Genomic DNA, 83,600 nt, shown 5'->3' with positions numbered 1-83,600 from the left:
CCGCGCCGCCCGCCGTGACCAGCCCGGACTCGTAGGCCAGCACCACCGCCTGGGCCCGGTCGCGCAGGCCGGCCTTGGTGAGGATCCGCGAGACGTGGGTCTTCACCGTCTGTTCGGCCACCACCAGGTCGGCGGCGATCTCCTGATTCGACAGGCCGCGGGCGATCAGCCGGAGCACCTCGAGCTCGCGGGGCGTCAAGGCGGTGATCGCGCGGGGCGCCGGCCGATCGGCGGGACGCCGCGCCGCGAAGTCGGCGATCAGCCGCCGGGTCACCGAGGGGGCGAGCAGGGCGTCGCCGGCGGCGACCACTCGGACCCCCTGCACCAGGTCCGCGGCGGGGGCGTCCTTCAGCAGGAAGCCGCTGGCCCCGGCGCGCAACGCCTCGTAGACGTAGTCGTCGAGGTCGAACGTGGTCAGCATCAGGACCCGCGGCCGCTCCGGCCGCCCCGCGAGGATCCGCCGCACCGCCTCCAGCCCGTCCATGACCGGCATCCGCACGTCCATCAGCACCACATCCGGGTCGTGCTCGGCCACCGCCGCGACCGCCCGGGCGCCGTCGGCGGCGTCCCCGACCACCTCGATGTCCGGCTGCGCGGCCAGCAGCGCGCCGAAGCCGGCCCGCACCATGGCCTGGTCGTCGGCGATCAGGACCCGGATCCCCACGGTCAGCCCTCCAGCGGCAGGGTGGCGACGACGGCGAAGCCGCCGTCCGGGGTCGGGCCGGCCTCGAACTCGCCGTGGACCAGGGCCACGCGCTCGCGCATGCCGGCGATGCCGTGGCCGCCGCCCGGTACGGGATCGGGTGCCGGACGGTCGGGCTCGGGATCGGCTGCCGGTCCGGACGGGGCACCGGGCTCACCCGGCTCACCCGGCTCAGTCAGCTCGCCCAGCTCATTACCGGGCTCGTCCAGCTCATCCGGCTCAGCGGCTCCCGCCGACGCGGGCCCGTTCCGCACCTCGAGCCACACCGCACCCCCGATCCGCGCGACGCGCACCGTGACCTCGGCGCCCCGCGCGTGCCGCCTGGCGTTCGACAAGGACTCCTGCACCACCCGGTACGCCGTCACTCCCGCCAGCGGCGGGACGTCCACCAGGTCGCCCGTCGTCTCCAGACGGGCCCCGGCCTCGTCGACCAGCGCCGGCACGTCGGCCAACCGCGGCTGCGGGGCCGTCTCGGCCCGGGCCGAGTCCGCCCGCAGCAGGCCGAGGATCTTCCGCATGTCGGTCAGCGCCTCCCGCGAGGCGGCGCTGATCGAGCGGAACTCCGCCTCGATCTCCGGGCTCTGTCCCGGGAACCGGTAGGGCGCCGTCTCGGCCTGCACGGCGATCAGCGACATGTGGTGCGCCACCACATCGTGCAACTCGCGGCCGATGCGGGCCCGTTCCTCCAGCATGGTGCGGTGCGTCCGCTCGGTCTCGGTGCGCTCCTGCTGCACCACGAGCGCCCGCCGGGCGTCGTACCGGTCGCGCACCAGCTCCAGGCATCCGACCACGAGGACGCATTCGCCCACGACGACGGCCAGAGCCGTCAGCTCGCCGGGGGTGATCGCGGCGTGCACCAGCGTCGTCATGGCGTAGGCGGCGGCCATCTCGACGGTGCGGCGCCGACCCGCCTCAGATCCGGCGGCCGCCAGCGCCGCCAGAACGCAGACCTGGCCGGAGAACGACCAGGGGCCGCCGATGGTCGAGGGCACCAGAAACAAGGCCAGCAAGGAGATGGCGAGCACGCCCCCGTAGGCGGCGAGGGGGTTTCTGCGGTACCACAGGATAGGGACCGGCCGGGCGACGACGATCAGGATCTGCATACCGTCCAAGACTCTGGACGTGAGATCGGGCGCGTAGTCCAGCCGCATGTCGGTGAAGCCGAGCAGGGCCAGAGCCGCCACTGTCGTGATGACGATCCTGGCCTCGATACCGGTCCGGAACGCGAAATACCCGAGGCTCCCGTGTGGTGTCCGCTGAGCCCCCGTCACAGATGCCATTGTTCTGTCTCCCCGGTCAGAGGTGAAGATCCGATGGCGAAGACAGTAGGGTCCGACATCGTCATCACACGTCACACCGGGGAGCCAACCTCGGCGTAGTACCGGGGTAGGGGGTCGGCCGGGAGATCGGTCCGCCCGGCGTCATCCAGCTCTTAGCCCTTCGGGATCCAGCGTGCCCCCAGTTCCTCGTCGCTCGGTGGCGGACCCGGCATCTCCCCCGTCGCCGCCTCCGGCCGCAGCGCGTCGAAGTGCATCGCCAGGTAGCGGTGCCGCAGCTCCCTGGTCCGCCCCGGGCTCGCGCCGGTGACCGCCGTCACCTGCTCCAGCAGCATCGCGATGTCGTTGAACGCGTAGTCCGCCCGCACGACCCCGGCCGCGCGGGCCTGGTCGAGGATGCGGCGGGCCAGCTCCACGGCGTGCGTCGTCTGCTCGAACATCGCCGGCGTGGGGGTGAACGTGCCGGCCAGGTTCACCGTCAGCGCGTGCACGTCCGCGTCGATCACCGCGCGCACGAAGCCGGTGAACGTCTCCCACGGGCCGGCGCCGGAGGCCAGCGCCGTCTCGGCGCACTCGATGTACGTCGCCAGTCCGTTCGCGCACAGCGTCTGGAGCAGGACTTCCTTGCTCTCATAGCGCCGGTAGAGGGCACTGATCCCGACGCCGGCCTCCTTCGCGACGGCGGAGATCGGGGCGGACGGGTCGGCGACGAAGACCTCGCGCGCGGCGCGCAGGATCGCCTCGTCGTTGCGGTTGGCCTGGGCCTTGCGGCCGGACAGCGGGCCGGTACGGGGGGTGCTCGGCGGGTTCGGCATGGCACCAGCCTAGCAGTTGAACGGAATACTTTGTTCCGCTACAGTGGTTCCAGAACGGAACGAGGGATTCCGTTCCACAAAGGAGCTCCGCCATGACCACGCAGATCCGTCCTTACCGCGTCGAGATCGCCCAGGCCGCCATCGACGACCTGAACGAGCGCCTGGACCGGACCCGCTGGGCCGACACCATCGACGGCGCCGACGGCGAGTACGGCACCGCGGTGTCCCGGGTGCGGCGGCTGGCCGAGTACTGGCGCCACGGCTTCGACTGGCGGGCCTTCGAGGCGCGGTTGAACGCCCACCCGCAGTTCCTGACCGAGATCGACGGCCAGGACATCCACTTCCTGCACGTGACGTCCGAGACGCCGAACGGCACCGCGCTGCTGCTGACCCACGGCTGGCCGGGGTCGCAGGCCGAGTACCTCGACGTCGTCGAGCCGCTCACCGCCGCCGGCTTCGACCTGGTGATCCCCGCGATCCCCGGCTACGGCTTCGCCGGCCCGACGACCTCCCGCGGCTGGAACCTGCACCGGACGGCCCGCGCCTGGGTGGAGCTGATGGCGCGTCTGGGCTACGAGCGGTACGGGGCGGTGGGCAACGACGGCGGCTCGATGATCTCGCCGGAGGTCGGCCGCCTGGACCCGGAGCACGTCGTGGGCGTGCACGTCACCCAGCTGTTCTCGTTCCCGTCGGGCGACCCGGCGGAGATGGCGGACCTGACCGAGGACGAGCTCAAGGCCGTGCGGACCCTGCAGTGGTTCTGGGAGAACATGGGCGCGTTCAACCAGCTGCAGTCCCAGCAGCCGCAGACGCTGGCGCACGCCCTGACGGACTCGCCGGCCGGGCTGCTCGGCTGGAACATCCAGCTGCTGCCGGAGAACCTCGACGACGACTTCGTGCTCGCCAACGTCGCCACCTACTGGTTCACCGGGACCGCGGGCTCGGCGATCCGCTTCTACCGCGAGATGGCGCTGGACCAGGAGAAGGCGGACGGCCCGACTTCGGTGCCCACCGCGCTGGCCGGCTCGGCTCACGACTTCTACGGCATCCGCCGCTTCGCCGAGCGCGACCACGCGAACATCGTGCGGTGGAACGTGTACGAGACCCCCGGCCACTACACCGCGCACCAGGCCCCCGAGGTGCTAGTGGACGACGTCGTGGAGTTCTTCGGCAGCCTCGGCTGAGCCGGTTCCGGCGTCGGCCATCGAGACCGACCGGGTCTCTCGCGCGAAGTACAGGGCGATGACGGTCACCACGGCCGCCAGCCCCAGGTACAGCGAGAGCCACCCGGCGGTCTTGCCGCCGTTGTGCTCCAGGATCGCGACCGCGATCAGCGGCGCCGGGGCGCCGGCCGCGACCGAGGCCACCTGGTAGCCGATCGAGGCGCCGGAGTAGCGGACACCGGTCGGGAACAGCTCCGCGAAGAACGCCGCCTGCGGGCCGTACATCAGGCCGTGGAAGGCCAGCGCGACGGTGACGGCGAGCACCGCCAGCGGATACGACTTCTGATCCAGCAGCGCGAAGAAGATCGGCGTCCACACCCCGATCCCGATCGCCCCGGCCAGGTAGACCGGCCGCCGGCCGATCCGGTCCGACAGCGCCCCGGCCAGCGGGATCAGCACGGTCTCGATCGCCGCGCCGATCATGACGGCGTCCAGCCCGAAGGACTTCTTCAGGTGCAGGTGCTGGGTGATCCAGGTGATGGAGAACGTGGCGATGATGTAGAAGGAGATGTTCTCGGCCATGCGGGTGCCGAAGGCGACGAGGACCTCGCGCCAGGAGGTGCGGAAGACCTCCAGGACCGGGAGCTTCGGCGGCGCGCTCTCCTTCTTCTGCTGGGCCGCGCGGAACGCCTCGGTCTCGTTCAGCGTCCGCCGCACCCACACGCCGACCAGCAGCAGGATCGCCGACAGGCCGAAGGCGATCCGCCAGCCCCAGTCCAGGAACGACGTCTCGCTCATGTGGTCGGACAGCAGGATGATGACGCCGGTGCCCAGCACCAGCCCGAGCGGCGCGCCGGCCTGCGGCCACGAGGCCCAGAAGCCGCGCCGGGACTTGTCCCGCTCGGCCACGATCAGCACCGCGCCGCCCCACTCGCCGCCGAGGGCGAAGCCCTGGATCATGCGCAGCGTGGTGAGCAGGATCGGCGCCCACACATGGATGGACTTGTAGGAGGGGACGAACGCCATACCCGTGGTGGCGATGCCCATGATGACGAGGCTGATCAGCAGCGTCTTCTTGCGGCCGATCCGGTCGCCGACGTGGCCGAAGACGATGCCGCCTATGGGACGGGCGGCGAAGCCGAGGGCGTAGGTGAGGAAGGACAGCAGGGTCGCTGTCAGCGGGTCGCTCTTGACGAAGAAGACCTTGGGGAAGACCACGGCCGCCGCGGTGCCGTAGAGGAAGAAGTCGTACCACTCCAAGGTGGTTCCGACCATGGAAGCGCCGACCACCTTCCAGGTGGAGTCGTCGGCGCTTCTGGCTGAGGGTTTTGGAACAGTCTCGGAATGCGTCATGCGGGGAACGATGCAGCTCAAAGCCGCGCGGTGATATGGGTCACAGGGCCACAGTCCGCTGCGGCACCGTGTCGTCAGCCAACACCGGAAGCACCTTGCTGAGCATCAGCTCCAGGAACCGGTCGGGGTTCCGGAATGATGCGAAGTGGCTGCATCCCGCTATCAGGGCGAAGTCCTTCGCGGGAGCGGTGACGTCGTCGTAATACCGCTTCACCGGCAGCGGCGGGGTGAGCGCGTCGTGCTCGCCCTGGAAGAAGAAGACCGGGATGCGGAAGCCGGTGCCCTCAGCCCGCTCGTCGATGCCCACCGCCTGCGGGGCGATCTGCTCGGAGAAGGTCATGGCGGCCAGGTACTTCTGCCGGGCAGGCCTGGCGGGCTGGGATCGAGGCGTGGGCCCGCGCGTCCTGGGCGGTCTACCAGGCGCATCCCTGGCTGCTCGCGGCCACCGCGATGCGCCGTCAGGTGATGGGGCCGAACCAGCTGGGCTGGCTGGACGCGGCGCTGGCCGTCCTGGAACCGACCGGGCTTCCGGCGGCGCAGCGGCACCGGGTGTTCGTGCTCGTGGTCGGCCTGGTCCGGAGCGTCGCGCAGGAGGTGCTGGACTTCGACGCCGAACACGCCCGCCAGTGGGGCGAGCTGACCGGCGAGCTGCTGGCCCGGCACGTGGACCGATTCCCCGCGCTCACGGCCGCGATCGCCCAGGGCGCGTGGGCCGAGGCTCCCGAGGACCCCCTGGCTTTCGGCTTGGAGCGGTTGCTCGACGGGGTCCAGGTCCTCGTCGACCACGCATAGTGAGGCGCGAGCCCCGGTCCACCTGGCGGATGAACCGGGGCTCGCGTGTTCCGTCTTCTATCAGGCTTCGGCCGGAATCAGCGAACCGTCGGTCTGGTCCGCCTCGCCCGCCTCGCCGCCGGCCGGGGCCGGCGGGGTCTTGACGTCCCGCAGCACCGCGAAGGACACGATCGCCGCGGCGACCACACCGACGGCGCCGGCGACGTAGGCGACGGACGCCGCGTGGGTGAAGGCGTGCTTGGCCGCCTCGATGACCGGGCCGTCGCCGGTCCCGACGGCCTCGCCCAGCGAGTGCCGCGCCGTGCCGGTGACGCTCGCCGGCATCCCGGCGGTGAACCGGCTGGCCACCACGGTGCCCATGATCGCCACGCCCAGCGCCGCGCCGGTCTGCTGCACGGTGTCGTTCAGCGCCGAGCTGACGCCGGCGTGCTCCGGCGGGACCGCCCCCATGATCGCGGTGATCGCGGCCGGCATCGCCAGACCGGAGCCCGCGCCCAGCAGGAACAGGCCGGCGAAGAGCTTGGTCAGGCCGTCGTCCACGCCCAGGCTCGCCAGGATCCCGAAGGCCACCGCGCAGATCAGCAGGCCCGCCGCCATCAGCGGGCGGTTGCCGAACTTCATGCCCAGGCCGGCGCCCAGGGTGTTGAAGATCAGAGCCGCGATCGCCAGCGGGATGAAGCACAGCGAGGCCTTCAGGGCCGAGTAGCCCAGGACGAACTGCAGGTACTGGGTCATCACCAGGAGCAGGCCGCCGTTGCCGATCTGCACCAGGGTCAGCGAGAACGAGCCGCCGGAGAAGTTCCGGTGCTTGAACAGGTGCAGCGGCACCATCGGCTCGGCGATCCGGGTCTCCCAGATCCCGAAGGCGATCAGCGCGGCCACGGCCACCGCCAGGGCGCCCAGGGTGCCCGGGCGGGCGAAGCCCTTCGGGAACTCGATGATCACCCACACCGCCGAGGTCAGGCCGACGATCGAGAGCACCGCGCCCAGCGGGTCGGGCTTGCGCCACGGGCCCTTGGACTCCGGCATCAGGATCACCGCGGAGGCGACGGCCAGCGCCGCGATCGGGATGTTGATCAGGAAGACCGAGCCCCACCAGAAGTGGCTGATCAATACGCCGCCCAGCACCGGGCCACCGACCAGGCCGACCATCGCCACCACGGTCCACGCGGCCATCGCCTTGCGCCGCTCGGCCTCGTCGGTGAACACGGTGATCAGGATCGACAGCGTGCTCGGCATCAGCAGCGCGCCGCCGACGCCCATCGCGACCCGCGCCGCGATCAGCTCACCGGGGTCGCCGGCCAGGGTGGCGACCGCCGAGGCGACACCGAACACCGCCAACCCGATGATCAGCACTCTGCGCCGCCCGAACCGGTCGGACAGGCTGCCGGTGGTCAGCAGCAGGCCGGCGAACACCAGGATGTAGGAGTCCAGGACCCACTGGATGTTCTGGGCGCTGGCGTGCAGCGACTCGGTCAGCGACGGCACCGCGACCGTCAGCACCATGTTGTCCACGACGAGTACCAGGGTCGCCAGACACAACACGATCAGGATCAGCCAGCGCCGGGCGCCGGTCATGTTCTCCGCCATGTCCCCTCCTCCGGTGCGGACACTCTCTGGTGGCGCACGCTGTTCGCACTTGCGCACAGTGTGCGCTATCGACTCGGAACACCGTACGCTGATGCGAACGCTGTGCGCAACTGCGAACGGCGTGCGCATCTTCGGCTATCGTGGAGGCATGGAGTAGCAGCACATCCCTTCTACTGATGAGGAACGCCCATGAACATCGACACCGAAGCCTCGGGGCCGGACCCGCAGGCACCCGCCCTGGCCTCGGTATGGACCCGTCCGCAGCGTCAGCGGAAGGAGCAGCTCACCCGGGAGCGGATCGTCGCCGAAGCGATCCGTCTGCTGGACGAGGAAGGTCTGGAAGCCCTGAGCATGCGGACCCTCGGGCAACGGCTCGGCGCCGGCGCGACCTCCCTGTACCGGCACGTGGCCAGCAAGGACGAGCTGATCGAGCTGGTCGCCGACGCGGTTTACGGCGAGATCGAGGTCCCGGAGATCGTCGATCCCTCTACGTGGCGCCTAGCTCTGCACGCCGTCGCGCACAGCCTGCGCATGGCCGGGCTGCGGCACATGTGGATGGGGCAGGCCCTGGGCCAGGTCGGCATGACCTACGTCGGCCCGAACGTCGTCGGGGTGACGGCCCGCACCCTCGGGATCCTGACCATGGCCGGCTTCTCCGAGGACGAGGCGGCGAAGGCGTTGGGCACCGTGTCCTCCTACGTCCTCGGCGCCACGGCCGCCGAGAGCGGATGGCTGTCGGCGTTGCGTCGCAACGGCTACGAGGAGAAGGACTGGATGCGCATCATCGGCCCCACGGTGGTCGAGTCCGTGGCGGACTCCGGACTGACGGAGTTCTACCTGGAGCAGCTCAAACGCGATCCGCAGGAGGTCCGCATGGAGAACTTCTCCTACGGCCTCGACCTCATCATCGACAGCCTGCAGGCTCGTCTGGCCGCCAGGCTCGCCGACACCGGCGACCGGCCGACCGCGGAATCGAAGAAGTAGACTGCCACGCATGGCTGACGCGTTGCAGTTGCCCCACAACCGCAACAACGCAGTGACCCGCGGCGTGTGGCGCGGTGCGGACGGTCTGGTCCACAAGGTCCTGACCAGCCGCCGTACCGACGCCCCCGCCCAGTGGGCCTCGTCGACGGAGCCCTGGCACTGGAACTACTGGCGCCGCGAGGCCGACGTCTACGAGAGCCGCCTGCCCGAACGCCTCGGCCTCGGCGCGCCCGCCCTCCTCGCGTCCCGCACGCTGCCCGACGGCGACGTCGAGTTGGTCCTCGCCGATGTGGCCGGGACACATGGCGGCGACCTGTCGATCGCGGACATCGCCGCGGTGGCCTTCTCCCTCGGGCGGAGCCAGGGAGCTGATCCCCTGCCGTCGGAACCCTGGTTCAGCAGGGGCTTCCTTGCCGACTACAGCACCACCCGTCCCGCCGACTTCGCATTGCTGCAAGACGAGAAGGCATGGGCGCTGCCGCTGATCGCGAAACACTTTCCCCCTGACCTGCGTGCGGCGCTGGTCCGGATGCACCGCAACCGGGACCGGCTGCTCGATCTGATGCTCCGGCTGCCGCGCACGGTGTGCCACCTGGACGTCTGGCCGAACAACGTGATCCGCCGCGCCGACGGCGAGGTGGTGCTGCTGGACTGGGCCTTCCTCGGCGACGGCGCCGTCGGCGAGGACGCCGGCAATCTGGTCCCGGACAGCTTCTTCGACTGGCCGCTGCGTCCCGGCTTCGCCGAACACCTGCCGGAGGCGGTGACCGAGGCCTACCTGGCCGGCCTGGACGCCGCCGGATGGCGCGGCGACCGCCGCCTGGCGGTGCTCGGAATGCGGGCCGCGGCGGTGAAGTACGACTGGCTGATGCCCTGGTGCCTCAAGGCCGCGATGGCCGACGAGCACCGGGCTTACGGCAGCGGCGAGCGGGTGGATCCGGATGTGCGGTACCAGGCCCGCGCCGCCGGGCTGGCGATCTGTGCCCGGTGGGCGGACGAGGCGATGGAGCTGGCTGAGTCGCTGGGCTTATAGGGCTGGGTTGAGCTGAGTCGAGTCGGCAGGGCTTTGAGCCGAGCGCGGGCTGAGCCGGGCGAGCCGTCGGCCGGCGCCGCTCCCTCAGCCCTCGACGACCGCCGTCCACCGCGGGTCTCGCCCGAGGTACCGCAGCAGCTCCGCCTCGGCGTCGTCACCGTCCTGGCCCGGCAGCTCCGTGGCGTAGGCGCCGAACTGCCGCAGCGGCTCCACGATCTGGCGGGCGACGTCCAGGAGTTCCGTCGACAGGTCCGGTGTGAGCGGGGACGGCCGGCCGACCGCCATCGCGATGTCCCAGGCGTGCACCGCCGCGTCCAGGGCACACGCGCCGGCGCCGACGCGTGCGCTCAGCTTGTTCGGCGGCACCGGGACCGCGACCTCTTCGGTGTCCGGGGCGACCGCGGTCCAGGCGGTGGCCGAGCGGTTCAGCGACTCCTCCAGGAAGGCCTTCGGGTCCTGCGGGGGTGTGGCGGAAGGGGTGAAGGGGTTCGCGTCCGGGCCGGGTCCGCCGTCGAGGAAGGCGGCGAAGGCGAGCTGGTCGCCGGCCGCGTGGCGGAGGACCTGGGTGACGGTCCAGTCGGTGCACGGAGTCGGGCGGGTCAGGTCGTCCTCGGTGAGGGCGCCGATCACGGTGCGCAGGGCGCGGTGCGAGGCGTCGAGGACGGGGTAGCCGGTGGTGGTCATGGTGGGTCCCTTCGGTTCTGCGTCCCGGCTCGGTGCCGTGGTCACGTCTCCACTCTAACAGAACGGAATGATTCGTTCCACTATTTGTGTCAGACGGATTCTGCGGGGCGACCCTTTGCGGACGGCAGCGCGGCCCGCCGTATAGCAGGCTGTCTCCGGGTAGCGTTGCGGGGTGGACTTTGATCTCGACGCTTACCTCGCCCGCATCGGCTACGCCGGCGACCGGGCCCCGACGGCTGCCACTCTCAGGGCTCTGCAGCGCGCCCACATATACGCGATCCCGTTCGAGAACCTTGACGCGGTGGGTGGCACCGTCCCGTCTCTGGCTCTCAGCGATCTTATGGTGAAGCTGGTCTACTGCTCCACACGTGGCGGCTACTGCTACGAGCACAACACCCTGTTCTCCACCGCCCTGCGGACGCTCGGCTTCCGCGTCACCCTTCTGGCCGCGCGCGTGCGGGTGGGCGCCAAGCCGGGTGACGTACGTCCGCGTACCCACATGCTGATGCTCGTCGAGGCGCCGGGCGACCCGCACCGCTACCTCGCCGACGTCGGCTTCGGCAGCGGCGGCGCCCTCCTGGACCCGATGCCGCTGGCCCCGGCCGACGTCCGCGACCACCCGCGCCACCACCGGCTGGCGGTCGGCGGGTCCGAAGGCCCGCTGGAGTCCTGGACGCTGCAGGCCTTCCAGGACGGCGAGTGGCGGGACCAGTACGCGTTCACCGTCGAACCGTTCCTGGCGCCCGACTTCGAGGTCATCAACTGGCACATCGCCACGAACCCGAAGTCCCCGTTCAGCTCCCGCCGCCACGCCATCCGGACCCTTCCGGACCGGCTGCTCGCCCTCGACGCCCGCACCCTCACCGAGACGCACGCCGACGGCACCGTCGTGATCCGCGAGCTCGCCGGCGACGCCGAGGTCCGGCAGGTGCTCGCCGACCAGTTCGGCATCATCGAGCCCGGGGCGGACCGCCCGTGACCGAACCCCCGCTGGGGCTGCGCGAGTCCAAGAAGCGCCGGACCCGCCTGGCGATCTCCGAACACGCCGTCCGGTTGTTCATCGCCCGCGGCTTCGAGGCCACGACCGTCGCCGAGGTGGCCGCGGCGGCACGGGTCGCCAAGAAGACGGTGACCAACTACTTCCCGCGCAAGGAAGACCTGGCCCTGGACTTCCAGGAGGAGTTCATCGCCTCGCTCGCCGTCACCGCGCGTAGCCGGGCGTCCGGGACGCCGGTCTTGACCGCCCTCCGTGTCCGCCACCGCGAGGACGTCCGTGACCACGCCGCCACCGCGGGGTTCTCCAGCTCCGACTTCGCCCGCATGATCGCCGACAGTCCGACCCTGACCGCGCGCCTTCGCGAACTCCACGAGCTCCGGGAACGGGCACTGGCTGAAGCGCTCGCAGAATCAGGGCCCGCCGAACGAGGCGGCGGCGACCGCGGCGGCGATCGCGACGGGCTGGGTACCCGTGCCGTGGCAGCCCACTTGGCGACCGCTCACCGTGTGCTGTTCCAACGGGTTCAGGAACTCTCGCTCGCGGGCCTGCCGCCGCACGCGATCGCGGACACCGTCACCGAGGAAGCCCAGCAGGTCTTCGACCTGCTGGAACCCTCCTTCGGCGGCTACGGCTCCTGATCACACCCCGCGCTGCACCCGCATCAGATATTCCTTCCGATCCGTCGGGTTCGCGTCCCACCGGGCCCGCTCCGGCACCACCGCGCCGCTGACCGGCGCGAAGTGGTCGAACACCGACTCCAGCACACCCTCGCCGCCGGTCAGGCCCGGGATCCGCTGCCCGAGCCCGTGCACCCGCGCGGCAGGCACGATGCCTTCCAGGACCGCCGCCTCGCCGGTCACCGTCGTCGACGCCGGCACCGCCCGGAAGGTCGCCAGGACCGGCAACGCCGTTCCGAGCAGTGCGGCGGGCAGTTCCAGGCGGAAGCGGTGCATCGGTTCGCAGACCTCGGTCCCCGCCTTCGCCAGGGCCTCCATCAGGACCAGCGGGGTCAGGGCGCGGAAGTCGCCGGCGGTGCTGGACATGCTCTTGTCGAACGTGCCGTGGGCGTGGCTCTGCCGGGCCCAGTAGCCCGTGCGGGTGATCACGATCGCGGCGTCCGGGACCTCCCAGCCGTGCAGACCCGAGGCGAGCGTCGTGCGGACCGCCTCCTCGACGGCGGTCAGGAAGGCCGGAGGCAGCGAGCCGAGTTCGATCTCCAGGCCGATGGACACGCCCGCGCCGAGCGGGGCCGGTCCCACGCGGAGGCCGACGGTGGCCAGGAAGGGGTTGTCCCCGACCTTGATCACGTCCAGGGCTTCCCCGGTTCCGAGCACGCGCTCCACGCAGATCGGCGTGGTCTCGCGGAACCGCACCGCGACGCCGTAGTCCTCGGCGAGCGTGGTCTGGATGACCTCTTTCTGCACCTCGCCGTACAGCGACAGCGACGTCTCCGCGCGCGCCTTGTCGTAGCGCAGCCCGATCAGCGGGTCCTGCTCGGCCAGCTGCGTCAGGGCCGCGAACATCGAGCCGCGCGCCGCGGAGTCGCCGGGTTCGACGACGGTCTCCAGCGTCGGCGGCGCGAAGTGGACCGAGGCGTCGTCGGCGGTCGCGGATCCGCCCAGGCGGTCGCCGATCCGGACCTTCGCCAGGCCCCGGACGATCCCGATCTGCCCGGCCGCGACGGCGTCCGTCGCCACCGGCTCCCCCTCCGCCGCCGACAGCACCGAGATCCCGGTGATCCGTCCGCTCGGCAGCCGGTCGCGGGTCCGCAATGCGCCGCTGAACATCCGCACGTACGCGATCCGTTCCCCGGCCGCACCCCGTTCCACCTTGAAGACGCGTCCGGCGGGCTTCGCCGAAACATCCTCGGCGGACCGCGGAAGGAGATCCTCGAGGCCGGCCAGCAGCTCCGCGGTGCCCGCGCCGGTGATCGCCGACCCGAAGAACACGGGATGCACCGAACCCCGCCGGCTGTCGGCCGCCAACTGCGACCACAACCCCAGGCGCCGCAACTCCGGTACCTCGGAGACGAACCGCGCCTCCGACGTCCCGGGGCGGGTCACCGTCCCCATCGGGAAGGCCGCCGGTGTCAGCTTCGCCGAGAGCTCGCCGAGCACGCGCTCGGGATCCGCGCCGCGACGGTCGACCTTGTTCACGAACAGCACCGTCGGCAGGCCGAGGCGCCGCACCGCGCGCATCAGCACCCTGGTCTGCGCCTGCACACCCTCGACCGCCGACACCACGAGCACGACACCGTCCAGTACCCCGAGCGTGCGCTCGACTTCGGCGATGAAGTCCGGGTGTCCCGGCGTGTCGATGAGGTTCACCGCGGCGGTCTCGCCCAGCGGGAAGGCCGTCACCGCGGCCTTGATGGTGATCCCGCGCCGGCGTTCCAGCTCCAGGCTGTCGGTCCGCGTGGTCCCGCGGTCCACGCTGCCGATCTCGTCGATGATCCCGGCGGCGTGGAGAAGCCGCTCGGTCAGGGAGGTCTTACCGGCGTCGACGTGCGCCAGGATCCCCAAATTCAGGTACCGCACCGGAAACCGCGTCCTTCGCCTCGGCAGACATGACCAGGGGGGTGGGCATGAGAGCCAAGCGGCGCATTCGCAGTTCCTTCCGAGGGCGGACGGGGACCGCACCAGTGCAGCACCGCCGGGGTGGAGGCGGCAACCGATTAACGGTCAGACGACCGGGCGGTAGTGCGTCGTCACCCGCCCCGTGTCGTCGAGGACGTGGAAGGCCAGCGACGGCGGGTGGTCCAGGTGCACGGTCCGGTCGCCGCCCTCCCACGGCAGCACCACCGTCGATACCACACCCGGCGCGACCAGCAGCGGCAACCCCGCGAACCGCGTGGTGGCGGCGGTGTGCGCGTGACCGGCCAGCAGTGCCACGACGTTCGGCCGCCCGGCGAGCGTCGCGGCCAGCCGCTCCTCCCCGAACTGCCGGATCCCGTCGGTGAGCGGCACCCCCAGCTCGACCGGCGGATGGTGGAAGGCGACGAGGACCGGCACGCCGGCGGGCGTCGCGGCGAGCTCGGCCGCCAGCCACGCCAGCGTCGAGTCGGCCAGGAACCCGTCGTCCTGCCGGGGGATCGAGGAGTCGCAGTGCACGAGGACGAGGCGCTCGGTGCGCAGCACCTGGTCGATCGGTTCGGTCGAGGGCTCCACGCCGAGCAGCGAGCGTCGGAAGGCCGCCCGGTCGTCGTGGTTGCCGGGGCCGATCAGCACCGGATGCCGGATCGCGGTGAGCTCGCGCACCGTCTCGTATTCGGTGTCCAGACCGTGGTCGGCGATGTCGCCGGTGACCACGACCGCGTCGAGGTCCGCCGGGAGGGCGTCGAGGTAGGCGAAGATCCGGCGGGCGCGCTCGGTGGCGCGGGGTCCGGAGTCGATGTGGATGTCGCTGACGTGGGCGATGACGACGGGCATGGCATGAGCGTAGGAGTCGGACCGGTCCACGGATAAGCTCCACTTCCATGCCGAAAGCTTGGACCGGTTCCCGCATCGACCTCCACCTCGACGTGACCGGGACCGGTCCGGCCGGACGCCGTGCCGCTCTGGAGGACGCCCTGCGCGCGGCGATCCGTGAGGGCAGCCTGCGTCCCGGTGTCCCGCTGCCGTCGAGCCGCGGCTTGGCCGAGCAGCTCGGCCTGTCCCGGGGCACTGTCACCTCCGCCTACGGTCAGCTGATCGACGAGGGCTTCCTCACCTCGCGCCCGGGATCCGGCACGGCCGTCGCCGACGTCCGCGACCCGAAGCCTCCGGCCGCGTCACCCCGTCGGTACGCCCCCACGCGACCACGGCACGACCTGCGCCCCGGCAGCCCGGACCTCGCGGCCTTCCCGGTGCGGGGCTGGACCGCCGCCACCCGGCGGGTACTGGCCGCCGCCCGCCCGGAGTTGTTCGGCGCCGGCGATCCCCAGGGCCGCTATGAGCTGCGGGCCGCGCTCGCCGACTATCTGGGCCGCACTCGGGGCGTCCGCACGTCGGCCGACCGCATCATCGTCACCGCCGGCTACCACCAGAACGTGCGACTCGTGGCCCGGGTGCTCACGCTGCGCGGCTCGACGCGAGCCGCTTGGGAGGACCCGGGCCATCACATCTTCCGGCGCATCGCCGCTGACGCGGGCCTCGATGTGCGTCCGCTGGCCGTCGACGACAAGGGCGCACAGGTCGAGCGGCTCGCCGACGAGGCAGCCGTCTTCCTCACCCCGGCGCACCAGTACCCGACCGGTGTGCCACTCGACGCCGCCCGCCGCCGAGCCCTGGTGGCCTGGGCCCGCGCCCGGGACTCCCTGATCGTCGAAGACGACTACGACGGCGAGTTCCGCTACGACCGCCGGCCTGTCGGCGCGCTGCAAGCGGTGGCGACGTGCGAGGTCGTCTACAGCGGATCGGTCTCGAAGACCCTCGGCCCGGGCCTGCGCCTGGGCTGGCTCGTGCTGCCGTCGCGCCTGGTCGAGGCGTTCATGGAGGCGAAGCTGGAGACCGAGCCGTTCAGCGAGGGCCTCCACCAGGCCGTGCTCGCCGACTTCCTCGCGTCCCATGCGTACGACCGCCACATCCGGGCGGCTCGCCTGCGATACAGCCGACGCCGCGAGCACCTGACCGCGCTTCTGCGACAGTTCCCCGGCCTGGAGGCGCACGGTGTCCCGGCCGGTCTGCACGTCGCGGTGTCGCTGCCGGCCGACGGCCCGGGGGAGCGCGAGGTGTTCGACGCCGCCGCGGAACGCGGCCTCGCGATGCGCGGCACGGCCGAGCTGTATCAGGACGCCGACACGGCGCGGGCGGGCCTGCTGATCGGTTACGCCGCACCCTCCGAGCGCGCGTACCCGGCGGCGCTCGAGGCGCTCGCCGGGACGCTTCGCGAGGTCGGGCTCCTCACACCACCGTCGTCCGGGTCCTTTTCACGCACCACCACGTGACGGCCAGCGCCAGCACGAACAGCGCGAGGTTGACGCCGTTCTCGATGAGGTGGAACGTGCCCATCCGGTCGGCCGGCTGGAGCTTGGAGATCGTGCCGACGATGTGATGGTCCCGGAGGCAGGAGTCGATGTCGGTGAGCGTGTCCGAGCACCAGCCTCCCATCACCTGTTTCGCCGAGTGGACCAGGCCGCGCGTGTCGATGAAGGGCGCGCTGCCACCGTCGAGGTTCATGTCATTGGGGTACGAGGTGCTGTCACCCGTGCCCGAGAAGGGATGCATCGACGTCAGTGGTGTCATGAAGTGACCCCGCGCCTGCACCATCACCACCATGCGCGTGATCCACAGCGCGCCGACCACGGCTATCGCTGCCAGCACCCGCCGGGTCGCCGCACCGGCCGCGATGCCGACGGCCAGCCAGGCCAGAGCGAGCGTCAGCGGCAGCCAGCCGCCCGCCTGGAACTGCGTGCCGTCGAACAGGCTCTCCCTGGTGTAGGCGTGGTACTGGTACGCCAGGTGCTCGGACAGCCCGGCCAGGAGCGCGCCCATCGCGCCGACCAGCGCCACCATCACCGAGGTCTTGCCGAACAGCCACCGCTGCCGGCCCACGTCCTGCGACCAGGCCAGCGGCAGGGTGCGCTGCTCGAACTCGCGGGCCAGCAGCGGCACGCCCCAGAACACCGCCACCAGCACCGGCAGGAAGACCACGGAGTTCATCAGGTACGAGGCGTGCGAGGGCGCCGACTCGGTCTTCGCCCGCGTGCACCGTACTCCCGGCGACGCGCAGTGCGCGGCCATCGAGCCGAGCTTGGAAGCGGTCAGCACCATGAAGACGGCCAGGAGCGCCGTCAGCGCGGCGCTGGTCAGGATGGTCCAGCGGTGCTGCCGCCAGGTCACCCAGATCAGGCCCCTCACAGCTCCCCCTCCCCGCGCCCGGCCTTGAGATAGGCCAGCACCAGGTCCTCCAGCGTCACGGCCTGGGCCTGCCAGGGCGGCGCGACCGGCGACTCCGGCCCCAGCAGGGTGCGGACGACGAAGGTGGACTGCCGTTCGGTGTGCTGGCTCAGCACGGTCCGGCCCTCGACCGGCGGCCGGTCGGCGCGCGGGCCGACCAGCCGGACGTGCTGGGACAGCAGTTCCTCGACGTCGCCGTCCAGGGTGCGGTGGCCTTCGCGCAGCAGGAGCAGGTGATCCCCGACGCCCGCCAGTTCCGCCACGACGTGGGTGGACAGCACCACGGTCATGTCGCTGTCGGCGACCTCTCCCAACAGCTCGCCCGTGACCTCGCGGCGGGCGACCGGGTCCAGGTTGGCCAGCGGCTCGTCGAGCAGCAGGAGGGAGGGCCGGGCGCCCAGGGCGACGGCCATCGCCACCTGGGTCTGCTGGCCGCCCGAGAGCTTGCCGCACGGCCGGTCCAGCGGGATGCCGAACCGGCCCAGCCAGCTCAGGGCCCGCTGCTGGTCCCACACCGCGTTCATGTGGCGGCCGAAGTCCAGCATGTCGGCGACGCTGAAGGAGCGGTACAGCGGCTTGTCCTGGGACAGCAGGACGACGCGGCCCTCGACGTGGAGCTCGCCTTCGGTGGCCGGGAGGATCCCGGCGGCGATCGACATCAGGGTGGACTTGCCGGCCCCGTTCGCGCCGACGAGGGCGATGACCTTGTTGGCGGGCAGGGCGACCGTGAAGTCCTTCAGGGCCCAGAGCTTCTTGTAGCGCTTGCCCAGGTTCTTGGTCTCGAGGGCGACCTCGGTCATCGTGGTCCCGCTGACCGAGAGGTCGAAGTGCCCCGCGCCGCGGCGGCACGCTCGTCAGCCGACGACTCCCCCGGCGGCTCCGCGAGCACCGAGGTGACCAGGGCCCGCATGTCGTCGTCCTCCAGGCCGGCTTGCCGGGCGTCGCCGACCCAGGTGCGCAGGCGGCCGCGGAGTTCGTCCATCGCCGCCGCGTCGGCGCTGCCGCCGAGCGTGCCGGAGACATAGGTGCCGGCGCCCTGGCGGGCCTCGACGAGCCCGGAGAGCTCGAGCTCTCGGTAGGCCTTCAGGACTGTGGCGGCGTTGACGGCGCAGGTGGTGACGACCTCGCGGACCGTCGGCAGCTTGTCGCCGGGGTGCAGCAGGCCGAGGCGGAGGGCCTCGCGGACCTGCTGCACCAGCTGGGCGTAGGCCGGGACGCTGCCGGCCCGGTCGACGTGGAAATCGATCATGGAAGGGGGACTCCCGTCGGGGCGCTCGGACTGGGTCCCGCTAATTGTTACGGTTAACTAGAACACTAGTCAACCAAAACGACTGTCACTTGCGCCGGCGGCGGATCCAGCTCGACGCCAGGACGGCGACCAGCAGGCTCAGGAATATGACCGAGCCGGTCACCGCCGCGCCTGATCCGTAGTGTGGGAAGCCCGGGTTATCCGTGTTCGCGCCGAGAACCGTCACGGGTTCCACCGTGTCAGAGATCTGCGGAGAGCGGGGCGCCGCGCGGCGTGGACCATTACCATCGCCGTGTCGGGAGTTAAGGGGTGGGCAATGCGTGTGGTCGGATACGCCGGGGCGGCCGCCGTCCTGGTGCTGGCGGGTTGCTCCAGCGCGGGTTCGAAGCCGTCGGCCGCGGCGGTGGGGAGTACTCCGGCCTCAGTCGGCTCGTCATCGACTCAGACGTCTGCTTCGTCATCAGGGATGGCTTCGCCGACGCCCACGTCGGCGACGACATCGGCATCGACGCCACCGTCACCCCCACACACTTCGGGCAAGCCCTCCACGGTGACCTCGTCGCCGCCGGTGGTGGCCGCGAAAAGCGGCCAGGTGCGCGCGTTGCCGACCGGCGTGAAGTGGGACTACCAGATCGGCGGTGCCTACACCCCGCCGCCCGGAGTCGGCATCGTGTCGCGCGACCGGTCGGCAACTCCTGCCGCGGGGCTCTACAACATCTGCTACCTCAACGCCTTCCAAGCCCAGCCCGACGCCACCGACTGGTGGAAGGCCGACCACCCGGAACTGTTGCTGAAGACCGCCTCCGGGGCGCCGGTGATCGACCAGAACTGGAACGAGCAGCTGCTCGACGTCTCCACCGACGCCAAGCGCACCGCGATCGCGAAGATCGTCGGAGAGTGGATCGACGGCTGCGCGGCCAAGGGTTTCCAGGCTGTCGAGCCTGACAACCTCGACTCGTACAGCCGGTCCCAGGGGCTGCTGACCGCTGACCAGGACGTCGCCCTGGCCACCCAGCTCGCGACCCTCGCGCATGCGAAGGGGCTCGCGATCGCGCAGAAGAACACGGCTGAGTTCCTGCCGCGGGCCCGCCAGATCGGCTTCGACTTCGCGGTGTCCGAGCAGTGCGGCGACTACGACGAGTGCGGGAAGTACGCCGACGCCTACGCGGGCCGTGTCGTCGATGTGGAGTACGACGACAAGGGCTTCGCCGCCGCCTGCCACGCCTACGCGAGCCGGATCGCGATCGTGAAGCGCGACCTCGACGTCAGCGCGGCGGGCGGCTCGTCCTACGTCTACAAGACGTGCTGAACCGCTCTCACCACTGGCCGGGCTTGTAGTCTCCGGCCGGCGTGCGAGCGATGACGTTCAGCCGGTTGTAGGCGTTGATCAGCGCGATGGTCGAGATCAGCGCGGCCAGCTGCTCCTCGTTGTAGTGCTCGGCGGCGCGGGCCCACACCTCGTCGCCGACGCCGCCGGCGCCGTCGGCGATCCGCGTGCCCTCCTCGGTCAGCTCCAGGGCGGCGCGCTCGGCGTCGGTGAACTTCGTCGCCTCGCGCCAGGCCGCGACCAGGTTCAGGCGCTCCGGGTCGTCCCCGGCGTGGACCGCGTCCTTGTAGTGCATGTCGGTGCACATTCCGCAGCCGTTGATCTGGGACGCGCGCAGGAGGACCAGCTGGGTCGTCGCGTAGGGGAGGCCTGCGTCGCCCATCGCGCGACCGGCGGAGTTGATGTACTTCGTGAACTTCTGGCCGGCGGTGGTGCCGTAGTAGTTGAAGCGGGCTTCCATGTCGGGCTCCTCTTGGTCCGTGTTGCGGTTTCGCTACGTAGACCATCGGGGCGGCGGTGATGTGACAGGTCGCGACTGTGATCTCTTGTGACCTGCGTCACGCCGTCCGGCAGGGCGTCACAAGCCCGCTTCGACCCGGAACATCTCCAATTGCCGGACCAACTCCTCGGGGTGCGCCAGAGCGGGCAGGTGTCCGCCACCCATCTCGTCCGCGGTGATGCCGAGACGTTCTTTGGCGAGGCGGCGCTGGAACTCGGCCGGGAACATGCGGTCGTCACGGCACAGGAGGAAGCGCACGGGGACGTTCGGGTGCTCCGGCATGGGGGGCGACTTGAAAGGGCCGTCGGTCTGGGGGACCGGGCGGCGGAGGGCCTCCGCGGTGATGTCCGCGGGAACGTCGTGGAAGAAGGTGATCTCGCTGTCCAGGTCTTCTCGGCCTGCGATGCCGACGAGTTCGTCGTTGTGGCGTTTGGCCTCGGAGTAGCCGGTCGCTTCCCACCATTCTCCTGGCGTCTCGCCGGCTTTAGGGGCCATGGCCGCGACGTAGACCAGGAGCTTGGTGGGGACACGGGTGGCGAGGAGGGCGCCGGTGAATCCGCCGAGGGATTGGGCGACGATGATCAGGTCGGTGGGAGTGGCGGCGTCGCCGGTGTGCTCGCGGATGGTCGCGATCGCCGTGTCGGTGTATTCGGGGATGCCGCAGGCTGGGTCGCCGACGGGGAGGTTCGGGGTGATGACGTCGTGGCCGGCGGCGCGAAGGAGCGGGATGACGCGGTGCCAGTACCAGGAGTCGGAGGACGCCCCGTGGATGAGAACGTAGGTAGCCATGCCCCGACGCTAACCCCGGATGCCGACAAGGGGAGGGAACTCATATCAGTGCGATGAGTTCAGGGTCCTCGCCCTTGACGTAGCCGACGCCGTCCGGACGGGCCGTCGCTGCGTCCAGGCCGCGGATCGCGCCGATGCCCATCGGGGGCATGTCGCCGTAGAGGCATTGGTAGGAACCGGCGCGGACCGAGAGCATCTCGTGCCAGATACCGACGGCGCCCTTCGAGCGGGCGTAGCGGGCCATGAACCTGTCCTGCGCGGGGCGGTGAGTGTGGTTCGTGTCGTGCGAGAAGGCGCGGATGTCGCCGGCGCGACGCCAGTACTGCACGACCGTCACCTGGCCGAACCACGGGCCCCAGAGGATGCGGTAGCCGAGAAGGCCGCTTTCGGGATCGGCGCGGAGTTCCTTGAGCATGCGGGGCATGGCGCGGAAGACGGCCATCCAGTGGCGGGGCGCGCGCCACTTGTTGACGCGCATGCCGATGAGGAGGACGGCGATGGGTTCGGCGTTCTCGGCCATGAAACGCCCGCGGAGGGGTTTGCGAGGGTTGGGGGCGTCGGGGCGGGGGCGGGTCCAGTGCAGTGGGGTCGGTGTCGGCTTCGGTATCGCCATGGTGGCACCTCCGTCGTTGCGCGGCTGGAGCAGGCGGGAAGAAAGGATAGTTGAACTATCCTTTATGGGCAGGGTAGAACCCGGCGCGACGGCTGTCGAGACTCGGGAACGGAGAAAGCGTGCACCTGGCCGAGCTGAGTCGGCGTACCGGCGTGTCGGTTCCCAGCATCAAGTTCTACTTGCGGGAAGGGCTGATCCCACCCGGCGTCCCGGTGTCAGCGCGCAAGTCCGAGTACGACGAGGAGCATGTCCGGCGGCTGCGATTGGTGCGGGCGATGCTGACCGTCGGGGGCATGTCGGTCGGCCAGGCGCGGGATGTGCTGGCGGTGGCCGACGATCCGGCGTTCACCCGGCATGAGCGGCTGGGGATCGCGCAGTACATGCTGCCGCCGAAGGTGACCGTGCCGGAACCGGACGATGAGGGCCGGGCGGCGTGGGACGCCGTGCGGGGGCAGATCTGCGAGGAGCTTCGGGCTCTGGGGTGGCGGTTCCAGGACGGGGCGCCGGCACTGGACGTGTTGACGAGGTCGGTGCTGACGCTGCAGGAGCTGGGCTACGAGACGCCGATCGAGCAGTTCCGGCGGTACGCCGCGGCGATCCGGCCGATCGCGGAGGCGGAGTACGCGACCATCACGCAGTACGAGGTGCTCGAGGAAGCGATCGAGGCGACGGTCGCTTATACGGTGCTGGTCGAGCCGATACTGCTGGCGCTGCGGCGATTGGCGCATGAGGACGTGTCGTCGCGGTTGCACTACGGCGACGAGGGTGAAGTGCGGCGCGCGTAGTTACACTGCACCGACTAGTTTCCTGTGAGCGAGGAGCGGGCCGGTGGCGAGGACTGACGGTGCCGGCGGCGGGCGGCCGGAGAAGCGGCAGGCGATCGTGCGAGCAGCCACCACCGTCTTCGGTCGCGAGGGTTACGCGCGCGCGAGCATGGACGCGATCGCCGCGGAGGCGGGCGTCTCGAAGCGTACGATCTACAACCACTTCGCGGACAAGGAGAGCCTGTTCCTGGCGGTTGCGCTGGAGAACTCCGCCGCGCTGACCGAGCACATCAGGGATCTGGCGGCCCAGCACTTGAGCGATGTCTCCGACCTGCGGGCTTCGCTGCTCGACTTCGCGGTCGCGCGCGCCGCGGCGGTGTTCTCGGCGGCGGATCACGGTGCGGTGGGGCGGGCGATCCGGGCTGAGGTGGCCAACCTTCCGCCGGACGTGCTGACCGCCTGGCTGGCCGCCGGGCCGCAGGCGTCGCAACAGGATCTGGCCGGGCACCTCGAGCGGCTGGCCGCGCGGGGGCTGCTGGCCTTCGACGATGTCGGTGTCGATGTCGCCGCCGAGCACTACACGCTGCTGACGTTCCACCCCGCCGCCGACCGGTCGTTCTGGGGTGCGCTGCCGATCTCCGAGGACGAGATCCGGCGGGTCGCAGCGCCCGGAGTGGATGCTTTCCTGCGCTGCTATGGCGGTCCTGAGCTGCGGTGATCCGGCCGCTGGAGCGGCCCCGCCCACGGTCGCGGTTGAATTACACTGCACGGTGTAGTTTACTTGAGGTGCGCCGCCGATCCGCCGGGGACCGGGGCCGAAGTCGAGGGAGTGCGCCGTGATCGCCACCACCGAGGCCGCCACTGTCAGGGAAGCCGTCGTCACGGTCGACGGCGCACGTATCCCCTACCGGATGGTGGGCCGGGGGCCGGTTCTGGTCCTGATCCACGGCACCGGCCCGGGCTCGGTCATGTGGGACGACACGATCGAGCGCTACGCCGAGCGGCACACCGTGCTGCTCCCCGACCTGTCGGGCAGCGTGCCGGCGGAGGACGACGGCGGCCCGCTCACCGTGGAGCGGCTCGCCGGTCAGGTGGCGGCCGTGATCGAGGACGCCGGCCGGGGTCTGGCCGACGTCCTCGGTTTCTCGATGGGGGCCACGGTCGGCCTGGGGCTCGCCGCGCTGCGGCCGGACCTGGTCCGGCGCCTGGTACCGGTCGCCGGCTGGCCGGACGTCGAGGACGAGTACCTCAGGAACCTGCTGATCGTGTGGGCGCGGCTGGCCGGCGACCCCGAGGCGTTCGGCCGCTTCGCGATGATCACCGCGTTCAGTCCGGGCTTCCTCGACCGCATCGGCCGCGAAGCCGTCGAGGCGTCGGCGGGGTTCATGCAGCCCCTGCCGGGCACCCTCCGCCACATCGCCTACGACGCCGGTCTCGATCTGAAGCCGCTTCTCCCCCGCATCACCGCTCCCACGCTGGTGATCGGCTGCACTGCCGACGCCACGGTCCCCGTGGCCAACGCCCGGCGCCTCCACGCCCTCATCCCGCACAGTTCCTATCGGGAGTTCGACTCCGGGCACGTCGTGCTGGCGGAGCGGGCCGAGGAGTTCTTGCAGACGGTGCTGGAGTTCTTCGAGGTCTGAGCGTCGGGTCGGCCACCGTGAGGCAGGTCGTGTTCACGCCGGTTCTCGTTCGCGTGCTCGAGCGCCCGGTACAGGCGCAGCGCGTCCACGTGGTCCTCGACCATGTGGGCATCACGTGCTGCGACGTCGCGTTGTTCGGCCAGGTCAGTCAGCTCGCGTGTCCACTGTTGCCATCAGGTCCCGCCAGAGTGCCGTTCCTCGCGGAACGCCCTCCTGCCGTCAGAGACCTGGTGCCGCTCCAGTTGTGAGCCGCGCCAGCTCTTCGCGCACTCCCGGCACCACTTCCTGCGCCCACACCTCCGAGGCGCGCTCGATCGGCACATCCCCGACCGGGAAGTACGTGAACCCGCCCGCGCCGTGCTCCACCACCGCGCCGGTCAGCTCCTCCACCCACTGGCGCACCGAGCCGCCCAGCCATCGGCCGTCCGCGTCGCGCGTCGCGGCCAGAGGGGTCGGGCTCATCCGGCCCGGGAGGTTGAAGACGGTCACCACGTCGTGGGGGTCCCGGCCGGCGGCCGCGGCGGCCTCGTCGATCACCGGGCGGGACTCCTTGTAGCGCTCGCTGAGCCAGTCGGCCGCATGCCCCGGGATCCAGCCGTCGGCCTGCCGGCCGGTCACGGCGAGGGACTTGCGCCCGACGGATCCGGTCCAGATCGGCGGCGCCGGTACGCGGGCCGGTTCCAGGTTCTCCACGTGGTAGAACTCGCCGTCGAAGGTGACCGGGGCGCCGCCGCCGGTCAGAGACCTGATCACGGTGAACGACTCCTCGAAGGCGCGCACGGCTTCCGCGCCGCCGAGCCGCTTCACGCCGAGGCGCGCGATGTCGTCCCAGGAACCGCCGGCGCCGAGGCCGAGCACGATCCGGCCGCCGGACAGCGCCGCCAGAGAGGTGACGGCGCGGGCCAGCATCGGCGCCGGCCGGGTCGGCAGGTTGCTGACGTTCACCATGCCGCTGATGCGAGTCGTCCGTCCGAGCGCGAAGCCGACCAGCGAATAGGCGTCGAGCAGCCGCCCCAGGTACGGGTGGTCGGAGACCGAGAAGTGGTCCAGTCCGGCCTGGTCGACTCGAGCCACCAGGTCCAGGGTCTGCGGGATGTCGCGGACGGCGTTGGACACGCCGAGCCCGAAGCGGGGCGCGGTGCCGGACATGGGGCCTCCTCTTAGTAGTTCGTAACACGAACGATAGTAGTTCGTGGTGCGTACTTCAACTCCGGAGGTCGAGAGGCAGGACGGCGGTGACGAGCCAGCCGCCGGTTTCGCGAGGACCGGCGCTGAAGCGGCCGTCGAGAGACGTCACGCGGTCCGCCAGACCCGGCAGGCCCAGACCGCCGCGGCGCGACCGCCGAGGGGAGACGCCGGAGATGGAGTTCGAGACGGTCACCGTGACTTCCGCGGCGTCGGCGGCGAGACAGACCTCGACGTCCGCCTCCGGGGCGTGGCGTCGGACGTTCGTCAACGCCTCCACGACCACCCGGTAGGCCGTCGTGGACGTCTCGCGCGCGATCCGTTCCGCGACCGCGGGATCCAGAGTGAGACGGATCCGGCCCGGGGAGGAGGCGTCGAACCGGGCGACGAGGTCGGGAAGGTCGTCGACCCCGGGCGCGGCGCCGCTGCGGAGGTCGGCGGGCGACGCGTCCTCGGCGTGCAGCATGTGCACCGTGCGGTCCATCGAGGCCAGCGCCTGGAGCCCGGCCTCCTCGATGCGGGCGAGCGCCGTCAGGGCGAGCGCGGGATCCCGGTCTCCGAGGAACCGTGCGGCCTGGGCCTGGGCGACCATCTCCGAGACGTCGTGCGCCACGAAGTCGTGCAGATCGCGGGCCAGATCCAGGCGCTGGCGGCGCCTTCCGTCGGCGACCGACCGCGTACGCCGCACGTCGAGCATCCGGAGATAGCAGGACCCGACGACGGCCGTGGCCGCGACCAGCGACCAGAACGCGCACGCCCCCACCGGCGTGCCGCCGAACCGTGACGCCGCGGCCCGCAACGGCCACACCGTGACGGCCAGATGCGCCGCGACCACGGCGGGCACGGCGCCGGCGACCGGGGCGAACCGCGTGGTCGGAACGATGAGCGCGATCACCGCGAGCGCCTCCACGGTGCCGAGCAGGCCCGCGAGACCGTCATCGGCCCCGGTCGGCGGGAAGCACGTGACGACCAGGGACACCGCGCCGACCAGGCCGGTGAGCCAAGGGAGCCAGGGACGCGAGCGGGGCCATGACCCCCAGGCGGCGAGTGCTGAAACGCCGGCGGCAGCGGCGGTGAGAACGGTGATCAGCACGTTCCGACAGTACGCGGAACGGCTGGCACCCTGCCCGTGCCGATCGGCACCCCCGGCACCGCGAACAGGCCGGAGTCCGGCCCGAACGGCATCTGTCCGGCGGCCACCGTGCCGGAAGACGCTGGGGCCATGGCAACAGCTCAAACGATCACCGCCGTCGTGGACTCACGGCCGGAAGCCCGTCACCCCGGATACGTCCCCGGCACACCGCGCTGGGCTCGGATCGCGGCGCACGCCGTCCCCCTCGCCGTGCTGCCTTCCAGCATCTGGCGCATTCTGATGACCGCAGGACTCGCCGGCGTCGGGCACACGTCGACGGGCAACGCCGAGGCGCACGCCGGCGACTGGATCTACGTCGTGTTCCTGTCGACGATCAGCGAAGGCTTCGCCCTGCTGACCCTGGGGCTCGTCAAACCTTGGGGAGAAGTCGTCCCTCGCCGGCTGCCACTGCTCGGTGGTCGGCGGATCCCCGTGAAGGCCGCCGTCATCCCGGCCTGTGTCGGCGCCGGCGTCCTGGCGCTCGTCGCCGTGTATTTCTTCGTCAACATGACGGTCCTGCACTGGCACTTCTCACCCGCCGTCGGCGACAAGGGGACGCCCCAGTCCCACCTCGAGGTCAGCGGATGGTCGCGAGTGCTGTTCACCGCCTGCTACCTTCCGGCGATCGCGTGGCCGGTGCTGGTCGTGGCCTGCACCGTGGCGTACTACCGGCGGCGTACTCGGCACCAGTGACGGTGTCCGGCAGAAAAGAATGGACGCGCCGCGCCGTTCGGGGGGTGCGGCGCGACGCGTCCCAGGAGGGTGGCGGTAAACCAAACGCGGGCTTCGCCGTACCTCATGAATACAGGCGTTGGCAGAGCCGATTCCGTTACACCTGTGATCACCGGCCACGACGCCGGCCCGTGCTGCTCGCCGACCAGGACCGCACCCGCTGGGACCACCGGCGCATCGCCGAGTGCGTCGGCCTGCTCGCCGACGACCACCTCGCGGAAGTCCGGCGCTACGTCGCAGAACCCTGAACGCGCTGCGCCACGAGCTCGCTCAGCCGCATCCACGCCGGCGAATAGTCGTTCACATACTGCGTGAACAGTGCCTGTTCCTCGGCCGACAACACCTTCTCCATCCGCAGGCCGTCCGCCTGATCCCCGGCTTCCCGCAGCTGCTCGGCGAACCGGGCCGCCATCGTGTCCGCGAGGGCGTCCAGCCGCGGGTCGTCGACGGCCCAGTCGTGGGCCCGGTCGTAGGTCACGTAGAACTCGCGGTACGCCGGTACGGCCAGGTCGGCGTTCTTCTGCGCCGCCCATCGCGGCGCCGCCTCCGGGTAGGACGCAGCGAGCATGATCCACGCGTCCCGCTCCATCCTCACGCCGCGCTCGCTCACCCCCGCCGCCCGCAGATTCGCTATGTACGCGGCGATCTCGGCGGGCAGGAACAGGTGCTCGCCCGAGGCCAGCTCGGTCACCCGGCGGCGCCGGGCCTTCAGTTCCCTGATCTGGTCCCGCAGGGACTGGTCGATCTCGTCGACCGCGGCCGCGAAGCGGTCGGCGTCGGCGGCGAGCAGCTCCTCGATCCGGGCCAGCGGCACCCCGGCCTCGGCCAGCGTCTTGATCCGGATCAGATCGATCACCGCCTGCGCGTCATAGCGGCGGTAGCCGGAGTGGTCGCGCTCGGGTTCCGGCAGCAGCCCGCGCTGGTGGTAGTGGCGCACGGCCCGGACGGTGACGCCCACGTAGTCGGCGAGCTGGCTGATGGTGAGCATCAAGGTCCTCCCGGGCCGGCGCCGCCGGAGCGCGATCATGGCGCGCATCAGTGTGCCCGAGGTTTGGCGAACGCCGCCACAGCCCATGCGTAGCCCGTCGCCCCGAGCACCAGGCACCAGCCCAGCGCGAGGGTCGCGTGGTGGCCGACCGGGCCGCCGGTCAGCAGCGCGCGGACGGACTCGATGGCCGGGGTGAAGGGCTGGTACTCGGCGAACTGGCGCACCCCCGCCGGCATCGAGGAGGCCGGGGCGAAGGCGGAGCCGACGAAAGGCAGGAACACGATCAGCATCGGGGAGTTGCTGGCCGCCTCCGGGGTCGCCGACACCAGGCCCATCGCCACCGCCAGCCATGTCAGCGCGATGCTCAGAGCCAGCAGCAGGCCGCCGGCGGCCAGCCACTGCCCGACCGAGGCGTGCGGCCGGAACCCGAGGAGGATCGCCACCGCGATCACCGAACCGGTGGAGACCACCGTTGTCAGGACGCTGTTGATGACGTGGGCGGCGAGGATCGCGACCCGTGAGATCGGCATGGTGCGGAACCGGTCGACGATGCCCTCGGTCATGTCCACGCAGACCGCGACCGCGGTGGCCATGCTGCCGGAGGCGACGGCCGTGATGATGATGCCGGGCGCTATATAGCCGATGTAGTCCGACGCGTGCGCGCCGGAAGCCGTCGCCAGGCCGCGGCCGAGCGTCTTGCCCAGCACGCCGACGAACAGCAGCAGCATGATGACCGGTCCGAAGACCGAGCCGATGGTCATGGACGGATAGCGGATCGTGTGCCGGAGGTTGCGGCGCAGCAGGGTGAACGTGTCGGTGACGGTGCGGTTCCTGGTGCTCATGATCGGTCTCCTCAGCGGCCGGTGGTCAGGGCCAGGAACACGTCGTCCAGGTCCGGGGTGTGAACGGAGATCTCTTCGGCCCGCGCGCCGACGGCGTCCAGGCGGTCCAGCACGTCTCGCAGGGAACCGACGCCGCCGTCGCCGGGCAGCTGGAGGGTGAGCGCGTCCTCGTCGGTCGTCACCCCGCGCTGAGAGGCGCCGAACGCGGCGGCCGCGGCGCTCAGCCCGGAGGGGTCGGCGAACCGCAGTGTGATGTGCCCGCCGGGGATCAGCCGCTTCAGCTCGGCGGCCGTGCCCTCGGCCACGATCCGGCCGCCGTCGAGCACCGCGATCCGGTCCGCCAGCTGGTCCGCTTCCTCCAGATACTGTGTGGTCAGCAGCACCGTGACCCCGTCGGCGACGAGCTCGCGCACGATCCGCCACAGCTCGCGCCGGCTGCGCGGGTCCAGTCCGGTGGTGGGTTCGTCCAGGAAGATCACCGAAGGCCCGCCGACCAGCGTCATGGCCAGGTCCAGACGGCGGCGCATCCCGCCGGAGTACGTGGACAGCGGTTCGTCGGCGACGTCGGCCAGCCCGAACCGGTCGAGCAGTTCCCCGGCGCGGGTCCGCCCCGCCCGCCGGCCCAGCCGGTACAGGTCCGCCATCAGGATCAGGTTCTCCCGGGCGGTGAGCAGGTTGTCGACCGCGGAGAACTGGCCGGTCACCCCGATCACCGCGCGCACCTCGTCCGGTGCGACGGCCACGTCGTGCCCGGCCACCGCGACGCGTCCGCCGTCGGAGGCGATGAGTGTGGACAGGATGCGCACGGTGGTGGTCTTGCCGGCGCCGTTCGGACCGAGCAGCGCGAACACGGTGCCGTTCTGGACGGCGAGGTCCACGCCGTCCAGAACGGCCTTGTCGCCGAAGGACTTGCGCAGGCCGGAGACGCTGATCGCGAGGTCAGGAGCTGTCGTCGTGGTCATGACCGCCATGCTGGGAGGTTGACCCAGCGTCAAGGTCAAGCCCGATCGCGGTCGCCGTGCTTCTCCGTTCCGCCGAAGCCGGGGGACGGCGTCGGGGATCAGTACACGTGCGGGATCAGCCGCGCGGTCCGCCGCTGGTAGTCGCGGTAGCCGTCGCCGAAGTTCGCGACCAGCATCCGCTCCTCGGAGCTGATCCGCCAGGAGTACGCGAGCAGCATCAGCGCCGCGACCACCACCAGCGCGATCCAGTTGCCGACGCCGAGGCAGTAGCCGGTCCACACCAGCAGGCTCCCGGCGTACCCCGGGTGCCGGATGAGGCGGTACGGGCCCTCCTGCACGATCCGCTGGCCGCCGGTGACCCGCAGGGTCCGGGTGTAGAACCGGCCGAGCACGGCCATGCCCCAGGCTCGCAGGACGAGTCCGGCGGCGACCATCGCGACCCCGATCCAGCGCACGCCGACCGGGACGGTGCCCACTCCGGCGTTCTGCAGGATGATCACCAACAGGACGGCGAGCAGGTAGCTGGCGATCAGCAGCGAGGTGCTGCGCCGGTCCTCCTCGCCGCCCTCCCAGGACGCGGTCTCCTCGTCCTTGCGCCGCAGGGCGACCTCATAGAGGACCCACACGACGACCCCGGCGATCGACAGCCAACTCGGCAGCGCCATGACTCGTGGGTGCCCGGCGGCCTGGCGGGGGAAACCGCCGGGCGGCCCTTCAGTCGAGCGCGGCGAAGGCCCCGGGCGCGTAGGAGCCGCCCGGTGTGTTCAGGATCAGCGCCATCCGGTTCGAGGCGTTCATCAGGGCGATCAGGCAGGTCAGCGCGGCGAGCTGCTCGTCGTCGAAGTGCTTGCGGGCCTGCTCCCAGGTGGCGTCGGACACCACCTCGCCGGGCACCGTGATCCGGGTGCCCTCCTCGGCCAGCGCCAGGGCGGCGCGCTCGGCCTCGGTGAAGACCGTGGTGTGCTTCCAAGCGGCGACCAGGTGCAGGCGTAGGTCGGTCTCACCGGCCGCCACGGCGTCCTTGGTGTGAATGTCGACGCAGAATCCGCAGCCGTTGATCTGGCTGATCCGCAGCGAGAGCAGGTCCTGCAGCGACTTCGGCAAGGACGACTCGGCGACGGCCGTCGAGGTGGCGTAGAAGCGCTTGCCGACCTTCGAGCCGATCGCGGTCTCCATCAGGTTGATACGGGTTTCCATCACTTCATCCTTATCGTCATGATCTGCGCGGTGTGCGCTGAGCGAACACAAGATGCCGACGGGGCGGCCGCTGTGACGACCGATGCCTGTGATGTGGATCACACGGCCGACCCGTCACAAATCGGCCGCGTCCGTAGTCTCGTGACCATGGACCAGACCGAGCCGACGGTCGCGGAGGACCGCGCCGAAACCGCCACCGACACCTTCGTCACGCATCGCAACCTGCTCTTCACGGTCGCCTACGAGATGCTCGGCTCGGCGGCCGACGCCGAGGACGTCCTGCAGGAGACGTGGCTGCGGTGGACCACGGTCGACCTCGACACCGTGCGGGACCGCCGGGCGTACCTGGTCCGCATCACCACCCGGCAGGCGCTGACCCACATGCGCACGCTGGGCCGCCGGAAGGAGGCGTACTTCGGCCCCTGGCTGCCGGAGCCGCTCCTCACGACGCCGGACGTGGCCGAGGACGTGGAACTCGCCGACAGCGTGTCGATGGCGATGCTGCTGGTGATGGAGACGCTGACGCCGACCGAGCGCGCGGTGTTCGTGCTGCGCGAGGTGTTCGACCTGGACTACGCGGAGATCGCCGAAGCCGTGGACAAGACCCAGACCGCGGTCCGCCAGATCGCGCACCGGGCCCGCAGCCACGTGGCGGCGCGCCGGCCGCGCGGCACGACGTCCGCGGCCCAGACCCGCGGCGCGCTCGAAGCGTTCCGGCGCGCGATCGACACCGGGGATCTGCAGGGACTGCTCGACCTCCTGGCGCCGGACGTGGTGATGCTGGGCGACGGCGGCGGGATCCGGCAGGCGTTCCCCGCTCCGGTGGTCGGGGCCGACGCGGTGCGCGACGTGCTGTCCCAGGGCCTGGGCCGGCTCACCGGCCGGACGGTCTTCGAGCCCGCGTGGATCAACGGCTCCCCGGCGCTGCTGGTGCACGCCGAGGACGGGGTCAGCGTGGTGGCCATGCACGTGGAGGACGGGCTCATCTCCGGCCTGTACGTGGTGCGCAACCCGGAGAAGCTGTCGCGGGTCGAGCAGGAGACGCCGATGAGCCGCTGACGGGGGCGGCGGGGCCGTCGAGCCCGCGATGTCCCAGAACCGCGGGCCGTCTCGTCTCGGGAACGACGGAACGGTGCGGGGAAGGACGAGGAGGGACGATCATGAGGGTTTTCGTCGCGGGCGGGACCGGGGTCCTGGGCCGGCGGCTGGTGCCGCAGCTGGTGGCCCGCGGCCACCAGGTCACGGCGACCACGACCAACGCCGCGAAGCTGGGCCTGTTGGAGCAGCTCGGCGCGGACGGCGTCGTGATGGACGGTCTGGACGCGGCCTCGGTCGGCGAGGCGGTGGCGCACGCGCGGCCGGACGTCATCGTGCACCAGATGACCGGGATCTCGATGGAGCACGCGGGCAAGCCGGACTTCAAGCACTTCGACAAGTGGGCCGTGCCCACCATCCGGCTGCGCACCGAGGGGACCGACCACTTGCTCGCCGCCGCCGAGGCGACCGGGGTGCCGCACTTCGTGGCCCAGGGCTACGCCAACTGGAACGGCATCCGCACCGGCGGCTGGGTCAAGACCGAGGAGGATCCGCTGGACCTGGTCGAGGGGACGGCGGCGTACACGTCGATGCTGGCGCTCAAGCACGTCGAGGACGTGGTGCTCGCGTTCGGCGGCGCCGTCATGCGCTACGGCGGCCTCTACGGCCCCGGCGCCGTCGACGACCAGGTCGAGCTGATCCGCCGGCGGCAGTTCCCGCTGGTCGGCCGGGCCACCGGGTACGCCTCCTGGGTCCACCTGGACGACGCCGCGTCCGCCACGGTGCTCGCGGTGGAGCAGAAGGCCCGGGGCGTGTTCAACATCGTCGACGACGAGCCCGCCCCGGCCAGCGAGTGGCTGCCCTACCTGGCCGAGTGCGCGGGGGCGAAGAAGCCGTACCGGGTGCCGAAGTGGCTGGCGCGGTGGCTGGCCGGGCAGGTCGCGGTGGTCATGATGACCGAGGCGCGAGGGTTCTCGAACGAGAAGGCCAAGCGGGAGCTGGGATGGCGGCTGAGCTACCCCTCGTGGCGGCAGGGGTTCGCCGAGGAACTCGGGTGAGAGCCGTTGGGAAGGATCGGTGAGCGGGCGTGACGCGGACTGAGGAGTTCGAGGAGCTGCGACCGCTGCTGTTCTCGATCGCCTACCGGATCCTGGGCAGCGTCGCCGAGGCCGAGGACGCCGTGCAGGAGTCGTGGCTGCGGTGGCAGGCCTCGGAGACGGAGGTGGCGTCGGCGAAGTCGTATCTGTCGGCGGTCGTCACGCGCGTCTCGATCGACGTGCTGCGCTCGGCCCGGGTGCGGCGCGAGGCCTATGTGGGGCCCTGGTTCCCGGAACCGCTCCTGACCGATCCTTACGAGGACCCTGAGCGGTCGGCGGAGCTGGCGGACTCGCTGTCGATGGCGGCGCTGCTGCTGTTGGAGCGGCTGACCCCGCTGGAGCGCGCGGTGTTCGTGCTGCGCGAGGTCTTCGGCTTCGACTTCCCGGCGGTCGCCGCCGCGGTCGGGCGTTCGGAGGCGGCGTGCCGGAAGCTCGCGACCCGGGCCCGGCACCACATGGACTCCGGACGCCCGCGCTTCGAGGCCGACCGCCGCGAGCGCGACGAACTCGCCGAGCGGTTCTTCGACGCGTTCCGCGAGGGCGACGTCGACGCGCTGACCGAGATGCTCGCCGCCGACGTCCAGCTGGTCGGCGACAGCGGCGGCAAGGCGCCGCAGTGGCGCGGCGGCGGCGTGTCCGGCGCCGACACCGTGGTCCGCCTGCTGGTCACCCTGGTCGCCCCCTTCGTCCGGATCGGCGGGGTGGTGGAACGCCACGAGGTGAACGGCCAGCCCGGCGCGATCTTCCGCGACCGGGACGGCCGGGTGGTGAACACGTGGACGCTGGACGTCGTCGACGGCCGGATCCAGACCATCCGCGCCGTGGTGAACCCCGACAAGCTCGGGCACGTGGGCCCGGTGGCCGACGCGTGGGAGACGGTGCGGGAGACGTACCGGGCACGCCGGGACCGGGGCGACGAGGGCTGAGGCCTACCCCGCCAGCGATTCGGCCACCAGCCGCCAGATCTCCGCGGCCACGTCCATGTTGCCGTTCGCCTGAGCCTGCTCGGCCAGGGCGCGCAGGCCCGCGATGCCCCGGTCGCGCTCGCCCGCCATGAGCAGCACCTGGTTGCGGAGCACGTCGAGGCGGATCCGGTCCTGGTACGACAGCAAGTCGTCGAAGCCCACGAGCTGGTCCAACAGCGCCTGCGCGTCGTCGCCGCGGTGTTCCTGCACCGCGACCTCGGCGCGCAGGCTGAGCAGCTGCTGCTCCATCGCCGTCGTGCCCGCGAACGGCATCGCCGACTGGGCCTCGTCGATGCGGCGCCGGGCGGACTCGGTGAGCGGCGGGTCCTCCCGGAGGTCACGCCGGGCCGCGCTGACCCGCAGGCCCATCCACACCGTCAGGTCGTCCCGGCCGTCGTAGCCGTGGATCGCCCGGTCCATCAACCGCCCCGCGCCGGCGAGGTCGCCCTGGCGGGCGCGGAGGGAGGCCACCGTCCACAACGCCTCGGCCCAGCGCGTGCCGGACTGCCCCTCGACCTCGCCGAGCAGTTCGTCGGCGTGGCGCGCGGCATCCGGCACGCGGCCCGACTCGGCCAGGGCCGACACCAGGGCGAGCAGCGCGCTCGTCAGCACGTGGGAGGGCGATTCGTTGCCGCGGGCCAGGTCGTAGGCGCGGGTCGCGGTCTCCACGGCCGCCCCGACCTCGCCGAGGTTGCGCAGGCAGCGGGACAGCTCGGCCAGCGCCCTGGCCTGGAGCTCGGGCAGGCCGGTGCCCTCGCCGAGCGCGACCAGCTCCTCCAGGCACGTGCGCTGCTCGGCGAACTCGCGCCGCCTCCGCCGCCACTCGGCGACCCGCCACAGCGCCTGCCACCGCAGCAGCGGATCCTCGCCGCCGGACGCCTTCAGCACCTCGGCCAGGGCCGCGCCGGCCTCGTCGCCGCCCGCCTCCTCCTGGGGGCGGGCCGACGGCTTTTCAGCCGAAGCTCTGGTGCTCGGGTTCGATGAGCATGGCGACCCGCTCGTCACTACGCGCGTACGGCCTGCCGATGTACTTCTGGGCGATCCGGTCCACGATCTCCCAGCCGGCGTCGCCGTCGATCCACTCCACCACCCGCCCGCGGATGACGACCGGCTGGAAGGGGTTGTCGATCGGGGTCAGGGAGATCGCCACGCGCGGGTCCCGAAGGATGTTGCGCGCCTTGCGGCTGGTCGGTCCTGTGATGATGACGATGCGGCCGTCGTGGGTGTCGATCCAGACCGGGATGCTGTGCGGAGACCCGTCGGGCAGGAGGGTGGCGAGGTGGGCCACCACGGTGGTGGCCAGAACGCTGTCGAGTTCGGTGGTCAGCATGGATCTGCTCCTAACGGGTGGTGGCGACTTCGTAGTGCAGGTGGGTCACGCCGGGCGCGGGGACGGCTTCGACCAGCCGCAGACGCACATGCTCGGGAAGCTCCTGGAAGAACCGCCGGCCACCGCCGAGCAGGATCGGCACCTGGTGCAGGACCAGCTCGTCGACCAGACCGGCCCGGAGCGCCGAGGTCACCACGCCGCCGCCCATCAGGGCGACGTCCTTGTCCCCGGCGGCCTCCCGGGCTGCGGCGACCGCGTCCTCGATGCCTGAGGTGACCAGGGTCTGCGCCGCGCCGATGTGCGGATCGGGCCGGTGGCTGACGACGAAGAGCGGCACGTTCGGGTGCGGGCTGCCGCCACCGAAGCGCTCGGAGTCCTCGTAAGTGTGGCGACCGGCGACGATCGCCCCGATGCGACCGGCGAGGGCGTCGAAGACGCGGGCGCTGGGCGCGCTCATCCGGAACCCGTCGAAGACGGCGCTGGGCGTGTCGCCGTCGAAGTACCAGTCGAAGAGCGTCGACCCGTCGCCGAGCCCTCGCCCGGCGCCGGGGTCGCGCCCGGTGATGAACCCGTCGACCGAGACGGCGAGCGCGCTGAGGACCTTGCCCATGACGATGTTCCCCTCTGGAGTTCCCTTAAGAGACTCTGACGGTTCCACCGTAGCAGCTTGAGTTCCTTCAGGGAACCCCGTTCGCTAGAATGGCGGCATGCAGCGCACGCAGTTCGGCGCGATGGCCTGTTCGATCGCGCGCACCCTCGACGTCATCGGCGAACCCTGGTCCCCCCTCGTCCTCCGCGACGTCTGGGCCGGCTTCACCCGCTTCGACCAGATCCAGGCCGACCTCGGCATCTCCCGCAAAGTCCTGACCGAACGCCTCGACCACCTCGTCGAAGAGGGCGTGCTGGAACGGCATCCCTATGACCGGCGCCCTCGTTACGAGTACCGCCTGACCCAGAAAGGGCTGGAACTGGTCGACCTTCTGATGGTCATGACCGCCTGGGGCGACAAGTGGCTCGCGGGTGAGGCCGGACCGCCGGTGCTGTACCGGCACCACGCCTGCGGTGAGATCAGCGGCGTCGATCTGCGGTGCGACCACTGTGGCGAGCCGATGCACGCAGGCGACGTCGACACGCTGCCCGGCCCGGGGGCCGAAGCGGCGTGAGAGCAGGGGCCTACCTCTGCGCGGACGGCTCCAGCAGACCCGACTTCGCAGCGATCACGCCGGCCTGGAACCGGCTCCGTGCCCCGAACCCCTCCATCAGATCCGCTATGTGGCCGCGGCACGCGCGGAGCGACAGCCCTATGCGCTTGGCGATCACGTCGTCCTCGAGGCCGTTCGCCAGCAGCATGAGGATCGCGGATTCGATCTCCGCGACCGCCGTGTGCGCGGCCGAAGGGCCGGTCTGAAACGGCGAGCCGAGGTTCCAGGACTGCTCGAACGCCGCGCACAAGTACGCCACGACCGACGGCTCGCGCACGATGACCGCTCCGCTCTCGTGCTCGGCGTGCGGCAGGAACGCCATCCGCCGGTCGACGACGATCATCAGCCCCGGGATCTCGGCCACCGTCCGGATCTGTGCGCCCTCGGCGAGAACCGCCTCGGCATAGGCCTGGGTCGGGAGGTGGAAGCGCGCGGTGTGCTGATAGAGGCTGCGCAGCACGACGCCCCGCCGCAACAGCGCCAGGTCCCGGGGCAGCGCGTCGGCCAGCGCCGCCGGCGGGCGGCCGCCACCGGGCCGGCAGGCCATGACCTCGGATTCGCAGGTCGCGGTCAGATCCGCGATCAAGGCCCGCACCGCGTGCATGTCGGCGATCGTGTCGATGCCGGCCACCCCGCCCTCCCGCAGCTGGTCGGAGTAGACCGGCGCCAGCGCCGCGAGCCTGGTCCGGAGCTGTGCCGTACGGCCGCGCTCGGCCATCAGCTCCAGCTCCGCCTCGCGGTGCGCGTTCTCGCGCGGACCCACCAGAGCCGCGATCGCGACGTCCGGGCTGGCCGCGACCACTCCCTCCGGGCCGGCGATCAGGATGTGCCGCGCGAGCAGAGCGTCGACAGCCTCCTGGCACTCGCGCTCCCCGCACCCGAACTGCTCCGCCATCGCCGCCACCCCACCGTCGACGAGGCGGCGTTCGGCGACGATCCACGCGTAGACCGACGCCAGGAGGTCCTCGTCATGCCCGGTTCCAACCCGTTCGGACACTGTTGCCTTCCTTCCAGTCCTCCGCGCCACTTGGTGAACCATCGCACGCCCGTAACGGCACAGTGACACAGACTCCTGATAAGCGCGTGAAGGGAAGCGCAGTCCGAACGCGTTGCCTACGCTGCGAAAGCGTCGATCGCGATCGACAGGTCGTCGCCGGTGAGGTCGCGTTGCAGCTCGCTGAGACGCCAGGCGATCTCGGGCAGCAGCTGCGTCTGGTTGCCGAACGCGACGCTGGCGTAGCCGTGCTCGGGGGCCAGGAGGACAGCCGTCCGGTATCCCGCCAGCCGTCCGTTGAGATACATCTGACCCGACGGCCCCAGTGCCCAGCCGAGACCGTAGGCCATCGGGTCGTCGAACCGGGTCCGCGGTCGGCGGATCTCGTCCAGGAGGGTTGGAGTGCCGAGGAGGCGTTCGGCGAAGGACAGGAAATCGGCTGCACACGACCAGAGCCCGCCGCTCGGCCTCCGTCCCCGCGGATAGGCCTCGCCGGGAAGCGGGAGTTCCCCGTCCCATCCGGTGATCGGGGCGCTCGGGGTTTCGAAGCCGGTTCCGGTGAGGCCGAAGGGCGTGAGCAAGACCTGCTGGAGTGCCTGCTCATAACTGGTTCCGACGACGGTCGCCAGGACGCAGCCGGCCAGGAAGTAGTTGCCGTTGTAGTACGACCAGCGCTCGCCGGGCGCACGCTCGTTGCCCGCCTGCACCGCCAACCGAGCGGTCTGCTCCAGCACCTCGGGTCCGTCACCGAGCGCGGCCACGGTCGCGGCGTCCACCGCTTCCCGGAGCCCGGCCACCTGCGCGAGCAACTGCTCGACGGTGATGCCGCGATCGGCGCGCCAGTCCGCGGCGAGGGCCGGGAGCAGCTCGATCGCCGGCGTCGTCAGGGGAATGGACCGCTCGGCCAACGCCAGGACGGTCGCCGCCGCGGTGAGCGGCTTTGTCAGGGAAGCGATGCGAAAGGACGAGGCGTCATCAGCCTTGAGGCCGCCCGCGGTCTCGAAGACGCGTCGCCCCCGACGGGAAACACCGATGACCGCGCCTGGGGCGTTCGTGTCCATTGCAGCCTCCGCTTCACATCCACTCGACGCTGAGCCAGTTGATCACGCTACAACGCCGTGCGGGTGCTGCGTGTGGCGCACAGCGTGCCGAAGCCCAGAAGCACGGCCATGAACCACGCGACATGCGCCAGTCCGTCGGCGGAGCTCTGGAAGCCAGGTCCTGCGACCGACAGATAGACGCCACCAAGGCCCGCGATGGACAGGACTCCCGCCAAGAGCGACCCGGTGTTCGCCAGCGCGGACACGGCTGACGCGCTCTCCGGTCCGGCCGACTCGGTGATGCGCGACAGCAACGGGCTGAACCCCGCGGCGTGCCCGGCGCCCGCGACCGCCAGCAACGCCGGTGCCGCGATTGTCGGCCACGGGCCGTGAGCCAGCGCTGTCAGAGCCACGAAGGCGCAGCCGAAGGAGACGGGACCGGCGACGGGTAGCGCCACCCGTGCCGGTGCAGGCATACGGGACCAGGTGAGTCCCACCGCCGCGAACCCGAAGGTGTAGGGCAGGAAGGTCAGGCCCGCACGCAGCGGGGAGAAGCCCAGTCCCGATTGCAGGTGCAGGGTGATGGTGAAGCCCACTGCGGAGTAACAACCCATCACGACCCAGCACGCGACCAGCCCGGGCCGGACCGCCGGACGGCTGAGCACGCGCAGATGGAGAAGGGGTGTGCCTCCGATCGCTGTGACCCTCCGTTCCCAGGACGCGAATCCAGCCAGCAACGCCGCGCCGATGCCCAGAGAACACCAGGTCCACGCCGGCCAGCCGTGTTCACGTCCCACGGCCAGCGGCACCACCACCGCAGTCATCGCACCGGCCAGCAGCACCGCGCCGACCGGATCCAGGCCGCCGCCGCGGCTGCCCGGGTGGACTGGAAGCACCCGGGCGGACACCGCCAGCACCCCTGCGCCGATCACGATGTTGACCCAGAAGATGGGACGCCACCCGGTCCCGAACAGATCGGCGCTGACGATCAGCCCGCCCGCCACCTGTCCCGCGGCCACGCCGAGTGCCAGCACCATCGAGTACCACCCGATCGCCCGCGCCAGCGCCCGTCCCCGGAACTCGAGCTGGATGACCGACAGTACCTGCGGCACGACCAACGCCGCCGAGACGCCCTGCGCCACCCGGAACCCGGCCAGAGCCCCCGCCGACGGAACCGACCCGCACGCCGCCGACGTCACCATGAACGCCGCGAGCCCGCGCCGGAACACGACGCCGTGTCCGTACCGATCGCCGAGGCGCGCGCCGATCACGAGAGTGACCGCGAACGCGAGGACGTATCCGGTGATGATCAGCTGCAACGCACCGCCGGAAGCGTGAAGTCCCGAACGGATGTCCGGCGCGGCGACCGTCACGATCGAGGTGTCCATCGACGCCATCGCCTGCCCCGCGAGCAGTACGGCCAGCAACCCGTGCCGGGCAGCGGGCGGAACGGTGGGGAGGTCCGTGTTCAGAACCTGCTCTTCGGTGTTCACCGCGTCAGGATCGGTCAGCGGGCCCCGATCGGTATTGACGATTCTTGCCACAAGAAAAGGCGCGTCCGCCGGACAGGGTGAGCCGGCGCTCACGACGAACGCGACCTTGGTGCCGTCGGCCGGGTAGACGACGTCGGACGCCTTCCCGGTGCCGTCGTACCCGCCGCCGGTGGGCGTCACAGCGTGCACATGGGAACCGTCCGGGTCCGACTCGTTCCAGCCGGCGGTGTCCCGCAGCATGCGTACTCGCCGGAGCGCAGACCACCGGGGGCCCGTACTGTCGAGGCGTGGTGATCCGCATCCTGCTGGCCGACGATCAGGCGAACATCCGCGCCGCCTTCCGCATGGTCCTCGACGCGCAGCCGGATATGCAGGTGGTCGGTGAGGCCGCGGACGGGGCGGCCGCGGTGGAACTCACCCGCCACCTCAGGCCGGACGTCGTGCTGGCCGACATCCGGATGCCGCGCGTCGACGGACTCGAGGTCACGCGGCTGCTGGCCGGTCCGGAGGCCGCCGAACCGGTGCGGGTGATCGTGGTGACGACGTTCGACCTCGACGAGTACGTGCACACGGCGCTGCGCCATGGCGCCTCCGGGTTCCTGCTCAAGCGCTCGGGGCCGACGCTGCTGATCGAAGCCGTCCGCGCGGCCGTGGCCGGCGACACGCTGATCAGCCCGCAGGTCACGGTGCGGCTGCTGCGGCGGTTCGGCGCCGCCGGGAACGGCGGATCAGAGGCACGGTGGGAGCCCGCGGTCGCGCTGACCGAGCGCGAGCTGGAGATCGTCCGGCTGCTGGCCGAGGGCGGCACGAACGCGGAGATCGGCGCGGAGCTGTTCATCTCGCCGGGCACGGTCAAGAACCACGTGGCGGCGATCCAGCAGAAGGTCGGTGCCCGGAACCGGGTCGGGATCGCGGCTTGGGCGTTCCGGACCGGGGTGTGCGCCGTGGACGAGCGGTCGTAAGCCGTCAGAGCCGCGCGGCCAGGTCGGCGACGACGGCGTCGAACTTGTCGAGCATCAGCGACAGGTGCCCCTCGGCCGGCAGCAGTCGCACGGAGGCGCCGGGGACCCGCTCGGCGAGCCAGCGGCCGTGGGCGTACGGCACCATCCGGTCCTCCGCACCCTGCCAGATCGAGACGGGTGTCTCGACGGCGGCCAGGTCGAAGCCCCAGGCGCCGACGAAGGCGAAGTCGTCGTCGCGCCACCCCGCGATGCCTTCCGACACCGCCTTGCGGAACGCACCCGCGGTGTACTCGGCGAACTCGTCGGTCAGGACCCTGCGATCCACCTCGGAGACCAGATCGCCCAGCGCGGCCGCGATCTGGTGGCCCTGGACGTCCGCCAGTCCCTCCACCTGCGCGGTCAGGAAGGCCTCCAAGGGTTCCACCCCGGCCGTCGCCGCCGTGAACTCCTCGACGTTCTCCGCGCCCATGCCGTCCAGCCAGTCGAGCCCCTCGGCGTCGTACGGGGCGACCCCGGCCACGGTCGCGGCGCCCAGACACCGCCCGGGCAGCAGCGCGGCACAGGCCAGGGCGTGCGGACCCCCACCGGACCAGCCGACGGTCAGGAACCGCTCGGCATCGAGCGCGGCCAGGAGAGCGGTGACGTCCTCGGTCACCGACGCGATGGTCCGTCCCGGCTGCGGCGAAGACCCCGCGTACCCGGGCCGGCTGTGCACCACCATCCGCAGCCCGTGCCGCGCGGCCGCCTCGACCATCGGCTCGAACAGGACCGCGGCGAACGGCGTCCCGTGGTGGAAGACGAGCGGCGTCCCCTCCTCGGGACCGGCCACCAGGTACTCCAGCGTCCGGCCGTCGGCGAGGCGGAGAGTCGTCATGGGGAGGAAGCTACCGCAGAACACCGGTGTGTTCGATGCGCCACTGACCTGGCCTCCTGACCTGCCCGAAAGCGTCGCGGAGGGTGACGGCCGCGCGTTCGCGCCATCCCTCGGCCCGTGGCCGCTTTACAGTTGAGTCCATGACCCGAGCCGCCGCCGACGTCTCCGACGTCAAGACCGCGAAGCCGGAGACCGCCACGGCGCTGGTCCGGCGCGCGCGGAAGATCTACCGCGAGCTCGGCGACGTCTACCCGCACGCCAAGTGCGAGCTGGACTTCGAGAACCCCTTCCAGCTGCTCACCGCGGTCATCTTGTCGGCGCAGTCGACCGACGTGGGCGTGAACAAGGTCACCCCGGCTCTGTTCGCCAAGTACCCCACCCCGGCCGACCTGGCCGCCGCGGATCCGGAGGAGCTGGAGGCGCTGATCAAGCCCACCGGCTTCTTCCACAACAAGGCCAAGTCGCTGCTGGGCATGTCGAAGGCCGTGGTCGCGGACTTCGGCGGGCAGGTGCCCGGCAGGCTCGACAAGCTGGTCACGCTGCCCGGGGTCGGGCGCAAGACCGCGAACGTCGTCCTCGGCGACGCGTTCGGCGTCCCCGGCATCACCGTCGACACGCACTTCGGCCGGCTCGTGAAGCGGTTCGGGTGGACCCACCTCGACGACCCGGTGAAGGTGGAGCACGCCATCGGCGAGCTCTTCCCGCGCAAGGACTGGACCCTGCTCTCGCACCGTGTGATCTACCACGGGCGGCGGGTGTGCCACGCCAAGCGGCCGGCCTGCGGCGCCTGCCCCGTCGCGAAGCTGTGCCCGAGCCGGGGCATCGGCGAACAGGACCCGGTCAAGGCGGCCGCGCTGCTCAAGTACAAGCCGGGGGAAGGCGGTCTGCCCCTGTGAACGTTGCGGATGGCATGGGACTTCAGATAACCGACGCCTTGCCCGCCTGGCTGCTGCCGCTGGCGCGGGCCGTGGAGACCGGGGAGGGGCTGGGGCCTGGGTTCCGGCGGCCCGAGGAGCTCGGCGGGGTCCCGCGGCGCAGCGCCGTCCTGATCTTGTTCGGCGAGCACCCGGTGGACGGGCCCGACGTGCTGTTCGTCGAGCGGGCCAAGACGCTGCGGAACCATCCCGGGCAGCCGGCGTTCCCCGGCGGGAAGGTCGATCCCGGGGAGGGGCCGGTGGCCACCGCCCTGCGGGAGGCCAACGAGGAGACCGACCTGGACCCGGCCGGCGTGCGGGTGTTCGGGATCCTGCCCGACCAGTACGTGTGGCCCTCGGACTTCCTCGTCACGCCGGTGCTGGGCTGGTGGCATACGCCGAGCCCGGTGCGGGTACGGGACACGCGTGAGGTCGCTTCCGTCGCGCGGATCGCGGTGAGCGACCTGGTCGACCCCGCCAACCGGCTGCGCATGAGCCACCCCTCCGGACGCTCCGGCCCCGCCTTCGAGGCGGGTTCGCTGCTCATCTGGGGGTTCACCGCCGCGCTGCTGGACGGGGTGCTGAGGGCCGGAGGCTGGGAACGGCCGTGGGACACCGAGCGGATCGTGCCGCTGCCGCAGGAGGTGCTGGCGCTGGCGGTGCGCGATGTCGCCGCGCCGGGGGGAGAAGATAGCTAGATGGACATCCTCGACATCCTGCTGCTGCTCGTCGTGGCGGCGTTCGCGGTCTCCGGGTATCGGCAGGGTTTCGTGGTCGGGGTGGTGTCCTTCGCCGGATTCCTCGGCGGGCTCTCGCTCGGGTTCGTGATCATCCCGGTGTTCCTGGACCGGATGTCGACGGGGCTGCTGCCCAGCGTGATCGCGCTGTGCGCGGTGCTGGCGCTGGCGGTGGTGGGGCAGGTCCTGGGGTCGATGCTGGGCTCCAAGCTGCGCGAGAGCATCACGTGGCAGCCGGCGCAGATGGTGGACGCGGTCAGCGGCGCGGTGGTGTCGGTGGTCGCGGTGCTGATGGTGGCCTGGTTCCTGGGGCTGGCGCTGTTCACGTCGTCGGTGCCGACCATCAGCGACCAGGTGCGCTCGTCCAGCATCCTCAAGGGCATGACCCGGGTGCTGCCGCAGGGCTCGTCGCAGTGGTTCAACTCCTTCTCCCGGATTCTGGACCGCAACGGCTTCCCCCAGGTGTTCGCCCCCTTCCAGGCGGAGAACCCGGCCGACGTCCCGGCGCCGGACCAGGCTCTGATGAACAGCCCGGTGATCAACCAGACCAAGGCGTCGATCGTCAAGATCCGCGGACAGGCGCCGTCGTGCGGGAAGGACATCGAGGGCTCGGGCTTCGTGTACGCCCACGGCAAGGTGATGACCAACGCCCACGTCGTCGGGGGAACGCGGTCGCTGGTGGTCCGGCAGTCGTCCGGCCGCCAGTACCCGGCCACGGTCGTGGTGTTCGACCCCAAGCGGGACATCGCCGTCCTGGACGTCCCCGGCCTGACCGCCGCCCCGCTGCCGTTCCTGGGCGACGGCAAGTCGGGCGACTCGGCCCTGGTGGTCGGCTACCCGCAGGACGGTCCGTTCCACGTCGACCCGGCCCGTATCCGCGAGCAGATCACCGCGACCGGCGCGGACATCTACTCCAGCGGCAACGTCCGGCGCGAGGTGTTCTCCCTGTACGCGCAGGTGCAGCAGGGCAACTCCGGCGGGCCGCTGCTCTCGACCGACGGCCGCGTACTCGGAGTGGTGTTCGCGAAGTCGCTGGAGGACAAGAACACGGGCTATGCGTTGACCGCGAAGGAGGTCGCCGGCGACGCACAGACCGGCGCTGCGACCGACGCACCGGTCAACACACAGGCCTGCGCCATCTGACGGCGGGACGGCGGTCGTCAGGGCTCTGCCGACCGGGGAGTTCGTCGCCCCTTCCTGGTACGTTCATGCCAGTACTCGCACAGGAATGCAGGGGGGCGGACCGGCCATGCTCGGGCACTCACACGCGACCAGCGGCGGACTCGCCTGGGCGGCGGCGGCGACCACTCTGCCGATGAGCGTGCTGGCCTATCCGGCCATGCACGGTTCCACCGCCCACATCCAGGCCAAGGACCTGATCTTCGGGACCTTCATCACCGCCGGCGCCGCCCTGCTGCCCGACATCGACCACCCGAACGGCACCATCGCCCACTCGATGGGCCCGATCACCCACACGCTCACGAAGGGCGTGTCCAAGATCAGCGGCGGCCACCGACACGCCACCCACTCCCTGGCCTTCGTCGCCGGCGTCGCCTATGGCACGTGGGCGGGCGAGAAGTATCTGGGACGCTACTTCACGCTCTCCCTGGTGTTCTTCATGCTGGTGCTGGCCGTACGGGCGCTGAACCTGTGCCCTCCCGGGGAGAAGCTGGACGCCTACGGCCCCTGCGTCCTGCTGGCCGGCGGCGGCACGGTGCTGATGGACCGGTGGATCGCCAGCGCCCCGTCCTGGCTGCCCTTCGCGATGGGACTCGGGGCGTTGACCCACCTGGCGGGCGACTGCCTGACCGATCACGGGTGCCGGTTGTTCTGGCCGTTCACGTTCCGGACCGGGATACCGATCATCCAGCGGACGGGGAACAGGGTGGAGACTTGGTTCTTGGCCCCGGCCATGGCCATCGGATGTGCGGTGCTGCTCTACGTCAAGACCTCTTCGAAGCCTTAGCGCCTCAGCTCTTCAGCCAGTCCACAAGCTCGTTGGTGAAACGCATCGGCGCCTCCTCATGCGGAAAGTGCCCGATCCCCTCCAACAACCGCCACCGGTAAGCCGCCGTCACATAGCGCCCCGATCCCCGCGCGACATGCGGCAGCAAGGCGCTGTCCAACTCGCCCTGCAGATGCAGCACCGGCACCCGCACCTCCGTCCGCATCCGCTGCGCGTAGCGCATGCCGTCCGGACGGACCAGTGACCGGATGAGCCACCGGTAGTACTCCAACGACGAGTGCGCCGCGCCCGGCACGAGCATCGCCTCGCGGTAGCGCTGAGCGACGTCCAGCTCCGGCCAGCCCGTGGCGCCCCACTCGGCGAGCAGTTGCTCGACCAGCATCGCCGCGTCGCGCGTGAGTGCCTTCTCCGGAGCCCAGGGGCGCTGTGCCGACCACATGAACCGGGCCGCCGCGATCTGCTTCGGGTCGGTCAGCAGGGCCTGGCGCAGGCGGCGGGGATGGGCCGATCCGGTGATGGCGAGCCGGTTCACCGCGGCCGGGCGGAAGACGGCGGCGGTCCAGCCCAGGAAGGCGCCCCAGCCGTGGCCGACCAAGGTGGCGTTGGACTGGCCGAGGGCGCGGATGACGCCGGTGACGTCCATGGTCAGGGTCAGCGGGTCGTAGCCGCGGGGGGTCTTGTCGCTGCCGCCGTAGCCGCGCAGGTCCATCGCGACCGCGCGGAAGCCGGCGTCGGCCACCGCCGGGAGCTGGTGGCGCCAGGACCACCAGAACTCCGGGAAGCCGTGCAGGAACAGGACCAGGGGGCCTTCGCCCATTTCGGCGACGTGGAAGCGGGCGCCGTTGGCCGTGATGTCCCGGTGGGTCCACGGGCCGGGAAGGCGGATCGGATCGGAATCCTGCATGGCATCAGCCTCCCATGCTGCCGCCTTGTGAGGAGCTTGCGTCCGGGCTCGGGGGGCGCGGGAGGGGCGTGCGCGGTGAATATTGGCTCGCATGTGCGGCGATGCGGTGTTAGCCATGGATTATGAGCTCCGATGCCCCTTCCTACCCGGTCCGCCCCTTCACCGACGAGGAGGCGCCCGCCTTCGCCGCGCAGCTGGACTTCGGGTTCCACGAGAACCCGCCGCAGGAGGCCCACGACCTGTGGCAGGGTCTGCTGCCGCGGGAGCGGTCGGTGGCCGCGTTCGACGGCGACGAGCTGGTGAGCACCGGCGGTGACTTCCCGTTCGAACTCACGGTGCCCGGCGGGGTCACGGTGCCGGCCGGCGGCGTGACGATGATCACGGTGAAGGCCACGCACCGGCGGCGCGGCATCCTGACGGCGATGATGCGGCACCAGATGCACGGGTGGCACGAGCGCGGGGACGCGCCGGTCGGCATCCTGCTCGCGTCCGAGCCCGCCATCTACGGACGGTTCGGCTACGCGCTGGGCGTCCAGCACCTGAGCCTCACCGTCCCGCGCGGCGACAACGGGCTGTCGGCGGTGGCCGGCAGTGACAAGTTCCGGATGCGGATGGTGGATCCGCTGGAGGGATACGAGCGCTGCCAGGAGGTCGTCGAGGCCAACCGGCTGGGCCGGCCCGGCATGATGCCGCGGGTCGGCGACGGGTGGCGCGACGCGGCGCTGGCCGACTGGGAGTTCGCGCGGGACGGCGCCGGGCCGCTGCGGTGCGTGCTGGCCGAGGACGCCGACGGGACGACCGTCGGCTTCGCGCGGTACCGGGTCAAGGAGGGCTACAACAACCCGGCGCGGCCGGAGTGCAAGGTGAGGGTCAAGGACGTCTACGGGCGCGACCTCGCTTCCTACGTCGCCATGTGGCGATTCCTGTGCGACCTCGATCTGACGAGCGAGGTCCAGGCCGAGGTGCCGGCCGACGACCCGCTGACGTTCCTGCTCGCCGACTTCCGGCAGGCGGTACCGCGCCTGCAGGACATGCTCTATGTGCGGATCGTGGACGTGGACAGGGCCCTGGCCGCGCGGCGTTACGCCACTGCGGTGGACGTGGTGTTCGAGCTCTCCGACCCGTTCTGCCCGTGGAACACCGGGCGGTGGCGGCTCCGCGGGGACGCCGACGGCGCGGAGTGCTCGCGGACGACGGATCCGGCGGACCTGGTCCTGGGGCCGCGCGAGCTCGGGGCCGCGTACCTCGGCGGGTTCTCGCTCGGGGCGCTGGGCCGGGCCGGGCGGATCGAGGAGCTGCGGGCGGGGGCGCTGGCGCAGGCGTCGCGGGCGTTCGTCAGCGATGTCGCGCCGTTCGTGCCCTTCGGATTCTGATCTGCGCTTTTGGATTCAAATCGCTGTCTCATACTGTGGGCGGCATGACTGAGGCACTGGAGAAGGATTACAACGGAGTACTCCTGCGGCGGCACCCGGCCGAGGGCAACGGCGTGGTCGCGGAGATCGTGCTGAACCGCGCCGAGGCGATGAACGCGATCTCGACCGGGATGGCCGCGGCGATCCGGGACGTGGCGCCGGAACTGGCCGACGACCCGGCGGTGCGCGCGGTGGTGGTCTCGTCGGCCGCGCCGTCGGCCGAGGGGAAGAACCACGCGTTCTGCGTCGGCGTGGACCTGAAGGAACGCAACCAGATGAGCGACGCCGAGCTGGTCGCCACCCGGCCGGCGTTCCGGCGCACCTGGTCCGCCTTCGGCTCGCTGCCGATGCCGGTGATCGCGGCGGTGTCCGGCTACGCGCTCGGCGGCGGCTGCGAACTGGCGCTGGGGTGCGACCTCATCGTCGCCGACGACGGTGCGGTGTTCGGCCTGCCGGAGGTGTCGGTGGGCGTCATCCCCGGCGGCGGTGGAACGCAGACGCTGGTGCGGCGGGTGGGCATGAACCGCGCCGCGGACCTGATCTTCACCGCGCGGCGGATCGACGCCGACGAGGCCGACCGGTTCGGGATGATCGACCGGCGGGTCGCCGGCGCGTCCACCGCGCGGGCGGCGGCGCTGGAGCTGGCGCAGCAGATCGCGAAGAACTCGCCGATCGGCGTGCGCAACGCGAAGCACGCGCTGAAGGTCGGCGCGGATCTGCCGCTGGCGGCCGGACTGGACGTCGAGGACGGGGCGTGGCGCGCGACGGCGTTCTCGGCGGACCGGGCCGAGGGGGTGCGGGCCTTCGTGGAGAAGCGGAAGCCGGTCTGGCCGTAACGGCGGGGTCACGGCCGCCGGGGCTGCGACAGCCTTCGACAGCCCGCGACAGCCCTCGACAGCCCTCGAGTTGTGCAGATCACGGGCCCGCGCCCCGTTCGGGGTTAGTCGCGGGCCCGTGTGCTTGCTAGCGTCTGCGGTGACGGCGGCGTGCCGTCCACAACGTGTGCAGCGAAGCCGGTGGGAATCCGGCGCTGTCCCGCAACTGTGAGCTCCCCCGGGAGCGAGCCAGGTCGCCTCACGCGGTGTGTCAACGTTCGGCCCTCGCGGTTCGGGGCGGTCCGGCTGTGCGCATCACGGTCACCAGGGCCGGCGTGCGTCGCGCGGGGCCGCGGATCAGCCGGAGGAGCTGACCTCGTGCATTCTCGTCTGCACAGTGTGGCGCGGCATGTCGCCGTGGGTGTCATAGCGGGTTCGGCGTTGCTGGCCGCCGGGTGTTCGTCGTCGAAGTCGGCGCCCGCGGCGTCGGGCACGGCCTCGACCTCGACCTCTTCCTCGGCCTCGCCGAGCGCGGCGGCGTTCCCGGCCACCGTCACCGCCAAGAACGGCGCGGTGAAGCTGGCCGCGCAGCCCAAGAAGATCGTGTCCCTGTCCCCGTCGGCGACCGAGGACTTGTTCGCGATCGGGGCGGACAGCCAGGTGGTCGCGGTCGACGACCAGTCGAACTACCCCGCGAGCGCGCCGAAGACCGCGCTGTCCGGCTTCAAGCCGGACGCCGAGGCGATCGCGAAGTACAACCCGGATCTGGTGGTGGTCGCCGCCGACACCTCGAACATCGTCGAGCAGCTGGGCAAGCTGAACGTGCCGGTGCTGTGGTTCGACGCGCCGAACAGCCTGGACGACGCCTACGGCCAGATCACCGCCCTCGGCGCCGCGACCGGCCACGCGGACAAGGCCGCCACCGAAGTCGCCGCCATGAAGCAGAAGATCACCAGCGCGATCGCGGCCACGAAGAAGCCCGCCACGCCGCTGAAGTACTACTACGAGGTCGGCACCCCCGGGAACTACAGCGCCACCTCGAAGACCTTCATCGGCTCGGTCTTCGCCCAGCTGGGCCTGGCCAACGTCGCCGACGCCGCCGACAAGACCGGCGGCGGCTACCCCCAGCTCAGCGACGAGTACCTGGTCACCGCGGCGCCCGACCTGGTCTTCCTGGCCGACACCAAGTGCTGCCAGCAGACCTCCGCGGCGGTCGCCGCCCGCCCCGGCTGGTCCGCCGTCCCGGCGGTGAAGAACGCCGCCAAGGGCACCATCGTCGGCCTCGACGACGACATCGCCTCCCGTTGGGGCCCGCGCCTGGCCGACCTGGTCCAGCAGGTCTCCGACGCGGTGAACAAGGCCCAGGGCTGAGACCCCGGCGATGAGGCGCGGAGGTTCGCCCGGCCCGGCGGTGCCGGGTCCGGGCGAAGGGACGACCGGAGGGACGCTCGCTACGACAGCCGCGGGGGTGGTGTCGGGCGAGATCTCCAGGGAGAGCGGGCCGGCAGCCGATCTGACGGGTGCGATCGACGACGGGGTGGTCCCTGCGCGCAAACTCGCCCGCCCGGCGATCGTGCTCATGGCCGCCACCGCGGCCCTTCTCCTCTCCGTCCTCGTCGCCAGTCTCGGCGGTGCCGCCGGCCTCCCGGTCGGTGGCACCGCCGCCGCGCTGCTCGACAAGCTCCCCTTCGTCCACCTCTCCACCGGCCTCACTCCGGTGCAGCAGGGCGTCCTCGACCAGATCCGGCTGCCCCGCGTCGTCCTCGCGACCTTGGTCGGCGCCCTGCTTGCGCAGGCCGGCGCGGCTTATCAGGGAGTGTTCCGCAACCCGTTGTCCGACTCCGGCACCATCGGTGCCTCCGCCGGCGCGGGGATGGCCGCGACCCTGGTCATCGTCTACGGCGGCGGGCCCGAGCAGACCTTCGGCGGGGTCGGGGCGGTGCCGGTGGCCGCCTTCGTGGGCGGGTTGGCCGGGGTGCTCACCAGCTACGTGCTCGGCACGCTCGTCGGGCGCGGTGGCACCGCCTCGTTGATCCTCGCGGGTGTGGCGGTGAGTTCGTTCGTCGGGTCGGTGCAGGCGTTCGTGATGCAGAGCAGCAGCGCCGACGTGAAGCAGGTGTACTCCTGGTTGTTCGGCAGCTTCACCGCGGCGGACTGGGGGCTGGTGCGGCTCGCGGTGCCGTACGCCGTCATCAGCATCCTCATCGTCACGCTGCACGCCCGCCACCTCGACGTCCTCGCGCTCGGCGACGACGAGGCCGCCACGCTCGGCCTGAACCCGGTGCGCGTGCGGTTGATCGTCCTGGCCGCGGCCTCGCTGGCGACGGCGACCGCGGTGGCGGTCAGCGGCATCATCGGGTTCGTCGGCCTGGTCGTGCCGCACGTCGTCCGCCGCGTGGCCGGGCCGGGACACCGGCTGCTGCTCCCGATGAGCCTGCTCGTCGGCGGGGCGTTCCTGGTGCTGGCCGATCTGCTGGCGCGGACCGCGCTGGCGCCGGCCGAGCTGCCGATCGGGGTCGTCACCTCGTTCGTCGGGGCGCCGTTCTTCATCCTGATCCTGCGGGCGACACGGGGGCGGGACCGGTGAGCGCGGTCAAGGCGGCCGGGGTGCGGGTGGCGTTGGACCGCAAGCCGATCCTGCACGGCGTCGACCTCGCGGTGGCGGCCGGTTCCTGGCACGCCGTCCTCGGGCCCAACGGCGCGGGCAAGTCCACGCTGTTGCGGGCGATCGCGGGGATCCTGCCGTATGCGGGGGAGATCCAGGTCGGCGGCCAGGACGTGGCCCGGCTCGCCGCGAAGCACCGCGCCCGGCTCCTCGCCTACGTCCCCCAGCAGCCGCAGTTGCCCGGCGACATGACCGTCGGAGAGTACGTGCGCCTTGGCCGGACCCCGCACCTGGGTTACCTCGGCGTCGAGAGCAGGGACGATCGCGCCGTCGCCGAGCGCGCACTCCATCGTCTGGACCTGGCCGGGTTCGCCGCCCGGCGGCTCGGCGCCATGTCCGGCGGCGAGCGCCAGCGCGTCGTCCTGGCCCGCGCCCTGGCCCAGCAAGCCGGCATCCTCCTGCTCGACGAGCCCACCACCGCCCTGGACCTCGGCCACCAACAGCAGGTCCTGGATCTCGTCGACGAACTGCGCGCCACCGAGGGCCTGACCGTCGTCAGCACCTTGCACGACCTCAGCCTGGCCGCGCAGTACGCCGACGAACTCACCCTGCTCGTCGGCGGCGAAGCCGTCGCGCGCGGCTCTGCTCGCGAAGTCCTCACCGAGCAGCGCGTCGCCGAGCACTACGGCGCGCGCGTCAGGGTCTTCGACGACGGAGAGGGCAGGCCGGTCGTCCATCTGACGCGGCCGCGACCGAGCCCCGGCGGCCCGAACTAGGGCGAATAAGAGACCTGCGGCACGTCGTAGCAGTTCGTGTCCATGTCGGGCACCCGCGTCACCCAGCCGCCGCGGCCGCCGTTCGCGGAGTCCTGCCACTGTGCGACGTTGAAGCACGCGTGCGTCGTCCCCGTCGGTGCCTTCACGGTGAACGCCGCGGGGGTGATCATCCCGCGCGCGTCATACGGCTGCCCCGAGTTCATGAACTTCTCGACGCACACCCGCGTCACGTTCGCGCCGCACGAGGCCACCGCGTCCGTCAGCCACTGCGCCGACGCCCATCCGTCGATCTCCCACTCCGACAGCCTCCCCTCGCGCTCCGGGAAGTACTTCGCCATCGCGTCGCGGAACGCCTTCACCGCGGGCACCGACGTGTCCTCGTAGTTCCGGTCGGAGGAGTCGGCGTACAACAGGTTCCGGCACTTCGGCGCGTCCTTGTAGGTCGCCGCGACTGTGGCGTCCCAGCTCTGCACCGTCGTCATCTTCGCCACGATCGGCACGCCGGCGGCGTCGATCGCCTTGCACAGCCGCGCGTTCCCGTCGGTGTCGATGGTGTCGAAGACGACGTCGACCCCCTTGTTCTTCATGTCCAGCGCCGCCGAGTCGAAGTCCGCCAGCGCGATGTCCAACTGCTCCGGGACGACCGTGAACCCCTCCGCTCGCAGCGCCTCGGCCTCGTAGGCGGCGTAGCGCGCGGAGTCGGCTTGGTTGTAGGAGACGAGTCCGGCGACATGAGCCTTAAGGGTCACTTTCGCATAGTGCTCCGGTTCGGTGGAGGAGTAGAGCTTGCCCTGCCATCCGATGGTCTTTCCGTCGCGCGGATAGTCGCTGCCGTAGATGGAGTAAAGATGTGGATAGCGATCGTAGGCGTTGCTGATCGGTTCGCCGCCGATATCCGGCACCCCCTTGGCCGATATATAAGCGGCGCCATCATATGCGAACGCTGAGTTACCGGAGAACGCGAATACCTTGTCCTCGTCTATCAACTTGTGCGCACACGAGACGTCGGTGCCGCCGACACCTTGGTCATCGCAGGACACGAAGGTGATCTGGCGGCCGTTCACCCCGCCCGCCGCGTCGAGCGCCTTGAAGAAGGCCTGTGCGCCGTACATCGGGCCGGAGAAGGTGTCCGGGCCGAGGAGGGAGTCGACCGAGTCGATCATCCCGATCTTGATCGAGGTCGCGGTGACGCCGACATCGCCGGCGGCCCCGGAGACCGGGGCCGGCGCGTCGGGAACCGGCGACGAGAACGCGGAATCCGGCAACCGGGTGCCGCACGCCGCACACGTGAGCAGGGCTGCTGCTGTCGCCCAGGTCCCCAGCCGCCGCACCGGCCCTCCTCTCGGACGCCGCCTCGTGCCCCCTACGGTGCGGGCGTGACCAGTCGCCCGCCGCCCTCGCCCGTCATCGGCGGCGCCGCCGGCCCGCCGCTCCCGCCGGGCACCACCATCACGGGCCCGCCCGAGTGTGTCGAGTGGGCCACCGCCGCGATGCCGGCCACCATGCCGAACGCGGCGACGCACAGCGCGCCGGCCGCGATGCCGGTCCGGACCCGCTGCCGGTGCCGGATGCCCTCGCCCAGCGCCTCGACGGCCGCCATCACCTCGTCGACCTCGGGCAGCCCGGGCTCGTCCGCGGCGAAGGCGGTGCCGATCAGGCTGCGCATGGCGTTCTCGCCCGCGGCGTCCACCGCGCTCATCCGTGTCCTCCCTCCGTCGGCTCCGCACCCATCGCTCAGACCGCCTGGTGTAGAGACGAGTCGAGCAGCCCTTTGAGTTTCGCCAAGGCGCGTGCCGTGTCCGACTTCACGGTGTTGGCCTTCATCCCGAGCGCCTCGGCCGTGGCCTCCACGCTCATATCGTCCCAGAACCGCAGCGCCACGACAGCCCGCTGCCGGGGGGAGAGCTGCTTGAGCGCCGCCATCAGGGCCAGCCGGGTCTCGATCTCCGGCTCCTCGGTGCCGGAGTCCGGCAGGTCGGCGGTGGCCACCTCGTGGTTGCGCCGCTTGCGGGACTCGTCGATGTAGGTGCGGACGAGCACCTGCCGCGCGTAGGAGTCGACGGCCTCCACGGCCCGGACCCGCGACCAGGCCACGAACAGTTTGGCCAGCGTCTGCTGGGTCAGGTCCTGCGCCTGGTGCCAGTCGCCGCACAGCAGGTACGCGGTTCGCCGGAGCGCGCCCTGGCGGGCGCTGACGAACTCGCGGAAATCCTCGTTCCCGGACCGCATCCGAAATCAGTGGCCTTCACCTGTCGGCGGCTGGACTGTGGGTGGTGCTGGTGGCTCCGCTCGTTCCGTGGCGCGTCGGACGGGTCCGGTACGCCCTCCCCGCCGGGGCCGGTCGGCCTCGGTCCACGGGTCAGTCGCGGTTCACGACCGCGTTCGTCAGCTGGCCCAGGACCTCCGTGGCGGCGTCGGCCGCCTTGCTGGTGTCCGGGCCGGCCTCCAAGTCGTAGTACCCCGTTTGCGGCTTGGCACCCCCGCGGGTGTACGTGAGCACGACGTAGCGGCCGCGGCGCTGGGCGACGACCGCGACCGAGGTGTTCGTCTTGGTGTCGGCGTAGACGAAGACACCCTGCGAGTCGTCCCAGGACGGGCCGATCTCGCCGATGCCGCCGCCGACGATCGCGGTGCGGTCCGAGGGGCCGCCGCAGCCGACGGTGTTCTGGTCGACCTTGCCCATGCCGGACACCGCGCTGTGCGCAGCGTCCGAGCTCTTATACGCGATGGCGGTGCTGACCACCCAGTGCGTCGGGTTCTGGTCGGTGGGGGCGGACGCGCTCGTGGACGGGGCGGCCGAGGTGCCCTTCTTGCCCGAGGAGGACTTCGCCGCCGAGGCCGGAGAGCTCGGCGCCGCGGGAGCCTGGTCGCCGGTCAACTGGTCGGCCTTGAAGGCCACGGTGACCGGCTGCAGCGCCTGTTCCTTGGTGTCGATGATGCCGGCGGTGCAGGCCTGGGCCTGCTTGATCAGCGCCTTGGCCGGGTCGTAGCCGGTCCAGGGCTGCCACCTCGGGTCGGTGGCGAACGCGGTGTCCAGCTCGGCGCCGGTCAGCTGCAGCGAGTTGAGGATCTGGACGTCGTTCTCGTTGGCGTTCGCGTCGGCCGGCGACTGGCCCGTCGTGGCGGGAGCGGCGCCCCCGCTGGACTTGGAGCTCGAACAGGCCGACGCCGTCAGCACGGCGAAGGTGAGCGCAGCGCCCACGGCTGCCGTCCGCCGCAGTGCCGAAGCGCCCGCCTGCGGGACGGTGGTGTGAGAAGTCCGCCGAGATATCCGCATTGTCCGCGGTCCTCCCCTGCCGAGTACTACCGATCGCTCAAGTCTTCGGCACTCTACACTGCGGACTTTTCGCTGGAAGCCGCGAACGGGGGCTAATACGCCGAGCCGCTACAACACTGTGACCTCAAGGTCTCCTTCGGCATAAGCGCGGCGCACTTCCTTCTTGTCGAACTTGCCCACGGAGGTCTTCGGCACTTCCTTGAGGTAGGTCCACCGTTCCGGAAGCTGCCATTTCGGGATCAGGCCGGACAGGTACTCGCGGAGTTCGGCCGGTGACACGCTGCAGCCCTCGTGCAGCACCACCGCCGCCAGCGGCCGTTCCTGCCAGCGCGGGTCCGGGACGGCGACCACGGTCGCCTCGGCCACCGCCGGATGCGCCATGAGGTGGTTCTCCAGCTCCACCGACGAGATCCACTCGCCGCCGGACTTGATGACGTCCTTCGCGCGGTCGCTCAACGTCAGGTAGCCGTCCGCGGTGATGGTGCCGACGTCGCCGGTCCGCAGCCAGCCGTCGTGGAACCGCTCAGGGTCCTCGTCCCGATAGTAGGAGCCGGTGATCCACGGCCCGCGGACCTCCAGCTCGCCGACCGCCACGCCGTCGTTGGGCACGATCTCGCCGTCTGGCCCGGCCAGCCGGGCCTGCACGCCGGCCGGGAACCGGCCCTGGGTGACGCGGTAGGCCCAGGCCTCCTCGCCCTCGGTGCCGGCCGGCGGATGCGAGACGCAGCCCAGCGGCGAGGTCTCGGTCATGCCCCAGGCGTGGATGATGCGCATGCCGTACCGCTCCTCGAACGCGCTCATCAGCGCCGGCGGCACCGCCGACCCGCCGACCACGGCGCGCTTGAGGGTGGAGATGTCGCCGCCGTGCGCGTCGAGGTGGTGCAGCACGTCGTTCCAGATGGTCGGCACCGCGCCGGCGAAATCCGCGCCGGACTGCTCGATCGCGCGCACCAGTGCGGCGGGCTGCAGGAAGCGGTCCGGCATGACCAGCGTGGCGCCGGTCAGCAGCGCCGCGTACGGGATGCCCCAGGCCATCGCGTGGAACATCGGGACGATGGTCAGCACCCGGTTGGACTCGTTGAGATAGAACGACTGCGGCATCGCCACCTGCATCGAGTGCAGGTAGATCGAGCGGTGGCTGTAGGCCACGCCCTTGGGATTGCCGGTGGTGCCGGAGGTGTAGCACATCGCGGCGGCGTCGGTCTCGTCGACGGCGGGCCAGTCGTAGCTCGTGGGCTTGCCCGCCAGCAGTTCCTCGTACCGGTGGATCGTCTTGCCCGCGCCCTCCAGCGGCGCCGGGTCGCCCTCGCCGACGACGACCACGTGCTCCACGGTCGCGAACCCGGGCAGCACCCGGGCCAGCAGCGGGATCAGGCTGCCGTCGACCAGCACCACCTTGTCCTCGGCGTGGTTGGCGATGTACGTGACCTGGTCCGGGAACAGCCGGATGTTCAGCGTGTGCAGCACCGCGCCCATCGACGGGACGGCGACGTACGCCTCGAGGTGCTCCTGGTTGTTCCACATGAAGGTGGCGACGCGGTCGTCGCCGCGGATCCCGAGGTCGTCGCGCAGGGCGTGCGCGAGCTGGGCGGCCCGCGCGCCGACCTCGGCGAAGGTGGCCGTGCGCAGCCCGTCGCCGGTGACGGTGTGGACCCGCGACGTCCCGTAGACGGTCGAGCCGAACGTCAGGAGCGTCGAGATGCTCAGCGGGGTCTCCTGCATGGTCGAGCGCATAGCGGACCTCCTGAGACGGCGGCGGCTCGTTACCGGCCGGTACTGAGGTCAGTCTGCATCGACGGTGGCGGATTTCGGAAGGGTTTCGGGTGCTGGCGGGCGAAGTGGCGCCGGGATGACCAGCCGCGCGTCCCGCAGCGCGCCGTCGGTGCGCAGTTTGGCCAGGGCCCGGGAGGCGGTGGACTTCACGGTCCCGATCGAGATGCCCATGACCTGGGCGGTCTCGGCCTCGGAGAGGTCCTCGTAGTAGCGCAGCACCACGACGGCGCGCTGGCGGCGGGGCAGCTGCGCCAGCGCGTTCCACACCGTGGAGCGGAGCTCGAACTCGCCGGGTCCGGTGTCCTCCCAGGCCTGTTCCGGGATCTGGTCGGTGGCGTACTCTTCGACCCGGCGTTTGCGCCACCAGGAGGTCTGAGTGTTGACCAGGACCCGCCGGACGTAGCCGTCGAGGGCTCCCTTGTCCTGAATGCGGTGCCAGGACAGGTATGTCTTGGCCAGTGCGGTCTGCAAGAGGTCTTCGGCGTCGGCGCGGTTCCCGGTCAGCAGATAGGCCACGCGGAGCAACGCTCCGGAACGTTCGGTGACGTAGCGCGAGAACTCCTCGTCTCGGTCCGCCGTCACGGCACAACGTTAAGCCGACGGGGCTCCGCGATGACAATCGAGGGGCGTGGCGTTCCGGGCGGTGAGTGGTTGTTGTGGGTCGTGTACAGAAATACCGCGTGGTTCTTGGTGGATGCCCTACCGCTGGGCTCCAGTATTGAGTACCGTTTGCGCAACGATCCCACCACTTCAGTGGACATTGATCACACCGAGCACTGCGGACACAGCGGCAACGGGGGCCGCCTCACTCCGAGCTTTTGAGCCGAGGCGGGCGACACATGGCGAGAACTTCGAGCAGGGTTCCGGACTCGCACTCCGGAGAACGGTCAGGCAGCCGATGAGCCTCGCGTACGGCGAGCAGCAGAGAACAGGCTCGGCCCTCAGCGGGTCCGGGTCCCAGTCGCAACGTGAGCTCGAGCGCCAGTACCACGTCGTGCTGCAGGATTCCCTGGGACATCCCGCACTGGGGTTCCGTGACGGCACCTGGTTCCGGCTGACCGTGTCCGGTCCGCAGCCGCTGCAGTTGCGCGGCGCGATCCGGACCTGTCCGCACGCCGCCGGGTCGATCGTGCAGATCGCGTGCTGGTGGATGCGGGAGAACCCGCTGCAGCCGCGGTCCCTGGACCTGGCCACGGAGCTGGCGCTGACGGTCGGCGAGCTGGTCCGGGTGTGCCCGGCCGACGGGCTCGGGTCGACGTCGATGGACCTGCTGCCGATGGCGATGGCGGCGGTGGCGCAGAGCGGGCCGCCGGTGGCCTCGGCGCCGGCCCTGCCGGTGGCCGGCCCCACCCCGACCAGCGGTTCGTACGCCTCGGACCCGCTGGGCTCCTCGGGCGGTTTCGGCTCGTCGGCCGGCTTCGGGTCGCAGTCGGCGCTGGGCGGCGGTTCGTACGCGACCTCGTCCGGCGACGCGTCGTACGGCTCCGGCACGGCGAGTGCCTACGGTGCGACGAACGGCTACAGCTCGGCCGGCGGATACGGCGCCGACACTTCGACCAGCGGTTACACCTCGGCTGGCACGACGTCGAACGGTTACGGCTCCACCGCCGGATACGGTTCCGCCGCCACCGCGTCGAACGGCTACCAGGCCACGAACGGTTCGGCCACCGGCTACGGCACGGGGTCGTACGCGGCCACACCCGACACCTCGCAGAGCTCTTACTCGTCGACCGCGGCCTACGCCAACGGCTCGTCCTACGACGCGGCGCAGACCTCCTACCTGCCGGCGACCACGTCCCAGCCGGCCGCGAGCGCGGCCGCCACCGCGGCGGCGAACGGCTGGTTCGAACCCGCCGACGGCACCGGGACCGGCGGTTTCCCGAAGATCCCGCCCGCGCCGGTGATGGGCCGCACGCCCGCGCCGAGCGCCGCGCCGACGCCGGCGCCCAAACCGTATCCGCCGTCCCCGCGCGGCTACGGATCCGCCGCCCAGCCCCAGGCCGCCCTGCCGGCCGCGTCCGCCCCCACGGGACGCGGCTATGGCGAGGGCGCCGACTGGGAGCCGCGCGCGGCCGGCCCGCGCCGCCCCTCGCACCAGCCGCGTCCACCGCAGGCCGCGGCTCCGCGGCCGGTGCCCGGGCCCGGCGCGAACGGCGTGAACGGCCAGGCCCCGCGCCCGCGCCCGCAGCAGCCCCGGGACGACTTCGAGCGCCGCTTGGGCCTCAACGAGCCGCAGGATCCCGGCCGCTCCAGCGACCGCAACCCGGCTCCCCAGCGGCGTCCGAGCGCCGCCGCTCAGCCGCGCGGGACGATGGGCCGGCGTCCGGCCACCCGTCCGGGGCGGCCGTCGGACTACTGAGTCACCCCGTAGAACCCTGCGATACCTCAACTCCTCAAATCCAAAGCCTTCTCATTTCAGGGCGGCCACGGGCGCGTCGAGGACGTTGAGGTCGATGTTGAGGCGCTTGCCGCCGTAGGTCTCGTTGCGGCTCCCGACGTACTGCTTGATGCGGCGGTGGCCCGGCCAGTACCTGTCGTTCAGCGTGGGGTCGCCGAACAGTCGGGGCTTCTTGTCCCAATGCGCGAACCAGGCCACGTCGGCCCGGTACGCGGCGCCGCTGTCGTACACCAGCGCCATGTCGGCGATGGCGCCGCCGGAGCTGCTGTAGATCCCGGAGATGAAGCCGCGGTTGTGCAGCTGGTCGGTCCAGGCGCTCAGGAAGGCCTGGACGTCCTCGGTGCAGGCGGGGTTGTCGCGCGGGTAGTACTCCATGTCGAAGTAGATGGGGCTGCCCTGCGCGATGCCGAAATGGCCGGCGCGGTCGGCCGCGTCGTCGGCCGCCTCCACTCCCTGGGTCCAGCGGCGGGCCCGTTCGATCAGGGCCGGGTGGCCGCCGCCGGGGTCCTTCCAGCACGGTGCCTGGCGGCCGACGTAGATCGGGAAGAACTTCCAGCCCTGGCCCGAGACCCGGCGAAGCCAGTCCGGGGTGAGGTTGCCGTCCGGGCAGGCGCGGTCGACGCCGCCGATGTAGACGCCGGTGGCGTGGTACGGCGACGACTTGGCCCAGGCCTGCATGACGTCCGTGGACGGTGCCGCGCAGGTGTCGAAACCCAGGCCCGCGTAGACGGCCGCGGGTTCCAGCTTGCGGCGGGGCCGGCGGGCGTGGGTCTTCGGAATCGGCTGCGGCACCTGGTCGGTGGCGTCGGCGTCGGCGTCGGCGTGGGCGTGGGCGTCGCCGCCTCCCGATCCGGCCTCGGCGGACGTCCTCTCGCCGTGGGTGCGGCTCACGGTGCCGTCCGAGGCGATCCGCACGGTCTCGGTCCGGCCCACCGCGACCGCCGGGCAGTCCTGGTCCGGCCCCGGATCACCGAGGTACACCGCGTGCCGGTCATACCTCATACAGGTATGCGGAGCGGCGGCCAGATCGAACACGGGCCAGTCGGCGGGCACCCGCACGCTGCTGCCGGCGAAGGTCACGCTCCGCACCGCCGGCCGCGACGCGGCCGCGGCGAACGCGGCGTCGGCACAGCTCAGGGCCAGAACGGCCGCGCAGGCGGCGAAGGCAGGCAGGCGCATGACAGTCGGGCTACCCGTCGGCGGCGCGGCGATCACGTAACGAAACCCCGGCGGCGCAATCGTCGGATGAGCCCACCGCGGCTGGCGGAATACCCCCATGGGGTATATGGTTGCGCCTGATGAGAGACTGAAGCCCGTCCCGAAGCGGAGGCAGCGATGACGGATACGACCTTGGAGGCGCCGGTGCCGTCCGGCCCCTTCACCGACGTCGAGTTGGCCATCGGCGGGATGACCTGCGCGTCCTGTGCGAACCGGATCGAGCGCAAGCTGAACAAGCTCGACGGCGTGACCGCGACCGTGAACTACGCGACCGAGAAGGCCAAGGTCAGCTTCCCGGCCGGCTACGCGCCCGAGGATCTGGTCGCCGTGGTCGAGCAGGCCGGCTACACCGCCGCGCTGCCCGAGCCCCCGGCCCCTGCGGCCGCCGGTGCCGGTGCCGGTGCGGACGGCGAACCCGCCAAGACCGCCGCCGAGCTGGAGGACGAGCGCCGCGCCGTGGCTCTGCGGCAGCGCCTGACCACCGCGGTGGTGCTGTCCGTCCCGGTGATCCTGCTGGCGATGATCCCGGCGTTGCAGTTCCGCAACTGGCAGTGGGCCTCGCTGACGCTGTCCGCACCGGTGGTGACCTACGCGGCGTGGCCGTTCCACAAGGCGGCCTGGACCAATCTGAAGCACCGCGCGGCCACCATGGACACCCTGGTGTCGGTGGGCGTCTCGGCGGCGTTCCTGTGGTCGGTGTGGGCCCTGTTCTTCGGCGACGCCGGCATGGAGGGCATGAAGCACGGCTTCGACTTCACGATCGCGCGCAACGACGGTTCCGAGTCGCTCTACCTGGAGGCCGCGTCCGGCGTGACCGCGTTCATCCTGGCCGGGCGCTACTTCGAGCACAAGGCCAAGCGCCGCTCCGGCGCCGCGCTGCGGGCCCTGATGACGCTCGGCGCGAAGGACGTGGCGGTGGTGCGGGACGGCGCCGAGGTCCGGATCCCGATCGGCGAGCTGGCCGTGGGCGACCGGTTCGTCGTGCGCCCCGGCGAGAAGATCGCCACCGACGGCGTGGTCGAGGAGGGCCGCTCCGCGGTCGACGCCTCGATGCTCACCGGTGAGTCGGTGCCGGTGGACGTCGCCGCCGGCGACGCGGTCACCGGCGCCACGGTGAACGCCTCCGGCCGCCTCGTGGTCCGCGCGACCCGCGTCGGCGCCGACACCCAGCTCTCCCGGATGGCCAAGCTGGTCGAGGAGGCGCAGAACGGCAAGGCCGCCGCCCAGCGGCTGGCCGACAAGATCTCGTCGGTGTTCGTGCCCACGGTGATCCTGCTGTCCCTGGCCACCCTGGCGTTCTGGCTGCTCACCGGCGACGGCGTCTCGGCGGCCTTCGCCGCCGCGGTCAGCGTCCTGATCATCGCCTGCCCCTGCGCCCTGGGCCTGGCCACCCCGACCGCGCTTCTGGTCGGCACCGGCCGCGGCGCGCAGCTCGGCGTCCTGATCAAGGGTCCGGAGGTGCTGGAGAACACCCGCAGGGCCGACACCATCGTGCTGGACAAGACCGGCACCGTCACCACCGGCGGCATGGCGCTGGTCGGGGTGAGCGTCGCCGAGGGCGAGTCCGAGGACGAGGCGCTGCGTCTGGCCGGCGCGCTGGAGCACGCGAGCGAGCATCCGATCGCCCGGGCGGTCGCCGCCGCGGCGGCCGAGCGGTTCGAACACTCCGGCGGGCTGCCCGCGGTCGAGGGTTTCGAGAACGTCGAGGGCCTGGGCGTCCAAGGCGTGGTCGACGGCCACGCGGTCGTGGTCGGCCGGGAGAAGCTGCTGGCCGAGTGGGCCCAGCACCTGACCCCGGAGCTGGCCGCGGCCAAGGCCGCCGCCGAGGCGGCGGGCCGCACCGCGATCGCGGTCGGCTGGGACGGCCGGGCCCGGGCGGTGCTGGAGGTCGCCGACGCCGTGAAGCCCACCAGTGCCGAGGCGATCCGCGAGCTGCGGGCCCTGGGGCTGACGCCGGTGCTGCTCACCGGCGACAACGAGACCGTGGCCCGCGCCGTGGCGGCCGAGGTCGGCATCGACGAGGTGCTGGCCGAGGTGCTGCCGGTGGGCAAGGTCGAGGCGGTGAAGCGGCTGCAGGCCGAGGGCCGGGTGGTGGCGATGGTCGGCGACGGCGTCAACGACGCGGCCGCGCTGGCCCAGGCCGACCTGGGGCTGGCCATGGGCACCGGCACCGACGCCGCCATCGAGGCCGGCGACCTGACGCTGGTCGGCGGCGACCTGCGGACCGCGGCCACCGCGATCCGGCTGTCCCGCCGCACGCTGGGCACGATCAAGGGCAACCTGTTCTGGGCCTTCGGCTACAACGTGGCGGCGCTGCCGCTGGCGGCCGCCGGGCTGCTGAACCCGATGATCGCGGGCGCGGCGATGGCGTTCTCGTCGGTGTTCGTGGTGAGCAACAGCCTGCGGCTGCGGCGGTTCCGGTGAGACCGCCGGCGTGACCCGCCGAGCGTGTGGAAGCCCCGCTGACCGGGGGGAGATCGTCAGCGGGGCTTCCGGCTCTTCGGGTGCGGTGCGGGATCAGGCCTTCGGGTTGGTCTTCAGCGCCACGCCCGCCGGGCCGGCGATGTCGCCGGCGATCTTCGCGGGGACGTCGGCGCCGAGCGCGGCGGTCCCGCCGAAGACGTAGCCGTCCTTGAGCGCCGGCGCCCAGCCGGCCAGCCAGCCCTGGGCCTGCGTCGAGGGCAGACCGGTCGCCGGGTCCACCAGCAGCAGCGGACCGCCCACCTCGCTCATGAAGGCGCCGCCGGCCAGCGCGTCGGGCCAGGTCTTGCCGGTGGCGAAACCGACCGACTCCGGGGCGGTGTAGCCCTGCCAGTCGCCGAAGAACGTCCGGGCCACCAGGTACGAGGTCTGGTACCGGTCGGCCCCCACCAGGCTGTGGTGGTTCACGTGGGCGAGCGCGGCGTCCGCCTGGCCGCCCACGGCGTACACGTTGGCGGTCTTGGCCGCCGACGAGATGTAGGCCGCGACGGACGGCGGCAGCACCTTGTCGTGGGTCAGCACCACCACGCCGGTGACGCTGCCGGGACGCGGGCCGCTCTGGGAGGCCGCGCCGGCCGACAGCGCGTCGGGGAAGTCGTCGCCGGTGGCGGCCAGGATCTGGGTCGGGCCGTTGTAGGAGCCGGTGACCTCCTTGGCGATGGCCACCGAGGTCGAGTAGCGGTCCGGTCCGGAGACCCGCTTGACGTCGTAGCCCATCGCCTTCACCGCGTTGAAGACGGCCGGCGACAGCGCCTGCTCGCCGCCGAGGACGTAGACGGTCGGCTTCCACCCGCCGTTGACCGACCCCGGCGCCGGGCCCAGCACCCGGGTGATCTCGGCCTTCACCCCGGCGTCCAGGTGGTCGCCCGGAGTGAGCAGCAGCGGCGCGGCCTTCGAGGAAGCCAGGGCGCTGCCGCCGAGCGCGTCGTAGGGCAGGTCGTAGCGGGCCAGCACGACACCGCCCGCGGGACGCGTCGCGTCGTCGGAGCCCTTCTTCACGTACGGCGCGGTCGGCCACTTGGCCTGCGAGGTCGCGACCGCCGTGCCGATCCGGTCGTTCCCGGCCAGCCGCGTCACCGTGTCCTCGACCAGCGGCTGGTAGCTCGGCACACCGGCGTGATCCGCCTCCTGGCGCTGGCCGCCACCGTCCTTGGCGACCGACTGCACCGACGTCGGCGCCGCACCGGGCCCCGGGCCCTGCTCGAAGGTGATCCGGCTGCCGTCGGGGGTCCATGTCGGGTTGGTGTGGTCGTGCGCGTCATGCGTCAGCTGCACCGGGGTACCGGCGTGCGGCGTGGCGTTCTGGCCGTTCCACGGCACGGTCCAGAGCTGCTTGTTCCCGTCGGCGTCGGTGCGCAGGAAGGCGATGGTCTTGCCGTCGGGGGACACCGAGGGGGACATGCCGTTGTCCGTGGCCCGCATCGGGCCGCCGCTGCCGCGGCCGAACGCGTCCTGGACCCAGATCTCGTCCTCGGCCGCGGCGTTGTTGTGGTGCTGGAAGGCGAGGGTGCCGCCGTTGGAGTCCGGAGCGGTCTCGGTTCCGAGGGTGATGCCGTTCAGGTAGCTCAGGGGGTTGGTCTCCTGGACGGCCACTTGCGGGTCCGTGTAGGCCGGGACCGACATCAGCTTCGAGGTGCCGTTCGCCGTCTCGGAGAAGACGATCGCGGTTCCGCCGGCGAACCAGGTCGGGTGCGAGCGGGAGACGCCGGGCTTGGCCGGGTCGACGACGAAGGGCGCCCCGCCCTCGCCGTGCTGGGCGGTCAGGATCGCGCCGGCGGCGTCGGTGAAGACGTACCGGCTGCCGTCCGGCGACCAGGCGCCCCGGTCCAGGGTCAGCGGCGAGTTCGCCGGGCCGGCCGGCGCGGCCTGCGCGGCGGCGGTGAAGCCGACGGCCGCGGCGATGGAACTCGCGAGCACGGCCGAGACCGCGATGGACTTCTTGAGGTGCGTGCTGAGCATGACCTTCTCCTGCCACCCGTGTATTCAAGCTCTGTCATACGTAAAGACGTGGCACTCGCTCGGCGGTTGATAGGCGTTATCTGTTCGTTATCTGATATACGGGCTCTGTCGTGGAAAGGGGGGAAACCTCCGGACATGCGGAAGCCCCGCTGACTCCCCCTCGGCGTCAGCGGGGCTTCCCTGATCGGTACGGGATCAGGCCTTCGGGTGGGGCGGGGATCAGGCCTTCGGGTTGAGCGAGGACGTCGTGCCGGCCGGGCCGGCGATCAGGCTCGCGACGCCCCAGCCGGTGACCTCCGGGACCGCCTTGGTGCCGCCGAAGATGAAGGCGGAGGCGATGGTCGGCGACCACCCCGTCAGCCACTGCTCGGCATCCTTCGACGGCTCGCCGCCGACCGGGTTCACCAGCAGCAGCGGACCGTGCTCGTGGCCCATGAACGCGCCGCCGGACAGGGCGTCCGGCCACGTGACGCCGGTGGCGAAGCCGACCGCGCGCGGCGTGACGTGGCCCAGGCCCCAGCCGTCGAAGAAGGTCTTCGCGACCAGGTACGAGGTCTGGTAGCGGTCGTTGCCGACAAGACCGGTGTGCTGGTAGCCGATGCTCTTCAGGGCGGTGTCCGCCTGGCCGCCGACACCGTAGACCGGAGTCGGGTACTTCGCGTCGCCGTGCGCCTTGACCTGCGCGAGATACGCCGCGGTGGCCGCCGGCATGGTCTTGTCGTTGGTCAGGATCACCACGCCGGTCGCCGGGCCGTTGTCGTTGAAGGCCTCGGCGGCGGCACCGGCGGACAGCGCGTCGGGGGCGTTGTTGCCGGTCGCGACCAGGACGCGGTCCGGCTGGCTCCAGCTGTTCTGCCCGCCGTAGCCGTCGGTCACCTCGGTCGCGATGGCGATCGAGGTCGAGTAGCGGTCCGCGCCGGCGAGCCGCTTGACGGTGTAGCCCATGCTCTTGACGGCGTTGTAGACCGCCGGGGAGAGTGCCTGCTCGCCGCCGAGGACGTACACGGTCTTGTCGGCCTTCGCCGGGCCGAGCACCCGCTGGATCTCGGCCTTGACCCCGGCGTCCAGGTGGTCGGTCGGGGTGAGCAGCAGCGGGCCGTCCTTGACGGTCGCCAGGGTGCTGCCGCCGAGGGCGTCGGCGAATTGGTCGGAGCGGCTCAGCACGACGGCGTTCGCCGGCGACTTGCCCGCGTCCGGGTTGCCCGGGGCCGCCACCCACTGCGCCTTCGACGCCGCGATCGCCGTGCCGATCCGGTCGTCGCCGGCCAGCCGGGTGACCGAGTCGGTGTTCTGCGGCTGGTAGGCCGGGACACCGGGCTGGTTCCACTCCTGCCGCGGCCCGCTGCCGTCCTTGGCGACGGACTGCACGTCGGTCGGCGCCGCGCCGTGGCCCGGGCCGTTCTCGTACGCGATCCGGGTGCCGTCCGGCGACCAGGCCGGGTGCAGGTGGTCGTGGGCGTCGTGGGTCAGCTGCACCGGGGTGCCGGCCGGGTGCTGGTAGTTCGCGCTGTCCCACGGGACGGCCCAGAGCTGCTTGTTCCCGCTGCCGTCCCCGCGGACGAACACGATGGTCTTGCCGTCGGGGGAGATGGTGGGATCGGTGCTGTCGGCCGCGTCGGAGGTGGCGGCGACCGGGCCGCCGCTGCCGCGGCCGTAGGAGTCCTGGACCCAGATCTGCTCGTGGTTCGTGCCCGCGTCGTGGTGCTGGAAGACGAGCGACTTGCCGTTGGACTCCACGGCGGTCTCGGTGCCCTCGGGCATCGTCGAGGCCAGGAAGCTCAGCGGGCTGGTCTCCTGCACCGCGCTGTCCGGCGCGGTGAAGGCCGGGACGGACATGATCTTCGAGTGCCCGTTGACCGTCTCGGAGAACACGATCGCCGCGCCGGTGACGAACCACGCCGGGTGCGAGCGCGTGACGCCGGCCTTCGCCGGGGCGACCACGACGAGGCCCCCGCCCCCCGCGCGCTCCGTCACGACGGCGCCGTCCGCGCGCACGTACGCTATGCGGCTGCCGTCCGGGGCCCAAGCGCCCTCGGCGATGTTCCCGGCGTACTGCACCGCGTGGCCGTTCTGCGCCACACTCTGGGTGCCGTTGGTGACCGTGAGCGGGGAGTTCGCAGCCCCGGGCGGGGTGGCCTGCGCGCTGCTCGCGAGGCCGGCCGCGGACGCCACGGAGGTCGCGAACAGGGCCGAGGCCGCCAGCGACTTCCTGAGATGTGAACTACGCATATGCGACTCCTGGCACGTGGTGTTCAAGCTCTGTCACACCCAAGGACGCGGGCCCGCGGAAACGGTTGATAGGTGTTATCGCTTCGTTATGTGAATACTGGGCTCCATGCGTTTCGACGAAGTACCGAAGCCGGTTGCGATAGCCGCGCGCCCGCACGACGGACGCGGTTATCCGGTGCTCGCGATCACGCCGTGGGAGAACGGGGAGCCGCGATTCGCGATCACCGGGACCGCCCGGATCCTGATCTGCGCGGCCGAGCGGCTCTGCTCGATCTGCGGGACGCCGATGGCGCCCGGCTCGCCGGTGTGGCGGGTGGTCGCCGGGGAGGAGGCCGACGCCATGGCGGCGGCGCGGGCGGCGGGGACGGCGTATGAGAACGCCGCCGCGACCGTCGAGCCGCCCGGGCACCGCGCGTGCATGCTCTACGCCGCCGTGGTCTGCCCCTGGCTGGCGCGGCCGAACGCCCGCAGGTCGAACGACGCCGCGGCACCGGGATTCGAGATCGCGCGCGGTGAACAGCGCGGCTACGGCGGCGCGGTCGTGAGCTTCGACGAGTACGAAGCGGCCGTCGGGGAGTTCGTCATGTTCCGGTTCCGGGGCCTGCGCGAGTTCCGTCCGCACCAGCTCGGTGCGGAGCACCTCGACACGCTGCTCGCGGCTGTGGACGAACAAGACGCGGAAGCGGGCACCCCGGCGATCCCGGAGTGCCCGCCCTACTTGCTCACCGATGAGTCAGCCGCCGAAGCCCGCTATGCGCAGCACCTCCGCGCGCTGCGCGGAATCTGACTCCGTGCCGACCCGGTCCCGGATCAGTACAGCCCGGTCGGGTTCTCGGCGGTGGCGTACCCGGCCGGCCCGCTGATCGCCGTGCCCACCACCGAGTCGACCGAGCCGCCCACGGCGACCTTCCCGCCGAAGACCAGGACCCGGTCCAGCTGCGGCGCGCTGTGCCGCAGCCAGCTCAGCACGTCCCCGGTCGGCCCGGTCTTCGGGTCCGTCAGCAGGAGCGGGGCGTTCAGGTGGCCCGCCAGCGCGCCGCCGGACAGGGCGTCGGCCCAGTTCAGGCCGGTCGCGAAGCCGACCCTGGAGGGGCCGTCGAAGAAGTCCTGCGCGACCAGCAGCGAGGTGGCGTAGCGGTCCGCACCCCACACCGGCGTGAACTGCTTCGCGCCGCTGCCGACGTGGTAGCCGATCGAGCGCAGGGCCGCGTCGGCCTGCCCGCCGACCGCGATCACCGTCGAGCTGCCCACCGCGCCGGTGTGCGCGGCGCGGTTCACATAGGCGGCGGTCGCCGCGGGCATCGCCTTGTCGTCGGTCAGGACGACGACAGCCGAGTGGTCGCCCTGGACCCCGTCCGGGACGAACTGCGATGCCGCGGCGCCGGCCGACAGCGCGTCGGCGAAGTTCCGGCCGGTGGCCACGAAGATCCGGGCCGGCGTGGCCGCGACCCCGTTCACGGTGGTGACGGCGTCGGCCACCGCCACCGAGGTGGCGAACCGGTCGCTGCCGCCGAGCCGCTTCACCTCGTAACCCAGCGCCTTGACCTGGTCGGCGACCGCCGGGGACAGCGCCTGCTCGCCGCCGAGCAGGTAGACCGTCTTCTTGGTGGTGAACTGCGCCGGGCTCGGCTTGCCGAGGACCCGCTGGATCTCGGCCTTCACCGCCGGGTTCAGGCCCGCGGTGTCGGTCAGCAGCAGCGGGCCGCCGACATGGTTCGCCAGCGCGGAGCCGCCGAGGGCGTCCGCGAACTCGTCGGCGCGGGACAGCACGACGCCCGAGGCCGCGCTGCTGCCGTCCGGCCGGGCGGAGGACCAGGTCGCCTTCGAGGCGGCGATCGCGGTCCCGAGCCGGTCCGAGCCGTCCACCCGGTTCACCGTGTCCATGACGAGCGGCTGGTAGGACGGCACGCCCGGGGTCGAGCGCACGACCACCGGGGCGCTCTTCCCGTCGGCGGCGACGGTCTCCACGTCCTTGGCCTGGTCCTGGTCGCGGGTCGCGCCGGGGGACATGCCCTCGGCGGCGATGGTGGTGCTGTCCGCCGACCAGGTGAGGTGCGAGTACGCGGTACCGCCGGTGGTGACCTTCGTGAGGACCGGCTGCGGGTGGCCCTGCGCGTCGAACGGCACGGGGAGCGCGACGGTCTCGATCTGTCCGGCGGCGTCGACGAACGCCACCGCGTGGCCGTCGGGCGCGACCGAGGGAGAGGAGCCCTCGGTCACCTTCACGCCCGCCGGTCCGCGGGTGTTGCGGTCCAGGATCCACACTTGCGGGCCGCTCGGGTCGGCGTGCTGGTAGACCAGCTTGTTGACGGCGGGTGCGTCGGGGTGCGCCGGATCCCACTGGGTGAACGCGGCGTCGGGCGCGCTGTTCGCGCCGGCGACCCGCTGCGCCTCCTCGACCGGCTCGGCCACGGTCGGCTTGCCCATGGTCAGCCCGTTGGCGTCGACCGACAGCAGCTCGGAGGCACCGTTGACGACCTGCGCGAAGACGATCTCGGAACCGCCGTCCTCCCAGGTCGGGTGCGACCGGGCGCCGGCGCCGGAGGTCAGCACCCGGACGTCACCCCCGGCGGCGTCGGCCACGGCGAGCTGGCCGTCGCCGTCGATGTAGGCGAGGCGGGAGCCGTCCGGTGCCCACGCGGCGTCGGTGACGGCGCCGGAGAAGTGGACGCTCCGGCCGTTGACGGAGACCGAGGCTGTACCGTCGCTGATGGTCAGCGGCGAGGCGGCCGGGCCCGCGGGCGCGGCCTGGGCGCCGGCGGCGCCGGACAGAGCGGCGGCGATGGAACTGGCCACGACGGCGGAGACGGCCAGGGACGCGCGAAGGGAAGAACGCATGAGAGAGCTCCTGCTTCAGAGGGGAGATGGCTCGTTCGACGTCCCGCGAAGACGTTCTCTGTGGCCTGCCATACAGGAAGACGTGCCACTTCCTGGCCCGTTGCCGACCGTTACGAATCTGTGACATCCCGGCTCCCGGGAACCGCGTCCTACCAGTAATGCCGTGACGCACTGCCTGCTCGGGTAGCCTGGCCCCGCAGTCCCCGTCCACAACCGGAGAACCCATGCGTCTGTCCCTGGTCGTTCCGTGCTTCAACGAAGAAGCGGTGTTGGCGAGGTTTCACGAGGCCGTCCGGTCGGAGTCGGCGGGGATAGCGGACGAGATCGAGCTGGTGTTCGTCGACGACGGCTCCTCCGACGGCACCCTGGAGCTGCTGAAGAAGATCGCCGCCCAGGATCCCGAGGCCAAGTACGTCTCGTTCAGCCGCAACTTCGGCAAGGAGTCGGCGATGCTGGCCGGCATGAAGCGGGCCAGCGGCGACGCGGTGATCATCATCGACGCCGACCTCCAGCACCCGCCGGAGCTGCTGGGGCGCATGGTCGAGCTGCACAAGCGGGGCTTCGACCAGGTGATCGCGCAGCGCAACCGCGAGGGCGACAAGAAGCTCAAGACGGCGGTCGCGCGAACTTACTACAAGCTGATCAACAAGATGGTCGACGTCAAGCTGGTGGACGGTGTCGGCGACTTCCGCCTGCTCTCCCGCCGCGCCGTGGACGCGCTGCTGAGCATGCCGGAGTACAACCGTTTCTCCAAGGGCCTGTTCGCCTGGATCGGCTTCGACACGGTCACCTTCACCTACCGCAACGCCGTCCGTGAGGCCGGCGAGACCAAGTGGTCGTTCGGGCGGCTGCTGAACTACGGCGTCGACTCGCTGCTGTCGTTCAACAACAAGCCGCTGCGCCTGGCGATCTACCTCGGCTTCCTGTTCTTCAGCATCTCCTTCGTCTACATGGTGTGGATCATCGTGGCGGCCATACTGCACGGCAACCACACCCCCGGTTACGTCACCACCATCGCCGCCATCGTCGGCATCGGCGGCCTGCAGATGTTCACGGTCGGCGTGATCGGCGAGTACGTCGGCCGCATCTACTACGAGGCCAAGCAGCGGCCGCACTACCTGGTCAAGGAGACCGAGGCCGGGCCGCTGCGGCACCAGAGTGACTTCCAGGCGGTGTCCGGGGACCGGCAGCCGGCGCGGAACGAGGTCGGCGTGCAGGACCCGCGGGCGTCCGCCGGTTCGGATGCCGTGCCCGGCACCGCGCCCGCCCCCGCGCCCGACAGCGGACCGGACGCCGCGCCCGACGCCGTCAACGGGGTCCCGGGCGCCCGTGAGCTGAACGGAATCCAGTGACCAGATCCCTTCTCGCCGGGGCGCGTCGCAACTTCTACCTGGTGCTGGCGTTCGCCGTTCCGGCGGTGATCTTCTCCGCGATACTGGCCGGGACCGGGGTCTACCCGTTCGACCCGCACGGTGTGTACACGACGTTCATGATCGACATGAACAACCAGTACGCGCAGTTCTACTCGTACTTCGACCAGGCGGCCTCCGGCCACGGCTCGCTGCTGTTCACCTGGCGCGCCGACGGCGGGATGAACTTCTGGCCGATCGTGGCCTACTACCTGACCAGCCCCTTCGGCCTGCTGACGCTGTTCGCCTCCGACCACCGGCTGCCGATAATGATCGCCTTCGTCACCGTGCTCAAGCTCGGCGCCGCGGGCCTCGGCATGGCGCTGCTGCTGCGCAAGTTCCGCGGGGAGCGGGACGGCGCGGCGGACAAGGCGATGATCGTGGTGCTCTCCACGGCCTACGCCCTGAGCGCCTGGTCGTTGATCTACGCGTTCAACATCATGTGGCTGGACGCGCTGTACCTGCTGCCGTGGGTCCTCCTGGGCATCGAGCGCCTGCTCTCCAGCGGCCGGATCGCGTCGCTGGGGCTGGCCATCGGGCTGAATCTGATCATCGACTTCTACACCGGCGCGATGATCCTCGTGTTCGCGTGTCTCTACGGGCTCGCGCGGTACTTCGGTGTCCGGGAGCTGTTCGAGCGCAAGGACTTCCTGCGGACCGTCGGCAGGTTCGCGCTGGCGGGGGTGATCGGCGGTCTGCTCTCCGCCGCCTTCATCCTGCCGACCTATCTCGGCGGCCTGACCCAGAAGACCAAGCTGCACGCCGACGCCTCGATCAACCCGCCGATCCCGGTGCTGTCGATGCTGGTGCGCTTCTTCGGGGGCACCATCGACTACGCGTCGCGGACACCGAATGTCGGGGCCGCCACGCTGCTCCTGGTCCTGGTGCCTCTGTTCTTCACCGTGAAGAGCATCCGCCGCGCGGAGCGCATCGCGTTCGGCGCGATCTTGGCGTTCCTGGTCCTCGCGATGGAGGTCAAGCCGCTCTATGTGCTGATGCACGGCGGCCAGATGCCGAACGCGTTCCCGTTCCGCTTCGCCTTCCTGATCACCGCGCTGCTGACGTTCCTCGCGTTCCGGGCCTGGGTCGGCATCGACTCGGTGAAGCAGATCAAGTGGCTCGGGGTCAGCGCGGCCTTCTGGTTCGTGGTGCTGTACTGGGGACGGCAGTCCTACCCCCGGATCCTGCGTCCCGAGGTCGTCTGGTTCGACGCCGCGATCCTGGTGTTCGGCACGGCGATCCTGGCCCTCGCCCTCTACCTGCGCGTCCGGCCCGCCGACGATCCGCTGCCCAAGCGCCTGGCCTGGATGCCCCGGCGCCTGGCGACGCCGAAGGCCGCCGCGGTCGCCGCGGTCGCGGTGCTGGCCCTGGACGGCGCCGGCTCGGCCCAGCTGATCGCTCAGAAAGATCTCGGCAACCAGGCGGGTTCCTACGGATCTCTGAAGTGGTCGAAGTGGTACATCGACCCCTCCACTTCCTACGGCCCGGTGCTGCAGACCCTGGAACCCGGGCACAACGAGTTCTTCCGCGCCGAGGGCTACGACCAGAACCTGCGCAGCACCAACGACGGCCTGCGCTACGGCAACTTCGCCTTCACCCACTTCTCCTCACTGTCGTCCGGCAAGCTGCACCAGACCATGGAGAACCTGGGCTTCGCGCACCACGAGGCGAACGTCTGGTCCGCGCACGCCGGCGCCACGCTGCTCACCGACGCCTTGCTCGGTTACCAGTACCTGGTCGGCACCACGCGAGAGTCCGCGGACGGGACCATCGACCGACTCGGTACCACGTTGCAGAAGACCTATGACGACACCAAGCACGGCCCGAACGACTCGGCGGACGTCACCACCGTCTACAAGATCGACAGCACGCTCCCGGTCGGCTTCCGCCTCACCGGTGACGATCTCGCCGACTTCACCAAGCCGTTGCCCGAGAACTCGCCCTTCGCCGCGCAAGAGCAGCTGTTCGGCATGCCCGGCGCGTTCCAGCCGCTGTGCGGCTCGCCGACGGTTCTCGGCGACGGTCTGGCCGGGGTCCCCGGTGGCGACGGCAGCTTCACCATCACCGCTCCGAGTAAGGCGCGTGCCGACGGCAAGGCATACACCGGCAAGATCGTGTGGAACTGCCAGTCCCCGAGCGCGCGCCAGGTCTACATGTACGCGCCCGGCGTGTTCACCGTGGGCAAGACCTACGTCCGGGTCGACGGTCAGGACCGTCCGGCGCCGCTGAATGTCAGCAGCCCCAACCTGGACAAGGCGAACATCCCCTACCCGCAGGGCTTCGCCAACGGCTTCCAGGACCTCGGCAGCGTCAAGGCCGGCTCCTTCACGGTCACGATGTTCACCCAGGACATGACCCCGGGGAAGACGTATCGCGTCGCCCCCAACCCGGTCCGCGGCCTCGACCCGGCGGCCGTCGACACCAAGGTCGCCCAGCTGCGCTCCGGCGGCGTCAGCGCCGTGCACTGGAACAGCACCGGCCTCGCCGCCACGACCTCCGGCGACAGCGCCGCGACCGTCTTCTTCTCGGTGCCGAGCATCCCCGGCTGGTCGGTGACCGTCGACGGCAAGACCGTGAAGACCACCGAGATGCTCGGCTCCTTCACCGGCGTGCCGGTGCCGGCCGGGACCCACCGGATCTCCTTCTCCTTCGCGCCGCCGGGCTTCTACGCCGGTATCGGCGGCAGCACCGTCGGCCTGATCGCGCTCGGCGTGGTGTGGTGGTTCGAGCGGCGCCGCGCGGGAGCCGGCAAGGGGAAGGCGGCGACCGCCGCGTCCGGCTCGGCCAGCGTGCCCGAGGGTGTGATGTCATGAAGCAGCTCATCAGGACCCTGGCGAACCACACCTTCGTCCGCTACGCCTTCAGCGGCGCCTCGGCTCTGGCCACCGAGGAAGTGGTGCTGTACCTGACCCACGGTCTGGCGCACTTCCCCCTGTGGCTGGCCACCGGCCTGGCCTATCTGACCGCGTTCGGCGTGAACTTCTCCATCAACCGGATGCTGACCTTCGCCGAGCACGGCGCGCGCGAGGGCGCGGTGCACAAGCAGACGGTGCGCTTCGCGCTGCTGGTCGCGGTGAACCTCGGTGTCACGCAGGTGCTGATGTACTCGCTGACCGGCATCGGGGTGAACTACCTGATCGCCAAGCCGCTGTCGACGGTGGTCATCACGCTGTACAACTTCTGGCTCTACAAGCACTGGGTGTTCAAGCCGGAGACGCCGAAGGCCGAGCCCGTTCCGGAGAACGGGGCTCAGCCTTCGGACACGGGTACGGACCGGGACGCGCCGGCGGCCGGCGGTCAGCGCTTGACCACCTTGTAGGCCAGGTGGACCACGCCGTTCCCGGGGCGCACTGAGGTCTGCTCCAGTTCGTACGGCGTCTCCTTCAGGTTGTCGAAGAACCGGATGCCCTCGCCGAGCATCGCCGCGACCAGGTCGACGGTCAGCTCGTCGAGCAGACCGGCGTTCAGCGCCTGCCGCGTCAGATCGGCGCTCCCGATGACGACGGACTTGCCGCCGCCGACCTCGGCGCCCTCCTTCAGCTCCCAGCGCTCATCGTCCGTGGTCTCGACGACCACGTCGCCGCGGCCGTACCAGCCGAAGAGGGTGCCGACGCCGTCGGTCGGGTGGCTGACGAAGCCGTCGAGGGACATGGACATGTTGGCGGTCACGAAGGTCATGATGTGCTCCCTGAGAGGCTGGTGCGCTGTTTCTTTCGCCCTTCGCTCATGCGTCGAGCGGGCCCTGCCGGTTTCGACAGGGCCCGCTCGACTTCTTCAAGATTCCTCCTGGCTCAGACACTGCGGGCGGTGATGTCGCCCTGCATGGTGGTGGCGCGGATGCTCAGCTCGGCGCTCGCGCCCGCGGTGTTGTTCAGGGAGTTGGTGACCCGGCCCATGGTGGTGCCCGCGTCCAGGGTCGCCGAGACGCCGGAGGCGGCGCCGATGGTCAGGTCGCCCTGCTGGGCGGTCAGCACCACCTGGCCGCGCACGGCCTCGGTGACGGTGATGTCGCCGCGCTGGGTGGTCAGCTCGGCCGCGCCGCCGCCGAGGCGGCCGACGGTGATGCCGCCGTCCTGGACGCTCAGGCGGGCGCCCGCGGTCTCGTCCAGCTTGATGGCGCCCTGAGCGCTCTCCACGGTGGTCTCGCCCAGGCGGCCGACGCCGCGGACGTCGCCGGCCGCGATCCGGGCCTGCAGGGCCGAGCCCGCCGGCAGCTGCACGGTGACTTCGACCGAGCCGCTGTGGCCCATCAGCTTGTGTTTGGCCGGACCGGCCTCGACGCGCAGCACGCCGCCGGCGAAGCCGACCTGGACGTCCTCGGCGGCCTTGACGTCGCGGCCCTTGCCCGGGTCGGCGGGGCGGACCTCGACGGTGGTGTCGCCGCGGTCGGCGGCGATGACCTGGATCCGGCCGGCCGGGATGTCGACGACGGCGGTGATCGCGGCGGGGGTCTCGAACTTCTGCATCGTTCTCTCCTTCAGGCTCTCTGCTTTCCGGCAACGCAAACGCTACGTTGCATTCATGGAGTCGGCAATCTCTTCGTTGCGCTCATGGCGCATCGATGCAGGTGGGATCCAGGAAATCGTTGCAGTGGCTTGAAGGAAAATGCAACAGGCGGGGATCCCGCCTGTTGCAATGATATGACGGTGAACGCGACGGCGGCGCCGTCGCGCCGCATTCAGTGGATCGTCGTCAGATCCCACTGCCCGGGGTAGCTGAACGCGTCACCCAGCGCCGACGCCGAAGCCGCCGAGATCGCCGCGGTCCCGCCCACCAGCGTCGCGGTGGTGATCGGGTTGTTCTTGCCGCCGAGGTAGTACCCGGTGGCCGCGGCGAGCACCTTCGGGTCGGTCAGCAGCAGCGGGACGCCGCGGTGCGCCGCCATCGCGCCGCCGGACAGTGCGTCCGGCCAGTTGGCGCCGGAGGCGACCACGACCGAGGTCGGCAGGTACGAGAAGCGCTGGGCCACGGCCACCGCGGTGCCGTAGCGGTCGGAGCCGAACAGCGGCGTGAACGTCACCCAGTTCTGCCAGGACGGGAAAGCGGTGTGCACGGCGGCCACCGCCTTGCCGCCGACGCCGTACATCTTGGTGGCCGCCGGATCCATGCCGGCCAGGTACGCCTGGCTCGCCGCGGGCAGCTTCGCGCCGTCGCTGAGCACCACCACGGCGCCGTTGTGCGAGACGTCGCCGGGCTGCGGGGCCGGAGCGCCGGCCACCGGTGTCTGGGCGCTGATGCCCAGGGCCCCGGCGGCCGCGCCGGCCGCGAGCGCGTCCGGGAAGTCGGTGCCGGTGGCGACCAGGACGCTGGACGGCGCCCCGTGCGGCGAGACGGTGCGGGCGATGTTCACCGCGGTCTCGAACCGGTCGGCGCCGGCCACGCGCTGCGTCTTGAACCCGGCGGCGGCCACCGCGTGCTCGACCGCCGGAGACAGGGCCTTGGTTCCGCCGAGCAGATACACGGTCGAGCCCGGCCACAGGATCCGGCGCAGCTCGTTGAGCGAGGACTGGTTCATCGTCTGCGGGGCGGTGAGCAGCAGCGGGCCGCCGGCCTGCGCGGCCAGCGCCGAGCCGCCGAGGGCGTCGGCGAAGGTGTCGTCCCGGCTCAGGACCGCGGCCTTGGCCTGGTCGTGGCCGGCGTTGCCGCAGCCGTGGCAGTCGAAGGTGCGGACGCTGGCCAGCACCGCGGTCAGATCGCGGTCGAAGCCGGCCAGCCGCTCGACGGTGGCCCGGCTGGCCTGGCCGACGTCGAACCAGTCGGTGTCGATGTTCAGGGTGAAGCCGCCGTAGCTCTCCTGGTGGCCGCCCTGCGTCTGGTGCACGCGCTGGTGGTTCGCCCACTGCGACGGCTTCACGTTCGGGTCGTCGGTGGTGTTCGTGTTGTTCCAGTTGGCGATGTCGACCACGTCCGGCGAGCCCGGGCCGTAGGCCGCGGCCTGGTCCTTGATGCCGGTCGCGGAGCTCGAGTACCAGCCGGAGCGGTACCCGGCGCGGTGCAGCTCCTGCGTCCAGCCCTGGGAGTAGGCCAGCACCAGCGGGGTGTAGCGGTGGTCGTAGTTCTCCATGTCGTTGTAGATCACCGACGTGGGCGGGAAGTTCAGTCCGCGGGCCAGGTTCGCCGCGTCGTCCGCCTCGGAGGAGCCGAGCTGGAACGCGGTGTCTGTGGTCAGCGTGTCGAAGTCGCTCTGGTAGTTCCCCTGGCTGTCCTTGTACTGGGCCTGGCTGCCCACGTACAGCGGCAGGAAGCGCCAGCCGAGCGCGGCCTGCCGGCCCACCCACTCCTTGGTCAGGTTCGCGGTGTTCTGCGCCTTGCAGCCCGGCGCGTAGCGCAGGCCGCCGAGGTAGACGCCGATCCCGCGGTAGGGCGACTGGAGCCAGGCGTCCATCGAGGCGTTGTCCGGCGCCCAGCAGGGATCGAACCCGGGGCCGGTGTAGACGGTGCTGGGCACCGCCTGCGGGGTCGGCGGCGACGCGGTCGCCGAGAGCAGCCAGGTGGCCAGGCCCGCCAGGGCCAGGGCGGCCGCCACGACCGCCGCCGCGACCCGCTTGGGCCACCGATGGAAAAGCGCTGACATTCCGACCCCACCCCTCGTTCCTGCCGGACACCGGCGGCGCGGGCTCCGGGTGGGAGCCCGCGCCGCCGGGTTTGGTGCTGGTGCGGCCCCGTCCCGGAGCCGGCTGTGGTGGGCGTCAGTTCACGTGCGGGTTCGACGAGTAGTCGACGCCGCCGGGACCGGCGATGAGACCGCCCGCCATCTTGTCGACGCTCGTCGGGACCGCGACGTTTCCACCGAAGATCTCGACGCGGTTGAACTGGCCGGCGTCCTGGCCGAGCCACTTGGCCACCCCGGCCGGCAGCTGCGCGCCCGGCGCCGGGTTGACCAGCAGCAGCGGGCCGTCCTCGGTGCCCATCTCGGCGCCGCCGGACAGGGCGTCGGCCCAGTTCATGCCGGTGGCCAGGCCGGCGGCGTCCGCCGAGCCGAAGAAGTACCGCGCCACGAGGAACGAGGTCTCGTACCGGTCCAGGCCGGACAGCGCCATGAACGAGCCCGCCTGGTAGCCGGCCGGGATCCACTGCGACTTCAGCGCGGTCTCGGCCTGCTTGCCGACGGTGTCGAGCTCGATGAAGTTGGCCGGCTTGGAGTGGTCCGGGTTCAGGTTGGTCCGCGCGTTCAGCGGCGCCAGGTAGTCGGCGGTGGGCTGCGGCATCGCGGTGTTGTTGGTCAGCAGCACGACCGCGTTCTTGCCCTGGTGCGCGTTGATCGCGCCGGCCGCGGCGCCGGCCGACAGCGCGTCCGGGAAGTTCTGGCCGGTGGCCACCAGGATGTAGTCCGGCGCCTTGCCCGGGCTGCCGGTGATGGTCTCGGCGATCTGCACCGCGGTCGAGTACCGGTCCGGTCCGGCGACCCGCTGGACCTTGTAGTGCAGGGCGCTCAGCGCGTTCGCCACCGCGGGGGCCAGCGCCTTCTCGCCGCCGAGCACGTAGACGGTCTTGGCACCGTCGCCGGCGCCGAGCACCCGCTGGATCTCGGCCTGCACCTGCGGGGTCAGGCCGGCGGTCGGGGTCAGCAGCAGCGGGCCGCCCACCTTGGCGGCCAGCGCCGAACCGCCGAGGGCGTCGGCGAACTGGTCGGAGCGGGAGAGCACGACGGCCTTGGCCGGGGCGCCCTTGCCGCTGCCGGCGGTGCCCCAGTGCGACTGCGAGGTCTTGATCGCGGTGTCCACGCGGTCGGTGCCGGCGACCCGGATGACGTGCGAACGCACCGAGGGCTGGAAGGCCGGCATGCCCAGGACGCGCGTGCCGGGGACCACCTGGGCGTAGGACGTCGTGCCGGTCCCGGTCGCGCTGACCGACTGGGTGTCGTAGTCCTTGCCGCCGGCGTCGAGCCACTGGAAGACCAGGCCCTTGCCGTCCGGCGTCCAGACCGGGTTCTCGAAGGCGTTCGGCGCGGCGGTGGTCTGGCCGGTCACCTTGGTCGGGGTGGCCAGGGTCCCGCCGGGGTTGCCGGTGCCGACGACGTTGATGTTGTCGGCGCCCCCGGCCGCGGCGATGAACGCGACCTTCGAACCGTCCGGCGAGACCGAGGGGTCCCAGCCGTCGGCGACCGCGTACGGCCCCGAGCCCGAGCTCAGGTCCCAGGCGTAGACCTGGGTCCCGCCGCCCTGGTTCACCTGGAACACCAGCATCGAGCCGACGGCGTCGGGGTGCACGACGTCCGCGCCGGCCAGCTTCCAGAAGTCGTGGACGAGCGGGGTGCCGTTGGCGTCGGTCTCCAGGCCGTTGGCGTAGGCCCACTTCAGGACCGCGTTGCCGCTTCCGGCCTTCTCCGACCACACGACGCGGGCGCCGCCGTCGATCCAGGTCGGGTGGGTGCGGACGGTGCCGTTGGCCGGCGCCGGCGCGACCATCGCGCTCGCGCCGCCGGGCACGCCGCTGAGCACCGCGCCGGAGGTGGCGTCGATCCACGCGGCCCGGGCGCCGGTCGGCGCCCACACCAGATCCCGCGCGTCGGCAGCGAAGTTCAGGGCGTACTTCGTGCCGGTGACGGTGGTCGTCGCGGACGGCGCGGAGGAGTTGCCCCCGGAGATGGTCAGGTTCGCGGTGCCGTTCGGGCTCGGCGTGGTGGCGTGCGCGGGGGAGATCATTCCGGCCGCCGCGGCCACCGAGGTGGCCAGCGTCGCGGTCAGCGCCAGCGGCCGGCGTGCGGAAGAGTCAGACATGCGATGGTTCGCTCCTTGGCCTGTCGGTCGTCGCGGCGCCGGATCCGCACGGCGGAGCGAACCCCCGTGCGGACATGCCGCGGCGCCAGACTAGGCCAAGCGAGCGAATGCGGGCCCTCATCTGGCCGGTATGCGTAGAGCGATTTCGTCATTACGCCCCGGACAGATTCTCTGATTTGCGGCCAATCGTGGTTTCGGGTTTTGTGGGACGCATGACGCATCCTGGGACAGCCGTGGCCGAGCCCCTCACCGGACTCAGCGCGGACCAGGTGGCGCGGCGCGTCGCCGCCGGCGAGGTGAACGACGTCCCGGCCAAGACCTCGCGGTCGATGGCGGAGATCGTCCGCGCCAACGTGCTGACCCCGTTCAACGCCATCATCGGCACCCTGTTCGTGATCATGCTGGTGGTCGGGCCGATCCAGGACTCGCTGTTCGGGTTCGTCATCGTCGCCAACTCCGCTATCGGCATCCTGCAGGAGTGGCGCGCCAAGCAGACCCTGGACTCGCTGGCGGTGGTGGGCGAGGCCCGGCCCCGGGTGCTGCGGGACGGCGTCGAGCGGGAGGTCGGCTCCGAGCAGATCGTGCTCGGCGACGTCATCCTGCTGGGCCCGGGCGAGCGGATCCCGGTGGACGGCAAGGTGGTCCGCGCGGACGCGCTGGAAGTGGACGAGTCGTTGCTGACCGGCGAGTCCGACGCGGTGCTCAAGCACCCCGGGGACGCGGTGATGTCCGGGTCGTTCGCGGTGGCCGGCGGCGGGGCGTTCGAGGCCACGAAGGTCGGGCACCAGGCCTACGCCGCGCGGCTGGCCGAGGAGGCGCAGAAGTTCACGCTGGTCGACTCCGAGCTCCGGAACGGCATCAACAAGATCCTGAAGTACATGATCTGGCTGATGATTCCGGCCGGGATCCTTCAGGTGGTGACGCAGTTGCACCACTCCGGCGGGGTGCGCTCCGGGATCAGCCGGACCATCGCCGGCCTGGTGCCGATGGTTCCGGAAGGGCTGGTGCTGCTGACGTCCGTGGCGTTCGCGGTCGGCGTCATCCGCCTCGGGCAGCGGAACTGCCTGGTCCAGGAACTGCCGGCGATCGAGGGCCTGGCCCGGGTGGACACCGTGTGCCTGGACAAGACCGGCACGCTGACCGAGGGCGGGATGGCCTTCGACGGGATCACGACGCTGGCCGGGGCGGACGGTGCCGACGTGCCGGTCGTGCTGGCCGCGCTGGGCGCGGCGGAGGAGCGGCCGAACGCGACCATGCAGGCGGTGATCGAGCGGTTCCCCGGCCCGGCCGCGGGCTGGACCGGGGAGAAGGTCGCGCCGTTCTCCTCGGCGCGCAAGTGGTCCGGCGTCACCTTCGCCGACGGCCGGGGGACCTGGCTGGTCGGCGCGCCGGACGTGCTCGGCCGCGGCACCCCGGCGGCGACCCAGGCCGAGAAGCTGGGCTCGACCGGACTGCGGGTCCTGATGCTGGCCCGGGCCGACGGGCCGGTGGACGCGGTCATCGAGGGTTCGATCACCCCGGTCGCGTTGATCACGCTCCGCCAGCGGATCCGCTCGGACGCGCGGTCGACCCTGGACTACTTCGACAAGCAGAACGTCACCCTGAAGGTCATCTCCGGCGACAACGCGGTCTCGGTCGGCGCCGTCGCGGGTGCGCTGGATCTGCCCGGAGCCGCCGACCCGATGGACGCCCGCACGCTGCCCGAGGACGACGCCGAGACCTTCGCGGCCGACGTCGACCGGCACTCGGTGTTCGGACGCGTCACGCCGCAGCAGAAGCGCGAGATGGTCACGGCCCTGCAGTCCCGCGGCCACACCGTGGCGATGACCGGCGACGGCGTGAACGACGTGCTGGCGCTGAAGGACGCCGACATCGGCGTGGCGATGGGCTCCGGCGCCGGGGCCACCAAGGCGGTCGCGCAGATCGTGCTGCTCGACGACCGGTTCGCGACCCTGCCGGAGGTGGTGGCCGAGGGCCGCCGGGTGATCGGCAACATCGAACGGGTCGCCAACCTGTTCCTGGTGAAGTCGGTCTACTCCTTCGTCCTGGTGATCCTGGTGGGGATCTTCCAGCTCCAGTACCCGTTCCTGCCCCGGCACACCACGCTGATCGCCGCCCTCACCATCGGCATCCCGGCGTTCTTCCTGGCGCTGGCTCCGAACTACGAGCGGGCGAAGCCGGGGTTCGTGCGGAGAGTGCTGCGGTTCGCCATCCCGGCCGGGCTGGTCGCGGGGACCGAGGTCTTCATCGCCTACTGGGTGGCGCGTGCCGAGTCCGGGTCCCTGGCACAGGCGCAGACCACTGCGATGGTGTCGCTGTTCGCGTGCAGCTTGTACATCGTGCAGCTGGTGGCCAGGCCGATCGTGTGGTGGAAGGTGGTGCTGATCGCCTCGATGGCCGGCTTGTTCGTGCTCTGCGTCGCCCTGCCGGTCGGCCGCAGCATCTTCGACCTGCACTTCGGCTCGTGGTACCAGTGGTCGACCGGGCTGGGGATCGCTGCGATCTCGTGTGTGGCGCTGGAACTCCTGTGGCGGTACCTGAGCGCGCACAGTGCGAGCCCGGCGCCACGACCGAGCGAAGCGGGCTAGGTGGGCTGGGGATAGGGGATGGTGGGGGCAGTCGGGGTCGGGGTCGGGGTCGGGGCCGGGGTGGTCACGGTCGGGTCGGGTCGGGGCCGGCGGGTTCAGGTTCGGGTCGGGGCCGGGTCGGGGTCGGGTCGGGGTCGGGTCGGGGCCGGGTCGGGGCCGGGTCGGGGCCGGGGCCGGTCGGTGGTGTGGTGATGGTGGCCGCTTGGTCTGTGGGTTGAAAGTCAAAGGCTGGATACGACCTTCGGCCATGGTGTTGAAAGCTCGCTGGAAATCGCAGTTCGTTGCCTCGTATCCGGGAACGTCGGCGGCTGTCGGCAGCGTGTAGTGGTTGCGTAAAATCAAAATCAGGCGCCTCCGGCGAGGGCCTCAGCTCTGGGGGATCACAACCCCCCGCGCGGGC

Annotated in this window: 77 protein-coding genes, 1 pseudogene and 1 riboswitch; of the genes and pseudogenes, 33 read left to right on the top strand and 45 right to left on the bottom strand. The window is 71.2% G+C overall.

Translation table 11 applies throughout. The features are described from left to right. The 3 genes from ABD466_RS06520 to ABD466_RS06510 form a co-directional block, all read right to left on the bottom strand. The coding region (locus ABD466_RS06520) for a response regulator (RefSeq protein WP_344656180.1) at positions 1-628 on the bottom strand (628 nt) is incomplete at its 3' end. Between the two features lie 38 nt (positions 629-666). Further along, on the bottom strand, positions 667-1,983 hold the full coding sequence (locus ABD466_RS06515) for a sensor histidine kinase (protein ID WP_344656030.1): 1,317 nt from the start codon (positions 1,981-1,983) through the stop codon (positions 667-669). 152 nt (positions 1,984-2,135) lie between these two features. Beyond that, entirely contained in the window at positions 2,136-2,795 is a 660-nt protein-coding gene (locus ABD466_RS06510) for a TetR/AcrR family transcriptional regulator (RefSeq protein ID WP_344656029.1), read from the bottom strand. A gap of 92 nt (positions 2,796-2,887) precedes the next feature. Here ABD466_RS06510 and ABD466_RS06505 point away from each other — a divergent pair, with 92 nt between their 5' ends. Next, complete coding sequence (locus tag ABD466_RS06505; RefSeq protein ID WP_344656028.1) at positions 2,888-3,979, top strand: epoxide hydrolase family protein; 1,092 nt, start codon at positions 2,888-2,890, stop codon at positions 3,977-3,979. On the opposite strand, the gene ABD466_RS06500 is transcribed toward ABD466_RS06505, so the two are convergent. Further along, on the bottom strand, positions 3,938-5,233 hold the full coding sequence (locus ABD466_RS06500) for an MFS transporter (protein ID WP_425558572.1): 1,296 nt from the start codon (positions 5,231-5,233) through the stop codon (positions 3,938-3,940). The two genes, ABD466_RS06505 and ABD466_RS06500, sit on opposite strands and share 42 nt — an antisense overlap. A 118-nt stretch (positions 5,234-5,351) precedes the next feature. Then, positions 5,352-5,651, bottom strand: a complete 300-nt coding sequence (locus ABD466_RS06495; protein WP_344656026.1) for an alpha/beta fold hydrolase — start codon at positions 5,649-5,651, stop codon at positions 5,352-5,354. Positions 5,652-5,683: 32 nt separating this feature from the next. Here ABD466_RS06495 and ABD466_RS06490 point away from each other — a divergent pair. Then, positions 5,684-6,103, top strand: a pseudogene (locus tag ABD466_RS06490) (TetR/AcrR family transcriptional regulator C-terminal domain-containing protein); the annotation flags it as partial. A 60-nt stretch (positions 6,104-6,163) separates the two neighbouring features. On the opposite strand, the gene ABD466_RS06485 reads toward ABD466_RS06490, so the two are convergent. Beyond that, positions 6,164-7,693, bottom strand: a complete 1,530-nt coding sequence (locus ABD466_RS06485; RefSeq protein WP_344656025.1) for an MFS transporter — start codon at positions 7,691-7,693, stop codon at positions 6,164-6,166. A gap of 189 nt (positions 7,694-7,882) precedes the next feature. Here ABD466_RS06485 and ABD466_RS06480 point away from each other — a divergent pair, with 189 nt between their 5' ends. After that, positions 7,883-8,677, top strand: coding sequence for a TetR/AcrR family transcriptional regulator (locus ABD466_RS06480; RefSeq protein ID WP_344656024.1), 795 nt, complete (start codon positions 7,883-7,885; stop codon positions 8,675-8,677). Positions 8,678-8,687: 10 nt separating this feature from the next. Further along, entirely contained in the window at positions 8,688-9,710 is a 1,023-nt protein-coding gene (locus tag ABD466_RS06475) for a phosphotransferase (RefSeq protein ID WP_344656023.1), read from the top strand. A gap of 84 nt (positions 9,711-9,794) precedes the next feature. Here the strand turns inward: ABD466_RS06475 and ABD466_RS06470 are convergent, their stop codons facing one another. Then, a complete protein-coding gene (locus ABD466_RS06470; RefSeq protein WP_344656022.1) occupies positions 9,795-10,394 on the bottom strand; it encodes a TIGR03086 family metal-binding protein in 600 nt (199 codons plus the stop codon). Positions 10,395-10,566: 172 nt separating this feature from the next. On the opposite strand from ABD466_RS06470, the gene ABD466_RS06465 reads away from it, so the two are divergent. Continuing rightward, positions 10,567-11,373 (top strand): arylamine N-acetyltransferase family protein, encoded by an 807-nt coding sequence (locus ABD466_RS06465; RefSeq protein ID WP_344656021.1) that lies wholly within the window; start codon positions 10,567-10,569, stop codon positions 11,371-11,373. After that, the gene (locus ABD466_RS06460; RefSeq protein ID WP_344656020.1) at positions 11,370-12,029 is read left to right on the top strand and encodes a TetR family transcriptional regulator; all 660 of its coding nucleotides are present in this window, start codon (positions 11,370-11,372) and stop codon (positions 12,027-12,029) included. The genes ABD466_RS06465 and ABD466_RS06460 overlap by 4 nt, the downstream gene beginning before the upstream one ends. On the opposite strand, the gene ABD466_RS06455 is transcribed toward ABD466_RS06460, so the two are convergent. Both ABD466_RS06455 and ABD466_RS06450 read right to left on the bottom strand, forming a co-directional pair. Next, positions 12,030-13,928 carry a GTP-binding protein gene (locus ABD466_RS06455; RefSeq protein WP_344656019.1) on the bottom strand — a complete coding sequence of 633 codons (1,899 nt, stop codon included), beginning with the start codon at positions 13,926-13,928 and terminating at the stop codon, positions 12,030-12,032. 144 nt (positions 13,929-14,072) lie between these two features. Then, complete coding sequence (locus tag ABD466_RS06450; protein ID WP_344656018.1) at positions 14,073-14,819, bottom strand: metallophosphoesterase; 747 nt, start codon at positions 14,817-14,819, stop codon at positions 14,073-14,075. Positions 14,820-14,866: 47 nt separating this feature from the next. On the opposite strand from ABD466_RS06450, the gene pdxR reads away from it, so the two are divergent. Continuing rightward, the gene (gene pdxR, locus ABD466_RS06445) at positions 14,867-16,315 is read left to right on the top strand and encodes a MocR-like pyridoxine biosynthesis transcription factor PdxR (RefSeq protein ID WP_344656017.1); all 1,449 of its coding nucleotides are present in this window, start codon (positions 14,867-14,869) and stop codon (positions 16,313-16,315) included. Here pdxR and ABD466_RS06440 read toward each other — a convergent pair. The 4 genes from ABD466_RS06440 to ABD466_RS06425 form a co-directional block, all read right to left on the bottom strand. Further along, on the bottom strand, positions 16,272-17,228 hold the full coding sequence (locus ABD466_RS06440; RefSeq protein ID WP_344656016.1) for an ABC transporter permease subunit: 957 nt from the start codon (positions 17,226-17,228) through the stop codon (positions 16,272-16,274). The two genes, pdxR and ABD466_RS06440, sit on opposite strands and share 44 nt — an antisense overlap. Next, positions 17,225-18,067, bottom strand: a complete 843-nt coding sequence (locus ABD466_RS06435) for an ABC transporter ATP-binding protein (protein ID WP_344656015.1) — start codon at positions 18,065-18,067, stop codon at positions 17,225-17,227. Before ABD466_RS06435 ends, ABD466_RS06440 begins: the two co-directional genes overlap by 4 nt. Next, positions 18,064-18,516: a GntR family transcriptional regulator gene (locus tag ABD466_RS06430; protein WP_344656014.1), complete on the bottom strand. Its 453-nt coding sequence runs from the start codon at positions 18,514-18,516 to the stop codon at positions 18,064-18,066. The genes ABD466_RS06435 and ABD466_RS06430 overlap by 4 nt, the downstream gene beginning before the upstream one ends. An 85-nt stretch (positions 18,517-18,601) precedes the next feature. Further along, the gene (locus tag ABD466_RS06425; protein ID WP_344656013.1) at positions 18,602-18,742 is read right to left on the bottom strand and encodes a hypothetical protein; all 141 of its coding nucleotides are present in this window, start codon (positions 18,740-18,742) and stop codon (positions 18,602-18,604) included. 324 nt (positions 18,743-19,066) lie between these two features. On the opposite strand from ABD466_RS06425, the gene ABD466_RS06420 reads away from it, so the two are divergent. Next, positions 19,067-19,825, top strand: coding sequence for an endo alpha-1,4 polygalactosaminidase (locus tag ABD466_RS06420; protein WP_344656012.1), 759 nt, complete (start codon positions 19,067-19,069; stop codon positions 19,823-19,825). Between the two features lie 7 nt (positions 19,826-19,832). Here the strand turns inward: ABD466_RS06420 and ABD466_RS06415 are convergent, their stop codons facing one another. The 3 genes from ABD466_RS06415 to ABD466_RS06405 all read right to left on the bottom strand — a co-directional run bounded on the left by ABD466_RS06415 (position 19,833) and on the right by ABD466_RS06405 (position 21,651). Beyond that, positions 19,833-20,303, bottom strand: coding sequence for a carboxymuconolactone decarboxylase family protein (locus ABD466_RS06415; protein WP_344656011.1), 471 nt, complete (start codon positions 20,301-20,303; stop codon positions 19,833-19,835). Positions 20,304-20,420: 117 nt separating this feature from the next. Then, a complete protein-coding gene (locus ABD466_RS06410; RefSeq protein WP_344656010.1) occupies positions 20,421-21,131 on the bottom strand; it encodes an alpha/beta fold hydrolase in 711 nt (236 codons plus the stop codon). Between the two features lie 40 nt (positions 21,132-21,171). After that, a complete protein-coding gene (locus ABD466_RS06405; protein ID WP_344656009.1) occupies positions 21,172-21,651 on the bottom strand; it encodes a DUF4188 domain-containing protein in 480 nt (159 codons plus the stop codon). A gap of 212 nt (positions 21,652-21,863) precedes the next feature. Between ABD466_RS06405 and ABD466_RS06400 the strand changes: the two genes are divergently transcribed. The 3 genes from ABD466_RS06400 to ABD466_RS06390 all read left to right on the top strand — a co-directional run bounded on the left by ABD466_RS06400 (position 21,864) and on the right by ABD466_RS06390 (position 24,151). Next, complete coding sequence (locus ABD466_RS06400) at positions 21,864-22,529, top strand: MerR family transcriptional regulator (protein ID WP_344656008.1); 666 nt, start codon at positions 21,864-21,866, stop codon at positions 22,527-22,529. A gap of 43 nt (positions 22,530-22,572) precedes the next feature. Beyond that, positions 22,573-23,226: a TetR/AcrR family transcriptional regulator gene (locus ABD466_RS06395; protein WP_344656007.1), complete on the top strand. Its 654-nt coding sequence runs from the start codon at positions 22,573-22,575 to the stop codon at positions 23,224-23,226. 118 nt (positions 23,227-23,344) lie between these two features. Beyond that, positions 23,345-24,151, top strand: a complete 807-nt coding sequence (locus tag ABD466_RS06390; RefSeq protein ID WP_344656006.1) for an alpha/beta fold hydrolase — start codon at positions 23,345-23,347, stop codon at positions 24,149-24,151. A gap of 219 nt (positions 24,152-24,370) precedes the next feature. Here the strand turns inward: ABD466_RS06390 and ABD466_RS06385 are convergent, their stop codons facing one another. Together ABD466_RS06385 and ABD466_RS06380 are read right to left on the bottom strand one after the other, a co-directional pair. Further along, positions 24,371-25,300 carry an LLM class flavin-dependent oxidoreductase gene (locus ABD466_RS06385; RefSeq protein ID WP_344656005.1) on the bottom strand — a complete coding sequence of 310 codons (930 nt, stop codon included), beginning with the start codon at positions 25,298-25,300 and terminating at the stop codon, positions 24,371-24,373. 55 nt (positions 25,301-25,355) lie between these two features. After that, the gene (locus tag ABD466_RS06380) at positions 25,356-26,429 is read right to left on the bottom strand and encodes a sensor histidine kinase (RefSeq protein ID WP_344656004.1); all 1,074 of its coding nucleotides are present in this window, start codon (positions 26,427-26,429) and stop codon (positions 25,356-25,358) included. 129 nt (positions 26,430-26,558) lie between these two features. Between ABD466_RS06380 and ABD466_RS06375 the strand changes: the two genes are divergently transcribed. Next, the gene (locus tag ABD466_RS06375) at positions 26,559-27,161 is read left to right on the top strand and encodes a hypothetical protein (protein WP_344656003.1); all 603 of its coding nucleotides are present in this window, start codon (positions 26,559-26,561) and stop codon (positions 27,159-27,161) included. A gap of 268 nt (positions 27,162-27,429) precedes the next feature. Here the strand turns inward: ABD466_RS06375 and ABD466_RS06370 are convergent, their stop codons facing one another. From ABD466_RS06370 to ABD466_RS06350, 5 genes are all read right to left on the bottom strand, one after another. Further along, positions 27,430-28,188 (bottom strand): MerR family transcriptional regulator, encoded by a 759-nt coding sequence (locus tag ABD466_RS06370; protein ID WP_344656002.1) that lies wholly within the window; start codon positions 28,186-28,188, stop codon positions 27,430-27,432. Between the two features lie 47 nt (positions 28,189-28,235). Next, complete coding sequence (locus ABD466_RS06365) at positions 28,236-29,030, bottom strand: ABC transporter permease (RefSeq protein ID WP_344656001.1); 795 nt, start codon at positions 29,028-29,030, stop codon at positions 28,236-28,238. A gap of 11 nt (positions 29,031-29,041) precedes the next feature. After that, positions 29,042-30,001, bottom strand: coding sequence for an ATP-binding cassette domain-containing protein (locus ABD466_RS06360; RefSeq protein WP_344656000.1), 960 nt, complete (start codon positions 29,999-30,001; stop codon positions 29,042-29,044). Between the two features lie 89 nt (positions 30,002-30,090). Next, positions 30,091-30,657, bottom strand: a complete 567-nt coding sequence (locus tag ABD466_RS06355) for a methyltransferase family protein (protein WP_344655999.1) — start codon at positions 30,655-30,657, stop codon at positions 30,091-30,093. A 49-nt stretch (positions 30,658-30,706) separates the two neighbouring features. After that, positions 30,707-31,189, bottom strand: coding sequence for a carboxymuconolactone decarboxylase family protein (locus ABD466_RS06350; RefSeq protein WP_344655998.1), 483 nt, complete (start codon positions 31,187-31,189; stop codon positions 30,707-30,709). Between the two features lie 147 nt (positions 31,190-31,336). Here ABD466_RS06350 and ABD466_RS06345 point away from each other — a divergent pair, with 147 nt between their 5' ends. The 3 genes from ABD466_RS06345 to ABD466_RS06335 all read left to right on the top strand — a co-directional run bounded on the left by ABD466_RS06345 (position 31,337) and on the right by ABD466_RS06335 (position 34,247). Further along, on the top strand, positions 31,337-32,248 hold the full coding sequence (locus ABD466_RS06345; RefSeq protein ID WP_344655997.1) for an RNA polymerase sigma-70 factor: 912 nt from the start codon (positions 31,337-31,339) through the stop codon (positions 32,246-32,248). Between the two features lie 101 nt (positions 32,249-32,349). Continuing rightward, the gene (locus ABD466_RS06340) at positions 32,350-33,282 is read left to right on the top strand and encodes an NAD-dependent epimerase/dehydratase family protein (RefSeq protein WP_344655996.1); all 933 of its coding nucleotides are present in this window, start codon (positions 32,350-32,352) and stop codon (positions 33,280-33,282) included. Positions 33,283-33,311: 29 nt separating this feature from the next. Further along, positions 33,312-34,247 (top strand): RNA polymerase sigma-70 factor, encoded by a 936-nt coding sequence (locus ABD466_RS06335; RefSeq protein ID WP_344655995.1) that lies wholly within the window; start codon positions 33,312-33,314, stop codon positions 34,245-34,247. A 3-nt stretch (positions 34,248-34,250) separates the two neighbouring features. Here ABD466_RS06335 and ABD466_RS06330 read toward each other — a convergent pair whose 3' ends face one another. The 3 genes from ABD466_RS06330 to ABD466_RS06320 all read right to left on the bottom strand — a co-directional run bounded on the left by ABD466_RS06330 (position 34,251) and on the right by ABD466_RS06320 (position 36,226). Beyond that, positions 34,251-35,174 (bottom strand): transcriptional regulator, encoded by a 924-nt coding sequence (locus ABD466_RS06330; RefSeq protein WP_344655994.1) that lies wholly within the window; start codon positions 35,172-35,174, stop codon positions 34,251-34,253. A gap of 64 nt (positions 35,175-35,238) precedes the next feature. After that, positions 35,239-35,616, bottom strand: a complete 378-nt coding sequence (locus ABD466_RS06325; protein ID WP_344655993.1) for a PPOX class F420-dependent oxidoreductase — start codon at positions 35,614-35,616, stop codon at positions 35,239-35,241. Positions 35,617-35,626: 10 nt separating this feature from the next. Further along, positions 35,627-36,226, bottom strand: a complete 600-nt coding sequence (locus tag ABD466_RS06320) for a dihydrofolate reductase family protein (RefSeq protein WP_344655992.1) — start codon at positions 36,224-36,226, stop codon at positions 35,627-35,629. A 97-nt stretch (positions 36,227-36,323) separates the two neighbouring features. Here ABD466_RS06320 and ABD466_RS06315 point away from each other — a divergent pair, with 97 nt between their 5' ends. Beyond that, positions 36,324-36,779, top strand: a complete 456-nt coding sequence (locus tag ABD466_RS06315; RefSeq protein ID WP_344655991.1) for a winged helix-turn-helix transcriptional regulator — start codon at positions 36,324-36,326, stop codon at positions 36,777-36,779. Between the two features lie 10 nt (positions 36,780-36,789). Here the strand turns inward: ABD466_RS06315 and ABD466_RS06310 are convergent, their stop codons facing one another. The 3 genes from ABD466_RS06310 to ABD466_RS06300 form a co-directional block, all read right to left on the bottom strand. After that, a complete protein-coding gene (locus tag ABD466_RS06310) occupies positions 36,790-37,815 on the bottom strand; it encodes a helix-turn-helix transcriptional regulator (RefSeq protein WP_344655990.1) in 1,026 nt (341 codons plus the stop codon). A 116-nt stretch (positions 37,816-37,931) separates the two neighbouring features. Then, positions 37,932-38,873 (bottom strand): serine hydrolase domain-containing protein, encoded by a 942-nt coding sequence (locus tag ABD466_RS06305; protein WP_344655989.1) that lies wholly within the window; start codon positions 38,871-38,873, stop codon positions 37,932-37,934. Positions 38,874-38,920: 47 nt separating this feature from the next. Further along, the gene (locus ABD466_RS06300) at positions 38,921-40,585 is read right to left on the bottom strand and encodes an MFS transporter (protein WP_344655988.1); all 1,665 of its coding nucleotides are present in this window, start codon (positions 40,583-40,585) and stop codon (positions 38,921-38,923) included. A gap of 47 nt (positions 40,586-40,632) precedes the next feature. Here ABD466_RS06300 and ABD466_RS06295 point away from each other — a divergent pair, with 47 nt between their 5' ends. Continuing rightward, positions 40,633-41,307, top strand: coding sequence for a response regulator (locus tag ABD466_RS06295; protein ID WP_344655987.1), 675 nt, complete (start codon positions 40,633-40,635; stop codon positions 41,305-41,307). 4 nt (positions 41,308-41,311) lie between these two features. Here ABD466_RS06295 and ABD466_RS06290 read toward each other — a convergent pair whose 3' ends face one another. Continuing rightward, positions 41,312-42,181 (bottom strand): alpha/beta fold hydrolase, encoded by an 870-nt coding sequence (locus ABD466_RS06290; RefSeq protein WP_344655986.1) that lies wholly within the window; start codon positions 42,179-42,181, stop codon positions 41,312-41,314. A gap of 140 nt (positions 42,182-42,321) precedes the next feature. Between ABD466_RS06290 and nth the strand changes: the two genes are divergently transcribed. From nth to ABD466_RS06270, 4 genes are all read left to right on the top strand, one after another. Next, on the top strand, positions 42,322-43,077 hold the full coding sequence (nth, locus tag ABD466_RS06285) for an endonuclease III (protein WP_344655985.1): 756 nt from the start codon (positions 42,322-42,324) through the stop codon (positions 43,075-43,077). Positions 43,078-43,091: 14 nt separating this feature from the next. Beyond that, positions 43,092-43,793 (top strand): NUDIX hydrolase, encoded by a 702-nt coding sequence (locus tag ABD466_RS06280; protein WP_344655984.1) that lies wholly within the window; start codon positions 43,092-43,094, stop codon positions 43,791-43,793. After that, on the top strand, positions 43,794-44,975 hold the full coding sequence (locus ABD466_RS06275) for a MarP family serine protease (RefSeq protein ID WP_344655983.1): 1,182 nt from the start codon (positions 43,794-43,796) through the stop codon (positions 44,973-44,975). Between the two features lie 106 nt (positions 44,976-45,081). After that, a complete protein-coding gene (locus ABD466_RS06270; protein ID WP_344655982.1) occupies positions 45,082-45,798 on the top strand; it encodes a metal-dependent hydrolase in 717 nt (238 codons plus the stop codon). 4 nt (positions 45,799-45,802) lie between these two features. Here the strand turns inward: ABD466_RS06270 and ABD466_RS06265 are convergent, their stop codons facing one another. Further along, positions 45,803-46,702 (bottom strand): alpha/beta fold hydrolase, encoded by a 900-nt coding sequence (locus ABD466_RS06265; protein WP_344655981.1) that lies wholly within the window; start codon positions 46,700-46,702, stop codon positions 45,803-45,805. Between the two features lie 122 nt (positions 46,703-46,824). On the opposite strand from ABD466_RS06265, the gene ABD466_RS06260 reads away from it, so the two are divergent. The 5 genes from ABD466_RS06260 to ABD466_RS06240 all read left to right on the top strand — a co-directional run bounded on the left by ABD466_RS06260 (position 46,825) and on the right by ABD466_RS06240 (position 52,310). After that, complete coding sequence (locus ABD466_RS06260; protein ID WP_344655980.1) at positions 46,825-48,075, top strand: GNAT family N-acetyltransferase; 1,251 nt, start codon at positions 46,825-46,827, stop codon at positions 48,073-48,075. A gap of 44 nt (positions 48,076-48,119) precedes the next feature. Next, a complete protein-coding gene (locus ABD466_RS06255; protein ID WP_344655979.1) occupies positions 48,120-48,950 on the top strand; it encodes an enoyl-CoA hydratase/isomerase family protein in 831 nt (276 codons plus the stop codon). 120 nt (positions 48,951-49,070) lie between these two features. Further along, positions 49,071-49,205: riboswitch (cobalamin riboswitch) on the top strand. A 114-nt stretch (positions 49,206-49,319) separates the two neighbouring features. Continuing rightward, entirely contained in the window at positions 49,320-50,300 is a 981-nt protein-coding gene (locus ABD466_RS06250; RefSeq protein WP_486334155.1) for an ABC transporter substrate-binding protein, read from the top strand. 208 nt (positions 50,301-50,508) lie between these two features. Further along, positions 50,509-51,516 (top strand): FecCD family ABC transporter permease, encoded by a 1,008-nt coding sequence (locus tag ABD466_RS06245; protein ID WP_425558571.1) that lies wholly within the window; start codon positions 50,509-50,511, stop codon positions 51,514-51,516. Continuing rightward, positions 51,513-52,310 (top strand): ABC transporter ATP-binding protein, encoded by a 798-nt coding sequence (locus ABD466_RS06240; protein ID WP_344655976.1) that lies wholly within the window; start codon positions 51,513-51,515, stop codon positions 52,308-52,310. Before ABD466_RS06245 ends, ABD466_RS06240 begins: the two co-directional genes overlap by 4 nt. On the opposite strand, the gene ABD466_RS06235 is transcribed toward ABD466_RS06240, so the two are convergent. From ABD466_RS06235 to ABD466_RS06210, 6 genes are all read right to left on the bottom strand, one after another. Then, positions 52,307-53,641, bottom strand: coding sequence for an ABC transporter substrate-binding protein (locus ABD466_RS06235; RefSeq protein WP_344655975.1), 1,335 nt, complete (start codon positions 53,639-53,641; stop codon positions 52,307-52,309). The two genes, ABD466_RS06240 and ABD466_RS06235, sit on opposite strands and share 4 nt — an antisense overlap. Positions 53,642-53,673: 32 nt before the next feature. After that, positions 53,674-54,009 carry a hypothetical protein gene (locus ABD466_RS06230; RefSeq protein ID WP_344655974.1) on the bottom strand — a complete coding sequence of 112 codons (336 nt, stop codon included), beginning with the start codon at positions 54,007-54,009 and terminating at the stop codon, positions 53,674-53,676. Between the two features lie 35 nt (positions 54,010-54,044). Further along, positions 54,045-54,539 (bottom strand): SigE family RNA polymerase sigma factor, encoded by a 495-nt coding sequence (locus tag ABD466_RS06225; protein WP_344655973.1) that lies wholly within the window; start codon positions 54,537-54,539, stop codon positions 54,045-54,047. Positions 54,540-54,669: 130 nt separating this feature from the next. Next, the gene (locus tag ABD466_RS06220; protein WP_344655972.1) at positions 54,670-55,512 is read right to left on the bottom strand and encodes a hypothetical protein; all 843 of its coding nucleotides are present in this window, start codon (positions 55,510-55,512) and stop codon (positions 54,670-54,672) included. 183 nt (positions 55,513-55,695) lie between these two features. Beyond that, positions 55,696-57,321 carry a long-chain fatty acid--CoA ligase gene (locus tag ABD466_RS06215; protein WP_344655971.1) on the bottom strand — a complete coding sequence of 542 codons (1,626 nt, stop codon included), beginning with the start codon at positions 57,319-57,321 and terminating at the stop codon, positions 55,696-55,698. A 48-nt stretch (positions 57,322-57,369) separates the two neighbouring features. Further along, positions 57,370-57,942: a SigE family RNA polymerase sigma factor gene (locus ABD466_RS06210; RefSeq protein ID WP_344655970.1), complete on the bottom strand. Its 573-nt coding sequence runs from the start codon at positions 57,940-57,942 to the stop codon at positions 57,370-57,372. A 316-nt stretch (positions 57,943-58,258) separates the two neighbouring features. On the opposite strand from ABD466_RS06210, the gene ABD466_RS06205 reads away from it, so the two are divergent. After that, positions 58,259-59,719 carry a hypothetical protein gene (locus ABD466_RS06205; protein WP_344655969.1) on the top strand — a complete coding sequence of 487 codons (1,461 nt, stop codon included), beginning with the start codon at positions 58,259-58,261 and terminating at the stop codon, positions 59,717-59,719. Positions 59,720-59,770: 51 nt separating this feature from the next. On the opposite strand, the gene ABD466_RS06200 is transcribed toward ABD466_RS06205, so the two are convergent. Further along, positions 59,771-60,937, bottom strand: a complete 1,167-nt coding sequence (locus tag ABD466_RS06200) for a DUF1906 domain-containing protein (protein ID WP_344655968.1) — start codon at positions 60,935-60,937, stop codon at positions 59,771-59,773. Between the two features lie 156 nt (positions 60,938-61,093). Between ABD466_RS06200 and ABD466_RS06195 the strand changes: the two genes are divergently transcribed. Then, entirely contained in the window at positions 61,094-63,400 is a 2,307-nt protein-coding gene (locus tag ABD466_RS06195) for a heavy metal translocating P-type ATPase (RefSeq protein WP_344655967.1), read from the top strand. Between the two features lie 93 nt (positions 63,401-63,493). Here the strand turns inward: ABD466_RS06195 and ABD466_RS06190 are convergent, their stop codons facing one another. Next, the gene (locus ABD466_RS06190; protein WP_344655966.1) at positions 63,494-65,416 is read right to left on the bottom strand and encodes a cell wall-binding repeat-containing protein; all 1,923 of its coding nucleotides are present in this window, start codon (positions 65,414-65,416) and stop codon (positions 63,494-63,496) included. Between the two features lie 219 nt (positions 65,417-65,635). Beyond that, the gene (locus ABD466_RS06185) at positions 65,636-67,645 is read right to left on the bottom strand and encodes a cell wall-binding repeat-containing protein (protein WP_344655965.1); all 2,010 of its coding nucleotides are present in this window, start codon (positions 67,643-67,645) and stop codon (positions 65,636-65,638) included. A gap of 106 nt (positions 67,646-67,751) precedes the next feature. On the opposite strand from ABD466_RS06185, the gene ABD466_RS06180 reads away from it, so the two are divergent. Continuing rightward, the gene (locus ABD466_RS06180; RefSeq protein WP_344655964.1) at positions 67,752-68,432 is read left to right on the top strand and encodes a hypothetical protein; all 681 of its coding nucleotides are present in this window, start codon (positions 67,752-67,754) and stop codon (positions 68,430-68,432) included. A 23-nt stretch (positions 68,433-68,455) separates the two neighbouring features. Here ABD466_RS06180 and ABD466_RS06175 read toward each other — a convergent pair whose 3' ends face one another. Next, positions 68,456-70,483 carry a cell wall-binding repeat-containing protein gene (locus ABD466_RS06175; protein WP_344655963.1) on the bottom strand — a complete coding sequence of 676 codons (2,028 nt, stop codon included), beginning with the start codon at positions 70,481-70,483 and terminating at the stop codon, positions 68,456-68,458. Between the two features lie 224 nt (positions 70,484-70,707). Between ABD466_RS06175 and ABD466_RS06170 the strand changes: the two genes are divergently transcribed. Genes ABD466_RS06170 through ABD466_RS06160 form a run of 3 tightly spaced genes read left to right on the top strand, consistent with a single transcriptional unit; the run spans position 70,708 to position 75,211 of the window. Next, positions 70,708-71,835 carry a glycosyltransferase family 2 protein gene (locus ABD466_RS06170; RefSeq protein WP_344655962.1) on the top strand — a complete coding sequence of 376 codons (1,128 nt, stop codon included), beginning with the start codon at positions 70,708-70,710 and terminating at the stop codon, positions 71,833-71,835. Continuing rightward, positions 71,832-74,705 (top strand): YfhO family protein, encoded by a 2,874-nt coding sequence (locus tag ABD466_RS06165; protein ID WP_344655961.1) that lies wholly within the window; start codon positions 71,832-71,834, stop codon positions 74,703-74,705. The genes ABD466_RS06170 and ABD466_RS06165 overlap by 4 nt, the downstream gene beginning before the upstream one ends. Further along, positions 74,702-75,211 carry a GtrA family protein gene (locus ABD466_RS06160; protein WP_344655960.1) on the top strand — a complete coding sequence of 170 codons (510 nt, stop codon included), beginning with the start codon at positions 74,702-74,704 and terminating at the stop codon, positions 75,209-75,211. The genes ABD466_RS06165 and ABD466_RS06160 overlap by 4 nt, the downstream gene beginning before the upstream one ends. Here ABD466_RS06160 and ABD466_RS06155 read toward each other — a convergent pair. The 4 genes from ABD466_RS06155 to ABD466_RS06140 form a co-directional block, all read right to left on the bottom strand. Further along, positions 75,190-75,570 carry a dihydrofolate reductase family protein gene (locus tag ABD466_RS06155; RefSeq protein WP_344655959.1) on the bottom strand — a complete coding sequence of 127 codons (381 nt, stop codon included), beginning with the start codon at positions 75,568-75,570 and terminating at the stop codon, positions 75,190-75,192. The two genes, ABD466_RS06160 and ABD466_RS06155, sit on opposite strands and share 22 nt — an antisense overlap. A gap of 113 nt (positions 75,571-75,683) precedes the next feature. Continuing rightward, positions 75,684-76,358, bottom strand: coding sequence for a DUF4097 family beta strand repeat-containing protein (locus ABD466_RS06150; protein ID WP_344655958.1), 675 nt, complete (start codon positions 76,356-76,358; stop codon positions 75,684-75,686). Between the two features lie 212 nt (positions 76,359-76,570). After that, a complete protein-coding gene (locus ABD466_RS06145; RefSeq protein WP_344655957.1) occupies positions 76,571-78,466 on the bottom strand; it encodes a glycoside hydrolase domain-containing protein in 1,896 nt (631 codons plus the stop codon). Positions 78,467-78,581: 115 nt separating this feature from the next. Then, the gene (locus ABD466_RS06140) at positions 78,582-80,612 is read right to left on the bottom strand and encodes a cell wall-binding repeat-containing protein (protein ID WP_344655956.1); all 2,031 of its coding nucleotides are present in this window, start codon (positions 80,610-80,612) and stop codon (positions 78,582-78,584) included. A gap of 212 nt (positions 80,613-80,824) precedes the next feature. Here ABD466_RS06140 and ABD466_RS06135 point away from each other — a divergent pair, with 212 nt between their 5' ends. Continuing rightward, complete coding sequence (locus ABD466_RS06135) at positions 80,825-83,200, top strand: HAD-IC family P-type ATPase (protein ID WP_344655955.1); 2,376 nt, start codon at positions 80,825-80,827, stop codon at positions 83,198-83,200. The last annotated feature ends 400 nt before the right edge of the window (positions 83,201-83,600 follow it).

Origin of the sequence: Catenulispora subtropica (assembly GCF_039531675.1) — a bacterium.
In the GTDB taxonomy this organism is placed as follows: domain Bacteria; phylum Actinomycetota; class Actinomycetes; order Streptomycetales; family Catenulisporaceae; genus Catenulispora; species Catenulispora subtropica.
Note: the sequence above shows the minus strand (reverse complement) of the source record. Positions and strands in the feature narration are given on the sequence as shown.

What these genes read in the sequence shown, in the direction of transcription:
- ABD466_RS06385 (WP_344656005.1), bottom strand. Translation starts at nt 25,300, where the DNA reads ATGTCCGGCACCGCGCCCCGCTTCGGGCTCGGCGTGTCCAACGCCGTC.
- ABD466_RS06470 (WP_344656022.1), bottom strand. Translation starts at nt 10,394, where the DNA reads ATGACCACCACCGGCTACCCCGTCCTCGACGCCTCGCACCGCGCCCTG.
- ABD466_RS06505 (WP_344656028.1), top strand. Translation starts at nt 2,888, where the DNA reads ATGACCACGCAGATCCGTCCTTACCGCGTCGAGATCGCCCAGGCCGCC.
- ABD466_RS06510 (WP_344656029.1), bottom strand. Translation starts at nt 2,795, where the DNA reads ATGCCGAACCCGCCGAGCACCCCCCGTACCGGCCCGCTGTCCGGCCGC.
- ABD466_RS06340 (WP_344655996.1), top strand. Translation starts at nt 32,350, where the DNA reads ATGAGGGTTTTCGTCGCGGGCGGGACCGGGGTCCTGGGCCGGCGGCTG.
- ABD466_RS06370 (WP_344656002.1), bottom strand. Translation starts at nt 28,188, where the DNA reads ATGCTCACCATCAGCCAGCTCGCCGACTACGTGGGCGTCACCGTCCGG.
- ABD466_RS06170 (WP_344655962.1), top strand. Translation starts at nt 70,708, where the DNA reads ATGCGTCTGTCCCTGGTCGTTCCGTGCTTCAACGAAGAAGCGGTGTTG.
- ABD466_RS06255 (WP_344655979.1), top strand. Translation starts at nt 48,120, where the DNA reads ATGACTGAGGCACTGGAGAAGGATTACAACGGAGTACTCCTGCGGCGG.
- ABD466_RS06365 (WP_344656001.1), bottom strand. Translation starts at nt 29,030, where the DNA reads ATGAGCACCAGGAACCGCACCGTCACCGACACGTTCACCCTGCTGCGC.
- ABD466_RS06495 (WP_344656026.1), bottom strand. Translation starts at nt 5,651, where the DNA reads ATGACCTTCTCCGAGCAGATCGCCCCGCAGGCGGTGGGCATCGACGAG.
- ABD466_RS06230 (WP_344655974.1), bottom strand. Translation starts at nt 54,009, where the DNA reads ATGAGCGCGGTGGACGCCGCGGGCGAGAACGCCATGCGCAGCCTGATC.
- ABD466_RS06265 (WP_344655981.1), bottom strand. Translation starts at nt 46,702, where the DNA reads ATGCAGGATTCCGATCCGATCCGCCTTCCCGGCCCGTGGACCCACCGG.
- ABD466_RS06185 (WP_344655965.1), bottom strand. Translation starts at nt 67,645, where the DNA reads ATGCGTAGTTCACATCTCAGGAAGTCGCTGGCGGCCTCGGCCCTGTTC.
- ABD466_RS06345 (WP_344655997.1), top strand. Translation starts at nt 31,337, where the DNA reads ATGGACCAGACCGAGCCGACGGTCGCGGAGGACCGCGCCGAAACCGCC.
- ABD466_RS06215 (WP_344655971.1), bottom strand. Translation starts at nt 57,321, where the DNA reads ATGCGCTCGACCATGCAGGAGACCCCGCTGAGCATCTCGACGCTCCTG.
- ABD466_RS06155 (WP_344655959.1), bottom strand. Translation starts at nt 75,570, where the DNA reads ATGACCTTCGTGACCGCCAACATGTCCATGTCCCTCGACGGCTTCGTC.
- ABD466_RS06225 (WP_344655973.1), bottom strand. Translation starts at nt 54,539, where the DNA reads ATGCGGTCCGGGAACGAGGATTTCCGCGAGTTCGTCAGCGCCCGCCAG.
- ABD466_RS06320 (WP_344655992.1), bottom strand. Translation starts at nt 36,226, where the DNA reads ATGGGCAAGGTCCTCAGCGCGCTCGCCGTCTCGGTCGACGGGTTCATC.
- ABD466_RS06405 (WP_344656009.1), bottom strand. Translation starts at nt 21,651, where the DNA reads ATGGCCGAGAACGCCGAACCCATCGCCGTCCTCCTCATCGGCATGCGC.
- ABD466_RS06205 (WP_344655969.1), top strand. Translation starts at nt 58,259, where the DNA reads ATGAGCCTCGCGTACGGCGAGCAGCAGAGAACAGGCTCGGCCCTCAGC.
- ABD466_RS06430 (WP_344656014.1), bottom strand. Translation starts at nt 18,516, where the DNA reads ATGATCGATTTCCACGTCGACCGGGCCGGCAGCGTCCCGGCCTACGCC.
- ABD466_RS06190 (WP_344655966.1), bottom strand. Translation starts at nt 65,416, where the DNA reads ATGCTCAGCACGCACCTCAAGAAGTCCATCGCGGTCTCGGCCGTGCTC.
- ABD466_RS06480 (WP_344656024.1), top strand. Translation starts at nt 7,883, where the DNA reads ATGAACATCGACACCGAAGCCTCGGGGCCGGACCCGCAGGCACCCGCC.
- ABD466_RS06245 (WP_425558571.1), top strand. Translation starts at nt 50,509, where the DNA reads ATGGCCGCCACCGCGGCCCTTCTCCTCTCCGTCCTCGTCGCCAGTCTC.
- ABD466_RS06360 (WP_344656000.1), bottom strand. Translation starts at nt 30,001, where the DNA reads ATGGCGGTCATGACCACGACGACAGCTCCTGACCTCGCGATCAGCGTC.
- ABD466_RS06315 (WP_344655991.1), top strand. Translation starts at nt 36,324, where the DNA reads ATGCAGCGCACGCAGTTCGGCGCGATGGCCTGTTCGATCGCGCGCACC.
- ABD466_RS06305 (WP_344655989.1), bottom strand. Translation starts at nt 38,873, where the DNA reads ATGGACACGAACGCCCCAGGCGCGGTCATCGGTGTTTCCCGTCGGGGG.
- ABD466_RS06300 (WP_344655988.1), bottom strand. Translation starts at nt 40,585, where the DNA reads ATGCTGCGGGACACCGCCGGCTGGAACGAGTCGGACCCGGACGGTTCC.
- nth (WP_344655985.1), top strand. Translation starts at nt 42,322, where the DNA reads ATGACCCGAGCCGCCGCCGACGTCTCCGACGTCAAGACCGCGAAGCCG.
- ABD466_RS06280 (WP_344655984.1), top strand. Translation starts at nt 43,092, where the DNA reads ATGGGACTTCAGATAACCGACGCCTTGCCCGCCTGGCTGCTGCCGCTG.
- ABD466_RS06200 (WP_344655968.1), bottom strand. Translation starts at nt 60,937, where the DNA reads ATGCGCCTGCCTGCCTTCGCCGCCTGCGCGGCCGTTCTGGCCCTGAGC.
- ABD466_RS06375 (WP_344656003.1), top strand. Translation starts at nt 26,559, where the DNA reads ATGGCAACAGCTCAAACGATCACCGCCGTCGTGGACTCACGGCCGGAA.
- ABD466_RS06275 (WP_344655983.1), top strand. Translation starts at nt 43,794, where the DNA reads ATGGACATCCTCGACATCCTGCTGCTGCTCGTCGTGGCGGCGTTCGCG.
- ABD466_RS06355 (WP_344655999.1), bottom strand. Translation starts at nt 30,657, where the DNA reads ATGGCGCTGCCGAGTTGGCTGTCGATCGCCGGGGTCGTCGTGTGGGTC.
- ABD466_RS06350 (WP_344655998.1), bottom strand. Translation starts at nt 31,189, where the DNA reads ATGGAAACCCGTATCAACCTGATGGAGACCGCGATCGGCTCGAAGGTC.
- ABD466_RS06145 (WP_344655957.1), bottom strand. Translation starts at nt 78,466, where the DNA reads ATGTCAGCGCTTTTCCATCGGTGGCCCAAGCGGGTCGCGGCGGCGGTC.
- ABD466_RS06500 (WP_425558572.1), bottom strand. Translation starts at nt 5,233, where the DNA reads ATGGTCGGAACCACCTTGGAGTGGTACGACTTCTTCCTCTACGGCACC.
- ABD466_RS06290 (WP_344655986.1), bottom strand. Translation starts at nt 42,181, where the DNA reads ATGACGACTCTCCGCCTCGCCGACGGCCGGACGCTGGAGTACCTGGTG.
- ABD466_RS06180 (WP_344655964.1), top strand. Translation starts at nt 67,752, where the DNA reads ATGCGTTTCGACGAAGTACCGAAGCCGGTTGCGATAGCCGCGCGCCCG.
- ABD466_RS06515 (WP_344656030.1), bottom strand. Translation starts at nt 1,983, where the DNA reads ATGGCATCTGTGACGGGGGCTCAGCGGACACCACACGGGAGCCTCGGG.
- ABD466_RS06450 (WP_344656018.1), bottom strand. Translation starts at nt 14,819, where the DNA reads ATGCCCGTCGTCATCGCCCACGTCAGCGACATCCACATCGACTCCGGA.
- ABD466_RS06260 (WP_344655980.1), top strand. Translation starts at nt 46,825, where the DNA reads ATGAGCTCCGATGCCCCTTCCTACCCGGTCCGCCCCTTCACCGACGAG.
- ABD466_RS06410 (WP_344656010.1), bottom strand. Translation starts at nt 21,131, where the DNA reads ATGGCTACCTACGTTCTCATCCACGGGGCGTCCTCCGACTCCTGGTAC.
- ABD466_RS06485 (WP_344656025.1), bottom strand. Translation starts at nt 7,693, where the DNA reads ATGGCGGAGAACATGACCGGCGCCCGGCGCTGGCTGATCCTGATCGTG.
- pdxR (WP_344656017.1), top strand. Translation starts at nt 14,867, where the DNA reads ATGCCGAAAGCTTGGACCGGTTCCCGCATCGACCTCCACCTCGACGTG.
- ABD466_RS06270 (WP_344655982.1), top strand. Translation starts at nt 45,082, where the DNA reads ATGCTCGGGCACTCACACGCGACCAGCGGCGGACTCGCCTGGGCGGCG.
- ABD466_RS06150 (WP_344655958.1), bottom strand. Translation starts at nt 76,358, where the DNA reads ATGCAGAAGTTCGAGACCCCCGCCGCGATCACCGCCGTCGTCGACATC.
- ABD466_RS06415 (WP_344656011.1), bottom strand. Translation starts at nt 20,303, where the DNA reads ATGGAAGCCCGCTTCAACTACTACGGCACCACCGCCGGCCAGAAGTTC.
- ABD466_RS06175 (WP_344655963.1), bottom strand. Translation starts at nt 70,483, where the DNA reads ATGCGTTCTTCCCTTCGCGCGTCCCTGGCCGTCTCCGCCGTCGTGGCC.
- ABD466_RS06475 (WP_344656023.1), top strand. Translation starts at nt 8,688, where the DNA reads ATGGCTGACGCGTTGCAGTTGCCCCACAACCGCAACAACGCAGTGACC.
- ABD466_RS06435 (WP_344656015.1), bottom strand. Translation starts at nt 18,067, where the DNA reads ATGACCGAGGTCGCCCTCGAGACCAAGAACCTGGGCAAGCGCTACAAG.
- ABD466_RS06140 (WP_344655956.1), bottom strand. Translation starts at nt 80,612, where the DNA reads ATGTCTGACTCTTCCGCACGCCGGCCGCTGGCGCTGACCGCGACGCTG.
- ABD466_RS06195 (WP_344655967.1), top strand. Translation starts at nt 61,094, where the DNA reads ATGACGGATACGACCTTGGAGGCGCCGGTGCCGTCCGGCCCCTTCACC.
- ABD466_RS06135 (WP_344655955.1), top strand. Translation starts at nt 80,825, where the DNA reads ATGACGCATCCTGGGACAGCCGTGGCCGAGCCCCTCACCGGACTCAGC.
- ABD466_RS06160 (WP_344655960.1), top strand. Translation starts at nt 74,702, where the DNA reads ATGAAGCAGCTCATCAGGACCCTGGCGAACCACACCTTCGTCCGCTAC.
- ABD466_RS06325 (WP_344655993.1), bottom strand. Translation starts at nt 35,616, where the DNA reads ATGCTGACCACCGAACTCGACAGCGTTCTGGCCACCACCGTGGTGGCC.